Genomic DNA, 114334 nt, shown 5'->3' with positions numbered 1-114334 from the left:
GGTGTGGTGCATCGGCCGGTTCGGGACACCGGGCGTCGAGCGGGAGCTGGCCGCCCGGGGCATCACCACGTGGCACTGGGACATGGCCGACGGCTCCGAGCAGGCGCTGGCCGGCCTCCCGCAGGACTTCACCCACGTCCTGCACTCCGCCGTCCACCGCGGCGAGGACGGCGACTTCAACGCCACCGCCGAGATCAACGCCGTCGCCACCGGCCGCCTGATGAGCCACTGCCGCACCGCCGAGGCGTTCCTCTTCGTCTCCACCGGCGCCCTCTACAAGCGGCAGACCCTCGACCACGCCTACACCGAGGACGACCCGGTGGACGGCTCCGCCGACTGGCTGCCCGCCTATCCGATGGGCAAGCTCGCCACCGAGGGCGCGGTGCGCGCCTTCGCCCGGGTGCTGGACCTGCCCACCACCATCGCCCGGCTGAACATCGCCTACGGCCCCGGCAGCTACGGGGGCGTGCCGATGCTGTACTTCAGGGCCATGCTCGCCGGGCAGCCGATCCAGGTGCCGCTGGAGGGCCAGAACTGGTGCTCCCTGTTGCACACCGACGACCTGGTGGCGCAGGTTCCCCGGCTCTGGGAGGCGGCCGCCGCGCCGGCCACCGTGGTCAACTGGGGCGGCGACCAGTCGGTCGGCATCACCGACTGCATCCGCCACATCGAGGCGCTGACCGGCGTCACCGCCGCCCTCGTCCCCAGCGAGGTGACGCGGGAGACGTACCGGTTCGACCCCGCGCTGCGACAGAAGCTGACCGGCCCGTGCACCGTCGACTGGCGCGACGGCATCGAGCGGACCCTGCGCGTGATGTACCCGCAGTACCTGGACGGCCGCCGCGTGGCGGTCAAGCGATGAGGAACGACATGACCGACGTTGCCGAACCCACGGGTATGACGAACGCCACGCCGACCGGCACCAACCGGGACCTCATCGAGCGCGCCTACCGGGCCTTCCACGACCGCGATGTGGCCGCGCTGCTGGACACCCTCGACCCGCAGGTCGAGTGGGTGCACCCGGACGGCATGGCCGAGTACGGCCTCGGCGGCACCAAGCACGGCCACGCCGGCGTCCGCCAGTTCCTGGCCACGGTGCCCACCGTGCTGGGCGGAATGCGGCTGCAGCCCCAGGAGTTCGTGGTCGCCGGGGACCGCGTCGTGGTGTTCGGTGTGCGCCAGGTCACGTCGGTGCGCGGCACCACCGAGACCCTGCCGTTCATCCACTCCTGGACCCTGCGCGACGGCCGCGCGGTGCGCATGGAGGACATCTTCGACACGGTGATGTTCCGCCGTGTGATCGAGAGTTGAACGGCCTCTGACCTCCGCCGATCCCGGTCCGCCCGCGGTGGGCCGGGATCACGCCGTGCCGTGCCCGGATCGTCGAGGAGACCCCGGTCACACGGTTCACGATCGACCGGCTTGTATTCTCCGATGATGTTCGGTGGTCATGACGACCTTCGTAATGTGCAACCTGGGCGCGGTCCCGACCGTCTCCCAAAGTACGGTGTGCCCGATCATCACGGGCGTCGGTTCCGTCGGTGAAAGGTACGCGGATGTCAGCTCAACGGGGCGAGAGCCCGGCTCGTGGCACGGATGCGTCCGATGCGCTCACCCCGGACGACGACGGCGCCGTGCCGCAGCCGCGGGGTGGTGGCCGCGCCGAGGCCCGGCGCGCGGCCCAGGGCAAGGGCGGCGGCAAGGGCGGCCCGCCCGCGGGCGGCGGCCGGGCGGCGGCGCGCGGCAGCCGCAAGCCGAAGAAGAACGTGAAGAAGATCGTCGCCTGGTCGGCGGCCGGCGTGCTGGTGCTGCTCGCCGGCACTGGCGGCGCGATCTACTTCAAGTTGAACGCCAACATCAAGTCCTTCGACGCGGACGCGATAGCCACCGACCGCCCGCCGGAGGCGCAGGCCGACGCGGACGGCAACAAGCCGGTGAACGTGCTGCTGATCGGCTCGGACAGCCGCGGGAAGAACAACGCGGACCTGGGCGGCGGCGAGGACGGCGGTGCGCGTTCGGACACCACGATCCTGTTGCACGTCTACGCCGACCACAAGCACGCGGTGGGCATCTCGATCCCGCGCAACACCATCGTCCAGATCCCGTCCTGCAAGCTGCCGAACGGCAAGTGGACCAAGGGCGGCTCCGACCTGTTCAACGCGGCCTTCTCGGTCGGCGGCAGCGACGACGGCAACCCGGCCTGCACCCAGAACACGGTGGAGAAGGTCACCGGGATCCGGGTCGACCACACCATGGTGGTCGACTTCAACGGCTTCGCCGCGATGACCAAGGCCGTGGGCGGCGTCGACGTCTGCCTGCCGAAGCCGATCTACGAGGGCGACATCAACCCCAACCTGAAGAAGAAGGGGGAGCTGGTCCTCCCGCAGGGCAAGCAGACGGTCGACGGCCAGAAGGCGCTCGACTACGTCCGGCTGCGGCACGGCATCGGCGACGGCTCCGACATCGGCCGGATGAAGCGCCAGCAGGCGTTCATGAGCTCGCTCGCCACCAAGATCAAGAAGGAGGGGCTGAGCCCCACCAACCTGCTGCCGCTCGCCGACGCCGCCACCAAGTCGCTGACCGTCGACCCCGGGCTGAACTCCGCCGACAAGCTGCTCTCCTTCGGCCTGTCGCTGAAGAACATCGACATGCACGACCTCAAGTTCGTGACGGCGCCCTGGCGTTACCGCACCCAGGACGCCAACATCGACCTGGTCCAGCCGGACGCCGGCAAGCTCTGGGACACCCTCAAGGCCGACCGCACGATCGACGGCCAGAACGCCACCGGCCAGCAGGGCGATGCCTCGGCGAGCCCCGCCGCGGCGAACCCGTCCCAGCCGGCCGCCCCGAGCGCGCCCGCCGCGCCGGCCGGCGACACCGCCAACGAGTCGATCAAGGTGGCCGTCTACAACGGGACGACCGTCAACGGCCTGGCCGGCAAGGGGAGCGACCTGCTCAAGGGCGCCAAGTTCAACGCCACCCTGGCGGGCCAGGCAGCGAGCACCAAGTACAAGACCACCATGATCGAGTACGGCTCCGGGCAGAAGGCCAACGCCGAGAAGGTCGCCGCGCTGTTCCCCGGCGCCACCGTCGAGGCCGGCAGCTCGTCGGGTGTCACCGTGATCGTCGGCAAGGACTTCGCGGCGGCCAACGGCGCCGGCGCGGCCACCGGCGCCTCCGCCGCCCCGGGTGCCACCACCCCGGGCACCCCGGCCCCGCTGCCCACCACCGTCACCAACGACGCCCGGTCGGCGGACGACGACATCTGCGCGAACACCACCTACGGCAGCGGCGGCTGACCGAAGCCGCCGAGCAGGGGCACGACCCCCGGGCCGACGCCCCTCCGAGGGCGTCGGCCCGGGGGTCGTGCCATGGTGGCCGGAGAGGGGGGCCGCAGGCCACGGAAAGGCGGACCCCATGCCCGAGATCGCCATGCAGATCGACATCGCCGCACCGCGGGACGTCGTCCTCGCGGCGCTCAACACCCACGACGGCCTGACCTCCTGGTGGACCACCGGCGTCGACCGGGACGGCGACACCCTGCTCTTCGACTTCCCCGACGTCCCCGAACCGTTCCGGCTGCGCCGCGAGCGCGCCGACCTCGACCGGGTGGTGTGGACGAACGCCGGCGCCTTCCCGCCGCACTGGGCCGGCACCTGGATCAGCTGGGACCTCGCCGAGCAGCCCGACGCCCCCGACCGCACCCGGCTGCTGTTCCGCCACGGCGGCTGGCAGCCCGGCAGCGAGGAGGGCGTCCCGATGGTGGCCGGCACCTGGGCCGAACTGCTGGTCCGGCTCAAGGACTACGCCCAGAGCGGCAAGGTGCAGCCCTACTTCGTCACGACCAAGCGCCACGACCCCGTGTGACCGGCTCCGCCGCGCCCGGTGGCCGTCGCCCGCCAGGGCGCCGTCCGGTGGCGGGATCGCGGCGACGGGCCGATGGTGGGCGGTGTACCGCCGTGCACGGCGACGGCCGGCAGCGGACGGCCGGGACCCGCGCCCCGGCGACGACCACACCGGCGACCACTGCCCTCGGGAGGCCCAGCAATGCCCGTAGTCACCGCTCCGTACAAGCCCGGCACCCCGTGCTGGATCGACCTGATGGCGAGCGACCAGCAGGCCGCGCTCGACTTCTACCGCGACCTGCTCGGCTGGCAGGGCGAGGTCGGCCCGGCCGAGTTCGGCGGCTACTCCGTGTGCACGCTCAACGGCAGGCCGGTCGCCGGGATCATGGCGCAGTCCGCGCCCGAGGGCCAGCCGCTGCCGCCCGTCGGCTGGACCACCTACCTCGCCTCGGACGACGTGGACGCGAGCAGCCGGGCCATCTCCGAGGCCGGCGGCACGATCCTCTACCCGGTCACGGACATCGGCACGGTCGGCCGGATGCTGGTCGCCACCGACCCGACCGGCGCGGTCTTCGGCGTCTGGCAGAAACTGGACTTCATCGGCGCGGGCGTGGTCAACGAGCCCGGAGCGCTGGTCTGGAACGAGCTCAACACCAGCAGCACCGACGCCGCCGGCGGCTTCTACCACCAGGCGCTCGGGCTGCGCCCGGCCACCATCCAGGGCATGGACGGCTACTACTCGCTCAACGTCGGCGACCGCACGGTCGGCGGCATGCAGGCCGTCCCCGAGTACCTGGCGGAGGGCACGCCCCCGCACTGGATGGTGTACTTCTCGGTGGACGACGCCGACTCCACGGTGGACGCCCTGGTCAAGGCGGGCGGCTCGGTGATCCAGCCGCCGTTCGACATGCAGTCCGGCCGGATGGCCGTCGTCCAGGACCCGCAGGGTGCGGTCTTCGCGATCATCGAGTCGCCCCAGGCGCAGATGCCCGACTCGCCGTGACGGCCGAAGGACCGGCCGGAAGCCGCCATTCCCGGCGACGCGCCGCCGGGAATGGGCGGCTTCCCCGCGTTCCCGGGTAAGACTGCACCCATGCTGGGCCTACCGGACGACATCCGCGCCTTCCTCTTCGACCTCGACGGGGTGCTCACCCAGACCGCCAAGGTGCACGCCGCGGCCTGGAAGGACACCTTCGACGCCTTCCTGCGCTCCGAAGCCGACCGCACCGGCGGGCAGTTCGTCCCCTTCGACGCCGTCACCGACTACGACGCCTACGTCGACGGCCGCCCGCGCCTCGACGGCACCCGGGAGTTCCTGCACAGCCGGGGCATCGACCTGCCCGAGGGCACCGACGCCGACCCGCCGAACGCCCGTACCGTGCACGGGATCAGCCTCGCCAAGAACGACACCGTGCTGCGGATGATCCGCGAACAGGGCGTCGAGCCCTACGACGGCTCGGTCGCCTACGTGCGCCGCCTGCGCGCCCTCGGACTGCCCCGCGCGGTGGTATCCTCCAGCGCCAACTGCCGGGACGTGCTGCGGGCGGCGGGCATCGACGACCTGTTCGACGTGATCGTGGACGGCATCGTCGCCCGGCGCGAGGGACTGCCGGGCAAACCCGCCCCCGACACCTACCTGCACGCCGCCCGCACCCTCGGCGTCGAACCCGCGCACGCCGCCGTCTTCGAGGACGCGCTCGCCGGCGTCGCCTCCGGCCGGGCCGGCGGCTTCGGCGCGGTGGTCGGCGTGGACCGCACCGGCCAGGCCGCCGAACTGCGCCACCACGGTGCCACCGTGGTCGTCGAGGACCTGTCCGAACTGCTGGGGGAGCAGCCATGACCGCACCCGACACCTTCGCCGTCGACCCGTGGCAGATCGCCGAACACGGCCTCGACCCGGCCGCGATGGCCCGCGCCGAATCCGTCTTCGCGCTCTCCAACGGCCACATCGGCCTGCGCGCCAACCTCGACGAGGGCGAGCCGCACGGCCTGCCCGGCACCTACCTCAACGGCGTCTTCGAACTGCGCCCGCTGCCCTACGGCGAGGGCGGCTACGGCTACCCGGAGTCCAGCCAGAGCGTCATCAACGTGACCAACGGCAAGATCATCCGGCTGTTGGTCGACGACGAGCCCTTCGACCTGCGCTACGGCGAACTCGTCGGCCACAGGCGGTGGCTGGACTTCCGCGAGGGCCTGCTGCACCGCGAGGCCGTGTGGACCTCGCCCGCCGGCCGGACCATCAGGGTCCGCTCCACCCGGCTCGTCTCGCTCACCCAGCGCGCCATCGCCGCCGTCGAGTACAGCGTCGAGGCGGTCGACAACCCGGTGCGGATCGTGCTCCAGTCCGAACTCGTCGCCAACGAGCAGCTCCCCGGCGGCCCCGAGGGCGACCCGCGCGCCGCCGCCGTCCTGGAGGCCCCGCTCCAGCCCGAGGCGCACCACGCCGGCGGCACCAAGGCCGTCCTGGTGCACCGCACCCGCTACAGCGGCATCCGGGTCGCGGCCGGCATGGACCACGTCATCGAGGGCCCGGAGAAGCTCGACACCGTCGCCGAGGCCGAGGCCGACCACTGCCGGATCAGCGTCACCACCGTGCTCGAACCCGGACAGCGGCTGCGGCTGGTCAAGTTCATGTCCTACGGCTGGTCGGCGACCCGCTCGCTGCCCGCCGTCCGGGACCAGGTCGAGGCCGCGCTCACCGCCGCCCGGTACACCGGCTGGGACGGCCTCGTCGCCGAACAGGTCGGCTACCTCAAGGAGTTCTGGGAGACCAGCGACCTCGAGATCGAGGGCGACGTCGAACTCCAGCAGGCCGTCCGGTTCGCGATCTTCCACGTCCTCCAGGCCGGCGCCCGCAGCGAGGAACGCGCCATCCCCGCCAAGGGGTTGACCGGCCCCGGCTACGACGGCCACAGCTTCTGGGACACCGAGACCTTCGTCCTGCCGGTCCTCACCTACTGCCTGCCCGGCGCCGTCAACCAGGCCCTGCGCTGGCGCCACGCCACGCTGCCGCTGGCCCGCGAACGAGCCGCCCAACTCGGCCTGGACGGCGCCGTGTTCCCCTGGCGGACGATCCGCGGCGAGGAGTGCTCCGGCTACTGGCCGGCCGGCACCGCAGCCTTCCACATCGGCGCCGACATCGCCGCCGCCGTCGCCCGCTACGTCCGCGCCACCGCCGACGTCGAGTTCGAGCGCGAGTACGGCCTCGAACTCCTCGTCGAGACCGCCCGGATGTGGCGCTCGCTCGGCCACCACGACGCCGCCGGAAAGTTCCGCATCGAGGGCGTCACCGGGCCCGACGAGTACAGCGCCGTCGCCGACAACAACGTGTTCACCAACCTGATGGCGCAGACGAACCTGCGCGCCGCCGCCGAGGCCGCCGGCCGCCACCCCCGCGAGGCCGACGACCTCGGCGTCGACACCGAGGAGACCGCCGCCTGGCGGGACGCCGCCGCCGCGATGTACATCCCGTACGACGAGAACCTCGGCGTCCACCCGCAGGCCGACGGCTTCACCCACCACCAGCTCTGGGACTTCGACCGCACCCCGCCCGACAAGTACCCGCTGCTGCTGCACTACCCGTACTTCGACCTGTACCGGAAGCAGGTCGTCAAACAGGCCGACCTGGTGCTCGCGATGCAGGTCCGCGGCGACGCCTTCACCGACGAGCAGAAGGCCCGCAACTTCGCCTACTACGAGCGCCTCACCGTCCGCGACTCCTCCCTCTCCGCCTGCACCCAGGCGGTCATCGCCGCCGAGGTCGGCCAGCTCGACCTCGCCTACGACTACACCGCCGAAGCCGCCCTGATGGACCTGCACGACCTCGGCGGCAACACCGGCGACGGCCTGCACATGGCCTCCCTCGCCGGGGCCTGCATCGCCCTGGTGGCCGGCCTCGGCGGGCTGCGCGACCACAGCGAGACCCTGTCCTTCCGGCCCCGGCTGCCCGCCGGGCTGACGAAGCTCGGCTTCTCGCTGCTGGTCCGCGGCATGCTGCTCGGCGTCGAGATCACCCACGACGGCACGACGTACACGCTGCGTCGCGGCGAGGTGATCCACGTGCGGCACGACGGCGAGACGGTGCAGGTGAAGGCCGGCGCGCCGGTCACCGTGCCGACGACCGCACCGCCCGCGCAGGAACGCTGCGGCCAGCCCCCCGGCCGCGAGCCCGCCCGCCGCCAGCCCCAGGTCGGCCTGGCCACCGGCAAGGTCGGCCAGTCCCCGGACCACCTCGCCGCCGAATAGCCGCCGCCCGGGGCCCTGGGCCCGCTTCCGTCCCTTCACCCGTTCGGCTCACCCCGTATGCGGTCGCTCCTCACTGCCGCGAGGGTGCAGGTGTCCTGTGGCAGTTGGCGGCCGGTGAAGGAGTGCACCCGTGGCGAGCGTGGCCGAACAGATGGTGGAGGTGCTCCGGCAGGCCGGGGTGGAGCGGGTCTACGGCGTCGTCGGCGACAGCCTCAACCCGGTCGTGGACGCCATCCGCCGGGCGGACGGGATCAGCTGGGTGCACGTCCGCAACGAGGAGGCCGGCGCCTTCGCCGCCGCCGCCGAGGCCGAGCTCAGCGGCCGGCTCGCGGTCTGCGCCGGCTCCTGCGGCCCCGGCAACACCCACCTGATCCAGGGCCTCTACGACGCCCAGCGCAGCGGCCTGCCGGTCCTGGCTCTCGCCTCGCACATCCCGTCCGGGCAGATCGGCTCCGGCTTCTTCCAGGAGACCCACCCCGAGCGGGTGTTCACCGACTGCAGCAGCTGGTGCGAGATGCTCTCCGCCCCGGCCCAGCTGCCCCGGCTGCTGCGGATCGCCGTCCAGCACGCGCTCGGCGCCCGCGGCGTCTCGGTGCTCGCCTTCCCCGGTGACGTCGCCGCGCTGCCCGCCGCCCGGCCGACCGGCGCCGGCCACTTCCTCACCGAGCAGGCCGTCGCCGCGCCGCCGTGGTCCCAGGTGCAGGCGCTCGCCGAGGCGCTCAACGGGGCTCGCCGGGTCACCCTGTTCTGCGGCGCGGGCGTCCGCGAGGCGCACGCCGAGGTGATGGCCGTCGCGGAGACGCTGAACGCGCCGGTCGGGCACTCGCTGCGCGGCAAGGAGTGGATCCAGCACGACAACCCGTTCGACGTCGGCATGAGCGGCCTCCTCGGCTACGGGGCCTGCCACGAGGCCCTGCACGGCGCCGACCTGGTGCTCCTGCTCGGCACCGACTTCCCGTACGACTCGTTCCTCCCGCAGGCGCACACCGTCCAGGTCGACCACGACGCGACCCGGCTCGGCCGCCGGACCGTCCTCGACCTCGCCGTCCACGGCGACGTCGCCGCCACCCTGCGGGCCGTCCTCCCGCTGCTGGCGCGCCGGACCGACCGGGCGTTCCTCGACGAGATGCTGCGCAAGCACTGCAAGGCCCTGGAGGACGTCGTCGGCGCCTACACCCGGGACATCGAGAAGCACCTGCCGATCCACCCCGAGTACGTCGCCTCGGTGCTCGACGAGGTCGCCGCGGACGACGCCGTGTTCACCGTGGACACCGGCATGAACAACGTCTGGGCGGCCCGCTACCTCCAGCCGAACGGCCGCCGCCGGGTCATCGGCTCGTTCCTGCACGGCTCGATGGCCAACGCCCTTCCGCACGCCATCGGCGCCCAACTCGCCTGCCCCGGGCGGCAGGTGATCGCCATGGCCGGCGACGGCGGGATCGGCATGCTGCTCGGCGAACTGCTCACCGTGGTCAAGCACCGGCTGCCGGTCAAGACCGTCGTGTTCAACAACGGCGCGCTCGGCATGATCAAGCTGGAGATGCTGGTCTCCGGCTACCCCGAGTCGGAGATCGACAACGGCGACGTGGACTACGCCGGGATCGCGCGGGCCATGGGCGTCCCGGCGAAGCGGGTCACCGAGCCGGGGCGGGTGCGGGAGGTGCTGGCGGAGGCGCTGGAGCGGCCCGGGCCGGCGCTGGTGGACGTCGTCACCGACCCGAACGCGCTGTCCATCCCGCCGCACATCACCGCGGCGCAGGTGAAGGGCTTCGCCCTCGCCGCAGGGCGGACCGTCCTCTCGGGCGGGGTCGGTCGCATGATCGACCTGGCCCGGAGCAACCTGCGCAACATCCCGCGGCCGTAAGTCGCCGGTAGGGGCGGCCGGTTGAGCGGTTTGCCTATGAGGCAAATTTCTTGCCCACTCGGCACGTGAGGTGTCCACTGGTCACATGACCACCAGCCCGACCGGCGGCCCCGCCGCAGGCGACCAGCTCGACGACCAGGAGGTGGCCGGCCTCGCCGCCCGCCTCCGGGAGCACCGGCTCAGCAGCCGCCTCACCCTGGAGGTGGCGGCGGCCCGGGTCGGGCTGTCCCCAGCCTATCTGTCCCGGCTGGAGACCGGCCGCCGCCAGCCCTCCCTGCCCGTCCTGCTCGGCCTCGCCCGCGCCTACGGCACCTCCGTGTCCGGCCTGCTCGGCGAGACCATGGCCGAACCGGACCCGGTGGTCCGTGGCGGTGCCATCGAACCGGGACGGGCCGGCGGCTGGGGCTACCGCCGCGCCGGCGCCCCCGGCCGGGCCATGCAGGCCCTGCGCGTCCACGTCCCCCCGGGCGTCCAGGACGCGGTCGTCCGGGTGCACCCCGGCGAGGAGTGGCTGTACGTCCTCCAGGGCCGGCTCCGGCTGAGCCTCGGCGACCGCGTCCACCACCTCGACGTCGGCGACTCCGCCCACTTCGACTCGCTCACCCCGCACTGCATCGCCGCCGACTCGGCCGGCGGTGTCGAACTGCTCTTCGTCCACACCCTGTTGCAGAGCCCCGGCGGCGAACTCTGCCTCGGCGGCGGCCCTGCCGCACCGCACTGACCCGGACCGGAGGAGACTCCCATGGCTGAACACACCACCCCCGCTCCCGCCCCCAAGACCGTCGACGCCGGAAAGTGGGCCAACCGCCGCGTCGGCATCCGTCTGGTGATCTACACCGCAGGCATCCACGCCTTCGCCGGCTTCATCATGCTCCTCTTCGAACTCGGCGGCCGTAACCGGTAGTTCGGCCCGAGCGGGGCCCCTCACGCCTCGTGCAGCAGCTCGCAGAGCGCTTCCAGCGCCGCCGGGAAGGCGTGCTCCGGCGGCGTGCCGTAGCCGATGACCAGCGCCGGTGGCGCGTCGGGTGCCGGGCCTGCCGGCTCGGCGCGATGCCAGGCGAGGCCGTCGAGGGCGAGGCCGGCGGCTGCGGCGCGGGCGAGGAGGTCGGCTTCGGACGTGGAGCCGGGCGGCAGTTGGAGCACGGCGTGGAGGCCGGCCGCGATGCCGGTGACCCGGACGTGCGGGGCGTGTTCGGCGAGGGCGGCGACCAGCCGGTCCCGGCGGCGCCGGTAGTGCAGGCGGCAGCGGCGGACGTGCCGGTCGTACGTGCCGGAGGTGATCAGTTCGGCGAGGGTGAGCTGGTCGAGCACCGGCGACATGCTGTCGGCGAGCTGCTTCAGCCGGGCCACCGGCTCCACCAGCGCGTCGGGCAGAGCGAGCCAGGCCAGCCGCAGGCCGGGCGCGAGGCTCTTGGCGGCCGTCCCGGCGTACACCACGCGTTCCGGGTCGAGCGCCTGCATCGCGCCGAGCGGCTGCCGGTCGTAGCGGAACTCGCCGTCGTAGTCGTCCTCGATGACGTACCCGTCGTGCTCGCGCGCCCACCGCACCGCCGCCGCCCGCCGTTCGGCGGCGAGCGGTACGCCGGTGGGGAACTGGTGGGCGGGGGTGAGCAGGACGGCGCCGGGGCGGGCGTCGAGCCGGTCGACCCGGGCCCCGGCCTCGTCGAGCGGGAGCGGCACGGTGGTGAGCCCCGCGGTGCGGGCGACGGCCAGTTGCGGCGGCAGCCCGTACGCCTCGACGGCGAGGGCGCGGGCGCCGCGCTCCCGGAGGGCGGCGCAGAGCAGGCCGAGCCCCTGGGTGACGCCGCTGCAGATGAGCAGGTGGTCGGGGTCGGTGCGGACGCCACGGGCGCGCGCCAGGTAGTGGGTGAGCGCCTGCCGCAGTTCGATCCGTCCGAGCGGGGTGCCGTAGCCGAGGGCGTCGTGCGGCGCGGCGGCGAGGGCCCGGCGGGCTGCGGCGAGCCAGGCGGAGCGGGGGAAGAGCGAGACGTCGGGCCGTCCGGGCGTCAGGTCGTGCCGGACGGCCCGCTGCTCCGCCGCCGGCCGGGCCTCCTGCCGTCCGGCCGACGGTGCGGCCCTCTCGGCGACGGTGGTGCCGGAGCCCTGGCGGGAGGTGAGCCAGCCTTCGGCGGTGAGCTGCCCGTACGCCTCGACGACGGTGTTCCGGGCGATCCCGAGGTCCTCGCCGAGGACGCGGGAGGACGGCAGCCGGGTGCCGGGCCCGAGCCGTCCGTCCTGGACGGCCTCGCGCAGCGCGTCCTCCAGGGCCGCGCGCAGCCCGGCTCCGGCGGCGCGCCGTTCGGTGAGGTCGAGGTGCAGGTCGCCGCCGAAGGTGGTCCAGGAGGTGCTCATGGAGGCCGTTCTGTGGGCGGGGGCAGCTGTCGCGGGGTCCGCATCGGGATTATCCCGCGGGCCCCGCGAGGGGTCAGCCGTGCTCGCCCAGCCGGGGGTGGTAGCGGTGCATCGCGGCGACGACGTCCTCCAGACGCGCGGTGACGGTCGTGGCGGGGATGCTCGCCGGGCCGAAGCCGAGGCTGCGGTTGGCGGCGGCGGTGGCCCGGACGACACGGGGTGCGCGGACCAGGTAGGCGGCGGGGTCGTGCAGGACGACTTCGATGAACCGCTGGACGCCGGACTTGATGCGCATCTCGCGGATCCGGACGGCGGCGATCTCGGTCCAGGCGATGCGGCCGAGTTGGACGTGTTCCAGACCGTGTGCGTCGAGGATCAGATCGGGCCGGTTGCGGATCAGGCGGCGGACGAGCAGGACGGCGCAGGCACCGAAGAACGGCGCCGCCAGCGCACCGCCGATCGTCCCCTTGACGGTGGCGTGTTGCATGAGCAGGACGACGCCGCCGACCGTGAAGGCGGTCGAGGCGAGCAGCATCAGCAGGGTGGTGCGTCTCGTCATCGCGTACACGGTCGGCGGCAGGGGCTGTGGTTCGTTGGTCACGGCCGGTCAGAGTAGGGCCCGGAGGCGGGTCGGCGCATCTCATATGTCGGGTGCGCCGCCCCGCCGACGGGGGATCAGTTCCAGGTGGCGCCGGCGGGCTCCTCGATCGTGGTGTTGATGCGGTTGAAGAAGTTGGTGAGGCTGATCATCAGGATGATCGCGGAGAGCTGCTCCTGGTTGAAGTGGTCGGCGGCCTCGTCCCAGACGTCGTCCGGGACGGCCTTGCCGCTGCGGTCGGCGATGCGGGTGGCGGCCTCGGTGAGGGCGAGGGCGGCGCGCTCCTCGTCGGTGAAGAACGGGGCCTCGCGCCAGGCGGCGACGGCGTGCAGGCGCTCGTCGGTCTCGCCGTGCTTGCGGGCGCCCTCGACGCCGGCGAAGACGCAGGCGCTGCACCCGTTGATCTGGCTGGCCCGCAGGTGGACGAGCTCCAGGATCTGCGGGGACACGCCGCCCTGGTACATGGCCTTGTAGATGGCCTGGATGCCCTTCATGGCGTCCGGCAGGACCAGGGCGGGGTTCTTCATGCGAGCGGTGGTCATCTCGTGCTCCTCGTGGTCTTCGTCGGTTAGCGTCCGTCACTGGACCGACGGATCCCGACACGAGGATGTGACAGATGGGCGGGGAATTTCTTCTGGCGGAGCGCTTCGAGGCGGAGCGGCCCCAACTGCGCTCGGTGGCCTACCGGATGCTCGGCTCGCTCGCCGAGGCCGAGGACGCCGTCCAGGAGGCGTGGCTGAGGCTGAGCCGCAGCGACGTGAGCGACGTGAGGAACCTCGGGGCGTGGCTGACCACCGTGGTCGGCCGGGTCTGCCTGGACCAGCTGCGCTCGCGCACCTCGCGCCGCGAGGAGCCGCTGCCCGAGCAGGACGGGTCGGTCCGGCTGCCGGACCCGGTCGTCAGCGGGCTGGCCGCGCTCGATCCGGCGCAGGAGATCCTGGTCGCGGACTCGGTCGGGATCGCGCTCATGGTCGTCCTGGAGACGCTCTCACCGGCCGAACGGCTGGCCTTCGTCCTGCACGACCTGTTCGACGTGCCCTTCGACGAGATCGCGCCCGTCCTCGGCCGCACCTCGGCCTCCACCCGGCAGCTGGCCAGCCGCGCCCGGCGCCGCGTCCAGGGCGTCACCCCGGCCGCGGACACCGACCTGGCCCGCAAGCGCGAGGTGGTGGAGGCCTTCCTGACCGCCTCACGCGGCGGCGACTTCGACGCGCTGCTCACCGTCCTCGACCCCGGGGTGGTGGCCCGTTCGGACGGCGGCGCGCTGGTGCCGAGCATCCTGCGGCGCGGCGCGGCCGACGTCGCGTCCCAGGCGATCACGTTCGCCCGCTTCGCGGCCGACGCCCGCCCGGTGCTGGTCAACGGCTCGCCCGGGGTGGTGTCCTTCGCGGAGGGGCGCCCGCTGTCGGTCATGTCCTTCACGATCCGCGACGGCCGCATCACCGGCCTGGACATCCTCACCGACCCGGAGCGGCTGGCGACGCTCGGCCTCACCGTCTGATCGCCTGAGACACCGGGTGGCGGGCCGATCGCCCGACCCGCCTCCCGGTGTCAAATCCGACGCCGCACCCGGGCGCCTCGCTGACCGAACCGGCCGTCCTGGCCGGCTCGATGGCCGACCTGCCGGCGACGTACGTCAAGTGCCTGCTGGACTGGCCGGAGCCGTACGGCAACGTCGTCGAGCTGCTGGAGAGCGAGCACCGGCGGCTGGTCGAACTGGACGCCGGGCACTGGCCGATGTTCTCCACGCCCGGCGAACTCGCCAGTCTCCTGCTGGAGTTGTGAGCCTCAGACCGACAGGTAGACCGCGCTGCCGACGCCGGCGACGAAGCAGTAGATCGCGAACGGCGTCAGGCTGCGGGTCTCGAAGTACTTGGTGAGGAAGCGCACCGAGACGTATCCGGCGACGAAGGCCGCGATGCTGCCCGCCACGACCGGGCCGAGGACGGCGGAGTTCTCCGGCTTGAACAGCTCGGGCACCTTCAGCGCCGAGGCGGCGATGATCACCGGGGTGGCGAGCAGGAAGGAGAACCGGGCGGCGTCCTCGTGGTGCAGGCCGCGCAGGATGCCGGCGCTCATCGTGACGCCGGAGCGGCTGATGCCGGGGAACAGGGCGAGGATCTGGGCCGCGCCGATCCACGCGCCCTGGCGGTAGGTCAGCCGGGCGAGCCGGTGGTCGGAGGCGACCGCCGGGTCCATGCCCGGCACCTCGGGCAGCGGCGCGGCGTGGCCGGCCCGGCGGCGCCCGGAGCCGCCGCGCTTGAGCCGCTCGGCGCCGAGCAGCACCAGCCCGTTGAGCGCGAGGAAGACCGCGGCGGGGACGGGCTTGCCGAGCGCGTGCCGCAGGGCCTTCTCCAACGCGAGGCCCGCGACGCCGACCGGGATGGTGGAGATGATGAGCAGCCAGGCGAGCTTCTCGTCCCGCGTCCGGACCCGGCGGTGGCGGATCGAGGTGAACAGGCCGCTGATGACCCGGATCCAGTCCCGGTAGAAGAAGACCACCAGCGCGAGCGCGGTGGCCAGGTGCAGGCCGACGAGGACGGCGAGGTAGGACGAGCCCTCAGCGGTCATGTCGAGGTCCTGCTGGATCCTGCCGCCGATGATCGCCGGCAGCAGGATGCTGTGGCCGAGGCTGGAGACCGGGAAGAGTTCCGTCACACCCTGCAAGAGGCCGACGCCTATCGCTTCGGGGTAGGTCAGGGTGGACATCGCGCACCTTCGCTCGGGGACCTGATCAGGGGATGTCCCAGCGAAGCTACTACCGCCGTGTAGACGCCCGGCAGGCCTGCCGCCGGAAGTTCACCGAGTGGACGCCTGTGCGACATCCCGGCCACCCGCCGCTCAGATCGGGGCCGCGTGGACGGCCCGGGCGTACGAGATCAGCAGGTGCACCCCGGCGGCGATCAGCGCGGTGGACGGCACCGCCCAGTCGGTCGCGCCGCTGAGCACCAGGACACCGGTGACGGCCAGCGCGGTGCCGGTCACCAGAAGTGCGGCGGGCAGCGCACCGGCGAGGCGGCGGTGGTTCATCGGGATCTCCTTCGTGGTCGACGGACATCACGATGCAACCTCCCGCTGGGTCAGGTTCAAGTGCTTTTGCCGGCAGGTCGTTTCCTGGCAGCTTGTTGCCTTGTTTCCCGCCTCCGGTGTTTCCCGGCCCGGGGTCCCCGGTTCGCCCGCCCCCGGACCTCAGCCGAGCGGCACCCGCCGCCACGCGTCGCCCCCGGCCGGCACCGGGGCCGGCCCGAAGTCGTAGCGCAGCCGGTCCGGCCCGACGGCGAGCAGCGAGATCGAGGACGAGCCCCAGAACCGCCCGTCGCCGAAGTCGCGCCGCTGGATGAGCGCCGCGTCGTCGTCCAGCGCCAGCCCGTCCCCGGAGACGATCGGCAGCCAGGCGCCCCAGGCTGCCTCGGTGGGCCCGTCGCCGGCCGGTTCGGGGCGGGGTGCGGCCGCGAAGCGGGCCCGGAAGCGGTCGGCGCGGGCGGCCATCAGGGCGTGGATCCGCTCGGAGGTGGTCCGGCTCCCGGCGAGGCCCTCCAGCCCGTCGTTGAGGACCACGCTCAGGCCCGTCGGCAGGTCGCTCTCGGTCAGCCGCCCGTGGCCCCAGCTGGCGACGCGGGCGCCGTGCGGCCCGACCAGGACGAGGTGGAAGGGGTCGTACGGGGTGAGGTCGAGGTGGCCGATGCCGCCTTCCCGGACGGCGACGAGCGGCAGTTCGCCGCGGGAGAGCCGGGTCTCGGCGGGGGCGGGCGGGCCGAAGCCGTTGAGCAGGCAGGCGGCGACCCGCCGCTCGGGGTCGACGGCGAGCCAGGTGCCGCCCGCGGCGAGGTCCAGTCCGCCGATCAGGGACGGCCGGTCCGGCCAGTGGTGGTCCGGCGGCAGCCAGCGGCGTCCGAGGTACTCGTCCCGGACGGAGAGCAGCAGGACGGGTACCGTCGCCTCCGGCTTGATGCTCACGAACGCCGTACACACGATCCTGGCCCCTGACCTCGTCCTGCCAGCGATCCTCGCACGTCCGTTCGCCCACCGGAACGGCCGGGCCGTCGCCGGAATTGGCCCACATATCCTGGCGCCGAATGCACCAGGCCGGCGGGCCACTCCCCGCCTAGGCTGGCGCTCATGACGACGACGAACGACACCGTGGCCGCGGCCGGGACCGCGGACGCCCCCGTGCCCGCCCCCGCGAGGCGGCTTTCCGTCCCGGAGCTCGCCTCCGACTACTACCAGGCCATGGTCGCCGTGGATCGCGCCTCACGGACCGGCCTCGACCCGAAGCTCGCCGAGCTGGTCAAGGTCCACGCCTCGATGATCAACGGCTGCGCCTTCTGCATCGACATGCACGCCACCGACGCCGCGAAGAACGGCGAGCAGGACCACCGCCTGCTCTCCCTCCCGGCCTGGCGCGAGACCCCGTGGTTCACCGCGAAGGAGCGGGCCGCGCTCGCGCTCACCGAGTCCGTCACCCTGCTGACCCAGGGCCACGTGCCGGACGCCGTGTACGACGAGGCCGCCGCCCACTTCGAGGAGGCGGAGCTGGCCCAGCTGATCGCGCTCATCGCCACCATCAACGCCTGGAACCGCATCGGCGTCACCTCCCGGCTCAGCCCGGCCGCCAGGTAGGGGGAGCGGCAGATGACGGGCATCCAGCAGGAGAAGGCGCGGCTCCTCCGAGAGCTGCACCGCCCCGGCGAGCCGCTGGTGCTCGCCAACGCGTGGGACGCGGTGAGCGCCCGCCTGGTCGCCGCCGCGGGCGCCCGGGCCGTCGCGACCGCCAGCGCGAGCGTCGCGTGGACGCTCGGCAGCCCGGACGGCGGCGGAGCCGACCGCGAGCAGGTGCTGGCGCAGACCGCGCTGGTGGTCCGCGCGGTGGAGCTGCCGGTCACGGCGGACCTGGAGAGCGGCTACGCGCCGACGGCCGCCGGCGTCGGCGAGACGGTGGCCGCGCTGCTGGCCACCGGCGCGGTCGGCGTCAACCTGGAGGACGAGGGCCGCCCGCTCGCCGAGGCGGCCGAGCGGATCGCCGCGGCCCGGGCGGCGGCGGACGCGGCGGGCGTCCCGGCGTTCGTCAACGGGCGCACCGACGTGTTCCTGCACCAACTCGGCGAGCCGGAGGGCCGGCTGGACGAGGCGGTGCGCCGCCTGCGGGCCTACGTCGAGGCGGGCGCGGACGGCGTGTTCGTCCCCGGCGTGGCCGACCCGGCGACGATCGCCGCGCTGGTCGAGGCGGTGCCCGCACCGCTCAACGTGCTGGCCGGGCCCGGCTCCCCGTCCGTCCCGGAGCTGGCGAAGCTCGGCGTCGCCCGGGTCAGCCTCGGCCCGGGCCTCGCGAAGGCGGCGTTCGCCGCGGTGCGCCGGGCCGCCGAGGAGGTGTACGCGAGCGGCACGTACACCGCCCTCGACGGCGGGCTGACCTACCAGGAGCTCAACGGGCTCTTCCGGGACTGACCGTACGGGGGTCGGTCAGTACGGGCCGCGGCCCTGCCGAGGCCGGGGTGGCTCAGACCGTCACCCGCAGGCTCCGCACGCTGTTGCTGACGAACGAGGCGATCGGCTCCGGCTCCTCGCCCTCCGCGAGGGCGAGGCCCGGGAACCGCTCGAACAGGTGCCGCAGCGCGGTCTCCGCCTCCAGCCGGGCCAGCCCGGAGCCGAGGCAGAAGTGCGGGCCGTGGCCGAGCGACAGGTGCCGGTTCGGCCGGCGGGTGATGTCGAAGCGGTCGGCGTCCGGGTGGTGGCCGCCGTCGCGCCCGGCCGCCGCGTACGAGGCGAGCAGCGCCTCGCCGCGCCGGATCACCACGTCCCCGACCGCGATGTCCTCGGTCGCGTACCGCAGCGGGAACTGCCCGACCGGGGAGTCGTGGCGCAGGGTCTCCTCGACCACCGCCGACCACGGCTGCCCGCCGGCCAGCACCAGCCGCAGCTGGTCGGGGTGGGCGAGCAGGGCCCGGACGGCGTTGGTGATCAGGTTGAGCGTGGTCTCGTGCCCGGCGACCAGCATCAGCAGCAGGGTGCCGACCAGTTCGGCCTCGCTGAGCCGCTGCTGGTCGAGGCGGTGGCCGGCCTCGCGGGCGGCGATCAGGTCGGTGGTCAGGTCGTCGCCGGGCTCGGCCCGCTTGGCCTCGACGACGGACGCCAGCAGCGCGTTCAGCGACTGCCGCGCGGCGACGGCGGCCGCCGGGCTGGCCGCGCTGGAGACCAGGGTGTCGGACAGCTCGTGCAGTTCGTCCAGCTGCTCCCGCGCGAGGCCGAGCAGGTCGCCGATGACCTGCATCGGCAGCGGGTAGGCGAAGTGCGCGCGCAGGTCGAACGGGCCGTCCAGCTTGGCGACTTCGTCGAGCAGCGCGACCGTCCTGGCCTCGATCGCGGGCGCCAGGGCGGCGATCCGGCGCGGTGTGAAGGCCTGGCTGACCAGCCCGCGCAGCCGCCGGTGGTCCTCGCCGTCCGCGGTGATCATGCCGGGCACGGTCACGAAGCCGAGCAGCGGCCAGCCCTCCGGCAGCCGGCCCTCCCGGAACTCCGTCCACAGCTGCGGGTTCTTGCCGACCCGCGGGTCGGCGAGCAGCGTCTGCAGGGCGTCGTGGTGGGTTATCGCCCAGACCACCACCCCGCCAGGGAGCTCCACCGGGACCGTCGGGCCGGCGTCCCGGAGCCGGGCGTTCTCTCTGTGCTGGTCGCGTCCGAAGGGGTCGAGCCGGACGGGCTGAGGGCGAAGTCCACGGGGAGCGGCGGCGGTGTCCATGCGGTCCTCTCGGGGGCTGGCGGACGGGGCGGGGTGAAGGCGCTGTAGAGCACCGGCAGGCCGAGCAGCGCACGAGACCAGGGCGACGGACGCCAGGCCAGCTCGCCCGGCGGGACGGCCAGTTGGAGGTCCGGCAGCCGGTGCAGCAGGGTCTCGACGGCGGTCTCGACGATGATCCGGGCCGGGTGCTGGGCCGGGCAGACGTGCCGGCCGGCGCCCCAGGCGAGGTGGGCGCGGTTGCCGCCGAGCGAGCCCTGCGCGGCGGAGGCGGCGCCCTGGACGGCCGGGTCGGCGTTGGCGGCGGCCAGGCCGAGCACCAGCATGTCCCCGGCGCTGATGTACTGGCCGCCGAGCACGGTGTCGGTGGTGGCCCAGCGGCCGGGGAAGTTCTGCGTCGGTGGGTCGCGCCAGAGCACCTCCTCCAGCGCGTCGGAGACGGTGAGCCGGCCGCCGGTGAGGGTGGCCCGGAACCGGCGGTCGGTGAGCAGCAGCCGCAGCGTGTTGCCGGTCCAGTTGATGCTGGTCTCGTTGCCCGCGACCATCAGCACGACCAGGTGGTGCACCGCCTCCTCGTCGGTCAGCGCGGCCGGGTGGGCGAGCAGCCAGGAGGTGAGGTCGGCGCTGGGGACGGCCCGGCGGCGGCGGACGAGGTCGACCAGGATGGCCTGGAACTCGGCGCTGGCGCGCACCGATTCGGCGCCGCTGTCCACGAAGTGGCTGATCAGCTCGACGAGGTGCGGACCGGCCTCGGCGGGCAGGCCGACCAGCTGGGTGAAGACCAGCAGCGGCAGCGCGCGGGCGTACTGGGCGATCAGGTCGGCGGTGCCGTCCGGGCCCCAGCTGTCGATGAGATCGTTGGCCGCGGCCTCGGTGGTCTCGCGCAGCTGGCGGTGGTCGATTTGGGCGAGCGTGTCGGCGACGGCGGCGCGCAGCCGCTGGTGCTCGGCGCCGTCCAGGTTGAGCAGGGTGGGGCGCCAGGAGGTCATCGGCAGCAGCCGGGAGTCGGCGGCCAGCCGGCCCTCGGCGGGGACCCGCCAGCGGCGCGAGTCCTTGGAGAACAGCGCCTCGTTGCGGGTGAGTTCGAGCAGTTCGGCGTAGCCGAGGACGAGCCAGGCCTCGACCCCGGGCTCCAGCTCGATCGGCGCGACCGGGCCGTGGCGGGCGCGCAGCCGGGCGTACAGGCCGTGCGGGTCGTCGGCGACGGCGGCGCCGTGCAGCGGGGTCAGCGGAACCCCCGTGGGCAGGCCGCCGTGCGCGACGGGGCACCCCGGGGCCGTCCCCGGCTCGGGGGCGGTCATCCCTGCAGCTCCAGGACGGACATCCGGTGCAGGTGGTCGACGAAGTCGATCAGCAGGTCGTACGACTGGCGGCGGTCGCGCGCGTCGCAGTAGAGGATCGGCACCTCGGGCAGCACGTCGAGCGCCGAGCGCAGCTCCTCCTCCGGGTAACCCGGCGTGTCCGGGAAGGTGTTGACGGCCACCGCGAACGGGATCCGCTGCTCCTCCAGCCGGCCGAGCACCTCGAAGCTCTCGTCCGGTCGGCGCAGGTCGACCATGGCGATGGCGCCGAGCGCGCCGCGCGAGAGGTCCTCCCACAGCGGCCAGAACCGCTGCTGCCCGGGAGTGCCGAACAGGTACAGCGCGAGCCGCGGGTTGAGCGTGATCCGGCCGAAGTCCAGCGCGACCGTGGTGGTGGTCTTGTCCCCGCGCCCGGTGAGGTCGTCGACGCCGCTGCTGGCGGCCGTCATGGTCTCCTCGGTGCGCAGCGGGGCGATCTCGCTGAGCGAGCCGACCAGCGTGGTCTTGCCCACCCCGAACGGGCCGGTGACCAGGATCTTCACCGCGCCCTGGACGGAGGACGGCAGGTACTGCGGTTCGGACGGCCCCCCGGCGGGGGCTTCGGCGGAGCGGGCTTCAGCGGAGTTGGCGGAGGCCAACGAGCACCTCTTCCAGGAGGGTTGTGGGCAGGCGTTCGGCCTGCGGGACGGGCGGGAGCACCTGGACGGCGCCGAGGTCCCAGAGGTCGCCGACCAGCACCTTGACGACGCCGAGCGGCAGCCCCAGATGGGCCGCCACCTCGGCGATGGACAGCAGACTCCGGCAAAGGCCGAGGATCCGCCGGTGCTCCCGGTTGAGCAGCGCGTGCTCCGGGAGCTCGGACAGCTCCGGTAACGCGCTGACCAGGCTCTCGACGGCCAGCTCGGCCCGGGTGGACCGGCTGCGGCCCCCGGTGATGACGTACGGGCGGACCGGCCCGTTCACCGCGTGCCCCCCGCCGCGTGATCGACCCGCGGCGGGCTGGTGAGGTGGGTGCCGATCCGCTCGACCAGGACCTGCATCTGGTAGGCGACCAGGCCGGCGTCGACCGCCTCGCCGGCCACCACGGCCAGGTGCGCGCCGGCTCCGGCGGCGACGATGAACAGGTAGCCGCCGCCGTACTCGACGATGATCTGCCGGGTGGCGCTGCCCGGGCCGCCGAAGCCCGCCGCGACCCCGCGGGCCAGCGACTGCAGGCCCGAGCAGGCGGCGGCGAGCCGCTCGGCGTCCTCGCGCACGATGCCCGCGCTGCGGCCGATCTCCAGGCCGTCGTTGGAGACGACGACGGCGTGCTGGACCTCGGGGACGGAGACGATGTCGGCGAGCAGCCAGCCGAGATCAGGGGTGGTGGTCATGGAACTCTCCGAAGCGCTGGGGGTGTTGGGGGAAATCGGGGTGGGAGCGGTCGGTCTGGGCCTGCGCCCGGGCGGCCGAGCGGCCGTTGGCGGTGCCGGCCTGGAACATCGCCATGAACGCCTGCGCCTCCCGGGCCGAGCGGTACGGCGGGGCGGGCGGGGGAGCGGCGTGCTGCGCGGGGCGGTCGGCGCCGCGCCGGTGGCTCCGGCGGGGCAGCGGCGGCGGGGTGGTCCCGCCGGCTGCCGGGGGAGGCCCTGCGGGCGGTGGAGTCTCCACCAGGGGGTGGCCGCCCGCCGCGGGAGACTGGCGGGGGCCGGCGTGGAACGCCCGGTCGTCCGGCCCGAGACCGGGGACGGTGGGCGGCAGCGGTTCGGTGAGCAGGGCGTTCGGCAGCAGCACGACGACCCGCACGCCGCCGTACGGTGACGGCGCCGAGCTGAGGGTGACGCGGAAGCCGTACTGCTCGGCGAGCCGGCCGACGGCGGCCAGACCCAGCTGCGGGACCTCGCCCAGCCGGGACACCTCCAGCGTGCTGCCGCCGGCGAGTGCGGCGGCGGCCTTGGCGACGGCCTGTTCCGGCATGCCGACACCGCCGTCGTCGATCTCGATGACGGCGCCGTTGTGCACCGGCATGAGCGTGACGAAGACCTGGGTGCTGGGCGGGGAGTAGCGGGTGGCGTTGTCCAGCAGTTCGGCGACCGCGTGGATCAGCGCCTCGGCGGCGGCGCCGACCACCGCGGTTTCGATCCGGCTGCGCACCATGACGCGCTGGAACGGCAGGATGCGCGACTGGGCACCGCGGACGACGTCCTCCAGCGAGACCGGTTCGGGCCAGTGCCGGCCGGCCCGCGCACCGCACAGGACGGCCAGGGTCTGTGCCAGCCTGGCCTGTTGGGCGGCGGCGTGGTCGGCCTTGAGCAGGCCCTCCAGGAGCGACGGGTCGTCGTGGGTGCGCTCCATCTCGTCGAGCAGGGCCTGCTGGTCGTGGGCCATGACGAGGATCCGGCGGGCGACGCTGAGGAAGGCTCGCTGGGTGGAGGCGGTGAGCTCCTGCTCCTGCTGAACGGCGGCTAGTTCGGCGCCGCGGCGGGAGAGTTCGACGGTCAGCTGCTCCTGGAGCCGCGCGACGTCGCGACGCAGCCGGTCGGCCCGGCGGCGGTGGGTGACGGAGACGGCGTGGTAGCGGGCGGCGGCCACGAGGGCGAGAACGGCGAGCGCGCCGGTTGCCGTTACGCACCACTGAGTCATCGTCACGCCGCGCATTCTAGGGTGATGATCCTACGAAGGGGTGACGGGATCGCGCCATGTTGACCGGATCTCGTCAATATCTGGTCAATACGGCGTCATTCCAACCTCGTTCGCCCCCGATCCGGAGTGTCCGGCGGGCCGGCTCCCTCCTTGCTTCGGTCGGTGGTCAGCCGGCCAGTGGCGCCCCAGCCGTCCCAACGCGCCGCACCAGCACCAGTGTTCGGTCGTCCTCGACGTCCCGCGCCACCGTCCGGACCAGCCGCTCGGCCGCGCCCCGGGACAGCTGCTGCTGCGCGCGGTGGGTCCGCACCACCGGCTCCGCGGCAGCCAGCAGCCGGCCCACCCCCTCGTCCAGATCCCGGCCCGGCACCTCCACCAGACCGTCGCTGAACAGCACCAGCGAATCCCCGTGCGCCAGACGGCCGGTCGTCGCCGGATACGGCGCACCCGGGAGCAGGCCCAGCGCCGGGCCACCGGGCGCGGACAGCTCCCAGCCGCCGCCGTCCGCCCGGCAGTAGCGCGCGGGCGGCGGATGGCCGGCGTTGAACAGGCGGTAGTCGCCGGTCGCCGGGCGCAGCGCGAGATGGACGGCCGTCGCGAAGTGGTCGTCCCAGCCCATCCGGACCAGGTGATCGTTGGCCGCCGGCAGGAACGCCTCAGGCGGCACCCGGCCCAGCAGCATCCCGAACGCGCCCGACAGATGCGTCGAACGGGCGGCGGCCCGGCTGCCCTTGCCCGACACGTCCACCAGCAGCAGCTCCAGCAGGTCGTCCTCGGGGCGGTGGGCGCAGAGCAGGAAGTCCCCGGAGAACGAGGTGCCGCCGGCCGGAGCGACCGCGCTGTCGAAGTGCCAGTCCAGCAGGCGGTCCGGCAACCGGGCGAGGGTCCGGTTGTGCTCTGCCAGCTCCAGCAGCATCGAATCCCCCTGGGTGCCGCGCAGGCCCAGCCGGTGCCGGAACCGGTTGGCCACCAGCACCGTCGCCCCCGTCGCGATCAGCACCACCGTCACCCCGACCCGCACCGCGTGCGGATCCTGCACCACGGCCCCCAGCAGGCTGCCCGCCAGCGCCGCACACACCAGCACCAGCAGCCGCCCGCGCGGCAGCACCATCCCGCCGACCACCAGCGGCAGCACCAGCGCCGACGGCGGCCAGCTGTAGGGGAGCGCTATCGGCAGCACGCTGAGCACCACCGTCAGCGCCAGCATCACCACCAGCGCGCCCCGCCCGGCCCGCGCATCCCCGTCCAGCACCCGCCGATACCAGCGCCGCACCCTCGCTATCAGTGCGGGCACCTGGACCTCCGCGAAACGGTGGGCGGTCCCCGGTCATGACCACCAGCCAGCGCGGCCACACTAACCCCTCCACTCCCACCCTCCTCCTCCACACCCCCTCCCCCAGCCCCAGAAGCCGACATCTCCGACTCCCCGAACGCCCGTGGCCCTCGTGGCACCCGCAGAAACGTTTCCTCACTTCCACGCCCGAGGCATGCCGCCCGCCCCCGCACGAGAAGTCGACAGCTCCGACTTCCTGCGTCTGGCTCGCCCTCTTCTCCCCACGCCCATTGGCCCCAGTGGCGCCTCCCGCCCGCGCTTTCTCAGGAGCCAGCAGAAACGATTCCCCGGCCCTGGCATCTCCGGCCTGTCGCACCAGAAGTCGGCGGGGCCGACTTCTCGCGCTGGGCCGTGGCCCGGTCGACGATGCAGCCAGGCCCCGGGGCCGTTCGCCCCGAGCGACTTCGCCGGCGAGTCGCCCGTCCGACTTTCGTGCCGGCCGTTGGGCGGCGCTGGCACCCACTGTTCGAGGTGGCCTTCGGCGCAGGAAGTCGGCGGGGTCGACTTCCTGCGCGCCTCAGTTGGGTTTGGGCCAGGTGTGGAGGCCGCTGGTGAGGGTGGTGATGAGGCGGTCCTGGGTGGTGGTCAGGTCTTCGGCGAGTCGGAAGGCGCCGGCGATGGAGAGGGAGGCGAAGCCGTGGGCGAGGGAGCGGACGGTCCGCGCGGCGTGGATGGCCTCGGAGCCTTCGAGGCCGTACTCCCGCAGGACCGCGACGATCACCCCGACCAGCCGGGCCGCGGCCTGGCTGAGGTCGTCGTCGGGCTGCGGCGCCTGCGGGAGGGCGTTGTAGCGGTGCGGGTACTCGGTGGCGTACGCGTGGTAGGCGCGGAGGAGGGCGGTGACGGCGTCGTCCCCGCTGCGGCCGACGGCGGCGTCGGCGAGGCGGGCGCCCAGTTCCTCGGTGACCCGGACCGCTATGAGCCGTCGCAGTTCGGCGAGGCCGCCGCTGACGTGCTTGTACAGCGAGGGGGTGGCGACGCCCGCCCGGGCGGCGACGGCGGCGAGGGTGAGTCCGTCGGGGCCCTGCTCGTCGATGAGGGCGAGGGCGTGGTCGACGACCTGCTCGGGCGTCAGTCCGACTCGGGGCATGGTTCGGTCTCTCCGTGAGGTGTGGCGGCGGCCGGCGATCAGGCGGTTTCGGCGAGGAAGGCCAGCAGGGCGTCGGCGGTGGCCCGCGGGTTGTCGGCCATCGGGTAGTGCCCCGATCCCTCGATCATCACCTTCCGGGCGTTGAGCGCCGCGGCCTGCCGGTCGGCGACGGCCTCCGGCTTCGGGAAGTCGGGGTCCTTGCTCCCCATGACGACCAGCGCCGGGCACCGCACGGCGGCCGTCCAGCCGACCGGCGCGGCGTCGCCGCTGACGTGGCCGCGGGTGGCGGTCTTCCTGCCCGGGGTGCGCATCGCGGCGACCAGCCCGTTCACGTATGCGTCGAAGTCGGCGGGCCTGGCGCCCGGGTAGGCGAGCTTGCGCTGGTAGAAGCCCCAGAAGGCGGGCCAGTGGACGAGCATGGTGCCCATGACGCGGACGACGCCGCGCATGAGGGCGTTCTGCGGGGGGTTCTCGACGAAGGAGTCGAGCAGGACGATCCCGGCGACCCGCTCGGGGGCGTCTCCCGCGACCTTGACGACGGTCGCGCCGGTGTACGAGCTGCCGACCAGAACGGCGCGCTCGATGCCGAGGTGGTCGAGCAGTGCGAGGACGTCGGTGGCGATGGCGGCCGGGGTGTAGTCGTCCCAGACGATCGAGGACTCGCCGAAGCCGCGCAGGTCCATGGTGATGACGCGACGGCCGGCGGCGGTGAGCAGGGGGCGGAGGTGCCGGTACGCGGCCCGGGTGTCGAGCATCCCCGGGAGCAGGACGACGGGGGCGCCGTCGCCCTGCCGGGTGTCGTCGAAGGCCAGTCGGCCGCCGGGGACGTCGAGGAACTGGGTGCTCGGGGCGGGGGTGCCGTTCATGGTGGGCCTCCTCGGTCCGCTGCTGCGGGGCATCGGCGTTGCTGCCGATAGCCATAAAGCTAAGGCTAATAGCCTTAGCCGTCAAGGCCTCTCCTCGAGCGCCCTCAGGCCCCCGACCGCCCTCAGGCCCCCTCGACCTTGAACGGGTCGTGCTCGCTGAGCAGCTTCTCCAGCCGGGCCTGGTCCACCCGGGTGACGATCTCGTTGGACTCCTGCCGGTCGCGGATCACCTTGGCGAGCGTGAACGAGGAGGTGACGGTGTAGAGCAGGCCGAGCGCGAGGAATGCCCGGGTCCAGGCCCCGACCGGCAGGTAGGCGATTCCGACGGCGAGGGCGGTGCCGGACAGGGCGAAGGAGAGCACGGCCTGGACGTAGTACGCGGCCGTGGTGTGTGACTGCATCGGTGCGTTCATGGCGTCAGGATGGTGGCGGTCCGGCCGGCCGCACATGAGTAGAAGTACTCAGATGGCGGTTCGTTCGTTGACGTCCGATCACACTAGTGGTGTCAGGGGTGGTCAAGGGCGGCAAATCGGCCATAGAGTGCAAGCCGCCCGAGCTGTCACCGGCCGTCCCTGGCGGATGGCTTGGAATCAGGGGCTCCTAGGATTAACGTTTGATAACGCAGCGCGGTCGTCAACGCCGTATCCAGACGGCACCGTGCGCCGTCGCCTAATCCCGCCGGCCGGCCTCCGGGCAGGCCAGGGAGCCGGGGAACCACCTTCCCTGGGGTGAATCGGCAGGGCTCCGGCCCGGCCGTAGGAGACCTTCCTGCTCCGAACCCGTCAGCTAACCCGGTAGGCGCGAAGGAAGGAAAGGAGCGCGCCTCCGTGGCGTCGACGCACACCCCGGCACACCCCGCCGGCCCCGCAGCCGGTACCCAGCTCCTGGATCAACCCCGCCCGGCCGAAAGCGAGTTCGCCGGCCCGGAGGCCGAGGTCAACCGGCACCGGATGCCGCGTCAGACCCGCGGCACCGCCCCGCTGCTCGGCGTCACCGCCGTCGCCGCCACCCTGGGCGCCACCGGCTTCACCTCCGCCACCCCGGCCGCCGCGCCCGCCATCGAGGCCCCGGACGAGACCCCGGTCGGCCTCTCCGCCGACCCCGGCCTCGCGCTCGCCGCCCGCATCCAGCAGCAGGCCGACAGCCAGCGCACCGCCGCCGAGGAGAGCGCCCGCGTGCAGGCCGCGCAGGAGGCGGAGGCCAAGGCCGCCGCCAAGGGGGCCGAGGCCAGGAAGGCCGCCGCCGAGGAGGCCGACAAGGCCGAGAAGGCCAAGGCCGCCGCCCTCACCCTGCCGGTGCGCGACTACAACCTCTCCGCCCATTACGGCCAGAGCGCCCGCTACTGGGCCCACCTGCACACCGGCCTGGACTTCGCCGCCGACACCGGCACCGCGGTCCTCGCGGTCGGCCAGGGCACCATCACCTCGGCCGGCTGGGCCGGTTCGTACGGCTACCGGATCGTCGAGACGCTGCCCGACGGCACCGAGATCTGGTACTGCCACCTCTCCTCGATCATCAAGGGCACCGGCCAGGTCGCCTCCGGCCAGCAGATCGGCAAGGTCGGCGCCACCGGCAACGTCACCGGCCCGCACCTGCACCTGGAGGTCCGCCCGGGCGGCGGCGCCCCGGTCGACCCGGAGACCTGGCTCCAGCAGCACGGCCTCAACCCCTGACGCACCCCCTGACACACCGCAAGAGGCCCTGACGCATCCCGAGAGGCCCCGGCCACCAGGCCGGGGCCTGCTCGCGTCACTCCTCCGCGGGCCCCTCCGGGAGCTGCGCCAGGTACGCGTCGATCTCCGCCTGCCCCGGCTCGGGCGCGAGCTCCGGGAACTCCGCCACCAGCAACCGCGGCAGCCCGGGCACCGTCCACTCGCCGTACAGCGCGAGCGCCTCCTCCGCCGCCGCCTCCTCGAACTCCCCAAAGTCACCGGCCAGTTCGTCCGGCATCGGCCGACCCAGCGCGGTCAGCTCGGCCAGGTTGCGGTAGCTGCGCCGCATCAGGCCCTGCTCCAGCAGCAGCCGCGCGCCGTCCGTGGCCATGCCGACCGAGAGCACCCGGGCCGGGCCCCAGCCCTGCTCGTCCGGGTCGTCCAGCCACCCGGCCGGCACCAGCGCGGCGAACGCGGCCAGCCGTTCCTCCTCCGCCAGCTCCCGGAAACCGGCCAGCCAGTCCCGCACCGCCGCCTCGTCCGCGACGTCCACCCCGTGCGCGTGCAGCAGCAGCGCGTACAGCCGGGGCCAGGTCACCAGGTCGGCCCGGCGCAGCAGCCCCGCCGCGACCTCGCCCTGCCACTCGGCCTCGGCGTGCAGCCGCTGCTGGCGCTTGGCGTTGAGCCGCTTGGCCGCGCGCTGGTGGTCGATCAGCAGGCGCACGGCCGCGCCGTACGCCAGCGGGTCCTCGTCCGGGGCGGGCTGGACGTACAGGTAGAGCCGCTCGTACAGGAGGTGCTCCACCGCGTCGGAGGTCAGCTCGGGCCAGCCGTCGTGCATCCTGCCCTCGCCCAGCTCCAGCAGCGCCAGCACCGCGCGCAGCGGCGCCTCGGCCACCGGGGTGCGGCCCTCCGCCGCCGCCCAGGCGAGCAGGTCGGCGGCCTTGGTGCGCGGGGCGAGCCGCAGGTCGTCGTCGTTCATAGCCCGAACGGTAACCGCTGGCCGGGGGTAGGGTCGGCAACCATGGTCCCCGTACGACTCGTCGGCCCCAGGCTGGCCATCCGCGAGTACCACCACACCCCGGGCGACGTGGACGCGCTGCACGCGCTGTTCGGCGACCCGGAGGTCACCCGGTACCTCCCCTTCGGACCGCGCGACCGCGAGACCTGCGCGGACCAGATCGCCCTCTACCTGGAGGAGGCCATGGCGGAGGAGCGGGACACCTACCGGCTCGCCGTCATCCGGCGCGCCGACGCCGACGATCCGGCGGACGCCGCCCCGGTCGCCCACGCCTCCCTCACCCTCGGCGCGTACCGGTCCGCCACCCTCGGGTACGTGCTGTGCCGCGACGTCTGGGGTCTCGGCTACGCGGGCGAGATCGTCGCGCTGCTGTGCGACCTCGCCTTCGGCTCCCTCGGCGTGCACCGGCTGGCCGCCCGGGTGGACGTCGACAACGCGGCCTCCGCCAGGGTGCTCACCAAGCGGGGATTCCGGCTGGAGGGGCGGATCCGGCACGACCTCCTCAAGGACGGCGTCTGGTCCGACTCGTACCTGTACTCGCTGCTCGCCGACGAGTGGCCGCAGACGGGTCGTTGAGCCCGGGAGGTAGTCGACCCCGGTTGGGCCGTCGATCCCGGGAGGGGGTTAACCCCACCCCCGATCCGCCAGGCCTCCGGATACTGCCCGACCCGCTGCCCGACGAGACTGAAGAAGTCAGCAACTGGGAACGGACACCAGACAGGGGCCGGGTACATGAGCAGCAGCCGAACCATGCAGGACCTCGCGCAGGACGTCCTCGGCGGCCACGGCGACGGCCTCAGCACCGCCCGGGTCCGCCGGTCGGAGGAGCCGCCGCCGTTCTGGCGGGCGCCGTTCTCCGCGCACCACTACCGCGAGGTCGGCTATGTGCTCACGGGCCTGCCGGTGGCGGTCGTCGGCTTCTCCGTCGCGATCACGCTCTTCTCGCTGGGCCTCGGCACCTTCGTCACCGTGCTCGGCCTGCCCGTGCTGGCCGGGCTGACGGCCGCCGCCCGCGGCTTCGGCCGGCTGGAGCGGGCCCGTGTCCGGAGCATGCTGGCCCTGGACGTGCCCGGCCCCGCGCCGGTGCGGCAGGTCCGGCCGGGCACCTGGGGTGCGATCACCGCGCGGATGGCGGACGCGGCCGGGTGGAAGGCCGTGCTGTACCAGGTGCTGATGTTCCCGTGGGCGGTGCTCGGCTTCGTGCTGACCGTCGTGTTCCAGCTGCTCGGTTGGGCGATGCTGCTCTACCCGCTGTACCACTGGGTCTTCCCGACGTACGTCTCCTGGCCCGGCTACCGCGTGTTCGACTACTGGGACAGCGGGAACGTGGAGCACGTCTACTACATCCAGGGCACCGGGCAGATCGCCGCGTTGTCGGTGGCCGGCCTGCTGATCGTCCTGCTCGGTGCGCAGCTGGTCCGCGGCCTGACCAACGTCAACCGGGCGGCCGCCCAGGGCCTGCTCGGCCGCTGAACCCGGCGTACGGCGACGGCCCCGCCCCTGCTCCGGACCCGGTCCGGATGCGGGCGGGGCCGGCCCGTGTTCGGATGGCCAGGTGGCCGACGACACCCTCGCCGTGGAACCGGGCCTCCTGGTCACCTCCCGCCCGCTGGACGAGTACTGCGGGCTCTTCGGCCTCACCCGCGCCGCGCTCGCCGCCCTGCCCGGCCCGGTGCTCGACTGCCCGGGCGGCGCGGCCGGGCTGCCCGCCGAGGCCCGCACGCTCGGCTGCCACGTGATCGCCGCCGACCCGGCCTACGCCCTGCCTCCGTCCGAGGTCGCCGCCCAAGCACGGGCCGCCCGGGCGGTGATGGCCTCCGCGATGGCCGCCCGCCCCGAGTTGTACCCGCCCGCCCGGCGCCGCCCGTACGACCGCTACCTGCGCAGCTGGGACCGCGCCCGTCGGCTGTACACCGCCGACTCGGCCGCCCACCCCGAGCAGTACGTGGCCGCCGCGTTGCCCCGGCTGCCGTTCGCGGACGGGGCGTTCGCCCTCACCCTGAGCGGCTACCTGCTCTTCGCCTATCCCGAACGCTTCGGCCCGCGGCGGCAGTTGGAGGCCCTGGTGGAGCTGGTCCGGGTGACCGCCGCGGACGGCGAGGTGCGCGTCCACCCGCTGCACGACGGCCACGGCCGCGGCTGCGGCCACCTCGACTCCCTGCGGTATGCGCTCGGGGAGCACCGCATCGCCAGCGAGATCCGCCGGTTCCCCCGGGCCGAGGACGGCCGCACCCGTCGCGTCCTGCTACTGCGGGCCGCGGACCGCCGCCGTCGGGCCGCGTGCCCCGACACCATCCCCGTGCGGGCCAAGACCCGCTGGGATCAGCCCGAACTGCGCTTCACGGTCTAGGATTTCTGACCCGGAGCCGGAACGGCGGGTTCTTGTTGCTGCTGCGGAAGGAACGGCGTCGCCTCCAGCCGGGAGAGGATCTTCTCCGCCAGCCAACTCCGGTCCGAGCCGTACGGAATCCCGTCCGGCAGCACCAACTGCCCCGCCACCGCGTCCCGCAGTCGCTGCGCCTGGGCGGCGGGCAGCCGGGAGAGCAGCCCGCGGGCGGCCAGCAGCGCGTGGTACTGCTCGAAGCCCGAACGCGGATGCTCGATCGCGTCCAGCACGCTCGGCAGGTCCGCCAGTGCCGGATCGCCCTGCATCAGCGCGAGCGCCTGGATCCGCCGGCCCTGCGACCCGTCCGCGTACAGGTCCCGCACCTGCTCGGCGGTGAGTGCCGAGCGGCGCGCGGTCGACCGCACCTCGGCCACCACGCTCTCCGGTCCCGACGGCGCGGACGACGACGAGGGCGGCAGCTGCCCGGCCAGCATGGCCGGGTGGTCGGCGCTGCCGCCCAGCAGCCCGAGCTGTTGCATCGCGCGCACCCGTAGGTCGTCCGCGCCGACCTTGTCGCCGCGCCGGTCGCGGTCCTGCCCGGCCAGGAAGAGGTCCAGCGCGTGGTCCGCGTCGGTCAGCGCCTGCGGCAACGCGAGCCTCGTCACCAGCCAGCCCGCCAGGAAGCCGAGGACCAGGAAGTACAGCACCAGTGCCGCCGAGAACGGCACCGCCGCGTCCTCCCCGCCCAGCACGGGCGCCAGCGCCGTCCCGAGCTCGTGCAGCCGCTCGCCGAGCGAGCCGAGCTGGGTCAGCCCGACCCCGAGCAGCACCTTGGTCAGCCAGTCCGACACCTGCTCCAGGTTGGTGTTCGGCGCGTACGAGCCCTGCGGCTCGCCGGAGCCGCCGCGCACCCGCGGCACTCCGAACAGGAAGCCGAGCGCACCGCCCAGCACCGTCGAAGCCCCGGCGACCACCAGCCCGCCGCCCAGCGCCTGCCAGGCCTGGGCCCGGCCGAGCGCGAACAGCACCAGGCCGAGCAGCCCTGTCCCGAGCAGGATCCCGGCCGCGATCCGCTGCGCCGTCCGCAGGGCCGCCGTGCCGACCTGCCGCCGCGCCTTCACCATCGCCTGACCCCCTGTGTCCGTGCCGTTCCGCTCCGGAACCCCGGCCGACTCTAGCGCTGCGGCCCCACCACGTGAACGCCCCGGGCACGCCCTGGCCACGTCGAAGGCGCCGCGAGGAAGGCACTGCGAGAAAGAAGGCACTGCGGATAAGACGCCATGGAAAGGTGCCATGGAAAGGCGTCGTGGAAAGGCATCGCGGAAAGGCGATGGAAAAGCAGACAGCCCGCGGGCTGCTCCTCCGCGCCGGCCCGTGCACTGGCCTGGCGCCGAGGCACCGGGGATGTACCGGTGAGCCCGCGGGCTGGGTGACTGCTGTGGATTTCGCCTGCCGGAGGCCTCAGGGCCCCACCCTGCGCAGGCAGGGGCGGCTCTAGCGAGCAGCCACCTCACGCATCCTGATGGTACTCAACTCAGGATCACCTCCTTTCAGTGTGCGGCCACCTTAGGCAGCCCATCCGAAGAAGGGCAACGTGTTTTTCGGGGCGAGTGCTCAGGCGGTCTTGATCTGGTCCTTGAACTTGGCGAAGTCGATCGTGTTGTCGGCCGGCGGTGCCTGCACGGTGATCGGCTTGTCGTAGTCCGTGAGGTCCACCTTGCCGGTGCCGGACTTGGCCGAGGTCTTCTCGATCCGCATCGGGTAGGGCTTGCCCTCGGTCGCGACGTGGATCACGGACTGCCCGCCCTTGTCGTTGGTCGCCTTGATGCCGAAGGTCTTCACTCCGTTGACGTCGCCGGCCGAGCCCTTCTCCAGCTTGCTGTTGGCCCCGCCCTCGACGAAGTTCTTGGTGAGCGCGGCGAGGTCGCAGGCGGAGGCGAGCGACTGCATCTTCGGGTCGCTGTCGAAGCCGGTCAGGTAGCGGCCCTTGAAGAGCTCGGTGGCCTTGGCGCCCGCCTCCGGGCCGAAGATGGCGGTCCAGAACTTGGCCTCGGGCTTCAGGTAGGAGGTCTTGCCGTCGCTGATGATCTCGACCTTGCCCACCGCCGGGTTGGTCACGGTGCCGGTGCACTGCTTCTTGGTGTCCATCGCCAGGTCGAACTCCATCGCGCCGTCGTCGGCGGCGACGGTGCCCTTCAGCTTGACGGAGGTCGCGGAGGCCAGCGCGTCCTTGGTCTGTTTCTGGATGTCCTGCGCGCTCAGTTTGTCGGTGTCCAGCTTCGTCGCCGCAGCCGAGGAGGCCGCGGCCGTGTCATTGCCCGTGTCCTTGTTGTCGCCGCATGCGGTGGCGCCCCCTGCGAGGAGCAGGCAGATCGCAGCGGAGCCGGCAAGGCGCTTGGAGAGCATGAGGGTTCCTATCCCGGGCCCGATGTTCCGAGCCCGAACGGGTGACTTTCCCTCAGTATCGGTTCGGCCGCGGACCCCGGATCTTGGAATCCGGTCCTGTTACACGCCTGTTTCACGGCCGAGCACTACTCAGCCGCCCACCGCGCCCGCGCCGCGTCCGGCAAACGCGTAAGGCCCGGAGGACGGATCCTCCGGGCCTTACGGCTACTGAGTAGCGGGGACAGGATTTGAACCTGCGACCTCTGGGTTATGAGCCCAGCGAGCTACCGAGCTGCTCCACCCCGCGTCGGTGAACACAACAATACGTGGAAGTCGCCCGGATGGGAAATCCGTTCTTCACCGGGCCTCGGGCGAGCGACCTCCGCGCCGGGCGGCATGCCGAGTGGTCCGGGATCTGGCCCAGGCGGCGAAGCCGACCAGCGCGCCGAAGCAGGGCACCATCAGCACCGCGTACACCAGCAGGAAACCGTGGGTGCCGAGATCTGCGGCGGCGTTCCAGGTGCCGTGCAGGGTCATAGCCAGCAGCAGCCCGACCGGGGCGGCGAGGCGGGCCAGCCAGCGGCGGCCGGTGGTGAGGGCGACGGCCAGGCCCAGGCCCGTCAGGGCGGTGAAGAGCGGGTGGGCGAAGGGGGAGAGCAGACCGCGCAGGACGAAGGTCTGGACGGTGCTGTCGAAGTCGCGCAGGCTGGGCGGCTCGCCGAGGCCGATGCTGTCCAGCCGCTGCTGCTGGTCGTTGGTGAAGGCCCGGCCCAGGTAGAGGGCGTTCTCGGTGAAGGCGAAGCCGCAGGCGGCCATCCCACCGAGCACCACCCCGGCGGCCAGGGTGCGCGGCCGGGAGCGGGGGTGCGGGCGGTCGCCGGACGGCGGAGCGGGGCTCAGGTACGGCAGCGGGCGCAGGTAGGGGCGCAGCCGCAGCCGTCCCCGGGCGTGCGGACCGGCGGGCCGGCGCGCGTACGGCCGGGGGCGCCGGGGGCTCGGCAGGCGGCGCAGGACCGGCGCGCAGGGGCGCCCGTCCCGGAGACCGCGACATCGGAGCCGCTGCCCGAGTGGTAGCAGGAGGACGAGCAGGGCGGTGCCCTTGGCGGTCTCCTCGATGATCGGGGTGATGATGCCGGCGCCCAGCAGTTCGCTGAGCGGGCCCCGGTGGGCGGTGAGGTGGCTGCTGGTCCAGTTGTTGGCGAGGATCGCCACGGTGGTCGCCGCGAAGGCGCCCCAGCCGAGACAGAACACGGTGTGCCGCAGCGGCACCCGGGCGGTCAGGTTGAGCCAGGCGAGGCCGCCGAGCACGAACGGCAGCGGCACCATGGCCAGGCCGAGGCCGACCAGCAGCCCGGTGGTGCCGGTCTGCCGCCGGACCAGGTGCAGGATCAGGACCCCGCAGCCGGCCAGGGTCAGGACGGCGGTCGCGGTGACGGAGGAGATCGCCAGCGAGCGGATGCGCCGGGGGAGGGCGGCGGATGGAGCGGCCGGGGTGGATCCGCGCGGCCAGGGCAGGAGCCGGTGGGCCCGGCGCCTCCGTGGCCCCGGGATGGTCCGGGTGCCTCCGGTGCGCAGGGCCGCCTCCGGTGCGTCAGCGGCGGCCTGGACGGTGGCCTGGAACCCGCCGGACGGGCTGCTCACCCGGCACAGGGTAGGCCACCGCACGGGCCCGTCGGGAGGACTCGGGACGTATCGTCCACGCCGCGTCGGGCCCGTCGATCACCTGGAAATGGGCCGTTCGAATGGCCTTCGAGAGCTCAGCGGCGACGGAACAGCAGGTCGTGGACGACGTGGCCCTTGGCGATCCCGGCCCGTTCGAACTTGGTGACGGGCCGCCACTCGGGCCGCGGCGCGTACCCGGGGATGCTGCCGTCCGGGTGGTCCGCGGGCTCCAGCCAGCCGCTCCCGTCACCCTCGGGGTGCAGGTTCTCCAGCTCCGGCGAGGCGGAGAGCACGGCCAGCATCTGCTCGGCGTACGGCTCCCAGTCGGTGGCGCAGTGCACCAGGGCGCCGGGGGCGAGGCGCGGCAGGACGAGGTCGAGGAAGGACGGCTGGACCAGCCGGCGCTTGTGGTGCTTGGGCTTGGGCCACGGGTCGGCGAAGTAGACCCGCAGTCCGGCCAGCGAGGCGTCCGGCAGCATGTCGCGCAGCAGGATGACGGCGTCGCCGGCGGCCAGCCGAACGTTCTCGGAGCCGTCGCGCTCCAGCAGGCCGAGCAGGTTGCCGTGGCCGGGGGTGTGGACGTCGGCGGCGAGGATGCCCGTCGCCGGGTCGGCGGCGGCCATCGCGGCGGTGGTCTCGCCCATGCCGAAGCCGATCTCCAGCGTGACCGGCAGTTCACCGAACAGCTCGCGCAGGTCGAGCGGGCTGCCGTCGATCGGTATGCCGTAGGTCTCCCAGCTCCGGTCCAGGGCGCCCGCCTGGGCGTTGGTCATCCGGCCCCGGCGCGGCTGGAAGCTGCGGATGCGCCGCTCGCGGTGCTGGGCCTCGGTCGCCTTGTGCGGGTACATCGGCGCGGGGTAGCCGGCCGGCGCGGCGGACAGGCGGGCGGACGGCGATTGCTGAGGAATGGGGGCGGTGGCAGTCACAATCCCCCGAGTCTACGGCGCCGGGTACCCCCACCCGGCCGAGCGCCGGGGGAGCGCCGTGACCGGGCCCATCACGGGGCTCGTTCGGGACTCATCCGCCGGCCTCCAGCGCGGCCAGCGCCCGGCGGGCCACCTCCCGGCCGATCGGCAGCGAGGCCGTCGCGGCGGGGGAGGGGGCGTTCAGGACGTGCACCAGGCGGCGGGGGGAGCGCGGGTCGTCCGGGTCGAAGCCGGCGAAGGCGAAGTCGTCCAGGAGCGAGCCGTCCCGGGCGACGGCCTGCGCCCGCACCCCGGCGGCGGCCGGCACCAGGTCGTCGGCGGTCACGGCGGGCAGCAGCCGCCGGACGGCCGTGGTGAAGGCCCGCTTGGACAGTGAGCGGTGCAGCTCGCCGACCTCCTGGCGCCAGTGCCGCCGGGCGATCCGCCAGGTGCCCGGGAAGGCGAGCGTTCCGGCCAGGTCGCGCGGGTCGACGGTCCGCCAGCCGTACCCCTCGCGGGCCAGCGCGGGCACCGCGTTCGGGCCGACGTGCACGTCCCCGTGGATGCCCCGGGTGAGGTGCACGCCGAGGAAGGGGAACGCCGGGTCGGGCACCGGGTAGACCAGGCCGCGCACCAACTCCCGGCGTTCCTTGGCAAGTTCGTAGTACTCGCCGCGGAACGGCACGATCCGCACCCCCGGGTCGTCCCCGGCCAGCCGGGCGATCCGGTCGCTGTGCAGCCCGGCGCAGTTCACCAGCACCCGGCAGCGCAGCTCTCCGGTGGAGGTCCGCACCGTCACCCCGTCCGCCCGCCGGGCCACCGCCCGGAGCTCGCAGCCCGTCCGCAGCTCCGCGCCGGCCTCCCGGGCCAGCCGGGCGTACGTGGTCGCGACGGCCGGGAAGTCGCAGATGCCGGTGGTGCCGACGTGCAGCCCGGCGAGACCGCGGACCTCCGGCTCGTGGCACGCGATCCCGGCCCGGTCCAGCTCGGCGACCGGGATGCCGTTCGCCCGGCCGCGCTCGGCCAGCGCCGCCAGCCGGGGCAGCTCGGCGTCGTCGGTGGCCACGATCAGCTTGCCGGTCACCTCGTACGGGATGCCGTGCTCGCGGCAGAACGCCACCAGCTCGGCGGCGCCCGCCACGGCGAAACGGGCCTTGTACGAGCCGGGCCGGTAGTAGACGCCGCTGTGGATCACCCCGCTGTTGCGTCCGGTCTGGTGGGCGGCGAAGCCGGGCTCCTTCTCCAGCACCGCGAGCCGCAGCCCGGGCCTGGCCCTGGTCAGCGCGTACGCCGTGGCCAGCCCGACGATCCCGCCGCCCACCACCAGCACGTCGAAGTCGTACGCCACCGCCCACTCCTCGCAGTCCGCCCCGCCCCCGCCTGCCGCCGATGCTGCCACGGCACGCACCGGGGGTCGAGGCCGCGCAGAGCGGTTGTCGCGCCTCGCGCGTCGGTCGGCCCGTCAAGGCTCCACCGCGCGAGCGCTGCTCGCCTCTCTCCGGTCGGCCGCGGCGGTACGCGGGCCGGGCACGCCGAAGTGGGCGGCAGTGTGTGCCGCCCACCTCGTACGACGGCATGGTGGCGCGCCGGGCCCCCGACCCTGCGCGCCACCGCCGTCCCCCCGCCTGGCAGCGGCGGTGACACGTTGGCCCCCCGCCCGCGCGCCACCGCCGGCCCCCCGCCAGGCCGTGTCCTGGTGCGCAGGGCCTCCGACCCCACGCACCGTCGACTGCTACACCTCCCAGGGCCAGTCGGCGCTGGTCCCGGCCTCCAGGAGCGGGATCAGGCGGAAGGCGGCGTCGCTGAGGCCGCCGAAGCTGTGCCGGTGGGCGCCGCCGCTGGGGCCGTGGCCGGTGGCGTAGCCGGCCAGGTTCCAGGTGTAGACGGGCACGTGCGCCGGGACGGCGGCCAGTGGGTCGCCGCCCCAGCGCCCGGGGCCGGTCTGCTCGTCGGTGACGATGACCACCCGGTCGTGGCCGCGGTAGTGCGCCCGGACGGCGTCGGCGGTGTTGGTGCCGCCAAGGCTGGTGAAGCGCTCCAGCACCCGCAGCACCGCCTCGCCGCGGCCGACCTCGACCACCCGGCTCGTGGTGCCGAACTCGACCAGGTCCGCCTCGGCCGCCCGGATCTTCAGCGCGGTGCCGAAGATCGCCGCCGAGTCGGCCCGGTTGAGCTGGGTCGGGCCGCCTGAGCGGTCGAACATCGAGCCGGAGCGGTCCACCAGGATCAGCGTCCGGCCGGGCAGCTCGGGCACGTTGGCGAGCGAGTGGCCGAGCGCGGTCTCCAGGGCATGCCCCCAGCGCAGCGAGGGCGCGTGCCGGTGCGCGGCCAGGTAGCGGAACGGGAACTGGCGTGAGCGCCGCACCTCGTCCGGGTCGGCGATCCGCCGGGCCACCTCGGCCGCGACGACGTCCGACACCCCGGCCTGGTCGAAGTTGCGCAGGTTCCGCACCAGCGCCATCGGGCCCATCGACGGGATGACGGCCTCCCAGACCGGCGCGTCCAGCGGACCCTGCAGCCAGCCGGCCAGCGCCTCCCAGGTCAGCCCGGCGGCGGCCAGCCGCTCGGTGCCGTCCTTTGCGGTGACGGCCGCCCGGCGCTCGCCGACCGGCAGCGCGAGCAGCTCGCGGTTGGCGGTCAGCAGCCGGTCGGTCGCCGGCGGGACGGCCTCCTCCGGCCGGTGCCGGCGGTCCAGCGCGTACGCGAACAGTGCGCCCTGCCACGGCTTCTCCGGGTCCGGCGAGGGGTGCGTCAGCTCCAGGACGTCGCCGAAGCGGTAGCCCTTTCCGGCGGTGTCGTACTTGAGCAGCGAGCGGGCGTTGTAGAGGCGGCGGGCGGCGTCCGCGACGCCGCGCTTGAGCGGCTTGGGCAGGGCCCGGCCGTAGCGCGAGGTCCAGTACGCGAGCAGCTCGCCGGGCTCGTCGGCCCGCTGCAGCACCGCGTCGACGGCTTGCCGGGAGAAGCCGTGGGCGCCCGCGTCCAGCCGGGCGCGGGTGAACTCGGCGGCGCCGACCAGCGCGGCGGTGCGCATGTGCGCGCCGTGGCGCAGCCAGCGCAGCAGCCCGAGGGTCCACTCCGGATCGGCGACTGCGAGTTCGCGCACCAGCGCGGTGTAGCGGTCGTCGCGGTCGCCGCCGCGCTCGTAGAAGGTGTCCTGGCCGACCATGTTGGCGATCGCGAGGAGGAAGAGCTCGGACTTGCGGTCCCGGACGAAGCCGGGGCCGCCGTTGTGGTTGGTGGTCCGCCGGCCGGTGGTGGACACGGGCGAGGCCGGTGCGGCCTTGGCCTTGCGGACGTTGAATCGAGACATGGCGAAGCCCCCCTGGCCTGCTGGTGGAACATGAAGCGGGAGGGAGGCACGTCGGAGGAAGGGGTGCCCGAGATCATGCCGGCCTGACGGCCGACGTCGGCGGAGGTTTGTATGCCTTGTGCTCTTCCGAATTGAGCTACCGGCCGCACTCACGTACGGCCGCCCGGGACTTGAACCCGGAACCGCAAGATCCGAAGTAACCCCCGCCTGCGCACCGGGCACTCCGAAGCGCTCTGCCTCCCGAGATCAAAGTCGGCCGCGGTCGATGGAAACTCAGCTTCACCGCGCCTCGCTGGAGGCACTCCACAGAAGTAACCGCTGCCGTCGCACCGGGAGGTGCGGAATTCTATTCACGTGTAGGTGTCCAGAGGTCGAAGGCGGCTGAGGTGACATAGCTGCTCTACCGACTGAGCTACACCGGCACGGAGTACCGGCGGCGGGACTCGAACCCGCGACACGCCCATTAAGAGTGGAAGTAACCTCTGCCTGCGCACCTGGACGAGAGAGACCTTAGCCAGGCCCCTCTCGCAGGTGCATCCCATTTATCGTCGGGTCCCGCGCCGTCACGCCGGCGCGACGATCACCGCACGCGCCCTTTCCGTCAACTCCCGTACCCGGCGCTCGCTCTGGTACGGCTCCAGGCGGCGCAGCATCTCGACCACGTACTCGCGGCTGCGCTGGGAGGAGATCCGGCCGGCCACCTCGACGGCGCGTTCGCCGGCGGCGACCGCGGCGTCCAGGTTGCCCGCCTCGGCCTCGGCCATCGCCGAGACCACCAGCCGCAGGCCGTGCGAGCGGACGAAGCCCTCGGTGGGCTTGGCCAGCGCCTCGCGGGTGAACTGCCGGACCTTGGAGGGCACTCCGAGGTCGCGGAAGCACTCGGCGGCGTCGGCGGCGAGCCGGTCGTAGGCGTAGAAGTCGATCCACGCCGGATCGGGATCCCCGGCGCGCGATCGTTCGAGTGCGCTCTCCGCCGCGCCGAGCGCCGTCGCGGACGCCGCGGCGTTGCGGGCCTTGGCCTGGGCCCGTGCCTCCACCAGGTGGAAGAAGCTCATCGTCCGCGCGGTGGCGAGGCCCCGGTTGCGCTCCAGGGCGGCCTGGGCGAGGTCGACCGCCTCCTCCGCGAAGCCCCGGTAGCCGGCCTGCAGGCTCATCGAGGCGAGCACGTAGCCCCCGAGCGGCACGTCGGCGGCGGCCCGGGCAAGCCGCAGGGCCTGGATGTAGTAGCGCTGGGCGGCCTCGTGCTGCCCGGTGTCGAAGGCCATCCACCCGGCCAGCCTGGTGAGTTCGGCGGTCGCGCCGAACAGCGCCCGGCCGACGGCGTCACTGTACGAGGCGAGCAGCAGCGGTGCGGCCTCCACCCGCAGGCACTCCGGCACCATGGACGAACGCCAGTCCCCGCCGCCGTACTTGGAGTCCCAGCGGCGCGCCTCCTGGGCCGCCTCGCGGAGTTTGGCGGCGTCCGAGTGGCCGACCCGGTAGGAGGTCGTCTCGCTGGCGGCGCGCGATGCCTCGCGGGCCACCGAGCCGTCCGCCGGCGTGATCAGCCAGCGGGAGACGGGCGTCGCGTAGGCGGCGACCGAGAAGGTGCCGGCCAGACTGTCGCTCCAGCGCCCGCCGCCCTGGCCGCGGCGCAGGTCGAGGTCGACCCGCCAGAGGTCGGTGGCCGAGCGGACCGCCTCGGCGACGTCGCGCGGGAAGGCCAGACCGAGTTCGGGCGCCGGGTCGGTGTCGCCGAGGCCGATCTCCTCCAGCGGGACGGGCCGGCCGAGCTTGCCGCCGATGGCGGTGGCGATCAGGTGCGGGACCGGCCCCTGCGGGACCATGCCCTTGCCGACCCAGCGCGCCACCGAGGTCTTGTCGTAGCGCAGCGTCAGCCCGCGCTGGGCGCCGAGGTCGTTGACCCGGCGGGCCAGCCCCGCGTTGCTGATCTGGGCGAGATTCAGGAGCGTGCCGAGCCGTTCGTTCGGTCCACGTGGGCTGACGGTCATGGTGGCGGCGGCACCTCCTGCGGCCTTGTGCGCGGGGCCCGGGCGGCACCGGGCCGTAGCTGCTGTACCTAGAGTAGTCGGACGCGTTCCGACGGTTAAGAGGCCCCATTCCGGATGGCGGGATCGCGCGCCCGGCGGCCCGGCCCGGGGTGGTTCGCGGGGCTTGGTCCGGACCGCCCGGAACGCGTCGGGGATGCCGCGCGCCGGAGCGTCGTGCTCCGGTCCCGTGTCCATGTGCGCCCGGCCGTGCCCCCTGGCCCGACCGGCTGCTCGGCGATTCGCTGGTGGTCGTGGGTCGGCCCGCCGTCGAGGACCCGGCGGGCCGGGGGATGCCGCCGCCTCAATCCCCGCGGGCGGCGGCGACGTCCGGGAGGGCATGCGGATGCCCTCCCGGGCCGAGCGACGCCTTTCGGCCATCTCGCGATGCCCATGCCAAAGGCGTCCTCGCGGGCGGTCCGGGCCGAGGAGGGGGAGGCCCGGCCCGCCGGCGGCAGACCGCACGCGACGGGCCCACCGAACGGATCCGGCCGTGCCCCGGAGGCGGGCGCGCGGCGGCCCGCAACGGCGGGGCACGGAACCGGAACCGACAACACCGGTCTCCATGGCGCCAACCGGTGGCACGATGTCTCCTGACGGCGCGCCGGAACGGACCGGACAGCCGCCACGGCACGCCACGGGCTGACACGGGCCGCCCGGCGGCGGACGCGCCGAACGGCGGCAGGTCCTCGTCCGGTGGAGGCGCGATGCGGTGGTTGACGGGCTGGAGCACGGGCCCGCTCCGGGCGGGCGAACCGGCGCACGAGGCGATCGGCACGGTCGCGCCGATCGCCGCGCGCCCCCTGTGGACCGGCCCCAACCCGCTCTGGGCCGTCGGCGACTGGCGGCCCGAGGAGATCCGCCTGGCCACCCTCCGCCCCGGCGCCCCGGCCGCCGTGACCACCGGCTTCACCGCGCCCGACCCGGTCGAGGACACCCCCGCCACCACCCGGCTCGCCGTCCTCGGCCACTGCGGAGCCACCGACGCCGAACTCGCCGCCGGCCTCGCCGCCGCCCGCGGCGGCGCCGTCCGCCATCTCACCGCCTGGCCCGGCAGCTACACCGTCGTGCTGCGCACCGGCACCCGCTCCACCCTGCTGCTCACCGACCTGGCCGGCGCCCAGCCGGCCTTCCACACGCCCTGGTGCGGCGGCACCGCGTACGCCACCGCCGCCCTCCCGCTCGCCGACCTGGTCGGCGCGTCCCTGGACACCGGCCACCTCGCCGCCCGGCTGGCCTGCCCGGAGTCGCCCGAAGCGCTCGGCACCGGCACCCCGTACTCGGGCGTCCAGCGGGTGCCGCCCGGCCACGTGCTCGCCGTCCGCGACGGCAGGCCCTACGTCGACGCCTACGACGAGCCCGGCGGCAGCGGCGAGCAGTTGCGCGGCGAGGCGCCCGCCGTCCGCGAACTCACCCGCGCCCTCCTGGAATCCGTCCGCTCCCGGGTCCGCACCACCGTGCCCGCGCCACGGGGCAGCGCACGCGCCCGGCTGGGCGTCGACCTGTCGTACGGCACCGCGTCCGCGACGGTCGCCCTGCTCGCCGCCGCGGTGCCGCTTCCGGCCCCGGCCGCCGCTCCGGACGGGCTGCCCGCCCTCAGGACCGGCGGACGAAACAGCGCGCGGACCGGCGCGGTGAAGGGTTCCTGGGCGCGCGCTGCCGTCCACGAGCCCCCTGCGCCCGAGCAGTTGGCCGCCGTCACCCTCGACGAGACCGAATCCCCGGCCACCCTCGCCCTCGCCCCCGACACCCCCCGGCTGCGGCACACCGTGCTCGACCCCGGCCCGGACACCCTGCCCTACGCCGGCCTGGGCACCGACCCGCACGGGCCGCTCACCGACGAACCCGGCCCCGAGCTCGTCGTCGCCGCCCGCGCCCGGGCCCGCTTCGACGCCGGCGGCACCGACCACCTCACCGGCTACGGCGCCCGGCAGGTCCTGGACGGCCACCCGGCCCGGCTCGCCGACCTCCTCCGGGCCGGCCGGCCGCGCGAACTCCTGCCCCCGGTCGCCGCACTGGCCGGCGCCGACCGGGCCGCCGCCGGGGTCCTCACCGGCGCGCTGCGCACCCCGCTCACCGTGGTCCGGGCCGCCCACCGGCTCTCCCGGATCCGGTACGCGGAGGCGCTCGACGACGCCGCCGCCAAGCTGACCGCTCGCCACATCTCCGGCGGTGCCGGTACGGCCGGCCACCGCTCGGCCGGCGACCTCGCCTGGTGCGTCCCCGGGCCCGCCGCCCGCTGGCTCTCCGACGACGCGCTCTCCGCGGTCGCGCTCCGGTTGCGACTGGCGGCGCGCAGACCGGCGCCCGAGGAACACCCCGGCGCGCGACGGGCCCGGCACGCCCTCTATCGGCACGCGCGCTCCTTCCGCACCCTCGTCCACGCCGCCGAACAGCCCGGCCAGCGGCTCCACGCCCCCTTCCTGGACAACCAGGTGGTCCGCGCCGCCCGGCTGCTGCCCGACGACATCCGCCTCCAACCGGGCGCCCGGCACGCCCTCCTGCGCGCCGTCCTCACCGGCGCCGGCCGCACCGACCTCCCACCCGACTGGGGCCGCGGCCCCCGCCCCGACCGCACCGCCCCCGCCCGCGCCGGTCTGCGCCTCGCCGCCGACGGCCTGGCCGAGCTCTTCGACGCCCCTCTCCTCGCCGAAGCCGGCCTCATCGACCTTTCCGCTGTCCGCGCCGGCCTCACCGACCCCGCCGGCCTCTCCCCGACCGCTCTCGCCGGCCTCGCCGACCTGGTCTCCACCGAACTCTGGCTCCGCCGCGTCCGCGCCCGCCGCCACGGCGCCTGCTGGACCGGCCTCCCCCACCCCGTCCGTCCCGCCCTGGCCCCGAGCCCCCTCATCTGACCGCCGCCTGCTGACCTGCCACCGGCGCGTATCGCGAAGCCCTCATCCGCCGCGCCCCATGGACACGGTGTCGCTCGGGGGCGGGGGTGGCGGGGCGGGCGATGATGGCCGCGTTCGGTTCGGTCCGTTCGTGAGGAGGCCGGGTGGTCGGCGTCAGTCTGGGGGAGCCGGTTCCGGTGGTGCTGTCGGTGCTCGGGCGCCCCCCGACGGGCCGTCCGCCGGGGGTGCTGGCGGCGTGCGACGGGTCGGACGGGTCGCTCTGGGCGCTGGACCGCGCGATGACGGAGGCGGAGCTGTTCGGCCTGCCGCTGTACGTGCTGGCCGTGGTCAACCCGGCGCCGGGCGGCTATCCGCCGGGGATGGCGGAGCTGGTGCAGGAGAGCGTGGAGACGCTGGTGGAGAGCATGGCGGACGGGCTGCGCCGCTCGGTCGCCGCCGTACAGGAGCAGCGGGCGCGCCCGTACACGGGGAAGCTGTCACTGCACGTGGTGCTCGGCAACGTGGTCGAGGTGCTGCTGGAGGCGTCGACGCGCCAGCACACCCTGGTGGTCGGCACCCGCGGCAACGGCGGTTTCAGCCGGCTGCTGCTGGGTTCGGTGAGCACGGCCGCGGTCCACCACGCGGCCTGCCCGGTCCTGGTGGTCCCGGCACCTCCACAGGGCTGAGGTCCTCCACGGGTACAGGGCTGAGGCCCACGGGAGGCCCGGAGTGCCGGGAATGTGCTGAGATGGTTCATCGTTCACCTATCTCGGTCCATCCGTCCCCACCCCTGGAGCCCCCGTCATGAAGGTCGAGATCTACTCCGACATCGCCTGCCCCTGGTGCTACATCGGCAAGCGCCGCTTCGAGCAGGCGCTGGACGGCTTCGCGGGCAAGGAGGACGTCGAGGTGGTCTACCGGCCGTACCAGCTGGTCCCGGACGCACCGGCGACGGCGAGCCCGCACCGTGCGTGGCTGGCCGAGCGCTACGGCCCGCAGTCCGTGGCGATGGACGCGCGGGTGGCGGAGCTGGGCCTCGCCGAGGGCATCACGTACGACTTCGACGCCGCGCTGCACGCCAACACCTTCCTCGGTCACCGCCTGCTGCACCTCGCGGAGACGGAGTACGGCGCGGCCGTCCAGGGCCGGCTGAAGGAGGCGCTGCTCAAGGCGCACTTCACCGACGGCGTGGACGTCGGCGACCGCGCCGCGCTGACCGACGTCGCGGCGGCCGTCGGCCTGGACCGCGAGCGGGTGGCCGCCTACCTGGCGGGCGACGAGGGGGCCGCCGAGGTGCGCGCGCAACTGGCGCAGGCCCGGGAACTGGGCATCACCGCCGTGCCGACCTTCGTGTTCGAGGGCCGGTGGGCGGTGCAGGGCGGCCAGGAGGCCGAGACCTTCCGCGGGGTGCTGGAGCAGGTCGCCGCCGAGATCGGCGAGCGCCGTCCGGCGCCGGTGCCGGTCGCCCCGGCCGGCGAGACCTGCGCGGACGGATCCTGCGCGATCTGACGCGCCGACGGCGCCGACAACGCCGAGAAGCCCCCACAGCGCCGAGAGCCCCGAGAGCTTCGAAGAGCGCGTTTCAGGAGCACCTGAAGCGGGCCTCGGCCCAGTCGGCGACGTTGAGCACGGACCAGACCCCGTACGCCGGGGTGACGACCAGCCGGATCGACGTCTGCCCGGCGAGGGGCACGTGCACCGGCACCGCCTCGTCGCCCGCGCCGAGCGTGGGGGAGCGCCACAGGGTGCTGCCGTCGCCGCCCTGCACCGAGAAGATCACGCCGCCGGAGGAGATCGTCATGTCGTCGACGCCGACGACGGCGTCGAAGGACGTGCAGGCGCGGTTGAGGTCGATCCGGGTGGTGGCGGGGGCGTGCACGGTGAGGGCGTGCGGGTGGTACTCGCCGCCGATCCAGGCGCCGCTGCGCTGCCAGAACCAGTCGCTGCCCGTCTGCCGGATGCTCGGGCCGCTCGGCGGCACCCGGTTGTGGCCGGGCTTGGTGACGGGCAGCGAGTCGGCCCAGAAGTCGGTGGCGGCGGGCGGGGACGGCGGAGTGACGGTCGAGGTCGGCGCCGGAGTCGGGGTTGGCTTGGGGACGACGGGCACCGCGGGCGTGGGCACCGGCGACACCTCGGACGTCGTCACGGGTGGCACGGTGGGGGCCGGCGGCGCGGGCGCGGGCGTGGCCTTGGGAGCCTGGGCGCCGATGGGTGCGGGGGGCGCGGGGGGGTGCGCGGCCTTGGGTGTCGGGGTCGGCGTCGGTGTCGGCTCGGAAGACGGCTTCGTGGCCGGGCCGGGCGTGGACTCGGATTCCGGCGTGGGGTCGGCGCTACTGGGCGCGGGCGCGGGTACCGGGACGGGCGCCGCGGACGCGGGTGCCTCCGCGGTGGAGGCGACCGGGGCGGTGGTGGTGGCGGGGTTGGAGGCGGGTGGTGCCGCTGTCGGGGGGTTGGCCTCGGACGAGCCGGTGAGCGCGTAGGCCGCGACGGCGGCCGCGGCCACGGCGACGGCGGCCGCGGCGATTCCGGCCTTCGCGGCGGCGCCGAGGCCCTGGCCGACCACGGCACCGGCACCGAACCCGCTCCCGCCACCAGCCGCACCCGCGCCACCAGCACTGCCGGAACTGGCACCCGCCGCCGACCCGGCCGAAGCCGTCGTCCCGGACGAACCCGCCGCCCCGGCCGCCGCACCGCCGACCGCGGCCGCACCGCCGAGCACGGCCGCGGTGGCGCCGAATCCGCCGACCCCGACCCAGACGAGCACACCGCCGGGCAGCAGGGCGCGCAGACCGGTGTTGATCTCGATCAGTTCCAGGCAGGCGGCCGTGCAGCGGTCGCACTCCTTGAGGTGCCGACCGACCTCCGCCGAGGCCCGCTTGCGCAGCGAGCCGCGCGCGTACGCGCCGAGCCGGGCGGCGTACGCCTCGCACGCGCTCTCCTGGCTGCCGGAGACGTGGGCCTGGAGGAACGCGGTGGCGAGCCGGTCGCGGGCCCGGTGGGCCTGGACGGCGGTGGCGTTGGCGGTCTTGCCGAGCATCACCGCGACGGTCCTGGGGGATTCTCGCTCGACCTCGGTGTGCCAGAGCACCACCCGGTCGTCCTCGGGCAGTTCGGCGTACGCCTGCATGACCATGCGCTGGTCGGCCATCGCCATCGCCCAGGCGTCGGCGCCCGGGTCGGCCAGGTCGAGGTCGACGACGGCGGCCGAGGTCTGGGCGAACACGCCGAAGTCGTCGATGAGTTGCTCGCGCCGCTCGCTGCGGGTCCAGGCCGCGGCGACGTTGCGCACGGCGGTCAGCAGGTAGGCGCGGACGGCGAAGTCGGGCCCCTTGCCCGCCTTCAGCGCCTGCAGCGTCCGGGCGAAGACCTCGCCGGCGAGGTCCTCGGCGGTGAAGCTGTCCCGGCAGCAGGTGCGGGCGTAGCGGCGGACGGAGTCGGCGTGCCGGCGGTAGATCTCCTCGTACGCGGTGTCGTCGCCGGCCCGCACCCGCGCGGTCAACTCGGCGTCGGAGGGCGGGCGCTCGCCGTCGACCGGGTCGGCGGGGGCGGGCACGGTGGGCCGGGCGGGGCGGCCGTCGCCGACGAAGGCCTCGGGGGCGACGCGGCCGTGGCCGGCCGGGGCCTGACCGGGCACGCGGCCCGGCGGGAGGCCGGCGGAGGCGGACAGCGACTCGCGGCCGGGCATCCCGGCCTGGTCGGGGACCTGGCCGGCGGACGGGCCCGCGGCCGATCCCGGTACGGCGCCGGGCACTTGGCCGGTCGCGCCGACGGGTCCTTCGGACTGGCCGCCGCAAGAGCCGCCGGGCACGCCGTCGGACCCGCTGTCGGACGCGCCGTCGGACCGGCCCGCGGATCGGCCGTCAGCCCGGCCGAAGCCGAGGCCGTGGCCGTAGTCGTTCTGTTCCTCGGCGCTCACAACGGACCCCAGACTCCACGACGGCCGCCCCCGCAATGTGGCAGGGCACGCGGGAGTGCGGAGGCGCACGGCTCCCCGTCGTACCGCGCCGACGGCGCTCGAAGAGCGCGCATCGGGACATTGGCTCCAACCACGGGCAAAGGATGGCATAGCGCAGAGATGGGGCGGTAGCCGAAGCGGCCGGTACCCACTCTTCCGAGGGCCGTCGCGAATGTGTACGCGCCGCGCGCGACGGCTGGTTGCGCGACGCCCGCACCCGGCGCGCGGACCGTGCCCACGCGCCGGTTCCTCGTCCAGCTTCCAGCCACTCGTCCAACTGCCGTGCCCGCGCGACTCCGAGACGCGACGTCCGGAGAAGCCGACGGGCGTCAGCGCGCCCGCAGACCGTCCAACAGGATCTGCAACAGCCGGTCCGACGGCCCGGACACCGGGTGACCCTCCGACTGAGGCATACCGGGCGTACCAACGGTCATGCCCTGCACCCCGGTCGCCGCCGGCACCATCCGTGCAGCGTGCACCGGCACCGACGCGGTCAGCACCAGCACCACGTCCGCGACCGTGACGCCCGGCCGCAGTTCGCCCGCCGCGCCCGCCCGGGCCACGAGAGCGGCCAGTAACTGGAGCAGCAGCCGCGGATCCGCGTCCGCCGCCGACACGTCACCGGCTGGGCGCGCCTCGTCGCCGCGCAGGTCGTAGCGCGGCGCGACGGCCTGCTCCGGCACCCGCTGCTCGGGCACCCGGCCCAGCTCCTCCGCGTACCGGAACGCCTCCGGCGGCAGCAGCCGCCCGGCACCGGTGCTGACCGCCCGGGCCAGGTACCCGGCCAGCGCCTCCCAGGCACCGCCGCCGCCGTACAGCGACTCGCGCGCCTGCGCCGTCAGCCAGGCCACCTCCTCGGCGGCGATCCGCTGGACCAGCACCTCCTTGCTCGGGAAGCGCCGGTACACCGTGCCGACGCCGACCCCGGCCCGCCGGGCGACCTCCTCCATCGGCGCGCCGTAGCCGAACTCGCCGAACACCTCCCGGGCCGCCCGCAGCACGCTCTCCAGGTTCCGCCGGGCGTCCACCCGCAGCCGGGCTCCCGGCGCGGCGGCCTGCGGCGGCTCCGCCCGGTACGGGACGCCGCCGTACGGCATCCCGGGCGGTGGCAGGTCCACCGGGCTGCGCTGTTCCGGCACCGTGCCCTGGCCGGCGTGTGAGGTACTCGCCCGTCCCAACACCTGTTCCTGCTCCATCATCTCAACTCTCCCCCGCAGGCGTCCGAACCCGGACCCTGTCGTCGCCCGCCCCTGCACCCCCCGGTGCAGCTCAGTCCGTCAGAAATGAACCGATGACCCATCGCTCGTGCCGCCCGTCCCGTTCCGGTGACCACGGTCGTGCCACCGGGCCGGGCCGCGCGTCCGGCTCGGCGCGTCGGCACCGCCCGGGGCCTGTCCGGGAACTACCCTTCCCCGGATGACTGCCCCGCAGTCGGGTTCTCGCGCCAACGCTGGAACTGGCCGTAGTGGCCGCTCCACCGTGCGTCGCCGCCGATTGTCATGGCGGTGGCCGCTCCGGGACACAATCCGACCATAGTTCACGGCTCTCCGAAGCCGAAAGTGCGTCAGAAAGTCACCCGGGCAGCACAACTGGCCACACCGCTCACTCCCGCCCCATCCGACGCCGTACGGACTGTGGACAAGACGGCCCCCGGAGGTCCTTCATAGGGGGGCGTGACGGGGGGAGACCCCCGGGCGGGGGACGCTCCCGGCCCGACGGCCGGGACGAAACGTCACATCGTCAGGAGGTGCACCATCAGGATCCTGATCGCCGGAGGCGGCTGCGCCGGGATGGCCACCGCGCTGCACCTCCAGCGCGGCCTGCGCGAACCGCTGCGCCGCGGCGAGGTGGAGATCACCGTCGTCGAACCCCAGGCCTACCTCACCTACCACCCGCTGCTCGGCGAGGTCGCGGCCGGCTCGATCGACCCCCGCCACGTGGTCGTGCCGCTCCGCCGCGCCCTGCCGGGCTGCCGGGTGCTCACCGCCCGGATCACCCGGATCGAACACGCCTGCCGTCGGGCCTGGGCCGACGCCGCGGCTCCCGGCGAACCCTCCACCCCTATGGAACTCCCGTACGACGTCCTGGTGGTGGCGCCCGGCTCGGTCTCCCGGACGGCCCCCGTCCCCGGCCTCGCCGAGTACGGCCTCGGCTTCTCGACGGTCGGCGAGGCGGTGGGCCTGCGCAACCACGTCCTCGAACAGCTCGACCTCGCCTCCGCGACCCGCGACCCGGCCCTGCGCCAGTCCGCGCTCACCTTCGTCTTCGTCGGCGCCGGTTTCGCGGGCGTGGGCGCACTCGCCGAGCTGGAGGACATGGCCCGGTGCGCGGTGCGCGACCACCACAACGTCGGGCCGGAGGACCTGCGCTGGGTGTTGGTCGAGGCCACCGACCGGATCCTCGCCGAGGAGTCACCCGAACTCGCCGCGCACGCCTTAGGACAGCTGCGTGAACGCGGCGTCGACATCCGGCTGCGTACCACCCTGGAGTCGGCGGCCGGCCAGCTCGTCGCACTGTCCGACGGCAGCCGTTTCGCCGCCCGCACCCTGGTCTGGACGGCCGGGGTGCGCCCGTCCCCACTGCTGCGCGCCACCGACCTGCCGCTGGACGCCCTCGGCCGGGTCCGCTGCCTGCCCACCCTGCAGGCCGTCGGCCCGGACGGACGCGCGCTGCCCGGCGCCTGGGCGGCCGGCGACTGTGCGGCCGTGCCCGATCCGGGCGCGAGCGGCGAGTCCTGCGCGCCCAATGCCCAGCACGCGTTCGCCCAGGCCGAGCTGCTCGCCCGGAACATCACGGTCGCGCTGGACGGCGGACCGCACGCGGCCGGCCTCGCCGAGTACCGGCCTGGTCCGGCCGCCTGTTCGACCTCGCTCGGCCTGCACCGCGCCGTCGCCCACACCCGGCGGGGCGGGCGGCTCACCGGGCGGCGGGCCTGGTGGCTGCACCGCGCCCGGCACCTGCGCCGCCTGCCGAGCACGGACCGGCGGGTGCGGGTGCTGATGGACTGGGCGCTGGGCGGGCTGTTCTCCCGCGAGGTGGTCTCGTTGGGGACGCTGGAGCACCCGCGTTCGGAGTTCGAGGCGGGGTTCGGACGGCGGCCGGACCGTGGGCAGGGCGGCGGCCCGGACACTCCGGCGTGACCGGCCGGACGACCACGCCGGGCGCGCGCGACTTCCGGAATCGGGCCTCCGCCTGACAGGATCAGCTCCAACCGAGTCATTACCCCGTGTGTTGAGATGCACACCAAAAGTGATGATATGACTGGAAAACGAGGAAGCGGCCGTCGTTTGAACCTCATGCGCTGGAGCGCCCGGCTCACCGGAGTCCCCTGGCGTGCCGCCCCGCAGACCGCGGCCGGCACGGAGGAAGGCGCGCCCTCCGGCGACGTCGTGGTCCCCGGCCCGCGCGACCCGACCAACCTGGCCACCGCCGCCGAACTCCTCGACCCGCACAAACCCCAGCACCTGCGCGAGGTCCTCAACCGCATCCCCGCCCCCGTCGCCGTCACCTACGGCCCCCTGCACCAGCTCGCTCACGCCAACCGCGCCTACCGCGAACTCTTCGGTGACCGCCCGACCGGCCTGCCCGCCTGCGAGGCCCTGCCCGAACTCGGCACCCTCGGCGTCCTGCCGCTGATGGACCAGGTCATCCGCGGCGGCCGGCCGCGCAGCGTCAAGGCCCGCTGCATCCTCGGCCTCACCGGCAACCGCTACTACAACGTCTCCTGCGTCCCCCTCGGCACCGGAGACACCGGCGACACCCCCGTCGACGGCCCACCCGCCGGCGTCCTCATCTTCGCCGCAGAGGTCACCGACCAGGTGCTCGCCGCCGCCCGGCTCCGCGAAGCCGAACGCCGCCAGCGCGAAGCGGCCGTCACCCTCCAGCGCAGCCTGCTCCCGCAGAAGCTCGACCAGCCCGCCGACCTGCGGGTCGCCGCCACGTACCAGCCCGGCGGAGCCGAGGCGGCGGTGGGCGGCGACTGGTACGACGTCATCGCCATCGACGGAGGACGCACCGCCCTCGTCATCGGCGACGTGATGGGCCGCGGCCTGCGCGCCGCCGCCGTCATGGGCCAGCTGCGCACCGCCGTCCGCGCCTACGCCCGCCTCGACCTGCCCCCGCACGAGGTGATGCGCCTGCTCGACGGCCTCGCCATGGAGATCGACGCCAACCAGATCGCCACCTGCACCTACGCCGTCTGGGACCCGCAGCGCCGCACCCTCTCCTACGCCTCCGCCGGCCACCTCCCCATGCTCCTGCGCTGCCCCGACGGCACCATCCTTCGCAGCGAGGAACAGAACGGCCCGCCCCTCGGCACCGGCGGCGGCCTGCACGTCTCGCACACCCTGCGCCTGCTGCCCGGGACGACCGGCGTCCTCTATACGGACGGCCTGGTCGAGCGCCGCGACGAGGACATCGACCAGGGCCTCGATCTCCTCGCCCGCACCCTGACCGGCGCGATCGGGGCACCGGAGGTCATCTGCGCCCGTCTGCTCAGGGCGATGGGCGTCACGTCCGAGCACGACGACGACGTAGCCGTCCTCGCCTTCCAGCTGCCGGCCGAGGAACCCGTCGAGGAGACCGCCGAGCGCCCGGAGCCCGCGCTTGACTCGGCCTCCCGCGAGGTCTAGTGTTCTTCGAGCTGCCTGGCAGGGAGCACCGGACACGCGTCTGCGCGGACGGTCCCGAGGTAGCCAATCCTTCGAAACACCACTTCCCAGTTCGGGCTGGGTCGCGTCTTGTTGCGGCTCGGTGCGTATTCGGCGTGCGTATTTATGGGGATTGTGGCTGGATTCGCTTTTCGGAGCGGGGATCGGCTAGAGTTTGAAACGTCGGACGGGGCGTCAAGTCCTGGAAGGCACCGGCGAGTTGGATGACGAAGCCCCGGAAAAACGGAGCGGAAAACATCTGATAAGCTGGAAACACGAAAGAACGAAGCGCCCGGAGGGCCCGCTGGAAGGCGGCCTGAAGGAAGTGTCCGTTCCTTGAGAACTCAACAGCGTGCCAAAAGTCAACGCCAGATATGTTGACATCCCCGGCCTCGGTCGTTTGATCGGGGTTGGAGATTCCTTTTGAAATAAACACTAGCGAGGACGCAGTGCGCGGGGCCGCCCTATTCCGGTGGTTGCCGTGCCGCTCAACGCGGGTGTCGACCCGGCGCTTTTAATTGAGCGCTGTGGGTAAACATTCACGGAGAGTTTGATCCTGGCTCAGGACGAACGCTGGCGGCGTGCTTAACACATGCAAGTCGAACGGTGAAGCCCTTCGGGGTGGATCAGTGGCGAACGGGTGAGTAACACGTGGGCAATCTGCCCTGCACTCTGGGACAAGCCCTGGAAACGGGGTCTAATACCGGATATGACCTTCCTCCGCATGGGGGTTGGTGGAAAGCTCCGGCGGTGCAGGATGAGCCCGCGGCCTATCAGCTTGTTGGTGGGGTAATGGCCTACCAAGGCGACGACGGGTAGCCGGCCTGAGAGGGCGACCGGCCACACTGGGACTGAGACACGGCCCAGACTCCTACGGGAGGCAGCAGTGGGGAATATTGCACAATGGGCGAAAGCCTGATGCAGCGACGCCGCGTGAGGGATGACGGCCTTCGGGTTGTAAACCTCTTTCAGCAGGGAAGAAGCGCAAGTGACGGTACCTGCAGAAGAAGCACCGGCTAACTACGTGCCAGCAGCCGCGGTAATACGTAGGGTGCGAGCGTTGTCCGGAATTATTGGGCGTAAAGAGCTCGTAGGCGGCCTGTCGCGTCGGATGTGAAAGCCCGGGGCTTAACCCCGGGTCTGCATTCGATACGGGCAGGCTAGAGTGTGGTAGGGGAGATCGGAATTCCTGGTGTAGCGGTGAAATGCGCAGATATCAGGAGGAACACCGGTGGCGAAGGCGGATCTCTGGGCCATTACTGACGCTGAGGAGCGAAAGCGTGGGGAGCGAACAGGATTAGATACCCTGGTAGTCCACGCCGTAAACGTTGGGAACTAGGTGTTGGCGACATTCCACGTCGTCGGTGCCGCAGCTAACGCATTAAGTTCCCCGCCTGGGGAGTACGGCCGCAAGGCTAAAACTCAAAGGAATTGACGGGGGCCCGCACAAGCAGCGGAGCATGTGGCTTAATTCGACGCAACGCGAAGAACCTTACCAAGGCTTGACATATGCCGGAAAACCGTGGAGACACGGTCCCCCTTGTGGTCGGTATACAGGTGGTGCATGGTTGTCGTCAGCTCGTGTCGTGAGATGTTGGGTTAAGTCCCGCAACGAGCGCAACCCTTGTTCTGTGTTGCCAGCATGCCTTTCGGGGTGATGGGGACTCACAGGAGACTGCCGGGGTCAACTCGGAGGAAGGTGGGGACGACGTCAAATCATCATGCCCCTTATGTCTTGGGCTGCACACGTGCTACAATGGTCGGTACAAAGGGCTGCGATGCCGTGAGGCGGAGCGAATCCCAAAAAGCCGGCCTCAGTTCGGATTGGGGTCTGCAACTCGACCCCATGAAGTTGGAGTTGCTAGTAATCGCAGATCAGCATGCTGCGGTGAATACGTTCCCGGGCCTTGTACACACCGCCCGTCACGTCACGAAAGTCGGTAACACCCGAAGCCGGTGGCCTAACCCGTAAGGGGAGGAGCCGTCGAAGGTGGGACCAGCGATTGGGACGAAGTCGTAACAAGGTAGCCGTACCGGAAGGTGCGGCTGGATCACCTCCTTTCTAAGGAGCATTTATGCCGGTTGCAGGCGAGTGTCCTGCACGGTTGCTCATGGGTGGAACGTTGACTATTCGGCACAGTGAGAGATTGGACGTTAGTACTGCCTTCGGGCGTGGAACGCGGTCCGGGATCGGCTGTGTCGGGCACGTTGTTGGGTCCTGAGGGAACGGCCGTAAGGTTGTTTCTTCATGGTTGCCGGCCTCACTTGAGGCAGCCCGGTTGGGTTGTTGAGGGTGGGTGACTGGTCGTTGTTTGAGAACTGCACAGTGGACGCGAGCATCTGTGGCCAAGTTTTTAAGGGCGCACGGTGGATGCCTTGGCACTAGGAACCGATGAAGGACGTGGGAGGCCGCGATAGGCCCCGGGGAGCTGTCAACCGAGCTTTGATCCGGGGGTGTCCGAATGGGGAAACCCGGCAGTCGTCATGGGCTGTCACCCGCTGCTGAACACATAGGCAGTGTGGAGGGAACGCGGGGAAGTGAAACATCTCAGTACCCGCAGGAAGAGAAAACAACCGTGATTCCGGGAGTAGTGGCGAGCGAAACTGGATGAGGCTAAACCGTTTTGGTGTGAGACCCGGCAGGGGTTGCCAATGCGGGGTTGTGGGAATGAGCTTCAGTCGTCTGCCGGCGGCTGGGCGAGTCAGAAACCGTATGGGTAGTCGAAGGACATGCGAAAGGTCCGGCGTAGAGGGTAAGACCCCCGTAGACGAAATCTGTACGGCTTGCTTGCTCATCTCCCAAGTAGCACGGGGCCCGAGAAATCCCGTGTGAATCTGGCGGGACCACCCGCTAAGCCTAAATATTCCCTAGTGACCGATAGCGGATAGTACCGTGAGGGAATGGTGAAAAGTACCGCGGGAGCGGAGTGAAATAGTACCTGAAACCGTGTGCCTACAAGCCGTGGGAGCGTCGTCGTGGTCTTCGGATCATGGCCGTGACTGCGTGCCTTTTGAAGAATGAGCCTGCGAGTTTGCGGTGTGTAGCGAGGTTAACCCGTGTGGGGTAGCCGTAGCGAAAGCGAGTCCGAATAGGGCGTTTGAGTTGCATGCCCAAGACCCGAAGCGGAGTGATCTAGCCATGGGCAGGTTGAAGCGCGGGTAAGACCGTGTGGAGGACCGAACCCACCAGGGTTGAAAACCTGGGGGATGACCTGTGGTTAGGGGTGAAAGGCCAATCAAACTCCGTGATAGCTGGTTCTCCCCGAAATGCATTTAGGTGCAGCGTCACGTGTTTCTTGCCGGAGGTAGAGCACTGGATAGGCGATGGGCCTTACCGGGTTACTGACCTTAGCCAAACTCCGAATGCCGGTAAGTGAGAGCGTGGCAGTGAGACTGTGGGGGATAAGCTCCATGGTCGAGAGGGAAACAGCCCAGAACACCGACTAAGGTCCCTAAGCGTGTGCTAAGTGGGAAAGGATGTGGAGTCGCAGAGACAACCAGGAGGTTGGCTTAGAAGCAGCCACCCTTGAAAGAGTGCGTAATAGCTCACTGGTCAAGTGATTCCGCGCCGACAATGTAGCGGGGCTCAAGCACATCACCGAAGTCGTGTCATTGCAGCATGAGGGCCAACGCCTGCTGTGATGGGTAGGGGAGCGTCGTGTGCCGGGTGAAGCGGCGGTGGAAACCAGTCGTGGACGGTATACGAGTGAGAATGCAGGCATGAGTAGCGATACAAGAGTGGGAAACTCTTGCGCCGATTGACCAAGGGTTCCTGGGTCAAGCTGATCTGCCCAGGGTAAGTCGGGACCTAAGGCGAGGCCGACAGGCGTAGTCGATGGACAACGGGTTGATATTCCCGTACCCGCTTTGAAGCGCCAACGCTGAACCAGGTGATGCTAAGGCCGTGAAGCCGTCCTGGATCCTTCGGGTGAAGGGGAGTGGTGGAGCCGCTGATCCAAGTCTGTAGTAGGTGAGCGATGGGGTGACGCAGGAAGGTAGTCCAGCCCGGGCGGTGGTTGTCCCGGGGTAAGGGTGTAGGGCGTTGCGTAGGCAAATCCGCGCAACACGTAGTCTGAGACCTGATGCCGAGCCGATTGTGGTGAAGTGGATGATCCTATGCTGTCGAGAAAAGCCTCTAGCGAGTTTCATGGCGGCCCGTACCCCAAACCGACTCAGGTGGTCAGGTAGAGAATACCGAGGCGTTCGGGTGAACTATGGTTAAGGAACTCGGCAAAATGCCCCCGTAACTTCGGGAGAAGGGGGGCCATTCCTGGTGATAGCACTTGCTGCTTGAGCTGGGGGTGGCCGCAGAGACCAGCGAGAAGCGACTGTTTACTAAAAACACAGGTCCGTGCGAAGCCGTAAGGCGATGTATACGGACTGACGCCTGCCCGGTGCTGGAACGTTAAGGGGACCGGTTAGCTCCATTTCGGTGGGGCGAAGCTGAGAACTTAAGCGCCAGTAAACGGCGGTGGTAACTATAACCATCCTAAGGTAGCGAAATTCCTTGTCGGGTAAGTTCCGACCTGCACGAATGGCGTAACGACTTCTCGACTGTCTCAACCATAGGCCCGGTGAAATTGCATTACGAGTAAAGATGCTCGTTTCGCGCAGCAGGACGGAAAGACCCCGGGACCTTTACTATAGCTTGATATTGGTGTTCGGTTCGGCTTGTGTAGGATAGGTGGGAGACTGTGAAGCGGCAACGCCAGTTGTTGTGGAGTCGTCGTTGAAATACCACTCTGGTCGTGCTGGATGTCTAACCTGGGTCCGTGATCCGGATCAGGGACAGTGTCTGGTGGGTAGTTTAACTGGGGCGGTTGCCTCCTAAAGGGTAACGGAGGCGCCCAAAGGTTCCCTCAGCCTGGTTGGCAATCAGGTGTTGAGTGTAAGTGCACAAGGGAGCTTGACTGTGAGACTGACGGGTCGAGCAGGTACGAAAGTAGGGACTAGTGATCCGGCGGTGGCTTGTGGAAGCGCCGTCGCTCAACGGATAAAAGGTACCCCGGGGATAACAGGCTGATCTTCCCCAAGAGTCCATATCGACGGGATGGTTTGGCACCTCGATGTCGGCTCGTCGCATCCTGGGGCTGGAGTAGGTCCCAAGGGTTGGGCTGTTCGCCCATTAAAGCGGTACGCGAGCTGGGTTTAGAACGTCGTGAGACAGTTCGGTCCCTATCCGCTGTGCGCGTAGGAGTGTTGAGAAGGGCTGTCCCTAGTACGAGAGGACCGGGACGGACGAACCTCTGGTGTGCCAGTTGTTCTGCCAAGGGCATGGCTGGTTGGCTACGTTCGGGAGGGATAACCGCTGAAAGCATCTAAGCGGGAAGCCTGCTTCGAGATGAGCACTCCCACCTCCTTGAGAGGGTAAGGCTCCCAGTAGACGACTGGGTTGATAGGGCCGGATATGGAAGCCCTGTGAGGGGTGGAGTTGACCGGTACTAATAGGCCGAGGGCTTGTCCTCAGTTGCTCGCGTCCACTGTGTTGTTCTGAAACAACGACTGCCCTGTCGGCGGGTCGAATAGTTTCATAGTGTTTCGGTGGTCATAGCGTGAGGGAAACGCCCGGTTACATTCCGAACCCGGAAGCTAAGCCTTACAGCGCCGATGGTACTGCAGGGGGGACCCTGTGGGAGAGTAGGACGCCGCCGAACAATCATTCCAAAGAACCCCTGATCCACTGGATCGGGGGTTCTTTGCATTTCCGGTGACGTATCGTCAGTGCATGGACGATACGTCAGCGGTCATTGCGAACAGCGTGCTCCGGCCCGAGCAGCGCGACGGCGCCCTGCGCGTTCTGGCGGACGCCCAGGCGGTGGACGGCCGGGCTGCCGTGTCCGAGCAGGGGCGGCTCCGGCTGCGGTCCTCGGATGCGCCCCGCCCGGGTGTCAGCCACTTCATCGAGCAGGACGGCACCGCCGTCGTCGGCTACGGCCAGCTCGAGGTCCCACAGAACGTCCCGCAGAACGCAGGCCCGGAGCCCGCCGCAAACCCCGCCGCCGAGCTCGTCGTCGACCCAGCCGCCCGCGGCCGCGGCCTGGCCCGTCCCCTGGTGGACGCGGTGCTCGCGGAGGCGCATCGGGCCGGCCGCGACGCCGTCGACTTCTGGGTGCACGGGGGGCACCCGGCCGCGCGGCACCTGGCCGAGCGGTACGGGGCCGAGCTGGTCCGCGAGCTCCGGCAGATGCGCCGCACCGGGCAGCAGACCGAGCCCGTCCCCCTCCCCGAGGGCGTCGAGCTGCGGACCTTCCGTCCGGGCGAGGACGACGCCGAGTGGCTGCGGCTGAACGCCCTCGCCTTCGCCCACCACCCCGAGCAGGGCGCCTGGACCGAGCAGGACCTGGCCGACCGGCTGGCCGAGCCCTGGTTCGACCCGGCCGGCTTCTTCCTGGCCACGCGCGGCGGCAAGGTGGTCGGCTTCCACTGGACCAAGGTGCACCCGGCCACCGTCACCGAGCCGGCGCTCGGCGAGGTGTACGTCGTCGGAGTGGACCCGGCCGAGCAGGGGAGCGGCCTCGGCCGGGCGCTGACCGCGGCCGGCCTGCGTCACCTGACCGGCTCAGGCGCGGGCGAGCGCGGGCTGGAGACCGTACTTCTCTATGTCGACGCCGACAATCCGGCCGCTGTACGGGTATATGAACGACTGGGATTCACCGTTCACGAGGTGGACCTCATGTACCGCGTCCGATACCGGGCGGACTAGTAACCGGGCGGACCAGGCGGCCCAGCCGCAGCGATCAGTCGGGGCAAGGGCGGAACGGCACCGCTCCGGCCCCGACCGACTCAGCTTTCCTCCTGGCCATGCGGTGTTTACCGTGGATTCAATTGCTGCCGCGAAGATCACAGGATGAAGTCCGTAGTGTCTCGCTCGTGCAGCGTCGGCCGATACGCACCGGCCGGTCCTGTACGGACCGCGCCGGGTGGGTGGGCGCTGGCGTTGGGTGAGGACGACGGCCCGCAGAGCCATTCGCGTTCGGACGCCGTCCTGCTGCTGGAGGAGCTGGAGCCCATGAGCATCCCTCGCCCCGTCTCTGCCCCGCTGTCCCCGCCGGCGCGGATGTCGAGTGCGCTCGGCATACCACCCGAGCCCCCGGCGGTGGACGGTCAGGACTTCGAGGAGCTTCCGCAGGGCCGGTTCCTGGACCGCGAGCGCAGCTGGCTCGCCTTCAACGAGCGCGTTCTCGAGCTGTCCGAGGACCCGGGGATCCCGCTGCTGGAGCGGGCCAAGTTCCTCGCCATCTTCGCGAGCAACCTGGACGAGTTCTTCATGGTCCGGGTCGCCGGCCTCAAGCGCCGGATCGCGACCGGCGTCGCCCAGCGCAGCGCGTCCGGTCTCCAGCCGCGCGAGGTGCTGGACCTGATCTGGACCCGTTCGCGCGAGCTGATGGCCCGGCACGCCGCAGCCTTCCAACAGGAGGTGCTGCCGGACCTCGCCGCCGACGGCATCGAGGTGGTCCGCTGGCCGGAGCTGGCGGAGAAGGAGCAGGCCCGGCTGCACACCCTGTTCCGGCAGAAGATCTTCCCCGTCCTGACCCCGCTGGCGGTCGACCCGGCGCACCCCTTCCCGTACATATCGGGGCTCTCGCTCAACCTGGCCGTGGTGGTGCGCAACCCGGTGTCCGGGCACAAGCACTTCGCCCGCGTGAAGGTGCCGCAGTCGCTCGCCCGCTTCCTGGAGGCGTCGCCGCAGCGCTACGTCCCCCTGGAGGACGTGATGGGCGCGCACCTGGAGGAGCTCTTCCCCGGGATGGAGGTGCTGGCGCACCACGCCTTCCGGGTCACCCGCAACGAGGACCTCGAGGTCGAGGAGGACGACACCGAGAACATCCTCAAGGCCCTGGAGAAGGAGCTGATGCGGCGGCGCTTCGGCCCGCCGGTCCGGCTGGAGGTCGAGGAGTCGATCGACCCCTACATCCTGGACCTGCTGGTGCGGGAGCTGAACATCACCGAGGCCGAGGTCTTTCCGCTGCCCGGGCCGCTCGACCTGACCGGCCTGTTCGGGATCGCGGAACTGGACCGCCCGGAGCTCAAGTACCCGAAGTTCGTGGCCGGTACGGCCCGCGGGCTGACCGACGTCGAGTCGGCCTCCCAGCCGGACATCTTCGCCGCGATGCGCGAGCGGGACGTCCTGCTGCACCACCCGTACGACAGCTTCTCCACCTCCGTGCAGGCCTTCCTGGAGCAGGCCGCGGCCGACCCGGACGTGCTGGCGATCAAGCAGACGCTGTACCGCACCTCGGGTGACTCGCCGATCGTGGACGCGCTGATCGACGCGGCGGAGTCGGGCAAGCAGGTGCTCGTCCTGGTCGAGATCAAGGCGCGCTTCGACGAGCAGGCCAACATCAAGTGGGCCCGCAAGCTGGAGGAGGCCGGCTGCCACGTGGTCTACGGCCTGGTCGGGCTGAAGACGCACTGCAAGCTGTCGCTGGTGGTCCGCCAGGAGGGCGACACCCTGCGGCGGTACTCGCACGTCGGCACCGGCAACTACCACCCGAAGACCGCCCGGCTCTACGAGGACCTGGGGCTGCTGACCTCGGACCCGCAGGTCGGCGCCGACCTGTCGGACCTGTTCAACCGGCTGTCCGGCTACTCGCGCCGCGAGTCCTACCGCCGCCTGCTGACCGCCCCGCGCGGCCTGCGCGACGGCCTGATCTCGCGGATCCACAACGAGATCGCCAACCACCGGGCGGGCCGCCCGGCGTACGTGAAGCTCAAGGTCAACTCGATCGTCGACGAGGCCGTGATCGACGCGCTCTACCGCGCCTCGCAGGCCGGCGTGCCGGTCGACGTGTGGGTCCGCGGGATCTGCGCGATCCGCCCGGGCGTGCCGGGGCTGAGCGAGAACATCAGGGTGCGCAGCATCCTGGGCCGCTTCCTGGAGCACTCCCGGATCTTCGTGTTCGGCAACAGCGGCGACCCGGAGGTCTGGATCGGCAGCGCCGACATGATGCACCGGAACCTGGACCGCCGGATCGAGGCGCTGATGCGGATCACCGATCCGGCACACCGCGCCGAGCTGTCCGGTCTGATCGACCTCGGGGTGTCGGACGAGAGCGAGTCCTGGCACCTGGAGCAGGACGGCGCGTGGACCCGCCACTCGCAGGACGCCGAGGGCCGCTCGCTGCGGCACGTCCAGGACCTGCTCATCGACTCGCGCCAGCGACGCCGGGCCGCCACCTCGCGCTGACGTGACCACTGATGCGAGCCGCCGGAGCGGTCGGCCCCCGAGGCTGGGTGGGCGGACGCTCCTGCGGTCGGCCACCAGCCCCGGGGGACGGCCCGGGGGAACGGGGATCTACCACGCCATGACCGATGCGCCGATGACGGCCCAGGCGGCCTCCACCATGACCGCCGGGGAAATCCTCTCCAGCCATCTCACCGCCCAGGCCGGCGCGTTCCTGCGCGCCCTGCCGCTGGCGGTGGGCGAGGTCGGCGCAAGACCGGGGACGGCCGTCGTCCCGGCCGCCGGCACCGCCGACCTGCTGCGGGCGGTCCGGCGGATCGGCGGGCTGCTGCACACCTTCGGCACCGTCTTCGACCAGGCCTGGGCGCAGGAGTCGCGCACCGAACTGCGCTGGCTGCTCAACCTGCTGGCGCTGGAGCCCGGGTACGTCCGCCGCTCGGCGCGGCTGCTGGGCGCGCTGGACTCGCTGAGCGGCACCGACCCGGACGGGACGGGCATGCTGGCCGGGCACGCCGGGGCACCGAAGGCGCGGGCGCTGCTGGACCGGCAGCTGACCCTGGCTCGGACCAGGGCACACTCGACCGTGCTCCAGGAGCTGCGGTCGGCCCGGCTGCACGCGCTGGCGGACCGGATGACACTGCTGGTCGGCGAGGCCCCGCTGCTGGAGTCGGCGGGCGGCCGGGCCGGGGCGGTGCTGCTGCCACAGGCGTCCGCCGCGTTCACCGCTCTTTCCGCGAGCGCCGCCAAGCTGCCGCTCCAGCGCGCCGCAAAGCCGTACGGCGGGGACGGCCTGCGCCGCCTGGGCGCCGCCCCTTCCTCCTTGCCCGCACGCGGGCTGGGTGCACCTCCTGCCCGTCAGGCCGGGGGAGAGGGGGCCGGCGCGCCCGGCGCGGTGGATGCCGACGCGGCGCTGGCCGCCGACGACGCTCCGTGGGCGCGGTTGCGGATCCTGGTGAAGCGCGCCCGCTACGCGCTGGAGGTGTGTGGCCGCCCCGCCGGTGAGCTGGACGAGCTGGACGCGGTGCTGGGCTGGCACCAGGAGGCGGCGGACGCGGCGGTCACTGCGGCCACTGCGGCGCGCACGCCGCGGATCACCCCCGCCACGGCCTACGTGCTGGGCGTGGTGCATGCTGATCAGCGACTGGAGGTGGAGGCGGCACGGTACGCCTTCGGCCGCCGGTGGCCCGAACTCCCGCCAGGCCCGGACGGTTGGCTGGAGATCCCCCCTGCCGAGGGCTGGGGGCAAACCCCCGCACCACGGACGGCATGAATTGCGCGAGCGCCTGAGTACCGGGCAGGCAGAGAATCGGACCACGCGCGGGGCGGCGCACGCCCCGGTGATCCTCGCCGCGGGAGCGGTGCTGTGGCTGCCCGGCCGGCCCAAGAAGACCGGACGGCTGGGGCGGCCCCGGATCGCGCTGATCCACCGGCCCAAGTACGACGACTGGAGCCTGCCGAAGGGCAAGCTCGACCCGGGCGAGGGCATGGCCCAGGCGGCGCTGCGCGAGGTGCGCGAGGAGACCGGCTTCTTCTGCGTGCTCGGTCCGGAGCTGCCGGCGCAGCACTACGCGGTGCAGGGCCGGCCGAAGGAGGTCCGGTACTGGGCGGCGGTGCCGACCGCGGGGGCGTTCCGGCCGAACCGGGAGGTGGACCGGCTGGAGTGGCTGCCGGCCGGAAAGGCACGCGTCCGGCTGACCCACGAGCGTGACCGGTTGCTGGTCGACGCCCTGCTGGTGATCCTGGGAGCGAAGCCGGTGCGGACGAATGGCCCGGTGGCGGCGGAGGAACGGTGGAAGTGATCTCGCCGAGCCCTCGCCGTGACGCAACTGTGACTACCTGACGTAGTTTCCTGCCATCCGTTCGAGGTTCACTCCCCGTTCACTTCCGACCGGCTGTCGTGTCACCTACCCGACCTAACTTCGGGACTACCGGAGGGCCGATCGGGCCCCGGACCACAGCAGAACCCGCGCTCAGCCGTGTCGGCACGGCTCGCGCCGGGCAATGCCACAGAAAGGGACACCCAGTGAAGCTCCAGCGGAACGGCCGCTCCAAGGCCCTCGCCATCGGTGCCATGGCGCTCGTCAGCTCGCTGTCGCTCGCCGCCTGCGGCTCGGACAACAACACCACCAGCGCCTCCGGTGGCTCCAGCGGTTCCGCCGCCGCGCCCTCGATCAACTGTGGCAGCAAGCCCGCCCCGCTGATCGCCGCGGGCTCCACCGCACAGGGCAACGCCATCGACGTCTGGAAGACCGCCTTCGGCGCGGCCTGCTCCGGCGCCACCGTCAACTACGGCGGTGTCGGCTCCGGCGCCGGTATCCAGCAGTTCACCCAGGGCAAGGTCCAGTTCGCCGGCTCCGACTCGGCCCTGAAGCCGGCCGAGGTCGAGGCCACCAAGGCGGTCTGCACCGGCGGGCAGGGCATCGACCTGCCGATGGTCGGCGGCCTGATCTCGCTCGTCTACAACGTCGACGGTGTCGACAACCTGGTCCTGGACGGCCCGACCGCCGCCAAGATCTTCGACTCCCAGATCACCAAGTGGAACGACCCGGCGATCGCCGCCCTGAACCCGGGCGCCAAGCTGCCGGACGCCGACATCCAGTCGTTCCACCGCTCGGACGACTCCGGTACCACCGACAACCTGACCAAGTACTTCTCCAAGGCCTCCGGTGGCGCCTGGTCCTACCCGGCCAGCAAGACCTGGGCCGGCAAGGGCGGCCAGTCGGCCAACGGCAGCGCCGGTGTCGCGGCCCAGGTGAAGCAGGTCAAGAACTCGATCAGCTACGTCGAGCTGTCCTTCGCCCAGACCAACAACCTGAAGAGCGCCGCGATCAACACCGGCGCCTCCAAGCCGGTCGCCGCCACCGCCGAGAACGCCGCCAACACCTTCGCCAAGGCGAAGATCGCCGGCACCGGCAGCGACCTGGCGCTGTCGCTCGACTACGCGACCAAGGACGAGGGCGCCTACCCGCTGGTCCTGGTCACCTACGAGATCGTCTGCGACAAGGGCAACAAGGCCGACACCCTCGACACCCTGAAGGCATTCCTGACCTACACCGCCAGCGACGGCGGCCAGAAGGCGATCGGCGAGAAGGGCTACGTCCCGCTCCCCAAGGAGCTGACCGACAAGGTCAACACCGTCATCCCGACCCTGGCCTGACCCAGCACGACCTCCGGTGGGACGGCCCCGTGAGCGAGGGGGGCCGGGGCCGTCCCACCGGAAAGCACTGACCCAGCAACACGTCCGGGGCACCGCCGCCATGGTGCCGCCCCCTCCGGGGCAGGCGCCACCAGACCGGAGTACACCAATGACCTCATCTCCCCCTGCCGCCCCGCGGGGCAGGGTAAGCCGAGAGCGCGACAGCCGGTTCGGCGACGCGATATTCATGAACCTCGCCCGGGGTTCGGGCATCCTGCTGCTGGTCGTGATGGCCGCCATCGCAGGCTTCCTGGCCTGGCGCTCGGGCCTCGCGCTCACCAACAACAACGGCAACTTCCTCACCACCTTCGAGTGGGCGCCGGACGCCCCGAAGCCGGTCTTCGGCATCGCCGTCCTCGCCTTCGGCACCATCGTCAGCGCGATCATCGCGATGGCGATCGCCGTCCCGGTGGCCATCGGGATCGCCCTGTTCATCTCGCACTACGCACCCCGGAAGATCGCCCAGCCGTTCGCCTACCTGGTGGACCTGCTCGCGGCCGTCCCCAGCATCGTCTACGGCCTCTGGGGCGCGCTGTTCCTGGTGCCGCACATGAACGGGCTGACCAGCTGGCTCAACGAGTACCTGGGCTGGACGTACATCTTCGACCAGACCAAGACCGGCACCACCCCGCGCAACCTGTTCACCGTCGGCATCCTGCTGGCGATCATGATCCTGCCGATCATCACCGCGGTCTCCCGCGAGGTGTTCCGCCAGGTGCCGCGGATGCACGAGGAGGCGGCGCTCGCGCTCGGCGCGACCCGCTGGGAGATGATCCGCACCGCGGTGCTGCCGTTCGGCCGCCCCGGCATCATCTCGGCCTCGATGCTCGGCCTCGGCCGCGCGCTCGGCGAGACGATCGCCGTCGCGGTCGTGCTGTCCTCGAACAGCGTCCTCTCGCTGCACATCCTCGACCCGGGCGGTGGCACCTTCGCGCAGAACATCGCGCTGAAGTTCGCCGAGGCCGGGGACAACGGCCGCAACGCCCTGATGGCCTCCGGCCTCGTCCTGTTCGTGATCACCCTGCTGGTGAACGGTGCCGCGCGGCTGATCGTCGCCCGCCGCAAGGAGTACTCGGGGGCCGGCGCATGAGCACGACCACTACCGTTCCGGCGCAGGCGCGCCCGCAGGGCCGCCCGCTGACCGCGAACCGGCTGCCCAAGTGGGCCCCGGCGGCCGTCGCCGCCGGCTCGATCGCCCTCGGCTGTGGCATCGGCGCCGTCGGCGGCCTCGACAGCCGTCTGCAGTGGGGCCTGATCTCGGTCGTCCTGTTCGTGGCGATCGGCTACGGACTCTCGGCCAAGGTCGAGGGCCGCCGCCAGGCCAAGGACCGGCTCGCCACCTCGGTGGTCTGGGTCGCCTTCATCCTCGCCGTCGTGCCGCTGGTCGCGCTGACCGTCTACACGATCCAGCAGGGCATCGGCGTGGTGGACGGGTACTTCCTGAGCCACTCGATGAAGGGCGTGCTCGCCTCCGGCCCCGGCGGCGGCATCTACCACGCGCTGATCGGCACCCTGCAGCAGGTCGCCCTGGCCACCCTGATGGCCGCCCCGGTGGGTCTGCTGACCGCCGTCTACCTGGTCGAGTACGGCCGCGGCCGGCTCGCCAAGGTCGTCACCTTCTTCGTCGACGTCATGACGGGTGTACCGTCGATCGTCGCCGGTCTGTTCATCCTCTCGCTCTGGAACCTCGCGCTCGGCTTCAACTACTCCGGCTTCTCCGGCAGCCTCGCGCTGGCGATCCTGATGATGCCGGTCGTCGTCCGCTCCACCGAGGAGATGCTCAAGCTCGTCCCGAACGAGCTGCGCGAGGCCTCGTACGCGCTCGGCGTGCCGAAGTGGAAGACCATCCTGCGGATCGTCCTCCCCACCGCGATGGGCGGCATCACCACCGGCGTGATGCTCGCGGTCGCCCGCATCACGGGCGAGACCGCCCCGGTGATGATGCTGGTGTTCGGCGCCGACTACATCAACGGCAACCCGTTCGACGGACCGCAGCAGTCCCTGCCGATGTACATCTGGCAGCAGTACTCGGTGGTCAACAACGACTTCGGCTACGCCCGCGCCTGGGGCGCCGCGCTGGTGCTGATCGCCTTCGTGATGGGGCTCAACCTCATCGCCCGGGGCATCGCACGCTGGCGCTCGCCCAAGGCCGGACACTGAGCGACCGACTGACGTACGAGACAGACGAGAGAAGCAACGATCATGGCCAAGCGCATCGACGTCAGCGGACTGTCGGCCTACTACGGCTCCACCAAGGCTATCGAGGACATCTCGATGAGCATCGAACCCCGCTCGGTGACCGCCTTCATCGGCCCCTCCGGCTGCGGCAAGTCCACCTTCCTGCGCACCCTCAACCGGATGCACGAGGTGATCCCCGGCGCCCGCGTCGAGGGCAAGGTGCTCCTGGACGACGAGAACCTGTACGCCTCCAACGTCGACCCGGTCGCCGTACGCCGCTCGGTCGGCATGGTCTTCCAGCGCCCGAACCCGTTCCCGACCATGTCGATCTACGACAACGTGGTCGCCGGCCTCAAGCTCGCGGGCGTGCGCAAGAAGGCCGTCCTGGACGAGGTCGTGGAGCGCTCGCTCAAGGGCGCCAACCTCTGGAAGGAGGTCCACAACCGGCTGAACAAGCCGGGGGCCGGCCTCTCCGGCGGTCAGCAGCAACGCCTGTGCATCGCCCGCGCCATCGCGGTCGAGCCGCAGGTCCTGCTGATGGACGAGCCCTGCTCGGCGCTCGACCCGATCTCCACCCTCGCCATCGAGGACCTGATCGGCGAGCTGAAGTCCCAGTTCACCATCGTCATCGTCACCCACAACATGCAGCAGGCGGCCCGCGTCAGCGACCGCACCGCCTTCTTCAACCTGGCCGGTGTCGGCCAGCCGGGCAAGCTGATCGAGCTGGACGACACCCAGCGGATCTTCTCCAACCCGTCGGTGCAGGCGACCGAGGACTACATCTCCGGCCGCTTCGGCTAGGCCGGCGCGGTCACCAGCCGCGAGGCGGGTGACGGGATCACAGGCTGCTCCACGGTGCTGCATGGCGGTGCCGCCGTGGAGCACGAAAGGGCCCGCCCCCGAGATGTGGGGGCGGGCCCTGCTGCGCTGTTCGCCCGCTCGCCTGCGGCTCAAGGCGGCGTACCGGGAGCCTCAGCCCCAGAACAGGTGGACAAACCAGTACATCAGCGCTGCGACGATGGCGGCCGCCGGCATCGTGATGAACCAGCCGAGCACGATGTTCTTCGCGACGCCCCAGCGCACCGCGCGGATCCGCTTGGTGGCCCCCACACCCATGATCGCCGAGGTGATCACGTGCGTGGTGGAGATGGGCGCCTTGTAGACGAACGAGGTGATGTACATGACCGTCGAGGCGGTGGCCTCGGCCGCGAAGCCCTGCGGCGGGTCCAGCTCGATGATCTTGCGGCCGAGCGTCCGCATGATCCGCCAGCCGCCCGCGTAGGTGCCCAGCGAGAGCATCGTCGCGCAGGAGATCTTCACCCAGACGGGGATGTCGTAGGTGGCCTGCTGGCCGGAGATGACCAGGGCCATCACCACGATGCCCATGGTCTTCTGGGCGTCCTGCAGACCGTGCGCGAGGGCCATGGCGGCGGCCGAGGCGGTCTGGGCGACCCGGAAGTTGCGCTTGGCGCGGTGCGGGTTGGTCCGGCGGAAGATCCACAGGATCGCGAGCATCACCAGGTAGCCGCCGATCAGGCCGACCACCGGAGAGAGGATCATCGGGATGATGATCTTGTCGATGACGCCGTCCCAGAGCACCTCGGTGCCGCCGGCCAGCGCCGCGCCCACCAGGCCGCCGAACAGGGCGTGCGAGGAGGAGGACGGCAGACCGAAGTACCAGGTGATCAGGTTCCAGGCGATCGCACCGACCAGAGCGGCGAACAGGATCGCCATCCCCTGGTTGCCCTTGGGGGTCTCGATGATGCCCTTGGAGACGGTGTGCGCCACGCCGCTGCCGAGGAAGGCGCCGGCCAGGTTCATCACCGCGGCCATCGCCAGCGCGGCCCTGGGCGTCAGCGCCCGGGTGGAGACCGACGTGGCGATCGCGTTCGCCGAGTCATGGAAGCCGTTGGTGTAGGTGAAGAAGAACGCAACGCCGATGACGGCGATGAGTGCTGCCATGTCCACGAGGGTCAGGACTCCTTGACGGCGATGGTCTCCACCGTGTTGGCGACGTGCTCGAACGCGTCCGCCGCCTCCTCAAGGACGTCCACGATCTGCTTGAGCTTGAGCACCTCGATGGCGTCGTACTGGCCGGAGAAGAGGTGGGCGAGCAGCTTGCGGTGGATCTGGTCGGCCTGGTTCTCCAGCCGGTTGACCTCGATCCAGTACTCGGTCAGGTTCGACATGCTGCGCAGGTTCGGCATCGCCTCGGCGGTGAGCTCCGCGGCGCGCGCCAGCACCTCGATCTGCTGCTCGATGCCCTTCGGCAGGGTCTGGATGTCATAGAGGACGACCAGGTCGACGGCCTCCTCCATGAAGTCCATGATGTCGTCCAGCGACGAGGCGAGGCTGTAGATGTCCTCGCGGTCGAAGGGCGTGATGAAGGACGAGTTCAGCTGGTGGAAGACGGCATGGGTGGTGTCGTCCCCGGCGTGCTCGGCGGCGCGCATGCGCTCGACGATCTCCGCGCGGGCCGACACGTCTGATCCCAGCAGTTCCAGCAGGAGCTTCGAACCGACGACGAGGTTCTCCGCGGCCGCGGCGAACATGTCGTAGAAGCTCGTCTCCTTCGGGGTCAGGCTAAAACGCACGGAAATCTCCGATGTGCGGGGTAGGGACTGAACGATGCTAGGTGCAACCAAGCGCAATCGCGCAAACGGGTGGTGAAAGTGGAGGTCAATCCTCCTCTTCTGTTCGGCTGCCGCACCAGCGAACCCGGACCGCACTCACAGGCGCGGACGCGAGCCATCAGTCTGACGGAACCTCGCCCGGATTGTCCCCGTCGTGCGCACGGAAGACCGGGGCGCCCGCTCAGACGGGTGAACCGCCCGGCAGGCCGCCTGGGGCCGCGCGGTGCCCGCCGGTCCGGCCGTCGGAACACCACGGACGGCCCCGGTGTTGGACACTGGTGGCCGACGCAGCCACCAGGCACTCAGACGAAGGCGGGCCGATGACCACGACGCAACCGCGCACCGAGCCGGACGACGCGCACGGCACCGAGCCGCACGCCGACGACACCGCCGCGGCCGACGGGCACCACGGTCCGCACGGGTACAGCGCGCAGAAGGACGCCCACCTCAAGCGGCTGCGCCGGATCGAGGGGCAGATCCGCGGCCTCCAGCGGATGGTCGACGAGGACGTCTACTGCATCGACGTGCTGACCCAGGTGTCGGCCAGCACCAAGGCCCTGCAGTCCTTCGCGCTCTCCCTGCTGGAGGAGCACCTGCGGCACTGCGTCGCGGCGGCGGCCGAGGAGGGCGGCGCCGAGCTCGACGCCAAGGTGGCGGAGGCCACGGCCGCGATCGGCCGGCTGCTGCGCAGCTGAGACCGCCTCCCCGGCTCCCGGTCGCGTCCTAGGAGTCCCACGCGGCCGACCGGCTCGCGTCCGTCCTCCCGGGTTCGGGCCGGTCGAGCAGCACCTCGTCGATCCGCTCGGTCGGCAGCCGGTCGCCGGTGCTGGACGTCGCGGCGATCATCAGTTCGCCGGCCAGCTCGATCTCGTCGAGGGCCGCGTCGTCGTGGCCGCCGCTGCGACCGCCCGTGGACGACACCACCTGCACCACCCCTTCAGTGCCTCGCCAGCCCGGGCGGCAGCCACCCGACGTCCAGCCTAGGCACTTCGGAGCCCGTCCACATGGCACGGACGGGCCATCTCGGCGCCGCCGAAACGGGTGGCCGCCGCTCCCCGATCGGCCACCCGCTCCGGCGGCACCCCGACTCGCCCCGGCGCCGGAGCGCTGCCCCCGGTCGCCCTACTTCGGGCTCTCCGTGGGCTTCAACGCGAAGATGTCCGAGGCCGGTGGCTCGGCCGTCTCCACCGGCTTGCCGAAGTCCGCCAGCGCGGTGGTCGAGGTCACCTTCACCTGGTCCTTGGCCTCCTTCGAGCCGGCCACCCCGGCGAAGGTGAAGACCTCGACCACCTTGTGCAGCCGGCCCTGGTCGTCCAGCCAGGCGTCGTACGGGACTTCCTTGACGGTGAAGGTCTGGGACCCCATCCGCAGGCCGTCGCCGCCCCGCCCGCCGGTCGCGTCGGCCGCCTTGGCCAGGTCGAGGGTGCCGCGGTAGTGGTGCAGCGAGACCCCGTCGACCGTCTCGTTGCCGACCGCGTCCGCCTTCTGCACCCCGCGCAGCGCGCCCGCGGCGGTGGCCGGATCGGTGGCGCCGCTGCTGACCAGGTTGCCGTCCGGCAGTTGGCGCACGTCCAGCTTGACCCACTTGCCCTCGGGCACCTTGGCACCGCTGTTCTGCAGGTAGACCGTGCCCGGCAGGACCACTTCGACGATCTTCCCGGTGGTCGCCGCGCCCGGCGGCACGGCGATCTCCAGCCGGCCGATCCGCTTCACGTAGTCGTAGCCACCGGTGCCGGCGAACACGGCCTTCTTTTCGGACGACTCGGTGACCAGCTCGGTGGTGGTGTGCGCGGATCCGGTCCGGCCCGTGATGTCGGCGGCGTTGCGCACCGCCGTGAGCGCGTCCGGGGAGAGCTGGTCGGGGACGCTCTGGTCCGACGAGCCGCCGGACCCTCCCGAGCAGCCGACGAGCCCGGCCAGGGCTGCGGCGAGCAGGGCGGCCCCGGCCGCCGAGCGCAGGTGCGACACCGGCCGGCGCCGTGGCCGGCCGGTGCGCTGCTGGTCGGTCATCTTCATCCTCGCGACAACCCCCTCGGGCCCGACTGCCCCACCGGACACCACCGGGTGGGCAGAGCTCTTGCCGGGCAAACGAGTTGAGGCGCGAAGGGTTACGGGGAGCAGGGCGCGGGAAGGGCGTCGCGCGTCGGGTGCCCGGCGCGTTACGGTGGTTCACGTGCACAGTGAGCTGCCGGCTTCGCCCGGCACCCGGATGCCCGAGCACCGCATCGCGATCAGCGAGCGGGGTTCCTTCGCCCACGCGACCTGCAGCTGCGGCTGGTACTCGCCGGCCCGCCGCTCGCGCGACCTGGCCCGCCGTGAGGGGGCCGACCACCTCGCCGACAACGGCGGGGAAGCGGGGTAGCGGTTCGGGCGCTTTCCGCGGGTCCTTTCCTCGGGCCCGGGCCTTGGGCCTAGGCCGCCAGATCGGACTCCGGCGGCTGCTCGTCCGCCCGCACGGCCCCGCGCTCCCGGCCGCGCCGCCGGCCTCGCGCCGGGCCCGGGCCGCCGCGCTCCGGCGCCCGGATCAGCGGGGCGACGGCGGTGCGGCTCAGCGCATGGCAGAACGGGACCAGGACGGCCATCGCGATCGGCGCCAGCAGTAGCACCACCGCGGTGGCGAGCGCGAACCCGCCGATCACGTCGGTCGGGTAGTGGACGCCCATGAACATCCGGCAGAAACCCTGCAGCAGGGCCAGGCCCCCGGCGATCCAGCCCAGCCGCCGGTTCACCAGGAACAGCGCCACCGCGACGCCCATCGTCATGGTCGAGTGGTCGCTGACGAAGGAGTGCGTGCCGGCCTTGCCGTCCACCAGCACCAGCAGTCCGCCGTGGTCCACGAAAGGGCGCGGGCGGTCCACGATCGCGGCGATCGGCAGGTTGGCCAGCTCGGCGATGGCGACCGAGAGCGGCACCCAGAGCAGCCCGGCGATCGCCACGGGCGCGTCCGGGCGGCGTCTGGCCTGGAGCCAGGCGACCAGGCCGAGCATCGCCAGGCCGATCAGGATGCCGTACTCGCCGATCCAGGAGACCAGGTGGTCCAGCCACTGCGGGGAGCGCTTGGCCAGGCCGTTGACGGCGTAGAGCAGGCCGAGGTCGGGGTTGGTCGTGTCGGCAAGCGGCGTCGACACGCCGCACCTCCTTCTGGTCTGCTGCACCTGTGCGTTCCGGTCGGGCACCCCGCCCGGCGCAAAGAGCTGACGGGGGGCCATCAAACCCAACGTCATCGCCTAGGCACAGCGTTCCACGGAAACGCGCGGTTATGGAAACTTGACTCAGTGTCCACAGCGCACTCACACGCCACGGCAATTGACGGCTCAGGGCTTTGCGGTCGGTTGACCCGCGGCCGACGGGCCCTGGTCCGCCGGGAGGGGCGGAGCGCCGGCCGTCGGGCGGGAGGCCGCGGGCGGGACTGCCGGCGGGGTCGCCGGAGCGGCCGCCGCCGGTGCCGCGGTGGGCGACGCGGGCGCGTCCGGGGTGGCCCCGCCGCCGACCCCGCCCTTGCCCGTGATGCTGCCGTCCGCGTTGCGCACCGGCAGTGCCTCCGCGCCGTCCGAGGTGACCCGGGTGGCGCCGATGTACTCCCTGGTGTCGATCTTGTCGTAGCGGATCACCGCACCGGTGTGCGGCGCGTTGATCATGTAGCCGCCGCCGACGTAGATCCCGACGTGGTGGATGCTGCGCGGATCGTTCAGGTCCGTCGCCCAGAACACCAGGTCGCCCGGCCGCAGCTGGTCCCGCGACGGGTGCGGCCCCGCGTACCACTGGTCGTCGGCCACCCGGGGCAGCGTGATCCCCACACTCGCGTACGCGGCCTGGGTGAGGCCCGAACAGTCGAACCGCCCGTCCTGCGACGGCAGCCCCTCACCGCCCCACAGGTACGGCGTGCCCAGCTTCGTCTGCGCGAAGTAGATCGCCGCGGCCGACTGCTGGGACACCTCCACCGGCGCCGTCGGCGCCGTGAAACTGCGCGCCAGCGCCTTGATGTTCTTCACGTACCCCTGCGTCTCCTTGTACGGGGGCACGCCGTTGTACTTCTCCACCGCGTACGGACCGGCGTTGTACGCCGCCAGCAGGTTGTCCTGACGGTCCCCCGGCACCTTGGCCACGTCCTTGGCCAGCGAGCAGTCGTACGTCGCCGCCGAGGCGATGGCGTCCGCCGCGTTCCAGATGTCCTTCTTGCCGTCACCATCCGCGTCGACGCCGTAGATCGCCCAGGTGCCCGGCAGGAACTGGGCCATTCCCAAAGCCCCGACGGAGGAACGGGCCGACGGGTCGAAACCGCTTTCCTGGTAGAGCTGTGCCGCGAGCATCGGCGGGGAGATCTCCGGGCAGAGCGCTCCCCACTTCTGGATCAGGCCCTGGTACGCGGCCGGCACCGAACCGGCCGACAACGCGGCGCGATTGGCCGACGCCTGAGGTGTCCCACTCGCCGCATACGTCCCGATCGTCACCAGTGCGATGAACCCGATCGCGGCAACTCCCGTCGCAGCGGCGGCCGGACCGGCCTTCCGGAGTACCATCAGCACCATCCCGACGAATCGTCAGTCGAAGTGTCCCGGAAGGCGTTGCTCACCGCAATCATCAGAGATACAAAGAGTGAGCGCTATCCTTCGTACGGTGGACATCCTCGCGTACGTGTCCGATGCCTCACGACCAATATGCGAGAAGTAGCCAAGTCGACATCAGATCTGGCCAAGAATAGGCACCGACCCTTCGCGCGGGCGGGGTCCGGGGCCTTGAATTTGCCTGATCGGGCGGTGAGATGGAAATGAACCTGAGCAGCGGCGTGCAGCGCATCGCGATCGGCCACCTGGCCGAGGACCCTCCAAAGAAGCCGAATATCGACACCATCATCGGCGGGATCGCCCCGGACTGGGGCCCGTTCGCGAGTCTCGGCTCGGAGGCCCGGGTGATGGTCGAGGTCATCATGGCCGTCGCCATCCTCGTCTGCCTCGGCATCGCCGTCTGGGGTGCGGCCAAGCAGCGGATCGGTGCGACCGCCATGCGGGACAGCTTCGGTGCCGAACAGGGCAAGGGGCTGATCATCGCGGGGCTGACCGGCGTGTTCATCATCGGATCACTCGGCACTCTGTTCACCATTGTCTACGGTATGGCGATCTGACGATCGGGCAGCAGTAGTCCTGCCCACCTGAGGTCAGGTCCCCGTCCCGACCATCGGAGTCTCCGCCCGCCAGGAGTCCACCACCGTTCCCACCCTCCGTCCGATCCCGCCCACGGCCGGAGGGCCCCCGGAGCCGCCCGGCTCCCCGCACCAGGAGGGCCGCCGTGCCGTTGTCCGACGACCAGCCGCACACCCGTACGCGGCTACCGGTCGGCGAACAGCCCTCCTCGCAGTCGAACGGACGTCAGGCCAGACCGCTCCGCACCCTCCTGACCGTCCTCGTCGTCGTCACCCTGCTCGTCGTCGCGATCTCCATCGCCAACCACGGCAAACCCGACCCCGGGAACTCCGCCCGCTCCGCCGACAAGGCCCCCACCGCCCCCTCCGGCGCCGGCCCCGCCCCAAGCGGCGACCAGCCGGTCAGCACCACCACCAACGGCATCGCCGGCGGCTTCCCGCACACCGACCAGGGCGCCCAGTCCGCCGCCGCCAACTACGCGGTGGCCATCGGCTCCGCGGACATGTTCCGCACCGACACCCGCCACACCATCGTCGCCACCATCGCCGACCCGAACGCCGTCGCCACCCTCCAATCCCGCCTGGACCAGGGCTTTTCGCCCGAGACGGCCGCGAAGTTCGGGGTGGATGCGCAGGGGCGGCCTCCCAAGGGCCTGACGTTCGTCAGCCGGACTATTCCGGTCGGCACCAAGAGCAGTGGATACACCGCCGACACTGTCAAGATCGACGTCTGGTGTACCGGGCTATTCGGATTGGCGGGCGAGCACTCGATCAGGCCGGTTGCCGAGGAGTGGTTCACACTCAGCCTCAGCCTGCGGTGGACCGGAACAGACTGGAAGCTCACCGATTTCAGCCGGGCGTCCGGTCCGGCGCCCGTCCCGCCGGATCAGCAGGCTGCGACCGCGGAGGAGATCACTGGTGCCGTCGAGCAGTTCGGAGGCTTCCGTTATGCGCGCTGACGGTAGGTCTGGTCTTTTGTGGCAGAACCTGAGCCGCCTCGCTGGAGGGGCTTTGGTCGGCATCGCCTCGGTCATGCTGACGGCACACCGCGCTCTTGCGGAGCCGTCGCCCACTCCGAATCCAGCGGTTACCAACACGAGTTGTCCGGGCGTGCCGCTGCCCGGTAACGATGTCTACTGCGCTCCGGGCGGTACCGGCTCCGTGCCAGGCAGTGGAACCGTCGGCACCGTCACCGATCCGCTCGGTTCGTTGGCCAAGGGGTGCGCGCAGGCGGCGGCTTGGGTGGTGCGGAAGCTGTCGGGGGCGATCGACGGGACGACGCAGGTGGACTTCACCAATGCGTCGTTCCTCCAGCAGTACGCGGTGGTGTTCGCGGCGTCGACGATCATCACCTTGGTGTTGTGGCTCCTGGCGGTGACGAAGCGGGCGGTGCGGGGGGCGCCGTTGACGACGGCGATCTCGGAGGCGATCGGCTTTCTGTGGCTGACGGTGGTGGCGTCCGCGTTCACGCCGTTGATCCTCTACACCGTGGTGAGCGCGACGGACGGGGTGACCAAGGCGATCGCGGTGGGGACAAAGTCGGACACCGGAACGTACCTGGGCGGGTTCGCGGAGACCTTGGAGAAGGGTGACCTGGGGGGCGGGCCGCTGATTCTGATCATCGTGTCGCTGGTGGCGGTGCTGGCGGCGGCGGTGCTCTGGATCGAGCTGCTGATCCGGGCGGCGATGCTGTACGTGGGTGCGCTGCTGGGTACGGCGGTGTACGCGGGGCTGGTGGACAAGCAGTTGTGGAAGCACGTGCGCCGGTGGGCGGGGGTGATGGTGGCGGTGGACCTGGCGAAGCCGATCATCGTGATCATCCTGGGCCTGGCGGGTGCGGTGGCGACCGGGGCGGGGGCCGGCGACGACTTCGCCCGGGTGCTGTCGGGGCTGGCCATCCTGTTCCTGTCGATCTTCGCGAGTGCCACCGTGTACCGCTTCGTGCCGGGCTTCGGCGACGAGATGCTGAACATGCGCCGGGCCCGGGCCAGCGCGGTGTCGGCGGGGTCGGCGATGATCAACGGCACCGCGAACCTGATGAAGCAGGGCATCACCACCCACGGCGACCGCGGCCCGCAGGCGGCCGGTACCGGTGGTGGGGGTGCGGGCGGCGGTTCGGTGGCCCCGGGCATCGCCGCGCACGCGGGCCGTACGCCGGCTCCGCCGCCGCAGGCCGGGCCGCCGCAGGCTCCGGTTCCGATCCGCGACAGCAATCCAGCGAAGGGAGGGTGACGGGTAAGTGAGCAGCGAACCGCTCGGCCAGTACGGTGCCCAGTACGCCCAGCCGTATGTGCACCAGCGCCGCACCTACCTGATCGGCAAGGCCCGCCCGAACGCGCCGATCGGCCGGAACCGGGAGTCCGGCGAGATCGTTCTGATCATCTTCGGGGCGTTCCTCGGGATGCTCTGGGGCCTGCTGATGCCGGTCCTGCCGCTGCGCATCGGGGGCCTGGTCGGCCTGCCCGCGCTGGCCATCGCGGCGGTCTACGTGCCGTACCGCAAGCGGACGTTCTACAAGTGGGTGGAGATCAACCGCACCTACCGGCGGACGGTCCGCAGCGGACGGGGGGTGTGGCGGTCGGACGTGATGGACGCCGGTACCCGGATGGACGGCCGGGAGGTGGAGGTCGGCCCGCCGCCGGGGGTGGGGCGGCTGCGCTGGCTGGCGGCGCCGTTCGGGCCGGACGAGGTCGGGGTGCTGATGCACCTGGAGCGGCGGACGGTGACGGCCGCGATCGAGATCGAGGGCCCGGGTGTGGGCCTGCGCGACTCGGAGGACCAGGAGGCGCTGGTCGACCGGTTCGGCACGCTGCTGAAGCACGTCGCCAACGGGGACGGTTTCGTGACCCGGCTGCAGATCCTGGCCCGGACGCTGCCGGCCGACCCGGACGCGCACGCCAAGGACGTCGAGCGGCGCGGTGACCACGACGCGCCGCGCTGGCTGATGGAGTCGTACGACCAGCTGCAGTCGATGGTGTCGACCTCGTCGGAGCAGCACCGGGCGTACCTGGTGGCCTGCATGCACTACACCCGGGACCTGGCCGCCGAGGCGCACGCGATGGGCCGCACCTCGACCGGCGGGCGGGCCCGGGACGACGAGGGGCTGGCGGCCGTGATGGCCCGCGAGCTGACCGACATCTGCGCCCGGCTGGCGGAGGCGGACATCCGGGTGCGCCAGCCGCTCGGCCAGGCCCGGCTGTCGTCGCTGCTGCACTCGATGTACGACCCGGACCACCCGATCGACCACATCCAGGCGATGTCCCGGCGCAACGCCTGGCCGGCCGAGCTGGACGCGACCCACCCGCAGTACCTGACGGCGAAGACCCGCGAGTCGACGACCCGGGAGCCGTGGTGCCACGCCACCGCCTGGGTCAAGGAGTGGCCGCTGACCCCGGTGGGCGTCAACTTCCTGGCGCCGCTGCTGGTGCACACCCCGGACGTGATCCGGACGGTCGCGGTGACGATGGACCTGGAGCCCACCGACGTCGCGATCGAGCGGATGCTGACCGAGAAGACCAACGACGAGGCGGAGGCCAGCCGCGCGGCGAAGATGAACCGCACGGTCGACCCGCGCGACCTGGCGCACACCGGCCGGGTGGACCAGCGCGGTGACGACCTGGCGTCCGGCGCGGCCGGGGTCAACCTGGTCGGCTACATCACGGTCTCCTCGCGCAGCCCGGAGGCGCTGGCCCGCGACAAGCGGACGATCCGGGCCTCGGCGGGCAAGAGCTACCTCAAGCTGGAGTGGTGCGACCGCGAGCACCACCGGGCGTTCGTCAACACCCTGCCGTTCGCCACCGGCATCCGCCGCTGAGCGCGGCCCTATCCGTCCACCCGTCCCGCTGACATACCAGGAGGCCGCTCATGGGGCTGGGCAACCTCACCGACGCGTTCACCAGCCTGATGTTCGGCAAGGTGGAGACCACCCGGCTGCCGGTGCGCACCTCGACCGGCCAGGCTCAGGCGGTCTACCTGCCCACGGCCGCCCCGGGGCTGGGCGACTCGGGGGTGATCATCGGTCGTGAGGTGTACAGCGGCAAGGGGTACGTGTACGACCCCTTCCAGCTGTACGGGCAGCAGTTGCCGGCCCCGCACTGGCTGGTGCTGGGCGAGTCGGGCAACGGCAAGTCGGCACTGGAGAAGACGTACGTCCTGCGGCAGTTGAGGTTCCGCGACCGGCAGGTCGTGGTGCTCGACGCGCAGGGCGAGGACGGCGTCGGCGAGTGGAACCTGATCGCCGACGCACTGGGCATAAAGTCGATCCGCCTGGACCCGATGGCGGCCCGGGACGGCGGGGTGAAGCTCAACCCGCTGGACCCGGCGATCACCCAGACCGGCCAGCTGTCCCTGCTGCGCACCATCATCGAGGTGGCGATGGGGCGCGGCCTGGAGGAGCGGGCCGGCTTCGCGCTGAAGGCCGCGCACGCCCACGTGGTGGCCTCGGTGAAGGACCGCCAGCCGGTGCTGGACGACATCATCGACACTCTGCGCAACCCCGACCTGTCCTCGGTGGAGTCGCTGGGCGTGGCGGTGGACGAGGTGCAGTCCTGGGGCCTGGACGTGGCGCTGGTGCTGGACCGGCTGGTCGACGGCGACCTGCGCGGCATGTTCGACGGGCCGACCACCGACGGCATCGACCTGGACGCACCGCTGATCGTCTTCGACCTCTCGCACATCGACCGCAACTCGATCGCGATGCCGATCCTGATGGCGATCGTCGGCGTGTGGCTGGAGCACACCTGGATCCGGCCGGACCGGAAGAAGCGCATCTTCCTGGTCGAGGAGGCCTGGCACATCATCAACAGCCCGTTCGTGGCACAGCTGTTCCAGCGTCTGCTGAAGTTCGGCCGCCGGCTCGGGCTGTCGTTCGTCGCGGTGGTGCACCACCTGTCGGACGTGGTGGACGGCGCGGCGGCCAGGGAGGCCTCGGCGATCCTGAAGATGGCCTCCACCCGGACGATCTACATGCAGAAGGCCGAGGAGGCGCGGGCCACCGGCCGGGTCCTGGGCCTGCCGAGGTGGGCGGTGGAGATCATCCCCACGCTTTCGCCGGGCATCGCGGTCTGGGACGTCAACGGGAACGTCCAGGTGGTCAAGCACATCATCACCGAGACGGAACGGCCGCTGGTCTACACGGACCGCGCGATGACGGAGGACGCCGTCGCCGAACGGTCGCGTGCCGAACGGCAGTTGGCGGCGGAACCTGGCGTGTGAGGGCGGTCGGCGGGCGGAAGACCCCGGCGATCTGGCGATGACTCGTCAGTAGGTAATCTTCTCGTTACGTTTGACGTCCTGACAGCTACGCGCGTTGACTCTAGGCTGCACAGGCGCAACACATTGCCGGACGCCCGGTCCTGTCCACGGCCGGGCGCTCTTCCAAGGTGCAGGGGACCTTCATGCTCACCGCCAGATCCCGACGCACGGCCCTGGCCGTGGTCGCCGCCGCCGGACTGTTCGGCACGGTGGCCGTGCCGACGGCCGCGCAGGCCGCCGACGCCAACGCCCGTCATCACAAGACCGTCAACCTCCAGCTGCTGGCGATCAACGACTTCCACGGCAACCTGGAGCCTCCGGCCGGCTCGGCCGGCACCATCAAGGAGATCGACCCGGCCACCGGCAAGGAGGTCAGCACCCCGGCCGGCGGCATCGAGTACCTGGCCACCGCGCTGCGCCAGGCGCGCGAGGCGGCCGACGACTCGATCACCGTCGCGGCCGGCGACATCGTCGGCGCGAGCCCGCTCACCTCGGCGCTGTTCCACGACGAGCCGACCATCGAGGCGATGGACAAGCTCGGCCTGGACGTCACGTCGGTCGGCAACCACGAGTTCGACCACGGCTCGCAGGAGCTGCTGCGGCTGCAGAACGGCGGCTGCCACCCGGTCGACGGCTGCTACGAGAAGGGCCGCAAGTTCCGCGGCGCCAACTTCAACTACCTCTCCGCCAACGTCACCGACGAGAACACCGGCGAGCCGCTGCTGGCCCCGTACTGGGTGACCAAGTCGCAGGGCGTGAAGATCGGCTTCATCGGCGTCACCCTGGAGGGCACGCCGAACGTCGTGACCGCCGCGGGCGTCAAGGGCCTGAAGTTCGCCAACGAGGTCACCACGATCAACAAGTACGCCGCCGAGCTCAAGGCGCAGGGCGTCAACTCGATCGTCGCGCTGATCCACGAGGGCGGCTACCCGGCCAGCAGCGTCTACAACTACGACTGCGGCCCGGCCGGCCAGGGCGTCTCCGGCCCGATCGTCGACATATCCCGGAAGCTGGACCCGTCGATCGGCGCCATCGTCACCGGCCACACCCACAACTCGTACGCCTGCACCATCCCGGACCCCAACGGCGTGCCGCGCTCGGTGACCAGCGCCGCCTCCTTCGGCCGGCTCTTCACCCAGATCGACCTGAAGCTGGACAAGAGCAACGGCACCATCGTGCGCCCCTCGGTCAAGGCCGAGAACCACGTCGTGCGCCGCACGCTGCCGAAGGCCGAGGACATGAGCGAGCTGATCGCCCGCTACTCCAAGCTGGCCGCCCCGATCGCCAACCGTCCGGTCGGCTACATCGCCTCGGACATCAACGGCCGCGGCAGCAGCGACCTGGAGAAGCCGCTCGGCGACCTGATCGCCGACGCCCAGCTGGAGGGGCTGTCCCCGGCCGACAAGGGCGGGGCGCAGGTCGCCTTCATGAACCCCGGCGGCATCCGGTCCGACCTGGTCTACAAGGCCGTCGGCAGTGAGGGCGACGGCGTGGTGACCTACAGCAAGGCGTTCACCGTCCAGCCGTTCACCAACATGATGCAGGTCAAGACGCTGACCGGGGCCCAGCTGATCCAGCTGCTCCAGCAGCAGGTCAGCGGCGGCAACACCGCCGCGCCGAAGATCCTGCAGGTGTCCAAGAGCCTCAGCTACACCCTGGACATGCGCAAGACCGGTGCCGACCGGGTCCTGGTCGACTCGATCCGCCTCAACGGTGCGCCGATCGACCCGGCCGCCAAGTACCGCGTCGCGGCGAATGAGTTCCTGGCCGCCGGCGGCGACGGCTTCCCGGCCTTCGCGGCCGGCACCGACAAGCTCGTCGGCGCCTCCGACCTGGAGGTCTTCGTGGCCTACCTGGGTGCCCACAGCTCGGCGTCCGCGCCGCTGAAGGCCCCGGCGAAGGACCGGATCAAGGTCATCGGCCCGGGCATCGACATCGACTGACCGTGAGCCGGCACAGGACGGGCGGGGCGCTGTCGGGGCGCCCCGCCCGTTCGTTCATTCCGGGGCCGGGCCGCCGGGCAGCCGGACGGTGGCGAGGGCACCCGGACCGCCGTCCCCGGCCGGGCCCAGCGACACCTCGCCGCCGGCCTCCCGCACGCTCTGTGCGACGATCGACAACCCGAGGCCGGAGCCCGGCAGTTGGCGCGAGGACGGGGAGCGCCAGAACCGGTCGAACACGTACTGCAGCTCGTCCGGCGGGATGCCGGGGCCGTGGTCGCGGACGGTCAGCACGCCCTGCTGGAGGCGGACGTAGATGGTGCCGCCGGGCGGGCTGTACTTGACCGCGTTGTCCAGCAGGTTGATCACCGCGCGTTCGAGCGCGGCGGCGTCGCCGTGGACGAACCAGGGCTCGGTCACGGTCTCGAAGACCAGCCCAGGGCCGCGCAACTTGGCGCGCTCGACCGCACGTTGGGCGATCTCGTGCAGGGCGACGACGGTGAGGCCGGGCCCAGTCTTCGGGGAGTCGGGGCGGGAGAGCTGGAGGAGGTCGCCGATCAGGACGGTGAGTTCCTGCATCTGGGCCTTCATGTTGCCCAGCAGCTTCGTCTTGGTGGCGGGCGGGAGCGGGCGCCCGGTCTCGTCGCTGCGGATGAGCAGGTCGACGTTGGTGCGCAGGGACGTCAGGGGCGTACGGAGCTCGTGCCCGGCGTCGGCGATCAGGCGGGTCTGCCGTTCCCGGGCGTTCGCGAGGGCGGTGCTCATGGAGTTGAAGGAGGTGGAGAGGCGGGCGATCTCGTCGTCGCCGTGGACGGGGATCGTCGTGCCGACCTCCTCGGTGCGGGCGATGTGCTCGACGGCGTCGGTGAGTTGGTCGACGGGCTTGAGGGAGGAGTGGGCCACGAGGCGGCCGGCGACGGCGGCGAGGAGGATGCCGCCGAGGGAGACGGCTCCGAGGAGGATGGCAAGGCCCTGGAGGGAGTCCTCGACGGGCTGGGTGGGGGTGGCCACCATCACGAGGCCGGGGACGGGTGGGTATCCGGGCGCCTTCAGGACAGCCGGCGCCACCCGGACCAGGGCAGGGTCGCCATTCGTGTACTTCCCGCTGCGGATGGTGGACTGGCCGGCCTTGAGGTGGATCGCGGCGGCGTCGGTCGGCGAGATCACGATCGCCCTGGTCGCTTCCCTCGGGAGACAGACCGCTACGGGGTTGACCGCCACGAACTGAGTGTCCCTCGGAGCAGATCCGCCCGGCTCCGGAAAAAGCCCCTGACGCTGGAGGGTCTGGGCCTGCTCCAGAGCGGCTTCCGGGGTGGCGGGACAGTTGACACCGAAGCTCGGCCGAGGAAGTGGCACGCCCGCCAGGTCCGCCCGCACCTGGTTGTAGAGCTGCTTCTCCACGATGAACCAGCACGCCAGCGCCGACAGCGCGATCGCCACCGCCACCGCAGCCGCGCTCAGGAAGATGAGGCGGCTGCGCAGCGAACGGGAGCGGAACCAGTGGACGAGGCGCCAGAGCCCGGAGGGGTGTGGCGGAGCCAGCGGTGGGGGCGGGATGTTGCTCACGCGCTGGTGCCGGGGGCCGGGCGCAGGGCGTAGCCGACACCGCGTACGGTCTGGATGATCCGGGGCATGCCGCCCTGCTCGGTCTTGCGGCGCAGGTACATCACGTAGACGTCCAGGGAGTTGGAGGAGGGCTCGAAGTCGAAGCCCCAGACCGCCTTGAGGATCTGTTCGCGGGTGAGGACCTGGCGGGGGTGGGAGAGGAACATCTCCAGCAGCATGAACTCGGTGCGGGTCAGTTCGACCGGCTTGCCGGCGCGGGTGACCTCGCGGGTGGCCGTGTTCATCCGCAGGTCGCCGAAGGCGAGCACCTCGCTCTCGTCCTCGGCGGCGGCGCGGGCGGCGGCCTCGGTGGCGAGGGCGTTGCGGCGGAGCAGGGCGCGGACCCGGGCGAGGAGTTCGTCGAGTTCGAAGGGCTTGGCGAGGTAGTCGTCGGCGCCGACGTCGAGGCCGGTGACGCGGTCGCCGACGGCGTCCCGGGCGGTGAGCATGAGCACCGGGACGGTGTCGCCGCGGGAGCGCATCCGGCGCACGGCGGTGAGGCCGTCCATCCGGGGCATCATGATGTCCAGCAGGACGAGGTCGGGATTGTCGCGTTCGACGGACTCGAGGGCCTCGTAGCCGTCGGTGGCGGTGGCGACCTCGTACCCCTCGAAGGCGAGGCTGCTCTCCAGGGCGTCCCGGAGGGCGGGTTCGTCGTCGACCACGAGGAGCCGGGCCGAGATGTGGCCGGACTCGGCGGGGCTGCGGTCGTCGGCGGACGGGGTCATGGGCGGTTGCCCTTTCTCGTCGTGTGGGGGGCCTGCTCGGGGACCTGCTCGGAGTAATTGTCCGTCTTACGCGTTCTGGCCGGCCTGCAGTTTCGGCAGGACGTGCTTGATGTCGTTGATCGGGATGGCGAAGCCGAGGCCGACGCTGCCGGCGCTGCTGTTGCCGCCGCCCGCGGTGGAACTGGAGCCGTTGGGCGAGTACATGGCCGAGTTGATGCCGATGACCTGGCCGTTGGCGTTGATCAGCGGGCCGCCGGAGTTGCCCGGGTTGAGGGCGGCGTCGGTCTGGAAGGCCTTGTAGGTGGTGGTACTGCCGTTGTTCTGCTGCGGGAGGGTGCCGCGCATCCCGGGCAGGTTGGGGAAGCCGAAGCCGCCGTTCCCGCCGGTGGCGCCCTCGTCGACCTGGACGGTGACCTCGCGGTTCTCGGCGCTGATGATGCCGGAGGTGACGGTGTCGGTGAGGCCGTCGGGGTTGCCGATGGCGACGACGGGCTCGCCGACCACGACGGTGGAGGAGTCGCCGAGGGTGGCCGGGGTGAGGTTCTTCACGCCGTCCGCAGTGATCACCGCGACGTCCAGGGACTTGTCGGTGCCGGTGACGGTGGCCTGGGCGGTGGAGCCGTCCTTGAAGGTGACGGTCGTCCGGCCGCCGTTCATCGCGCCGGAGATCACGTGGTAGTTGGTGAGGATCTGGCCGCTCGTGTTCAGTACGACGCCGGTGCCGGTGGCGGTGCCGCTGCCGTTCTTGACGGTGATCTGGACGACGCTGGGCGAGACGGCGGCGGCGATGGCGGCCACGTCGGCGCTGCCGTCGGAGCGGGCGGAGACCGGGCTGGCGATGGTCGCGGTGCGGGTGCCGGGGCCGTTCTGCTGGGCGGCGACGACCCCGCCGGTCACCCCGCCGAGGACGGCGGCGACCGCGCCGACGGCGGTGACCAGGACGAGCCGCCCGCGCAGCAGGCCGCGCCGTGCCCGGTCGCCGTGCCCGCCGTGTCCTCCGGCGGTGGGCGGCTCGGGTGGCATGGGCGGGGGAGGGGGCGGGCCGTCGAAACCGCCGCCGGAGTGGTCCTCCTGGTAGCCGTACGGGGTCGCGCCGGTACCGGCGCCCGTGTTCGTGCTGCTGCCGAGGACGGTGCCCTCGATGACGCGGTGCTCGTAGGGCCCGGACGGCTGTGCGCCGTGCTGCTCGCCGTACTGACCGGTCCACCCGTACTGCTCGCCACCGTGCTGCTGCTGTTCGTTCATGCCGACCAACGTCCGCCCGGCGGATGAGGATCGGATGAGAACCGGCTCAGAAGGGTCCGAGAAGCCCGTTCGGTTCTCATAAAGCCAGGTCAGAAGGCATGTGACCGGAGCAGGTCACTCCGTTTCGGCGGACGGTCAGGGCCTGCCGGGGGCCTCCCCGTCGCAGCCGCAGGAGCGGCGGATCACCAGGCGGGAGGGGAACTTCCGGACCCGCTCGGTGTCCGAGCCGGGCACCATCAGCGAGTCGTCGAGGACCAGGTCCACGGCGGCCCGGGCCATCGCGTCCCGGTCGGAGGCGACGGTGGTCAGCGGCGGGTCGGCGAGGGCGGCCTCGGGCACGTCGTCGAAGCCGGCCACCGCGAGGTCCTCCGGGACCTTCAGCCCGACCTCGCGGGCGGCCCGGAGCACGCCGATCGCCTGGTCGTCGGTGGAGCAGAAGATCGCCGACGGCCGGTCCGGCGAGCGCAGCACGCCGAGCGCGACCTGGTAGGCGCCGTAGCGGTGGAAGGGCGCGTCGATCAGGTGCGGCTCGGCGGGCAGGCCGTGCGCGTCCATGGCCCGCTGCCAGCCCTCGACGTGGTCGATGACCGGGTCGCCGGGGGCCGGGGAGTCGACCGGGCCGCCGAAGCAGGCCACGTACGGGTGCCCGTGCACCTCCAGCAGGTGGCGGACGACGGCCTCGGCACCGCCCACGTCGTCGGTGACCACCGCGACGTCGTCGATCGCCTCGGGACGGCGGTGCAGCAGGACCACCTTGGCCCCCTCCATCGCCGCGAACTCCTCGGCGGCGCGCTGCGAGGGGCCCTGGCTGACCAGGATCAGGCCGGAGACGCGCATGCCGAGGAAGGCGCGGACGTAGTGCACCTCACGGTCGTCCACATAGTCGGAGTTGCCGATCAGCACGAGCTTGCCGCGCTCGGAGGCGGCTCGTTCGACGGCGTGCGCCATCTCCGCGAAGAACGGCTGGCGGGCGTCCGGGACGACCATGCCGATCAGGTTGGTGCGGCGGGAGGCCATCGCCTGGGCGACGCTGTTCGGCCGGTAGCCGAGCTGCTCGATCGCCGCGAGGACCTTCTCCTTGGTGGCGGGCGCGACCGGGCGCGGCCCATTGTTGATCACGTAGCTGACGACCGCGGTCGAGGTCCCAGCCAGTCGGGCAACATCGTCGCGCGTCACTTTGGCCACGGGGGGAGTCTACGCGTGTGGCGTCCGCGTCGGCAGGGGGACCTGGAGCGGCCGGAGGGCGGGCGACGGGCGACCAGGGGGGCGAACTGGACAAGCCGGGCGGGACCGGCCCGCCCGGCGCGCCGGTCAGGCCTCCAGCGGCGCCGAGGGGCGCTGGGCGAGCTCCGGGCGCTCGCCCTTCTCCGGCTTCTCCGGGACGACGAAGCGGTAGCCGACGTTGCGCACGGTGCCGATCAGCTGCTCGTGCTCGACGCCGAGCTTGGCGCGCAGCCGTCGGACGTGCACGTCCACCGTCCGGGTGCCGCCGAAGTAGTCGTAGCCCCAGACCTCCTGCAGCAGCTGCGCCCGGGTGAAGACCCGGCCGGGGTGCTGGGCGAGGTACTTGAGCAGCTCGAACTCCTTGAAGGTGAGGTCGAGCGCCCGGCCCTTGAGCTTGGCGGAGTAGGTGGCCTCGTCGACCGAGAGGTCGCCGTTGCGGATCTCCATCGGGCTGTCGTCGGTGACGACCTGGAGCCGGCCGAGCGCGAGCCGCAGCCGGGCCTCGACCTCGGCGGGGCCCGCGGTGTCCAGTAGGACGTCGTCGATGCCCCACTCGGCGGTGACGGCGGCCAGGCCGCCCTCGGTGACCACCAGGATCAGCGGGCAGCCGATGCCGGTGGAGCGCAGCAGCTGGCAGAGGCTGCGGATCTGCGGCAGGTCGCGCCGGCCGTCGACCAGGATGACGTCGGCGCTCGGGGTGTCCACCAGGGCGGATCCCTCGGCGGGGGCCACCCGGACGTTGTGCAGCAGCAGGCCGAGGGCCGGCAGCACCTCCGCGGAGGGCTGCAGAGCGTTGGTGAGGAGGAGGAGAGAACTCATACCCGGTGGTCCCCTTTCCGGGTCGTCGCGGTCGCGGTACGGCTGCCGCCACAGCCGGATGGCGCACATTCAGGGAGGTGCCGCGCGCAGCGCGCCCCGGGAGCGGTGGCGTTGGGCGACGGGAGGGCGGACGCGGGGAGCGCACCGGAGGATTGGCCGGCGCGCACGGCGCGACGGCGCACGGGCCGGGGGTCCCGCAACCCCTGGCGCGCCGTTCCTGCCCTGCTCATCCCGCGAACCCTCCGGTCCTGTCCCGCACCGGGCGGCGGCCCGGCGCCGGGGTGACGACGCCCGGCCGGCCGGGGCACGTCGTTGTGCCGCGAGAGGCGGGGCGGTTCCTGCTCCGCGCCGGGGGTGGGCCGGCGATTCGCAAGAACGTCCGTACTGGCGTCCTGAAAGCACAAAAGGACCCGGGGGCGACTCTGCCCGGATCCCTCATGAATCATGAGGATAGCCGACCTCCTCCCGCATTGGCAGGGCTCACAGCGGCCGTTCGTCTTACTCCCGGCCGCAGACGGCCGAAAGGCGCGCCCCCGGGCGCACGCCGGGTGAGCCCGGACACAGTTTCGAGCGGCCCTCCATACCCGCTCGTCCGGGGCGATTGCCGGTCGCGGCGACGGACACGCCATCATGGGACGCACATCGGCGGCACCGTGCGACTCCATCCTCCGGATGGCCGGACGCCCGCCCCGGTGGCGACCCGGACCGGGGCACCGGGCCGGGCGAGGACGACGAGAAGGGGTTGCCATGGGTGCGACCACCGAGCCCGCGAGCGGGACCCGCGTGCGCGGGACGATCCGCTACTGGGCCGCGGCGAAGTCCGAGGCCGGACTGGCCGAGGAGCCGTACGAGGCGGCGACCCTGGCCGAGGCGCTGGCGGCGGCCAAGCAGCGGCACGCCGCCCGGCCGAAGCTCGTCCAGCTGCTGGGGCACTGTTCCTACCTGGTCGACGGCTCCCAGGTCGGCGGCCGGGACCACGCGACCGTCGCCCTCACCGAGGGCGGGACGGTCGAGGTACTGCCGCCGTTTGCGGGAGGGTGAGCGACGTGACGGACATGAACGACGCGAACAACGGCGGCTACGGCGGTTGGCAGCAGCCGCAGCAGCCCCAGCACCCGCAGCAGCCCCAGCACCCGCAGGCGCCCCAGCAGGGGTACCAGCCGTACGACTATCCGATGTACGGGCAGGCCCAGCCGCCGATGGACGACGCGGCGGCGACGACGCTGCTGCCGCCCGTCCCGCCGATGGACGACGCCGAGGCGACCACGCTGCTGCCGCCGGTGGTGGACTCCGGGACGATGCCGATCGCTCAGCCGCAGCCGCATCAGCCGCCGCAGCCCCGGCACGCTGCTCCGGCTCAGGCCCCCGTACCCGGCTTCGACCCGCCGACCATGACGCTCAAGCGCCCCGACGCCCCCGCGGCCCCCGCAGCGGCGCCGTACGCGGCCGTCCCGGCGCAGCCCGCGCCGCCGGTCGCCCCGTCGCCCGCGTCCGCCTCCCGTACCGGCTCGCCGATCATCGACCCGGGTCTCCAGCCCGCCCTGATCACCGCGGGCGTCGCCGCCCTCCTGGCCGGCGGTGCCGCGCTGGGCCAGGTGGCGCTGGCCCTGGTGGTCGCGCCGCTCCAGCTGCTGACGGCGGCCGGCTGGTTCCGGCTGAACGGCATGTGGCCGGCTCGCCAGGGCATCGCCCTCGCCGCGCTGGCCGGCTTCACGGCGGACGCGGCGGTGCTGCTGGCCGACTCCGGCAGCGGCATCGCGGCCGTGGTGGGTGCCCTCGGCGGTTTCTTCCTGCTGGTTCTGGTGCTGCAGACGTTCCGCCCGTCGGACCCGAAGGAGCGGTTCTACGCGCTGACCGTGCTCGGCTCGGCCACCGTGGTGACGGCGCTCTGCACGACGCTGCTGCTGGCCGACTGGGTCCCGGCCGGGGTCGGCGCGGTCGCGCTGGCCACCCTGCTGGCTGCGGCGCCGCTGCCGGGTCCGAAGCAGCTGGGCCCGGTGCTGGGCCTGGTGGCGGCGGTGCTGCTGGGCCTGCTGGTGGGTGCGCCGCTCGCACTGGGCGCCCTGGCGGGCGTGGGCGCGCTGGTCGGCCGCCGGGTCGCTGCCTACGACTTCCCGTCCCGGTTCGTGCACATGACGGCGGGTGTGGCGCTGCCGCTGGCGGTGGCCGCGCCACTGATCTGGATGGCCACCGATCTCCTGGCCTGACCCTCGACCGCGCTCCGCGACGTCCCGCCCCGGAACCATGTTCCGGGGCGGGACGTCGTACCGTCGTGCAGCAGCGGCCTCGTTGGGGGCCGCCGCCGCGAGGCGGCGAACGACGGCGACCGGCGACGACGGGGGAGAGCGATGCGCGGATGGCTGAAGGCGACGATCGCCCTGGTGGTGCTCTGCGGGCTGTTGGTGGGTGCCGACCGGATCGCGGTCGGGGTGGCCGAGGACGAGGCCGCCGACCGGATGGTGAGCAGCGGCCGGATGAGCCAGCGCCCGGACGTGTCCATCGGAGGCTTCCCGTTCCTCACCCAGGTGCTGTCGATGAAGCTGGACGACGTCCGGATCTCTGCCGACGGTCTGACCGTCGGGGACGGCAGGAACCAGGTGGCGCTGCACTCGTTCAAGGCCCAGCTGTCCGGCGTCACGGTGAGTGACCGCATGAACAGCGCCACCGTGGACAGCGGCACCGGCAGCGGCCTGATCTCGTACGCGGACCTCGCCCAGCTGCTGCCGCCGGCGGCGCAGCTGATGCCGGGCGCGGGCAAGCTGCCGGTGGGCTCCAACACCCGGCTGAGCCTGTCGTACGGCGGGCCGGGCAGGATCAGGGCCTCGCTGGGGCCGCTGCCGGTCGGTGAGGGTTCGGTGCACAGCACGGGGAACACCGTCACGGCGGACGGCTTCCAACTCAGCGGGCTGGCCGGGATGTTCGCGGGGATCGCCAACCAGAAGGTCGAGCCGGTGAGTTTCACCCTGGACCAGCTGCCGGCCGGGCTGAAGCTGGCCGACAAGGACGGCGTGACGCCGCTGGAGGAGGGCCTCCAGCTGAACTTCGACGGCAAGGGCGTCAAGGTCCTCGGCTGACAGTTCACCCGTTCGGGTTCGTTCCGCTCCGCGAGACGCGCTGTTCCAGCGCGGACCGCGGAGCGGTGTCGTTTCCGCCCCCGGAACGCCTCGTGACGCCCCCGGATCACCCGTTGCCGCGGCCTCGTGGCCATGCAGAGGTCAAATCTCGCCATTCGATCGATCTGGTCTCGCTATTCGATACGCTGATGACAGCGGGCCTTCGGTGTCCCTAGCATCGTCGGCATGAAGCGACAGACGGATCTCACGAAGCGGCGGGCGGTCGACCTGTGCCGCGTGGCCGCCTGTCTGTGTCGAATGCGCTAACTCGGCATCCTGGCAGGGCAGTTGTCGCCCGCCGCCGATTCCCCGGCGACTCCGTCCGGCCGTCACGGCCGACCCTCGCCCCCGCACGCCGCAAGCCATCGCCCGGCCGTCCCGCCCACCCGCCCTCGTCCCACTATTCGGACGAATTTTCGGACCGGCGCCGTCCTGGCCCCCGCAGCACCCCCTGAGCAGCACCTTCCGCCAACCGCCCTCGGATGGAGAACACCACCATGAGCCGCAGCGACGTCCTGGTCGACGCCGACTGGGTCCAGGCCCACCTGGACGACCCGAAGGTCGTCATCGTCGAGGTCGACGAGGACACCTCCGCGTACGACAAGAACCACATCCGCAACGCCGTCCGGATCGACTGGAAGAAGGACCTCCAGGACCCGGTCCGCCGCGACTTCGTCGACCAGGCCGGCTTCGAGGCGCTGCTCAGCGCCAAGGGCATCGCCAACGACGACACCGTCGTCCTGTACGGCGGCAACAACAACTGGTTCGCCTCGTACGCCTACTGGTACTTCAAGCTGTACGGCCACGGCGACGTCCGCCTGCTGGACGGCGGCCGCAAGAAGTGGGAGCTGGACTCCCGTGACCTCGTCGCCGAGGTGCCGGCCCGCGCGGCCACCGAGTACGAGGCGCAGGCCGCCGACTCCTCGATCCGCGCCTTCCGCGACGAGGTCATCGCCGCCATCGGCAACCTCAACCTGGTCGACGTCCGCTCGCCCGACGAGTTCTCCGGCAAGCTGCTCGCCCCGGCCCACCTCCCGCAGGAGCAGTCGCAGCGCCCCGGCCACGTGCCGAGCGCCCGCAACATCCCGTGGGCCAAGAACGCCAACGACGACGGCACCTTCAAGAGCGACGACGAGCTCAAGGCCCTGTACGAGGCCGAGGGCATCGACCTGGCGAAGGACACCATCGCCTACTGCCGCATCGGCGAGCGCTCGGCGCTCACCTGGTTCGTGCTGCACGAGCTGCTCGGCCAGGAGAACGTGAAGAACTACGACGGTTCGTGGACCGAGTACGGCAGCCTCGTCGGCGTGCCGATCGAGCTCGGCAGCAACTGAGCCATCGGCTCGGGCGTTAAGCAGAAGGGAATTCAGGACATGTGCGGTGCGAAGGCCGGCGGGCCGGACCTGGCAGGAGTTGACGTGGCGAACGAGACGATCATCCAGGGTTCGGTGACCCGCGACGGTGAGCCGGTCAACGGCTACGTCCGGCTGCTGGACGAGGGCGGAGAGTTCACGGCCGAGGTGCCCACCTCGGCGACCGGCCAGTTCCGGTTCTTCGCCCGCCCGGGCAAGTGGACGCTGCGCGCGCTGGTGCCGGGGCAGACCGTGGACCGTCAGGTGGTGGCCTCCCAGGGCACCGCCGTCGAGGTCGCGATCGCGGTCTGAGCACGCCACGCGGACGCACCGAGGGCCCTGCCGCGGCAGGGCCCTCGGTCGTACCGTGGAGGCGTGCAGGCAAGGCGGCGACGGCGCTACTACTTCGCCATGATGGGCGTGTGCCTGGGCGTGTTCGTCCTGGCCTGGGGCGTGGTGCGGTTCTTCTCCGTGGGTGCGGCGATCGCCATGTGCCTGGTCGCGATGGTCATCCCCCCGGCCGCGGCGGTGTTCGCCAACAAGCGCGACCCGGACGACGACTGGTGGAACGACCCGCGCTGGGACGACCCGAAGTGGGACGAGCCCGGCCACGACCGGGACCGCCCCGACCACGAGCGGCGGCCCTAGCGGGTCTGGCGTTCCCAGCAGGCCCCGGCGTTCCTGGCAGGCCCTAGTAGACGAGCGCCTGGATGCCGTCGGCCATGATCTCGCTGACGAAGACCTGCGCGCCCGCGATCCGGACCCCGTCGACGGTGTCCTTCTGCTCGATCCCGCGCCGCGCCGCGCACTGGGTGCACAGCGTGACCGTGCCGCCCGCCATGATCGACTCCAGTAGGTCGGGCAGCGGCGCCGCGTGCGGCAGCTCGAACTCCGCCGCCCGCCCCGGCAGGGCGAACCAGGAGGACTCCCCGGTCAGCCAGAGCGAGACCTCGATCCCGCTGGCGACGGCCACGGCCGCCACCGTGAACGCCTGCGAGCACCGCTCCGGCGCGTCCGCCCCGGCGGTGACCTTGATGACGAGTTTCTTCGGCATGGCGCCACCTTAGAGTGCCCGGAACGTCCGGTTGTCGGAATCCCCGGATCACGCGCGCAAACCTTGGGCGGCGCGCAGACGTCGGCACGCGGAGATCGACGTGGTGGGGCTCACCACGACCCGTCGGTGCCCGGCGGATAGAGTGAGCGGCAGCAAAATCCACCACACTGTCGCCGCCTGGGAGCCCCCCGTGTCCGGTCTGGAAATGTTCTTCGACGGTCTGCTGGCCCTCATGGCCGTGCTGATCACCTGGTTCGCCATCTTCTCGGTGATGAAGCTGTACCAGGGCCAGCGCTGAGCCTGCCGTACGGTTGAAGCAGTCCCACACCGACGACAGCGACCAGGAACATGATCGAGATCCCCTCTGACCTCCACAAGGACGTCGTCCCGCTCGCCTTCCTCCTCGGCACCTGGGAGGGCGCGGGCGTCTACGCCCCTCTGCCCGGTGAAGGGGGCCCCGGCACGGAGAAGTGCAACTTCGGCCAGGAGATCGTGATCCGCCACGACGGCCGCCCCTTCCTGGAGTTCCGCTCCCGCACCTGGGTGCTGGACAACGAGGGTGAGAAGGTCCGCCCGCTGGAGAACGAGCACTCGTTCTGGCGCATCACCAGCAACCAGCACGGCACCACCGGTGCCCGCGGGATCGAGATCTCCTCCGTCCGCGACGACGGCACCGTCGAGATCTGGTACGGCGAGCTGGCCGACGGCAAGCCGCAGATCGACGTCTCCACCGACGCGGTGGCCCGCATCGAGGGCTCACCGGAGTACTCGGGCGGCAAGCGGCTGTACGGCTTCGTCAACGAGGAGCTGCTCTGGGTCGGCGAGAAGGCCGCCCCGAACGTGCCGCTGCGGCCGTACATGTCCGCGCAGCTGAGGAAGGTGCTCAGCCCGGCGAAGCTGATCCAGGACATCAACGACCTGCCGGACGACGGCATCGCCTTCTTCAAGTAGCCCGGAAGCAGGCCCAGCCTTCGAACGGGCACAGTTGTACGCGAGGTAGGGACCGGCCCGCGGCCGGTCCCTACACTTGCCTCAGGACCCCGACCTTGGCAGGGACAGCACCGTGGCGGACACCGGCACCACCGACTGGCAGCTCTCCGGAGACTGGAAGGCCGACCTGCGCGAACGCGGCTACCGGCTGACGCCCCAGCGGCAGCTCGTGCTGGAGGCCGTCGACGTGCTCGACCACGCCACCCCGGACGACATCCTCGGCCACGTCCGGCAGACCGCCAGCGGCATCAACATCTCCACCGTCTACCGGACCCTGGAGCTGCTGGAGGAGCTCGGCCTGGTCTCCCACGCGCACCTGGGCCATGGCGCCCCGACCTACCACCTGGCCGGCCGCCACCACCACCTGCACCTGGTCTGCCGCGACTGCGACAAGGTCACCGAGACGGACACCGCGATCGCCCAGCCGCTGATCGACAGCCTGCGCGCGCAGCACGGCTTCGACACCGATCTCAAGCACTTCGCCATCTTCGGCCGCTGCGCCGACTGCACCGCCGAGCTCGGGAACGGCCGGTCGTAAGCTGACCGGTATGAAGAGCCCGCTGCTTGCCCTGCCCGGAGCCGTTCCCGCCGAGGGAGCCGACGAGGGGGTCGCCGCCCACTACGGCGACATCTTCCGGGAGCAACGCCACCTCGCACAGGGCACGGGCTTCGTGGACCTCTCGCACCGGGGCGTGGTCACCGTCACCGGCGACGACCGGCTGGCCTGGCTGCACCTGCTGCTCACCCAGCACGTCAGCGCGCTGCCGCCGCAGCAGGCCACCGAGGCGCTGGTGCTCTCCCCGCACGGGCACGTCGAGCACGCGCTCTACCTGGTCGACGACGGCACCACCACGTGGGCGCACGTCGAGCCGGGCACCCAGGGGGCGCTGGTGGCCTACCTGGAGAGCATGAAGTTCTTCTACCGGGTCGAGGTGGCCGACGCGACCGCCGACTATGCCGTGGTGTACCTGCCGGCCGGCTCCACGGGCTCCGTCGAGAGGGTCGCCGCGGTGCGTGAACTCCCGTACGGTCGCGACCTGTTCGTGCCCCGCGCCGACCTGGAGAAGCTCACCGCCGGGTACGGCCCGGCGGCCGGCGTCTGGGCGTACGAGGCGCTGCGGATCGAGGGGCACCGGCCGCGGCTCGGCTTCGAGACCGACCACCGGACCATCCCGCACGAGGTGGACTGGCTGCGCACCGCCGTCCACCTGCAGAAGGGCTGCTACCGCGGGCAGGAGACCGTCGCCCGGGTGCACAACCTGGGCCGCCCGCCGCGCCGGCTGGTCTTCCTGCACCTGGACGGTACCGAGGAGACGCTGCCCCCGCACGGCACGGAGGTGCGGCTCGCCGCGGACCCGGACGGGCGGGCGCTCGGCTTCGTCACGTCCTCGGCGCGCCACCACGAGCTGGGGCCGATCGCGCTGGCGATCGTCAAGCGGAACGTGCCGGTCGACGCGGTGCTGCTGGCCGGGACGGTGCTCGGCAGCCAGGACGTGATCGTCCCGCAGTGATCCCGCGGGTCAGACCTCGACGAGGACGGTGAACGGGCCGTCGTTCACCAGCGCCACCTGCATGTCGGCGCCGAACCGGCCCGTCTCCACCTTGGCGCCGAGCGCGCGCAGTTGGGCGACCACCTCGTCCACCAGAGGCTCGGCGACCGGGCCGGGGGCGGCGGCGTTCCAGGTGGGGCGGCGGCCCTTGCGGGCGTCACCGTAGAGGGTGAACTGGCTGATCACCAGCAGCGGGGCGGCGAGGTCGGAGCAGGACTGCTCGACGCCGTTCTCGTCGGCCGGCAGCAGCCGCAGCGTCCATAGCTTGCGGGCCAGCTGGGCGGCCTTGGCGGGGTTGTCGTCGTGGGTGACGCCTACCAGGACGCAGAGCCCGGGCCCCTCGATCGCGCCGACGGTCTCTCCGGCCACCGTCACCCTGGCCTCGGTCACTCGCTGCACCACTGCTCGCATGCGGCCATTGTGCCGGAGCCGCCCGGGCCGTCCGGCGGGGGCCGGTGCGCGCTCGCGGCACGGCGCATGCCGTCGTGGCGCACGCCGGGTAGTGCGCGCCTGCGCGGGGTCGGGCGCCGTACTTTCGGCGGAAAGGCCCGGTCATATCAGCCACCCCGGTTCGCCAGGGGGCCGTTCGGGTGCACGGGCGGTGCGTCCGCGCCGGGCGGGGTGGCACGCTGGGGGACCGTACGCATGGCCCGGGGTGCCAGGAGGTCCGCCGCACCGGGTCCGGGTTCGACCGGGCGGTCGAGCCGGTAGGTCAGGCGTTCCGGCGGTTTCGCCCCGGTGGGTGGTATCCGGCGGGAACCGGAACTCCCGGGGGAGCCCGAGCGTGCCATCGGACGGGACGGACCTGCGGCAGGGACGGGGTGCCGCGAGCGGGCGGGATCGGACGACGGCAGGTGGGTTGGTTGATGAACGCGAGCAGCGCGGCGCGGGACCGGTCCGGGCGGGTGGCCGACCAGGAGGAGCCCGATCTGGAGCGGCTGGGCCTGGACCAGCTGCGGATCCTGCGCCGGGAGACCCTGGAGCAGGAGGCCGACCTCTCCTACCTGCGGCGGTTGCTGCACGGGCGGATGGACATCCTGCGCGCCGAGCTCGACCGCCGTCCGGGCGGCCCGGCCCGGCCCGCCGGGACGGCCGATGGGACGGGCAGCGGGACGGGCGACGGGACGGGCGGCGCCGAGGGGCCGTCCGGAGACCTGCTGGACCGGCTGCCGGCCATCCTCACCGACGCGCCCTCCACCGTGCGGCGCTCGGCCCGGCACGTCACCCTGGGGCCGCCGCGCGGGTACGAGTCGCAGCTGGAGGCGGACGCGCTGATGGGCGACGTCCAGCTCGCCGACCTGGCCGCGCACCCGGCCGAGGAACTGCTGGCCGCTCTGGAGCGGCTGCGGGCGCACGAGCGGGAGGTGTCCGGGCGGCGGCAGCGGCTGCTGCGCACCGCGGACGGTTGCAACGCCGAAATCACCCGCAGGTACCGCGACGGCGAAGCACGGGTCGACGATCTGCTCGCGGGCGGCCCGTTCTGATCATCCGACCAGGTGAGGCACCATAGGCGGGTGGGGCTTGGCTCGCCCCCGGTCCACCCTCGCCCCGGAAGGCTCCGCCATGTCGCAGTCCGTCACCCCGACCGTGCTCGCCGAGGTCATACGTTCGGGCTTCACCGAGGGCCGGCACCACGGCTCCCTGGTGCTCCTCGCCGCCGACGGATCGGTCGAGTTCGCGCTCGGCGCCCCCGACGTGCCGGTCTTCCCCCGGTCCACCGCCAAGCCGTTCCAGGCGATGGCCACACTGCGGGCCGGGCTGGCGCTCGACGGGGAGCTGCTGGCGCTGGCGGCCTCCAGCCACTCTGCCGAATCGTTTCACCGCGACGGCGTGCGGGCGATCCTGGCCTCCGCCGGGCTGGACGAGTCCGCCCTGCGCACCCCGGCCGACCTGCCGCTCGACGAGACCGAGGCCGAGCTGCTGCTCCGCGCCGGCGGCGAGCGCGCCCCGATCATGATGGACTGCTCCGGCAAGCACGCCGGCTGGCTGGCCGCCTGCGTCGCCAACGGCTGGGACACCGAGAGCTACCTCGACCCGGCCCACCCCCTCCAGCTGCTGGCCCGCGAGGCCCTGGAGGAGAGCACCGGCGAGACCGTGCTGCACGCCGGGGTGGACGGCTGCGGCGCGCCGCTGCTGGCGGTCTCCCTGACCGGCCTCGCCCGCGCCTACCGGGGGCTGGTGCTGGCCGCCGAGGGCACCCCGCAGCGCCGGGTGGCCGACGCGATGCGCGCCCACCCCGAGTACGTGGCCGGCACCCGCCGGGCCGACACCTGGCTGATGCGGGCGATCCCGGGCACCCTGTCCAAGATGGGCGCCGAAGGCGTCCAGGTCGTGGCGCTGCCGGACGGGCGGGCGCTCGCCTTCAAGATCGACGACGGCGCGGAGCGGGCCCGCGGCCCGGTCCTGGCGGCCGCGCTGCGCCGGCTGGGAGTGACCGGCGCGGACGACGTCGTCGAGCGGATCGGCGCGTCCCCGCTGCTCGGCGGCGGGGCTCCGGTCGGGCACGTCCGGGCGGCGTTCTAGGGGGCCTCGGGACTCCTGCGGCGGGCGTCGGCGTGCGGGCGGGCCCGGCGCGGTGCACGGTGGACCGGGGGCCGTCGCACAGCTGAGGGAGTCTGCCATGAGCGAGCACGTGTACCGGGTGACCGAGATCGTCGGGTCGTCGACCGAGAGCGTCGACGCCGCCATCCGCAACGGTGTGGAACGGGCCTCCCGGACGCTGCGCAACCTCGACTGGTTCGAGGTCACGCAGGTCCGCGGGCACCTGGAGGACGGCCGGATCGGGCACTACCAGGTCGGGCTGAAGATCGGCTTCCGGCTGGAGGACTGAGCACCTGCCCGCCGGGCCGTCGGCAGACCCACGCGTGCGCAGCAGAGCCGGGTCGAGCCTTGCCGACAGTCCGTCGGCAAGACCAACTGTCCGCCCGAACGCCGGAAACGGGCCCAGGGACCGGACCCCGGGAACGGCGGAGGCCGGGGCCCGCGGACGACTCCGCAACCCCGGCCTCCGACTGCCCCGACCTACCTCGAACTGTCGAACGAGATCGGAACGACGGCTCAGTGGCCGCCCTGCTCCGCCAGGCGCTTGATCGAAGCGGTGACCTCGGCCTCGGCCTCGGCGCGGCCGACCCAGTTGGCGCCCTCGACGGACTTGCCCGGCTCCAGGTCCTTGTAGACCTCGAAGAAGTGCTGGATCTCCAGGCGGTCGAACTCCGACACGTGGTGGATGTCCCGCAGGTGCTCCCAGCGCGGGTCGGTCGCCGGGACGCACAGCAGCTTGTCGTCGCCGCCGGCCTCGTCGGTCATCTGGAACATGCCGATCGCGCGGCACTTGATCAGGCAGCCCGGGAAGGTCGGCTCGTCCAGGATCACCAGGGCGTCCAGCGGGTCGCCGTCCTCGCCGAGCGTGCCCTCGACGTAGCCGTAGTCGGCCGGGTAGCGGGTCGAGGTGAAGAGCATCCGGTCGAGCCGCAGACGGCCGGTCTCGTGGTCGACCTCGTACTTGTTACGAGAGCCCTTCGGGATTTCGATAAGGACGTCGAACTCCAACGGTTCCTCCAAGGTAGGGACTGACAGAATCCAAGTGTCTCCTACGGGAGTGAGTGCTCGGGAAAGGGGCCGGTCGGTGGGTGCTGGGGTTGGGGCGGGGCGCCGCCGCAGGGGCACGGTCGCGGGACTGTTCGGGGCCGCGGTGCTGGTGGCCGGAACGGTGCTGACCTCGGGTGGTGCGTACGCGCAGCCCGCGCCCGGTGACCACAGCGCCGGGCGCGGGGAGGACGACGACCGGGACGGCGGCAAGAGGGACGACCACGGCAAGGGCGACCACGGGAAGGGCAAGCGCCCCGGCGAGAAGGGGACCAAGCGCCCGGCCGAGCCGCCCGCAGGCGGCCCCTCCGGCGCCGCCTCGGCACCGAGTGCCGGCGCCCGGCCGGCTCCCGCCTCCCCCGCCGTCCTCGCCTCCGTCGAGGCCGGTGCGGCCACCGCCCTCCCCACCACCCAGGGCCTCCAGCAGGCGCTCGCCGCCGCGCTCGGCGACCGGACCCTCGGTACGGTCACCTTCGCCGTCGCCGACGCGTCCGCCGGCCAACTCCTGTACGGCTCCGGGGAGAACACCCCGGCCACCCCCGCCTCCACCACCAAGCTGGCCACCTCGATCGCGGCCCTCTCCCTGATCCCTTCGGACACCCGGCTGACCACCCGGGTCGTCAAGGGTGCCAACCCCGGCGAAATCACCCTGGTGGGTGGCGGCGACCCGACGCTCACCGCGCTCCCCGCCGACCAGGTGCAGATCGGCGGCCTCCCCGCCGACGCCGACACCGCCCCCGCCTCGCTCGACGCGCTCGCCCGGCAGACCGCCGCCGCCCTCAGGGCCGCCGGCACCACCGCCGTCACGCTGGACTACGACCTGTCCATGTACGCGGGCAACCCGCAGCACAAGAACCACGACGCGGCGAACATCGCGCTGGTCGTCCCGCTGATGGTCGACGAGGGCAAGGTCGACCCGAAGAGCCGGGAGGAGGCGCCGCCCCGCGTCGCCGACCCGGCCGGTGCGGCCGCCGAGAGCTTCGCCGCCCTGCTCAGGGCCGAGGGCGTCACCGTCGACGGCAAGGCCAGGCCCGCCGCCGCCCCGGCCGCCGCGACCGCCCCCGTCCTCGGCCGGGTCGACTCGCCGACCATCGCGCGGCTGGTCGAACGGCTGCTCACCACCTCCGACAACACCCTTGCCGAGGCGATCGCCCGTCAGGCGGCCGTCGCCGCGCACCAGCCCGCCAGCTTCGAGGGCGCGGCCACCGCCGTGAAGCAGGAGCTCGCCCGGCTCGGCGTGCCGATGACCGGCGTGGTCCTCGACGACGGCAGCGGCCTGCACCCGGACAACGCGATCCCGCCGGCCGTCCTGGTCCAACTCCTGGCCCTGGCCGCCTCCGACCGGCACCCCGCCCTGCGCCCGGTCCTCACCGGCCTCCCGATCGCGGGCTTCACGGGCACCCTCGGCAAGCGCTTCGGTGCCGGGTCGGGCGCCGCCGACGCGGCGGGCCTGGTCCGCGCGAAGACCGGCAGCCTCAGCGGCGTCAACACCCTTGCCGGCACCGTCGTCGACGCCGACGGCCGCCTCCTCGCCTTCGCCGTCATGACCCGCACGCCCGCCCCCGCCGACACCGCCCGCGCCGCGATGGACCGCATCGTCGCCCGCCTGGCCGCCTGCGGCTGTCACTGACCGCCGGGGCAACGAGGCCGACGGGCAGGGGAGTTGGCGCGCTGGCTGGGCAGCTCGTGTTTGCCGGACCGCGCCCGAGTGCGCGCTCGGCGGCCGGCGGATCGGGTTGGCCGTGGGGTTCGGCGGGGGCCCGGCGGGGGTCCGGCGGGGGTCCGGCAAGGAGGGCACGGGCAGCAGGGGGTGCCCGGGTGGTGCCCGCGACGGCGGGCGAGGCCGGGTCGGGCGGGCTGGTCGGGGTGGGTGGCTCCCCCCGATGGGCGGGAACACGTACGGTGAGGGCATGACGAGCGCGAGCGGCGGTGCTGACATGGTCGACTGGAATCTCGCGGTCGCAACCGCGACCAGGCTGATGCGGCCGGGGCCGGAGGTGAGCCGGGCGGAGGCGGCGGCCGTGGTGGCCGAGCTGAGGCGGCACGCCCTGGAGGCGGAGGAGCACGTCCGGGCGTTCACCGGCATGCGGTCCACGAGCCTGGCCGAGGCCGCCGCGACGCCGGTGCTGGTGGTGGACCGCCCCGGGTGGGTGCGGGCCAACGTGGCGGGGTTCCGCACGATCGTCCAGCCGCTGGTGGAGAAGCTCCAGGCGCGCCGGGCGAACGGATCGACGGCGGGCGTGTTCGGCACGGTGGGGGAGAAGGCCACCGGTATCGAGGTGGGCGCGCTGCTGGCCTTCCTGGCGAGCAAGGTGCTCGGCCAGTACGAGACCTTCGCCCCGGCGGAGCCGTCGCTGGAGGCGCCGGACAGCCCGGCGGCCCTGTTCGAGAAGCCGCGCCTCGGTGCGGACGGGCCGGGCCCGGGCCGGCTGCTGCTGGTGGCGCCGAACATCGTGCACGTCGAGCGGGAGCTGGACGTCGACCCGTCCGACTTCCGGCTCTGGGTCTGCCTGCACGAGGAGACCCACCGCACGCAGTTCACCGCGGTGCCGTGGCTGCGCGACCACATCCAGTCCGAGGTGCAGTCCTTCCTGGCCGAGACGGACGTCGACCCGGGCGCCCTGCTGGACCGTCTGCGGGGCGCCGCGGGCGCGCTGGGCGGCGGGCTGCCGGGGGGCGGGGGCCGGGAGCCGGCCACCGCGGCGACCGGGCTGCTGGAGATCGTGCAGACGCCCGCGCAGCGCGAGATCCTGGCCCGGCTGACGGCGGTGATGTCGCTGCTGGAGGGCCACGCGGACGTGGTGATGGACGGGGTCGGCCCGGCGGTGGTGCCGACGGTCGCGGAGATCCGGGAGAAGTTCCAGCAGCGCCGGGACCGCGGCGCGAACCGGCTGGACCTGATGCTGCGCCGGCTGCTGGGGATGGACGCCAAGATCCGCCAGTACCAGGACGGCGCGGTGTTCGTCCGGGGCGTGGTCGAGCGCGTCGGGATGGACGGCTTCAACCGGGTCTGGACGTCCCCGAACACGCTGCCGACCAAGGAGGAGATCCACGACCCGGCTGCCTGGGTCGCCCGCGTCGCCCGCTGAGCCGGAGCCCGACTGCCAGGACCGCGACCGCCGCACGGTGGTCGCGGTCCGTTCGTACGCGTGGTCCAATCGGGCGGGCCGAGCGTGAAGATACGTTTCTCCATTCACCCGAACGTGGGACGGTGGTCGTACCGGTGGCGCGGGTGGCGTAGCGGGTCGCTCCTTTCTGCCACCATCTGTGAGCGCCCGGTAACACGGTGCTCACAGAAATGCGCGGTCCCCGCCGCGCCCACCGCCGTCCCTGTCCCCCTCCGCCGAGGAGTCGTCCGCCGTGGGCCCACACCCCGCCGTCGCCGCGATACGCCTGGCCGTACGCCGCACGCTCACCGACCTCGCCGCCGAGGCCGGTTCCACCTTCACCGCGCCCGCGCGCGAGCCCCGCGAGCGCCCGGCCGGGGCGCCGCTGGTCGGTGCCGCCGTCGGCACCACCCTGATCGGCAACGCCGCGCGCCACCCGTCCGGGCTGCCCCGCACCCCGGCCGCGCCCGGCTCCCCGCTGGTCCTGGTCGCCGTGAGCGGCGGCGCGGACTCCATGGCGCTGGCCATCGCCGCCGCCTTCGAGGCGCCCAAGATCGGCCTGCGGGTCGGCGCCGTCACCGTCGACCACGGCCTCCAGCCCGGCTCCGCCGACCGCGCCGCCCAGGTGGCCGAGCGGCTGCGCTCGCTGGGCCTGGACCCGGTCGAGGCGATCCCGGTCCGGGTCGGCCGGTCCGGTGGTCCGGAGGCCGCCGCCCGGGACGCCCGGTACGCGGCGCTGGACGACGCCGCCGAGCGCCACGGCGCGATCGCGGTGCTGCTCGGCCACACCCGGGACGACCAGGCCGAGACGGTGCTGCTGGGCCTGGCCCGCGGCTCGGGCGCCCGCTCGCTGGCCGGCATGCCCGCGCAGAAGGGCCGCTACCGCCGCCCGCTGCTGGAGCTGGACCGGGCGGCCACCCGGCAGGCCTGCTCCGCCCAGGCGATCCCGGTCTGGGACGACCCGCACAACTGTGACCCCGCCTACACCCGCTCCCGGGTGCGCCACGAGGTGCTGCCCGTGCTGGAGAAGCACCTGGGCGGCGGCGTGGTCGAGGCGCTGGCCCGCACCGCCCGGCTGTTCCGCGACGACGCCGACGCCCTCGACCAGTGGGCCTCCCTGGCCGAGCGCGACCTCCGGACGGGCGAGGACGCCCTGGACGCCGTGAAACTGGCCGAACTGCCGCCCGCGGTCCGCCGCCGGGTGCTGCGCCGGGCCGCGCTGCGGGCGGGCTGTCCGGGCGGGGACCTGTTCGCGCGGCACCTGGAAGCCATCGACCTGCTGGTCACCGGATGGCGTGGCCAGGGGCCGCTGCACCTACCCGGGGGAGTCGAGGCCACCCGCAGGTGTGGCACGCTGGTCTTTCGGCGGCAGGGCGACTGACGGGCAGGCATGTCCCGGGGGAGCCCGGCCTCCGGCCACACAGACCCCGAACGTTTGAGGACGTATCCCCGGTGGACCAGAACGACATGGGCGCTGACCTCGCGAAGGTGCTCATCAGCAAGGACGAGATCGACGCCAAGCTCCTGGAGCTGGCCGAGCGCATCGACCGGGACTACGCAGGCAAGGACCTGCTGATCGTCGGCGTCCTCAAGGGGGCCGTGATGGTCATGGCCGACCTCGCCCGGGCCCTGCACTCGCAGGTCACGATGGACTGGATGGCCGTGTCGTCGTACGGCATGGGCACCAAGTCCTCCGGCGTGGTGCGGATCCTCAAGGACCTCGACACCGACATCGCCGGCCGGGACGTCCTGATCGTCGAGGACATCATCGACTCCGGTCTGACGCTGTCCTGGCTGCTGGGCAACCTGGGCTCGCGCGGCCCGGCCTCGCTGGAGGTCTGCACCCTGCTGCGCAAGCCGGACGCGGCCAAGGTCGAGATCGACGTGAAGTACGTCGGCTTCGACATCCCGAACGAGTTCGTCGTCGGCTACGGCCTCGACTACGCGGAGAAGCTGCGCAACCTGCCGTTCATCGGTACCCTCGCCCCGCACGTCTACGGCGGCTGAGAGCCCCGTTCGGGCGATGGGCGGGAACAGTACGTCGTTCCCGCCCGTTGGATCGGGGGGACAAAGAACCACAACCGTGTCGCCGCGCTCCCGCCATCGGTGGGTCCGACTGCGGTACGGTCCAATAAACCGCTCTTCACATGAGCACAGACCGGATGCGCCGCGGCCCACAGCCCCACGGCGCCGTTGAGTGGCAGGAGGGACGGGGCGGCAACGCCCCGCATGGATGGACGTTAAGCGATACTTCCGTGCGCCGATCATGTGGATCGTGCTGGCCGTCCTCGCCGTCATCGTGCTGATGCAGGTCGTTTCGGACTCGAACGGCTACAAGACGGTGGACACCGGTCAGGTCGTCGCGGCGATCGACGCGAAGCAGGTCAAGTCCGCGCAGATCACCACCGGTGACTCGAACACGATCAAGATCCAGCTCAAGGACGGCACCACGCTGTCCAGCGCCGGCACGGGCAAGGCCCCGTCCGGCAGCAAGTTCCAGGCCTCGTACATCGGCGACCAGGGTGTCGCGATCGCCGACAAGCTGCAGGCCCAGATCAACGACAAGGACCCGAACACCCTCTCCGAGGGCTACACCATCAGCCCGGAGAAGCAGAGCACCTTCGTCAGCCTGCTGCTGTCGATGCTGCCCATCGTGATCATCGTTCTGGTCTTCCTGTTCCTGATGAACCAGATGCAGGGCGGCGGCTCGCGGGTCATGCAGTTCGGCAAGTCCAAGGCCAAGCTGCTCACCAAGGACACCCCCAAGACCACCTTCGCGGACGTCGCGGGTGCGGACGAGGCGGTCGAGGAGCTCCACGAGATCAAGGAGTTCCTGCAGGAGCCGGCCAAGTTCCAGGCCGTCGGCGCGAAGATCCCCAAGGGCGTGCTGCTGTACGGCCCGCCCGGTACCGGCAAGACCCTGCTGGCGCGTGCCGTCGCGGGCGAGGCCGGGGTGCCCTTCTACTCCATCTCCGGTTCGGACTTCGTCGAGATGTTCGTCGGTGTCGGTGCCAGCCGCGTCCGCGACCTGTTCGAGCAGGCCAAGGCGAACGCCCCGGCGATCGTCTTCGTCGACGAGATCGACGCCGTCGGCCGGCACCGCGGTGCGGGTCTGGGCGGCGGCCACGACGAGCGCGAGCAGACCCTCAACCAGCTGCTGGTCGAGATGGACGGCTTCGACGTCAAGGGCGGCGTGATCCTCATCGCCGCGACCAACCGCCCCGACATCCTGGACCCGGCGCTGCTGCGCCCGGGCCGCTTCGACCGCCAGATCGCGGTGGAGCGCCCCGACCTCCAGGGCCGTCTGGACATCCTCAAGGTGCACCAGAAGGGCAAGCCGATCGCGCCCGACGTCGACCTGTCGGCCGTCGCCAAGCGCACGCCCGGCTTCACCGGCGCGGATCTGTCGAACGTCCTCAACGAGGCCGCGCTGCTGACCGCCCGCTCGGACAAGAAGCTGATCGACAACTTCATCCTGGACGAGGCGATCGACCGCGTCGTGGCGGGTCCGCAGAAGCGCACGCGGATCATGTCCGACAAGGAGAAGAAGATCACCGCGTACCACGAGGGCGGCCACGCCCTGGTCGCGGCGGCCTGCCAGTACAGCGACCCGGTGCACAAGATCACCATCCTGTCCCGCGGCCGGGCCCTCGGCTACACCATGGTGCTGCCGGACGAGGACAAGTACTCCACCACCCGCAATGAGATGCTCGACCAGCTGGCCTACATGCTGGGCGGGCGCGCTGCGGAGGAGCTGGTCTTCCACGACCCGACCACCGGTGCCTCGAACGACATCGAGAAGGCCACCGCGACGGCGCGGGCCATGGTCACCCAGTACGGCATGACCGAGCGCCTCGGTGCGATCAAGTTCGGCACCGACAACTCGGAGCCGTTCCTGGGCCGTGAGATGGGTCACCAGCGCGACTACTCGGAAGAGGTCGCCGGGCTGGTCGACGAAGAGGTCAAGAAGCTCATCGAGAACGCGCACAACGAGGCCTGGGAGATCCTGGTCGAGAACCGCGACGTGCTCGACAACCTGGTTCTGGAGCTCCTGGAGAAGGAGACCCTGAACAAGGAGCAGATCGCCGAGATCTTCGCCCCGATCGTCAAGCGCCCGGCCCGGCCGGCCTGGACGGGCTCCGCCCGCCGGACGCCGTCCACCCGCCCGCCGGTGCAGTCGCCCAAGGAGCTGGCGCTCACCAACGGCGCCGTCACCGCCGGCGACACCGCTCCGGTCGACATCGTGAAGCTCCCGCCGATGCCGGCCGCGGAGCCGCCCACGGAGGGCTGATCCCGGCCCCAGGACGGAATGGATGCCGTGTCACCAGGGTTTGTACCCTGGAGGCGCGGCATCCGTGCTGTTCGCAACGTTTTCCCCCTTTAGTAAGCGAGGCCCGCATGATCGACCCGGTGACGCTCGACGGCCCGCCCGCCGTCGGGACCTTCGACCAGAAGCGGGCCGAGAACGCCATCCGCGAGCTGCTGCTCGCCGTCGGGGAGGACCCCGACCGCGAGGGCCTGCTGGAGACCCCGGCCCGGGTCGCGCGTGCGTACAAGGAGATATTCGCGGGCCTCTGGCAGGAGCCGGAGGACGTCCTGACGACCACCTTCGACCTCGGGCACGACGAGATGGTGCTCGTGAAGGACATCGAGCTGACGTCCGTCTGCGAGCACCACCTGGTGCCGTTCCGTGGGGTGGCGCACGTCGGGTACATCCCGTCCACCAGCGGCAAGATCACCGGCCTGTCCAAGCTGGCCCGGCTGGTCGACGTCTACGCCCGCCGCCCGCAGGTGCAGGAGCGGCTGACCAGCCAGGTCGCCGACGCACTGATGCGGATCCTGGAGCCGCGCGGCGCGATCGTCGTGGTCGAGTGCGAGCACATGTGCATGTCGATGCGCGGGATCCGCAAGCCGGGTGCCAAGACCATCACGTCCTGCGTCCGCGGGCAGCTGCGCGACCCGGCCACCCGGGCCGAGGCGATGAGCCTCATCATCGGCCGTTAGGGCCCTGCGGGAGCCGCTCAGAGCCGCTCAGAACACCTCGTGCTCGGCGTGCGACGGGGCCGGGGTGCCCAGCGCGTTGTGGCGCTCGGGCATCCTCAGCGTCACCATCCGCCGCCAGCCGAACGCGCGGTCGTACAGGTAGAGGGCTTGCACCCCGAGGGTGACGACCGCCAGCTGCCAGCGCGGCCAGCGGAGGATCCTCGCCATCCGGGACGTCACCGCGAGGCCGACGTCCCGGTAGGTGCGGATCTCGCCTCGGGCGCTGGTCTCCAGCGTGTGCCGGATGTACGGGCCGTGGCCTTCGGCCTGGAGCCGCAGCAGTTCCTCCTGGCAGTAGGCGAGGTGGTTGTCCTCGTCGGCGGAGATCATCCGCATCGCCCGGCCGAGGTCCGGGTTGTCCCCGTACACCCTGACCAGCTGGCGCATCTGCTCGGCCGCGCGCTGCTCGGTGACCCGGCTGTGCGCGAGGTAGGTGATGATCTCGCGGTCGGTCAGCGGGACGTCGCTCTTCAGCCGCTCGTGGGACAGGCCGACGCCCTTGCGCTCCAGCAGCATGCAGTAGTCGGCGTCGGCCGGGACGTCGACCTTGGGCAGTCCGCGCTTGTTCAGCAGCTGGGTGAAGATCCGGCCGTGCTTGCGCTCGTCGGCGCCGTGCCGGGCCACCTTCGGGGCGAGGACCGGGTCCCGGGTGAGGGCGGTGATCCGCTCGTTCTCCCAGCCGCCCTGGTCCTCGCCGCCGGCCGCGATGCTGCAGAACAGCTGGTAGGCCTGGTCGTTCCGGTAGATCTCGTTGAAGAGCGAGCGGGTGCTCAGCACGGCGCCTCCTGCGCGCATCCGGGGCGGCGCCCGCCGGGGAGCCGGGCGGGTGGCCGCGATACGTTCCCCCGAGCCGCCGGCCGGAGGTGGCCGACCCGCGGGTAATCACCCGCACGCGCTAGCCGAGGTGCGCGCCCAGCCACTCGAGCGAGGCCGGGAGCTCGCGGACCCAGCTGTCGAAGTTGTGACCGCCGTCGTCGAGGTAGAGCGACTCGACCCTGAACTGCGGGTTGGCCGCCGCGACCTGCTGGGCCTGCTCGACGAACTGGACGGTCTGCGGGTAGTCCGCCTCCTTGCGGGTGGAGACCACCAGCATCGACAGGGCCGGCGCGGGGTTGTTCTGCAGCCGCCAGCCGAGGTCGCTCTGCTGCGCCAGCGCCTTGTCGCCGCCGAACAGGCTGCCGCCGGTGAACTGGTCCTCGTGCACGGTGAAGTCGGCGTGCAGGCCCGCCGTGGTGCCGTAGACGTTGGGGTAGCGCATCGCCAGCCGCAGCGCGCAGCTGCCGCCGGTCGAGTAGCCGAAGACGCCCCAGGAGTTGGCCGCGCGGCCGATCCGGTAGGTGCTGCGCAGGGCCTCGGGGATGTCCCTGACGAACCAGGACTCGACGCGCGGCCCGCCGGGGACGTCCACGCACTCGGTGTTGCGCGGCGGGGCGATGGTCGGGCGGGTCAGCACGACGATCGTCGGCGGCATCTTGCCGTTCTTCTGCAGGTCCGCCACGGTCTGGATGACCGGCAGGTCCTTCACCAGGTTGAGCGTCGTGCCGGGGAAGCCGGCGACGGCCACCAGCACGGGGAAGCGGACCAGGGCGAGCTTGGGGTCGAAGTACTCCGGCGGCAGGTAGACGAACATCTGGTCGGACAGGCCGGTCTCCTTGCCGGTGACCTTGACCGACTCGACCTTGCCGACCTCCTCGGGCGGGCCCTTGGGCAGGTCGTGGACGGTCTCCAGGCCGCCCTCGTTGGTGGGCTGGATCAGCGCGTCGGAGGCCGGGGCGCCGCCCTTGTGGTTCTCGTTGCTGGTCAGCGCGAGCTTGGTGCCGCCGGGGTTGAGCAGGTCGTCCCACGAGGTGTAGAACCCGAAGGAGTTGTTGACCGACAGCGCCAGCACGGCCAGGACCGAGGCCTGAGTGACCGTCAGCAGCCCGATCCGGGCCAGCACCGGCAGCGGGCGCTGCCTCGCGAGCCGGGGCCAGATCCAGAGGGTGGTGATGAGAGCCGCAGCGCCGAGTGCGAGCAGCGAGTTCACCAGCGCGTCGCTGGTCAGTTCCATGCTGTCGGCCTTCCGGTGGGACCCTGTCGGTGCACGCTTTCATCGTCTGGTGGTCCGTCAGCCCGGGCCACCGTGGTTAGTCCGTCCGGACGCCGGGGCGGGCCCGGGAGGCCGGGGATGATCACGGGCAACCGGCGCCCTAGAATGCGGCGTCCACCGTACGTAACGCGTCCCGGAGGCCTCCGTCGCGCCACGCTACGGCGGTCCTCGGCTCCCACCCCCGGCTCAACCGCAGCGCACCTTCGGCACCGGTTTACCGACCGTTTCCGGTTCCTTGGTATGCGCATTGCCTGATGAAGGAATAGGCATGAAGGTCCCTCACACGCGCTCCCCCGGAGTGACCGGACAGCGCCCCGCAGCCTCTACGCTGAGCTTCCATGAGCGTTCCCGTGTCCGATGAGCCGAGCCCCGAGCAGCCGCACCGCCGCCGCGGCCTGCAGACGCTTCGTACCCAGGCGGCCGCCGTACCGAGGGCCTGGCTCCCCGGCGTGGTCGGGTACGCCTGCTTCCTGATCGGACTGGTGGACATCGCCAGCGCGGTGTTCCCCAAGCTCCGGCACAGCAGGATGCACACCGTCGCCGGGCAGCTGCCGGGCGGGACCACCACCCTGGCCGCGGTCGGGACGATGATGGTCGGCATCCTGCTGGTGCCGCTCGCGCACGCGCTGCGCCGGCGCAAGCGTCGCGCCTGGCGGGCGGTCTGCGTCCTGCTGCCGGTCGGCGCCGCGCTGCACATCGTGCGCTGGCACCAGGTCGGCCCCGCCGTGGTCTCGCTGGTGGTCCTCGCCGTCATGCTGGTGCACCAGCGCGAGTTCTACGCCAAGGCCGACCCGCGCACCCGCTGGCGCGCCCTGGCCAACCTGGTCGTCATGGGCACCCTCAGCGCGCTGCTCGGCCTGCTGATCGTGAGCACCCGGACCAAGTACGAGATCGGCCACCCCGGCCTGTACGAGCGCGTCCAGCACGTCGCCTACGGGCTGTTCGGCTTCGAAGGGCCGATCCGCTACACCAACATCCGGATGTCCGACCTGGTCGCCTACCTGCTCGGCGGGCTCGGCCTGCTGACCGCCTTCACCACCGCCTACCTGGCGCTGCGCCCGGGCAAGCCGAAGCCCGAGCTCACCCCGGAGGACGAGGAGAAGGTCCGCGCGCTGCTCGACCGGCACGGCGAGCGCGACTCGCTCGGCTACTTCGCGCTGCGCCGCGACAAGAGCGTGCTGTTCTCGCCCACCGGCAAGGCCGCCATCTCCTACCGGGTGGTCTCCGGCGTGATGCTCGCCTCCGGCGACCCGGTCGGCGACGTCGAGGCCTGGCCGGGCGCGATCAAGGTCTTCATGGCCGAGGCCCGCGAGCACGCCTGGGTGCCCGCCGTGATGGGCTGCAGCGAGGTCGGCGGCGAGGTCTGGACCCGCGAGGCGGGCCTGGACGCGCTGGAGCTGGGCGACGAGGCGATCGTCGACACCAGCACGTTCTCGCTCTCCGGCCGGGCCATGCGCAACGTCCGCCAGATGGTCAAGCGGATCGAGCGCAACGGCTACTCCTGCCAGGTGCGCCGGGTCTCCGACCTGACCGTCGACGAGAAGTACCGGATCGCCGACGCCGCCGCCCGCTGGCGCGGCACCGACACCGAGCGCGGCTTCTCGATGGCCCTGGGCCGCTTCGGCGACCCGCTCGACGACGACTGCGTGGTGGTCACCGCCCACAAGGCGCCGGAGGAGGGCGAGAGCGGCGACGACCTGAAGGCCGTGCTGCACTTCGTGCCCTGGGGGCCGGACGGCATCTCGCTGGAGCTGATGCGCCGCGACCGCGCCGCTGACCCGGGTCTGAACGAGCTGCTGATCGTCGCCGCCCTGCAGGCCGTGCCCGCCCTGGGCGTCCGCCGGGTGTCGCTCAACTTCGCGATGTTCCGCTCGGCGCTGGCCCGCGGCGAGCGGATCGGCGCCGGCCCGGTGCTGCGGGCCTGGCGCGGGCTGCTGGTGTTCCTGTCGCGCTGGTTCCAGATCGAGTCGCTGTACAAGTTCAACGCCAAGTTCCAGCCCGAGTGGGAGCCGCGCTTCCTGGTGTTCCCGAACACCCGCGACCTGCCGCGCATCGGATTCGCCGCGATGCAGGCCGAGGCCTTCATCACCCTCGGCATGCCGCGCTTCGGCCGCAAGCGCCAGCGCGAGGGCCTGATGCCGACCCCGGCCGCGAAGGGTGTCACCGAGGCCGCCTGAGCCGCCGCCGCGTAGAACGGGGCCCCCGCCGAGAACCCTCGGCGGGGGCCCCGTCCGATAATGAGGACATGAGCAACTCGCCGTCCTTCAGCCTGCCGGCCGGACTCCCGCGGCTCGACCGCTGCGCCGTGATGGGCGTGGTCAACGTCACGCCCGACTCCTTCTCGGACGGCGGGATGTGGCACGACCCCGCCCGCGCGATCGCGCACGGGCTCGCGCTCCGGGCCCGGGGCGCCGACCTGGTGGACGTCGGTGGCGAGTCCACCCGGCCCGGCGCGCAGCGGGTGCCCGAGGAGGAGGAGCTGGGCCGGGTCCTGCCCGTGGTGCGGGAACTGGCCGCGGCCGGGGTGGCGGTCTCCGTCGACACCATGCGCGCCTCCGTCGCCGAGCAGGCCGTGGCGGCCGGCGCGAAGATCGTCAACGACGTCTCCGGCGGGCTCGCCGACCCGGCGATGGCCCGGGTGGTCGCCGAGACCGGCGTGCCGTTCGTGGTGATGCACTGGCGCGGGCAGTCCGCCGACATGGACGCGCTGGCCGTCTACGACGACGTGGTGCAGGACGTGGTCGCCGAGCTGACCGCCCGCATGGACGCCCTGATGGCGGCCGGCGTCAAGGAGGACCAGCTGATCCTCGACCCGGGGCTGGGCTTCGCCAAGACCGCCGAGCACAACTGGGCGCTGCTCGGCCGGCTGGACGCGCTCACCGCGCTCGGCCGGCCCGTCCTCGTCGCCGCATCGCGCAAGCGGTTCCTGGGTACGCTGCTGGCCGACCCGGAAACCGGGGAGCTGCGCCCGGCCCGGGAGCGCGACGACGCGACCGCCGCGGTCTCGGTGCTGTCGGCCAGGGCGGGGGCCTGGGCGGTGCGGGTGCACGACGTGTCCGGCACGGCGGACGCCGTCCGGGTGGTTGCGGCCTGGCAGCGCGCAGCCCGACAGGGCTAGGACGGGAGGGTCTGTGGCAGGTGACGGCAGGTTGAGCGGAGCAGCGGCGGGACGGGCCCGCGAGGCGGACCTGGAGGCCGTGCTCGCGGCGAACCGGGCGCTCTACGAGGCGCTGGAGCGGGGGGACCTGGAGGCGGTCGAGGACGCCTGGCTGGGAGCCGCGGACGCGGACGACAAGGGCGGCGTGGTGTGTGTGCACCCGGGCTGGCCGGTGCTGCGCGGACGGGCCCAGGTGACCCGGTCGTACATGCTGATCATGATGAACACGGAGTACATCCAGTTCTTCCTGACCGATGTCGAGGCCGAGCTGCACGGAGATGTGGCTCTTGTCACGTGCACCGAGAACATCCTCTCCGGCGGCGAGGCGGAGGAGGAGGGAGAACTCGGTCCGCTGGTCGGCGGAAAGGTCGTCTCGACGAATCTCTTCCGGCGCACCCCGGCCGGGTGGAAGCTCTGGTCGCACCACGGTTCACCCGTGCTGACCAGCGGCGACGAGGACGACGGGGACTGACCGGAGCCTCCGCGTCAATGCGCCTCCGGGGCATCGCCCGGGAATTTCCGAATGGTCACCGAACGTTCACGTCAATCGCCATTTCGGCGTGCGTGGCGACGG

102 protein-coding genes, 2 tRNA genes, 3 rRNA genes, 1 pseudogene and 1 riboswitch (1 of these 109 running past the window's edge) are annotated in these 114334 nt (G+C 72.1%); of the genes and pseudogenes, 64 read left to right on the top strand and 44 right to left on the bottom strand.

Annotated elements, in window-relative coordinates:
* The 10 genes from F7Q99_RS11865 to F7Q99_RS11820 all read left to right on the top strand — a co-directional run.
* On the top strand, positions 1-862 hold the 3' portion of the coding sequence (locus F7Q99_RS11865) for an NAD-dependent epimerase/dehydratase family protein (RefSeq protein WP_153466086.1). It extends 83 nt beyond the left edge of the window; only the last 862 of its 945 coding nucleotides appear in the window; its start codon lies off the left edge, out of view; its stop codon occupies positions 860-862.
* An 8-nt stretch (positions 863-870) separates the two neighbouring features.
* Positions 871-1311 carry a nuclear transport factor 2 family protein gene (locus tag F7Q99_RS11860; RefSeq protein WP_326846563.1) on the top strand — a complete coding sequence of 147 codons (441 nt, stop codon included), beginning with the start codon at positions 871-873 and terminating at the stop codon, positions 1309-1311.
* 245 nt (positions 1312-1556) lie between these two features.
* Positions 1557-3299, top strand: a complete 1743-nt coding sequence (locus tag F7Q99_RS11855) for an LCP family protein (RefSeq protein ID WP_153461200.1) — start codon at positions 1557-1559, stop codon at positions 3297-3299.
* A 118-nt stretch (positions 3300-3417) separates the two neighbouring features.
* Entirely contained in the window at positions 3418-3867 is a 450-nt protein-coding gene (locus F7Q99_RS11850; protein WP_153461199.1) for an SRPBCC family protein, read from the top strand.
* A 180-nt stretch (positions 3868-4047) separates the two neighbouring features.
* Positions 4048-4848 (top strand): VOC family protein, encoded by an 801-nt coding sequence (locus F7Q99_RS11845; protein WP_153461198.1) that lies wholly within the window; start codon positions 4048-4050, stop codon positions 4846-4848.
* A gap of 90 nt (positions 4849-4938) precedes the next feature.
* Entirely contained in the window at positions 4939-5685 is a 747-nt protein-coding gene (locus F7Q99_RS11840; RefSeq protein ID WP_153461197.1) for an HAD family hydrolase, read from the top strand.
* Entirely contained in the window at positions 5682-8090 is a 2409-nt protein-coding gene (locus F7Q99_RS11835) for a glycoside hydrolase family 65 protein (RefSeq protein ID WP_153461196.1), read from the top strand. The genes F7Q99_RS11840 and F7Q99_RS11835 overlap by 4 nt, the downstream gene beginning before the upstream one ends.
* A gap of 151 nt (positions 8091-8241) precedes the next feature.
* On the top strand, positions 8242-9954 hold the full coding sequence (locus tag F7Q99_RS11830; protein WP_153466084.1) for a pyruvate dehydrogenase: 1713 nt from the start codon (positions 8242-8244) through the stop codon (positions 9952-9954).
* A gap of 85 nt (positions 9955-10039) precedes the next feature.
* Entirely contained in the window at positions 10040-10675 is a 636-nt protein-coding gene (locus F7Q99_RS11825; RefSeq protein WP_153461195.1) for a helix-turn-helix domain-containing protein, read from the top strand.
* Positions 10676-10696: 21 nt separating this feature from the next.
* The gene (locus F7Q99_RS11820) at positions 10697-10858 is read left to right on the top strand and encodes a DUF6126 family protein (protein WP_153461194.1); all 162 of its coding nucleotides are present in this window, start codon (positions 10697-10699) and stop codon (positions 10856-10858) included.
* Positions 10859-10878: 20 nt separating this feature from the next.
* Here F7Q99_RS11820 and pdxR read toward each other — a convergent pair whose 3' ends face one another.
* The 3 genes from pdxR to F7Q99_RS11805 all read right to left on the bottom strand — a co-directional run bounded on the left by pdxR (position 10879) and on the right by F7Q99_RS11805 (position 13446).
* A complete protein-coding gene (gene pdxR / locus F7Q99_RS11815) occupies positions 10879-12306 on the bottom strand; it encodes a MocR-like pyridoxine biosynthesis transcription factor PdxR (protein ID WP_153461193.1) in 1428 nt (475 codons plus the stop codon).
* A gap of 73 nt (positions 12307-12379) precedes the next feature.
* Positions 12380-12907, bottom strand: coding sequence for an STM3941 family protein (locus F7Q99_RS11810; protein ID WP_326846561.1), 528 nt, complete (start codon positions 12905-12907; stop codon positions 12380-12382).
* A gap of 74 nt (positions 12908-12981) precedes the next feature.
* Positions 12982-13446, bottom strand: a complete 465-nt coding sequence (locus tag F7Q99_RS11805) for a carboxymuconolactone decarboxylase family protein (protein ID WP_153461192.1) — start codon at positions 13444-13446, stop codon at positions 12982-12984.
* 74 nt (positions 13447-13520) lie between these two features.
* Between F7Q99_RS11805 and sigJ the strand changes: the two genes are divergently transcribed.
* A complete protein-coding gene (sigJ, locus tag F7Q99_RS11800; RefSeq protein ID WP_153461191.1) occupies positions 13521-14405 on the top strand; it encodes an RNA polymerase sigma factor SigJ in 885 nt (294 codons plus the stop codon).
* 47 nt (positions 14406-14452) lie between these two features.
* Positions 14453-14689 carry a hypothetical protein gene (locus tag F7Q99_RS11795; protein WP_407697772.1) on the top strand — a complete coding sequence of 79 codons (237 nt, stop codon included), beginning with the start codon at positions 14453-14455 and terminating at the stop codon, positions 14687-14689.
* Between the two features lie 3 nt (positions 14690-14692).
* Here F7Q99_RS11795 and F7Q99_RS11790 read toward each other — a convergent pair whose 3' ends face one another.
* From F7Q99_RS11790 to F7Q99_RS11780, 3 genes are all read right to left on the bottom strand, one after another.
* Positions 14693-15613 (bottom strand): undecaprenyl-diphosphate phosphatase, encoded by a 921-nt coding sequence (locus tag F7Q99_RS11790; RefSeq protein WP_153461190.1) that lies wholly within the window; start codon positions 15611-15613, stop codon positions 14693-14695.
* Positions 15614-15745: 132 nt separating this feature from the next.
* On the bottom strand, positions 15746-15934 hold the full coding sequence (locus F7Q99_RS11785; protein ID WP_153461189.1) for a hypothetical protein: 189 nt from the start codon (positions 15932-15934) through the stop codon (positions 15746-15748).
* A 159-nt stretch (positions 15935-16093) separates the two neighbouring features.
* Positions 16094-16861, bottom strand: a complete 768-nt coding sequence (locus tag F7Q99_RS11780) for an NRDE family protein (protein ID WP_326846560.1) — start codon at positions 16859-16861, stop codon at positions 16094-16096.
* 162 nt (positions 16862-17023) lie between these two features.
* Here F7Q99_RS11780 and F7Q99_RS11775 point away from each other — a divergent pair, with 162 nt between their 5' ends.
* Together F7Q99_RS11775 and F7Q99_RS11770 are read left to right on the top strand one after the other, a co-directional pair.
* Positions 17024-17524, top strand: a complete 501-nt coding sequence (locus F7Q99_RS11775; RefSeq protein WP_153461187.1) for a carboxymuconolactone decarboxylase family protein — start codon at positions 17024-17026, stop codon at positions 17522-17524.
* 12 nt (positions 17525-17536) lie between these two features.
* Entirely contained in the window at positions 17537-18349 is an 813-nt protein-coding gene (locus F7Q99_RS11770; RefSeq protein ID WP_153461186.1) for an isocitrate lyase/PEP mutase family protein, read from the top strand.
* 52 nt (positions 18350-18401) lie between these two features.
* On the opposite strand, the gene F7Q99_RS11765 is transcribed toward F7Q99_RS11770, so the two are convergent.
* The 10 genes from F7Q99_RS11765 to F7Q99_RS11725 form a co-directional block, all read right to left on the bottom strand.
* Positions 18402-19523, bottom strand: coding sequence for a cytochrome P450 family protein (locus F7Q99_RS11765; protein ID WP_326846559.1), 1122 nt, complete (start codon positions 19521-19523; stop codon positions 18402-18404).
* Positions 19487-20938, bottom strand: a complete 1452-nt coding sequence (locus tag F7Q99_RS41045) for a cytochrome P450 (protein WP_230210192.1) — start codon at positions 20936-20938, stop codon at positions 19487-19489. Before F7Q99_RS41045 ends, F7Q99_RS11765 begins: the two co-directional genes overlap by 37 nt.
* Positions 20935-21576: a GTP-binding protein gene (locus F7Q99_RS11760; RefSeq protein ID WP_153461184.1), complete on the bottom strand. Its 642-nt coding sequence runs from the start codon at positions 21574-21576 to the stop codon at positions 20935-20937. Before F7Q99_RS11760 ends, F7Q99_RS41045 begins: the two co-directional genes overlap by 4 nt.
* The gene (locus tag F7Q99_RS11755) at positions 21554-21901 is read right to left on the bottom strand and encodes a DUF742 domain-containing protein (RefSeq protein WP_326846558.1); all 348 of its coding nucleotides are present in this window, start codon (positions 21899-21901) and stop codon (positions 21554-21556) included. Before F7Q99_RS11755 ends, F7Q99_RS11760 begins: the two co-directional genes overlap by 23 nt.
* Entirely contained in the window at positions 21898-22311 is a 414-nt protein-coding gene (locus tag F7Q99_RS11750; protein ID WP_153461183.1) for a roadblock/LC7 domain-containing protein, read from the bottom strand. Before F7Q99_RS11750 ends, F7Q99_RS11755 begins: the two co-directional genes overlap by 4 nt.
* Complete coding sequence (locus F7Q99_RS11745; RefSeq protein ID WP_230210577.1) at positions 22295-23560, bottom strand: ATP-binding protein; 1266 nt, start codon at positions 23558-23560, stop codon at positions 22295-22297. The genes F7Q99_RS11750 and F7Q99_RS11745 overlap by 17 nt, the downstream gene beginning before the upstream one ends.
* Positions 23561-23726: 166 nt before the next feature.
* The gene (locus tag F7Q99_RS11740; RefSeq protein WP_153461181.1) at positions 23727-24854 is read right to left on the bottom strand and encodes a SpoIIE family protein phosphatase; all 1128 of its coding nucleotides are present in this window, start codon (positions 24852-24854) and stop codon (positions 23727-23729) included.
* Between the two features lie 556 nt (positions 24855-25410).
* Positions 25411-25983: a TetR/AcrR family transcriptional regulator gene (locus F7Q99_RS11735; protein WP_153461180.1), complete on the bottom strand. Its 573-nt coding sequence runs from the start codon at positions 25981-25983 to the stop codon at positions 25411-25413.
* A gap of 38 nt (positions 25984-26021) precedes the next feature.
* Complete coding sequence (locus tag F7Q99_RS11730) at positions 26022-26849, bottom strand: alpha/beta fold hydrolase (protein ID WP_153461179.1); 828 nt, start codon at positions 26847-26849, stop codon at positions 26022-26024.
* A 122-nt stretch (positions 26850-26971) separates the two neighbouring features.
* A complete protein-coding gene (locus tag F7Q99_RS11725; RefSeq protein ID WP_153461178.1) occupies positions 26972-27262 on the bottom strand; it encodes a YiaA/YiaB family inner membrane protein in 291 nt (96 codons plus the stop codon).
* Between the two features lie 243 nt (positions 27263-27505).
* Positions 27506-27664: riboswitch (cyclic di-AMP (ydaO/yuaA leader) on the top strand.
* Between the two features lie 12 nt (positions 27665-27676).
* Between F7Q99_RS11725 and F7Q99_RS11720 the strand changes: the two genes are divergently transcribed.
* On the top strand, positions 27677-28522 hold the full coding sequence (locus tag F7Q99_RS11720) for a M23 family metallopeptidase (protein WP_326846557.1): 846 nt from the start codon (positions 27677-27679) through the stop codon (positions 28520-28522).
* A 76-nt stretch (positions 28523-28598) separates the two neighbouring features.
* Here F7Q99_RS11720 and F7Q99_RS11715 read toward each other — a convergent pair whose 3' ends face one another.
* Entirely contained in the window at positions 28599-29483 is an 885-nt protein-coding gene (locus tag F7Q99_RS11715; RefSeq protein WP_153461177.1) for a hypothetical protein, read from the bottom strand.
* Between the two features lie 42 nt (positions 29484-29525).
* Here F7Q99_RS11715 and F7Q99_RS11710 point away from each other — a divergent pair, with 42 nt between their 5' ends.
* The 3 genes from F7Q99_RS11710 (at position 29526) to F7Q99_RS11700 (ending at position 31872) form a co-directional block, all read left to right on the top strand.
* Positions 29526-30098 carry a GNAT family N-acetyltransferase gene (locus F7Q99_RS11710; protein ID WP_153461176.1) on the top strand — a complete coding sequence of 191 codons (573 nt, stop codon included), beginning with the start codon at positions 29526-29528 and terminating at the stop codon, positions 30096-30098.
* 156 nt (positions 30099-30254) lie between these two features.
* A complete protein-coding gene (locus F7Q99_RS11705) occupies positions 30255-30995 on the top strand; it encodes a sensor domain-containing protein (RefSeq protein WP_153461175.1) in 741 nt (246 codons plus the stop codon).
* 82 nt (positions 30996-31077) lie between these two features.
* On the top strand, positions 31078-31872 hold the full coding sequence (locus F7Q99_RS11700; protein WP_153461174.1) for a hypothetical protein: 795 nt from the start codon (positions 31078-31080) through the stop codon (positions 31870-31872).
* On the opposite strand, the gene F7Q99_RS11695 is transcribed toward F7Q99_RS11700, so the two are convergent.
* The 9 genes from F7Q99_RS11695 to F7Q99_RS11655 all read right to left on the bottom strand — a co-directional run bounded on the left by F7Q99_RS11695 (position 31869) and on the right by F7Q99_RS11655 (position 42101).
* A complete protein-coding gene (locus F7Q99_RS11695; RefSeq protein ID WP_153461173.1) occupies positions 31869-32972 on the bottom strand; it encodes a hypothetical protein in 1104 nt (367 codons plus the stop codon). The two genes, F7Q99_RS11700 and F7Q99_RS11695, sit on opposite strands and share 4 nt — an antisense overlap.
* A 490-nt stretch (positions 32973-33462) precedes the next feature.
* Positions 33463-34254 carry a hypothetical protein gene (locus tag F7Q99_RS11690; protein WP_153461172.1) on the bottom strand — a complete coding sequence of 264 codons (792 nt, stop codon included), beginning with the start codon at positions 34252-34254 and terminating at the stop codon, positions 33463-33465.
* Positions 34255-34466: 212 nt separating this feature from the next.
* Positions 34467-34540 (bottom strand) — tRNA-Met (locus F7Q99_RS11685).
* A 50-nt stretch (positions 34541-34590) separates the two neighbouring features.
* Positions 34591-35874 carry a PrsW family intramembrane metalloprotease gene (locus F7Q99_RS11680; protein WP_153461171.1) on the bottom strand — a complete coding sequence of 428 codons (1284 nt, stop codon included), beginning with the start codon at positions 35872-35874 and terminating at the stop codon, positions 34591-34593.
* A gap of 116 nt (positions 35875-35990) precedes the next feature.
* A complete protein-coding gene (gene trmB, locus F7Q99_RS11675; protein WP_326846556.1) occupies positions 35991-36821 on the bottom strand; it encodes a tRNA (guanosine(46)-N7)-methyltransferase TrmB in 831 nt (276 codons plus the stop codon).
* Between the two features lie 91 nt (positions 36822-36912).
* Positions 36913-38148, bottom strand: coding sequence for an L-2-hydroxyglutarate oxidase (gene lhgO, locus F7Q99_RS11670; protein WP_326846555.1), 1236 nt, complete (start codon positions 38146-38148; stop codon positions 36913-36915).
* 384 nt (positions 38149-38532) lie between these two features.
* Positions 38533-40110, bottom strand: coding sequence for a TROVE domain-containing protein (locus tag F7Q99_RS11665; protein WP_153461170.1), 1578 nt, complete (start codon positions 40108-40110; stop codon positions 38533-38535).
* 428 nt (positions 40111-40538) lie between these two features.
* Positions 40539-40600 (bottom strand) — tRNA-Ser (locus F7Q99_RS11660).
* Positions 40601-40673: 73 nt separating this feature from the next.
* The gene (locus F7Q99_RS11655) at positions 40674-42101 is read right to left on the bottom strand and encodes an MFS transporter (protein WP_153461169.1); all 1428 of its coding nucleotides are present in this window, start codon (positions 42099-42101) and stop codon (positions 40674-40676) included.
* Between the two features lie 743 nt (positions 42102-42844).
* Here F7Q99_RS11655 and F7Q99_RS11650 point away from each other — a divergent pair.
* From F7Q99_RS11650 to F7Q99_RS11640, 3 genes are all read left to right on the top strand, one after another.
* The gene (locus F7Q99_RS11650; RefSeq protein WP_153461168.1) at positions 42845-44992 is read left to right on the top strand and encodes an asparagine synthase-related protein; all 2148 of its coding nucleotides are present in this window, start codon (positions 42845-42847) and stop codon (positions 44990-44992) included.
* 143 nt (positions 44993-45135) lie between these two features.
* Positions 45136-45657, top strand: a complete 522-nt coding sequence (locus tag F7Q99_RS11645; protein ID WP_153461167.1) for a universal stress protein — start codon at positions 45136-45138, stop codon at positions 45655-45657.
* Between the two features lie 118 nt (positions 45658-45775).
* On the top strand, positions 45776-46480 hold the full coding sequence (locus tag F7Q99_RS11640) for a DsbA family oxidoreductase (RefSeq protein WP_153461166.1): 705 nt from the start codon (positions 45776-45778) through the stop codon (positions 46478-46480).
* Positions 46481-46553: 73 nt separating this feature from the next.
* Here the strand turns inward: F7Q99_RS11640 and F7Q99_RS42515 are convergent, their stop codons facing one another.
* The gene (locus tag F7Q99_RS42515; RefSeq protein ID WP_326846554.1) at positions 46554-48887 is read right to left on the bottom strand and encodes a sigma-70 family RNA polymerase sigma factor; all 2334 of its coding nucleotides are present in this window, start codon (positions 48885-48887) and stop codon (positions 46554-46556) included.
* Positions 48888-49255: 368 nt separating this feature from the next.
* Entirely contained in the window at positions 49256-50125 is an 870-nt protein-coding gene (locus F7Q99_RS11630; RefSeq protein WP_230210191.1) for a TetR/AcrR family transcriptional regulator, read from the bottom strand.
* Positions 50126-50599: 474 nt separating this feature from the next.
* On the opposite strand from F7Q99_RS11630, the gene F7Q99_RS11625 reads away from it, so the two are divergent.
* From F7Q99_RS11625 to pstB, 13 genes and pseudogenes are all read left to right on the top strand, one after another.
* Positions 50600-52066, top strand: a complete 1467-nt coding sequence (locus F7Q99_RS11625) for an NAD(P)/FAD-dependent oxidoreductase (protein ID WP_407697771.1) — start codon at positions 50600-50602, stop codon at positions 52064-52066.
* A 147-nt stretch (positions 52067-52213) separates the two neighbouring features.
* Positions 52214-53488, top strand: a pseudogene (locus tag F7Q99_RS11620) (PP2C family protein-serine/threonine phosphatase); the annotation flags it as partial.
* A gap of 625 nt (positions 53489-54113) precedes the next feature.
* Positions 54114-55637: ribosomal RNA gene (locus tag F7Q99_RS11615) — 16S ribosomal RNA — on the top strand.
* Positions 55638-55919: 282 nt separating this feature from the next.
* A 23S ribosomal RNA gene (locus tag F7Q99_RS11610) occupies positions 55920-59040 on the top strand.
* A gap of 72 nt (positions 59041-59112) precedes the next feature.
* Positions 59113-59229: ribosomal RNA gene (rrf, locus tag F7Q99_RS11605) — 5S ribosomal RNA — on the top strand.
* The 16S, 23S and 5S rRNA genes sit together here, the layout of an rRNA operon.
* Positions 59230-59300: 71 nt before the next feature.
* The gene (mshD, locus tag F7Q99_RS11600; RefSeq protein ID WP_153461162.1) at positions 59301-60278 is read left to right on the top strand and encodes a mycothiol synthase; all 978 of its coding nucleotides are present in this window, start codon (positions 59301-59303) and stop codon (positions 60276-60278) included.
* Between the two features lie 306 nt (positions 60279-60584).
* The gene (locus tag F7Q99_RS11595) at positions 60585-62762 is read left to right on the top strand and encodes an RNA degradosome polyphosphate kinase (RefSeq protein WP_153461161.1); all 2178 of its coding nucleotides are present in this window, start codon (positions 60585-60587) and stop codon (positions 62760-62762) included.
* A 118-nt stretch (positions 62763-62880) separates the two neighbouring features.
* Positions 62881-64029, top strand: a complete 1149-nt coding sequence (locus F7Q99_RS11590; protein ID WP_153461160.1) for a CHAD domain-containing protein — start codon at positions 62881-62883, stop codon at positions 64027-64029.
* Between the two features lie 67 nt (positions 64030-64096).
* A complete protein-coding gene (locus F7Q99_RS11585; RefSeq protein WP_326846553.1) occupies positions 64097-64558 on the top strand; it encodes an NUDIX hydrolase in 462 nt (153 codons plus the stop codon).
* 224 nt (positions 64559-64782) lie between these two features.
* Positions 64783-65916 carry a phosphate ABC transporter substrate-binding protein PstS gene (gene pstS, locus F7Q99_RS11580; protein ID WP_326846552.1) on the top strand — a complete coding sequence of 378 codons (1134 nt, stop codon included), beginning with the start codon at positions 64783-64785 and terminating at the stop codon, positions 65914-65916.
* 100 nt (positions 65917-66016) lie between these two features.
* Positions 66017-67045 (top strand): phosphate ABC transporter permease subunit PstC, encoded by a 1029-nt coding sequence (gene pstC, locus F7Q99_RS11575; RefSeq protein WP_407697770.1) that lies wholly within the window; start codon positions 66017-66019, stop codon positions 67043-67045.
* Positions 67042-68115, top strand: a complete 1074-nt coding sequence (pstA, locus tag F7Q99_RS11570) for a phosphate ABC transporter permease PstA (RefSeq protein WP_153461158.1) — start codon at positions 67042-67044, stop codon at positions 68113-68115. Before pstC ends, pstA begins: the two co-directional genes overlap by 4 nt.
* A gap of 42 nt (positions 68116-68157) precedes the next feature.
* The gene (gene pstB, locus F7Q99_RS11565) at positions 68158-68934 is read left to right on the top strand and encodes a phosphate ABC transporter ATP-binding protein PstB (protein WP_153461157.1); all 777 of its coding nucleotides are present in this window, start codon (positions 68158-68160) and stop codon (positions 68932-68934) included.
* 171 nt (positions 68935-69105) lie between these two features.
* On the opposite strand, the gene F7Q99_RS11560 is transcribed toward pstB, so the two are convergent.
* Positions 69106-70101 (bottom strand): inorganic phosphate transporter, encoded by a 996-nt coding sequence (locus F7Q99_RS11560; RefSeq protein WP_326846551.1) that lies wholly within the window; start codon positions 70099-70101, stop codon positions 69106-69108.
* Positions 70102-70106: 5 nt separating this feature from the next.
* Positions 70107-70727, bottom strand: a complete 621-nt coding sequence (locus F7Q99_RS11555; protein WP_031064133.1) for a DUF47 domain-containing protein — start codon at positions 70725-70727, stop codon at positions 70107-70109.
* Between the two features lie 359 nt (positions 70728-71086).
* On the opposite strand from F7Q99_RS11555, the gene F7Q99_RS11550 reads away from it, so the two are divergent.
* Entirely contained in the window at positions 71087-71461 is a 375-nt protein-coding gene (locus F7Q99_RS11550; protein WP_153461155.1) for a metal-sensitive transcriptional regulator, read from the top strand.
* A 28-nt stretch (positions 71462-71489) separates the two neighbouring features.
* Here F7Q99_RS11550 and F7Q99_RS11545 read toward each other — a convergent pair whose 3' ends face one another.
* Positions 71490-71690 carry a hypothetical protein gene (locus F7Q99_RS11545; RefSeq protein ID WP_153461154.1) on the bottom strand — a complete coding sequence of 67 codons (201 nt, stop codon included), beginning with the start codon at positions 71688-71690 and terminating at the stop codon, positions 71490-71492.
* 198 nt (positions 71691-71888) lie between these two features.
* Positions 71889-72776, bottom strand: coding sequence for a hypothetical protein (locus F7Q99_RS11540; RefSeq protein ID WP_153461153.1), 888 nt, complete (start codon positions 72774-72776; stop codon positions 71889-71891).
* Between the two features lie 163 nt (positions 72777-72939).
* Between F7Q99_RS11540 and F7Q99_RS11535 the strand changes: the two genes are divergently transcribed.
* A complete protein-coding gene (locus F7Q99_RS11535; RefSeq protein WP_153461152.1) occupies positions 72940-73128 on the top strand; it encodes a hypothetical protein in 189 nt (62 codons plus the stop codon).
* Between the two features lie 49 nt (positions 73129-73177).
* On the opposite strand, the gene F7Q99_RS11530 is transcribed toward F7Q99_RS11535, so the two are convergent.
* The gene (locus tag F7Q99_RS11530) at positions 73178-73894 is read right to left on the bottom strand and encodes a phosphatase PAP2 family protein (protein ID WP_326846550.1); all 717 of its coding nucleotides are present in this window, start codon (positions 73892-73894) and stop codon (positions 73178-73180) included.
* 186 nt (positions 73895-74080) lie between these two features.
* A complete protein-coding gene (locus tag F7Q99_RS11525; protein WP_153466075.1) occupies positions 74081-75286 on the bottom strand; it encodes a C40 family peptidase in 1206 nt (401 codons plus the stop codon).
* 248 nt (positions 75287-75534) lie between these two features.
* On the opposite strand from F7Q99_RS11525, the gene F7Q99_RS11520 reads away from it, so the two are divergent.
* From F7Q99_RS11520 to F7Q99_RS11495, 6 genes are all read left to right on the top strand, one after another.
* A complete protein-coding gene (locus F7Q99_RS11520) occupies positions 75535-75888 on the top strand; it encodes a hypothetical protein (RefSeq protein WP_230210190.1) in 354 nt (117 codons plus the stop codon).
* Between the two features lie 164 nt (positions 75889-76052).
* Positions 76053-76865: a hypothetical protein gene (locus F7Q99_RS11515; RefSeq protein ID WP_153461150.1), complete on the top strand. Its 813-nt coding sequence runs from the start codon at positions 76053-76055 to the stop codon at positions 76863-76865.
* Between the two features lie 52 nt (positions 76866-76917).
* Complete coding sequence (locus F7Q99_RS11510) at positions 76918-78138, top strand: hypothetical protein (RefSeq protein WP_407697769.1); 1221 nt, start codon at positions 76918-76920, stop codon at positions 78136-78138.
* Positions 78139-78145: 7 nt separating this feature from the next.
* Entirely contained in the window at positions 78146-79720 is a 1575-nt protein-coding gene (locus F7Q99_RS11505; protein WP_326846549.1) for an SCO6880 family protein, read from the top strand.
* 50 nt (positions 79721-79770) lie between these two features.
* Positions 79771-81120, top strand: a complete 1350-nt coding sequence (locus F7Q99_RS11500; RefSeq protein WP_153461149.1) for an ATP-binding protein — start codon at positions 79771-79773, stop codon at positions 81118-81120.
* Positions 81121-81302: 182 nt separating this feature from the next.
* The gene (locus F7Q99_RS11495) at positions 81303-83102 is read left to right on the top strand and encodes a bifunctional metallophosphatase/5'-nucleotidase (protein ID WP_153461148.1); all 1800 of its coding nucleotides are present in this window, start codon (positions 81303-81305) and stop codon (positions 83100-83102) included.
* Positions 83103-83156: 54 nt separating this feature from the next.
* On the opposite strand, the gene F7Q99_RS11490 is transcribed toward F7Q99_RS11495, so the two are convergent.
* From F7Q99_RS11490 to F7Q99_RS11470, 5 genes are all read right to left on the bottom strand, one after another.
* Positions 83157-84665: a sensor histidine kinase gene (locus F7Q99_RS11490; protein WP_326846548.1), complete on the bottom strand. Its 1509-nt coding sequence runs from the start codon at positions 84663-84665 to the stop codon at positions 83157-83159.
* Complete coding sequence (locus tag F7Q99_RS11485) at positions 84662-85432, bottom strand: response regulator transcription factor (protein ID WP_153461147.1); 771 nt, start codon at positions 85430-85432, stop codon at positions 84662-84664. Before F7Q99_RS11485 ends, F7Q99_RS11490 begins: the two co-directional genes overlap by 4 nt.
* Positions 85433-85498: 66 nt before the next feature.
* Positions 85499-86677 carry a S1C family serine protease gene (locus F7Q99_RS11480; RefSeq protein WP_326846547.1) on the bottom strand — a complete coding sequence of 393 codons (1179 nt, stop codon included), beginning with the start codon at positions 86675-86677 and terminating at the stop codon, positions 85499-85501.
* A 135-nt stretch (positions 86678-86812) separates the two neighbouring features.
* Positions 86813-87862, bottom strand: coding sequence for a LacI family DNA-binding transcriptional regulator (locus F7Q99_RS11475; protein WP_326846546.1), 1050 nt, complete (start codon positions 87860-87862; stop codon positions 86813-86815).
* 126 nt (positions 87863-87988) lie between these two features.
* On the bottom strand, positions 87989-88720 hold the full coding sequence (locus F7Q99_RS11470; RefSeq protein ID WP_153461146.1) for a response regulator transcription factor: 732 nt from the start codon (positions 88718-88720) through the stop codon (positions 87989-87991).
* A 747-nt stretch (positions 88721-89467) separates the two neighbouring features.
* On the opposite strand from F7Q99_RS11470, the gene F7Q99_RS11465 reads away from it, so the two are divergent.
* From F7Q99_RS11465 to F7Q99_RS11440, 7 genes are all read left to right on the top strand, one after another.
* On the top strand, positions 89468-89761 hold the full coding sequence (locus F7Q99_RS11465) for a MoaD/ThiS family protein (protein ID WP_153461145.1): 294 nt from the start codon (positions 89468-89470) through the stop codon (positions 89759-89761).
* Between the two features lie 14 nt (positions 89762-89775).
* Complete coding sequence (locus tag F7Q99_RS11460; RefSeq protein WP_407697850.1) at positions 89776-90927, top strand: hypothetical protein; 1152 nt, start codon at positions 89776-89778, stop codon at positions 90925-90927.
* 141 nt (positions 90928-91068) lie between these two features.
* Positions 91069-91794: an LmeA family phospholipid-binding protein gene (locus F7Q99_RS11455; RefSeq protein ID WP_153461143.1), complete on the top strand. Its 726-nt coding sequence runs from the start codon at positions 91069-91071 to the stop codon at positions 91792-91794.
* Between the two features lie 225 nt (positions 91795-92019).
* Positions 92020-92100, top strand: a complete 81-nt coding sequence (locus tag F7Q99_RS43620; protein ID WP_350517234.1) for an Ms5788A family Cys-rich leader peptide — start codon at positions 92020-92022, stop codon at positions 92098-92100.
* A 230-nt stretch (positions 92101-92330) separates the two neighbouring features.
* Positions 92331-93167, top strand: a complete 837-nt coding sequence (locus tag F7Q99_RS11450) for a sulfurtransferase (RefSeq protein WP_153461142.1) — start codon at positions 92331-92333, stop codon at positions 93165-93167.
* A 39-nt stretch (positions 93168-93206) separates the two neighbouring features.
* Positions 93207-93497: a DUF1416 domain-containing protein gene (locus F7Q99_RS11445; protein WP_030059605.1), complete on the top strand. Its 291-nt coding sequence runs from the start codon at positions 93207-93209 to the stop codon at positions 93495-93497.
* Positions 93498-93560: 63 nt separating this feature from the next.
* Entirely contained in the window at positions 93561-93833 is a 273-nt protein-coding gene (locus F7Q99_RS11440) for a DUF3099 domain-containing protein (RefSeq protein ID WP_326846545.1), read from the top strand.
* Between the two features lie 43 nt (positions 93834-93876).
* Here F7Q99_RS11440 and F7Q99_RS11435 read toward each other — a convergent pair whose 3' ends face one another.
* Complete coding sequence (locus F7Q99_RS11435) at positions 93877-94239, bottom strand: DsrE family protein (RefSeq protein WP_153461140.1); 363 nt, start codon at positions 94237-94239, stop codon at positions 93877-93879.
* A gap of 348 nt (positions 94240-94587) precedes the next feature.
* Here F7Q99_RS11435 and F7Q99_RS11430 point away from each other — a divergent pair, with 348 nt between their 5' ends.
* The 3 genes from F7Q99_RS11430 to ygfZ all read left to right on the top strand — a co-directional run bounded on the left by F7Q99_RS11430 (position 94588) and on the right by ygfZ (position 96740).
* Positions 94588-95190 carry an FABP family protein gene (locus F7Q99_RS11430; protein ID WP_153461139.1) on the top strand — a complete coding sequence of 201 codons (603 nt, stop codon included), beginning with the start codon at positions 94588-94590 and terminating at the stop codon, positions 95188-95190.
* Between the two features lie 112 nt (positions 95191-95302).
* Complete coding sequence (locus tag F7Q99_RS11425; RefSeq protein WP_326846544.1) at positions 95303-95767, top strand: Fur family transcriptional regulator; 465 nt, start codon at positions 95303-95305, stop codon at positions 95765-95767.
* A gap of 10 nt (positions 95768-95777) precedes the next feature.
* The gene (gene ygfZ, locus F7Q99_RS11420) at positions 95778-96740 is read left to right on the top strand and encodes a CAF17-like 4Fe-4S cluster assembly/insertion protein YgfZ (protein ID WP_153461138.1); all 963 of its coding nucleotides are present in this window, start codon (positions 95778-95780) and stop codon (positions 96738-96740) included.
* A 9-nt stretch (positions 96741-96749) separates the two neighbouring features.
* Here ygfZ and dtd read toward each other — a convergent pair whose 3' ends face one another.
* Positions 96750-97190: a D-aminoacyl-tRNA deacylase gene (dtd, locus tag F7Q99_RS11415; protein ID WP_153461137.1), complete on the bottom strand. Its 441-nt coding sequence runs from the start codon at positions 97188-97190 to the stop codon at positions 96750-96752.
* A 455-nt stretch (positions 97191-97645) separates the two neighbouring features.
* Here dtd and F7Q99_RS11410 point away from each other — a divergent pair, with 455 nt between their 5' ends.
* The 3 genes from F7Q99_RS11410 (at position 97646) to F7Q99_RS11400 (ending at position 99609) form a co-directional block, all read left to right on the top strand.
* Positions 97646-98263: an RsiG family protein gene (locus F7Q99_RS11410; RefSeq protein WP_230210189.1), complete on the top strand. Its 618-nt coding sequence runs from the start codon at positions 97646-97648 to the stop codon at positions 98261-98263.
* A gap of 79 nt (positions 98264-98342) precedes the next feature.
* On the top strand, positions 98343-99302 hold the full coding sequence (locus F7Q99_RS11405; protein ID WP_153461136.1) for an asparaginase: 960 nt from the start codon (positions 98343-98345) through the stop codon (positions 99300-99302).
* Between the two features lie 97 nt (positions 99303-99399).
* Positions 99400-99609, top strand: a complete 210-nt coding sequence (locus tag F7Q99_RS11400; protein ID WP_153461135.1) for a dodecin — start codon at positions 99400-99402, stop codon at positions 99607-99609.
* A gap of 227 nt (positions 99610-99836) precedes the next feature.
* Here F7Q99_RS11400 and F7Q99_RS11395 read toward each other — a convergent pair whose 3' ends face one another.
* Positions 99837-100328, bottom strand: coding sequence for an inorganic diphosphatase (locus F7Q99_RS11395; RefSeq protein WP_030244505.1), 492 nt, complete (start codon positions 100326-100328; stop codon positions 99837-99839).
* Positions 100329-100404: 76 nt separating this feature from the next.
* Between F7Q99_RS11395 and dacB the strand changes: the two genes are divergently transcribed.
* The 6 genes from dacB to folE all read left to right on the top strand — a co-directional run bounded on the left by dacB (position 100405) and on the right by folE (position 108475).
* The gene (dacB, locus tag F7Q99_RS11390; protein WP_153461134.1) at positions 100405-101994 is read left to right on the top strand and encodes a D-alanyl-D-alanine carboxypeptidase/D-alanyl-D-alanine endopeptidase; all 1590 of its coding nucleotides are present in this window, start codon (positions 100405-100407) and stop codon (positions 101992-101994) included.
* A 280-nt stretch (positions 101995-102274) separates the two neighbouring features.
* The gene (locus F7Q99_RS11385; protein ID WP_153461133.1) at positions 102275-103453 is read left to right on the top strand and encodes a zinc-dependent metalloprotease; all 1179 of its coding nucleotides are present in this window, start codon (positions 102275-102277) and stop codon (positions 103451-103453) included.
* A 271-nt stretch (positions 103454-103724) separates the two neighbouring features.
* The gene (tilS, locus tag F7Q99_RS11380) at positions 103725-104852 is read left to right on the top strand and encodes a tRNA lysidine(34) synthetase TilS (RefSeq protein ID WP_326846543.1); all 1128 of its coding nucleotides are present in this window, start codon (positions 103725-103727) and stop codon (positions 104850-104852) included.
* Between the two features lie 71 nt (positions 104853-104923).
* Positions 104924-105478, top strand: a complete 555-nt coding sequence (gene hpt, locus F7Q99_RS11375) for a hypoxanthine phosphoribosyltransferase (protein WP_030059589.1) — start codon at positions 104924-104926, stop codon at positions 105476-105478.
* A gap of 226 nt (positions 105479-105704) precedes the next feature.
* A complete protein-coding gene (ftsH, locus tag F7Q99_RS11370) occupies positions 105705-107762 on the top strand; it encodes an ATP-dependent zinc metalloprotease FtsH (RefSeq protein ID WP_195911039.1) in 2058 nt (685 codons plus the stop codon).
* Positions 107763-107869: 107 nt separating this feature from the next.
* Positions 107870-108475: a GTP cyclohydrolase I FolE gene (folE, locus tag F7Q99_RS11365; RefSeq protein ID WP_030309924.1), complete on the top strand. Its 606-nt coding sequence runs from the start codon at positions 107870-107872 to the stop codon at positions 108473-108475.
* A gap of 27 nt (positions 108476-108502) precedes the next feature.
* On the opposite strand, the gene F7Q99_RS11360 is transcribed toward folE, so the two are convergent.
* The gene (locus F7Q99_RS11360) at positions 108503-109291 is read right to left on the bottom strand and encodes a ferritin-like domain-containing protein (protein ID WP_326846542.1); all 789 of its coding nucleotides are present in this window, start codon (positions 109289-109291) and stop codon (positions 108503-108505) included.
* 118 nt (positions 109292-109409) lie between these two features.
* On the bottom strand, positions 109410-110564 hold the full coding sequence (locus tag F7Q99_RS11355; protein ID WP_153461130.1) for an alpha/beta hydrolase: 1155 nt from the start codon (positions 110562-110564) through the stop codon (positions 109410-109412).
* A gap of 377 nt (positions 110565-110941) precedes the next feature.
* On the opposite strand from F7Q99_RS11355, the gene F7Q99_RS11350 reads away from it, so the two are divergent.
* From F7Q99_RS11350 to F7Q99_RS11340, 3 genes are all read left to right on the top strand, one after another.
* The gene (locus F7Q99_RS11350; protein ID WP_153461129.1) at positions 110942-112780 is read left to right on the top strand and encodes a phosphatidylglycerol lysyltransferase domain-containing protein; all 1839 of its coding nucleotides are present in this window, start codon (positions 110942-110944) and stop codon (positions 112778-112780) included.
* Between the two features lie 68 nt (positions 112781-112848).
* A complete protein-coding gene (gene folP / locus F7Q99_RS11345; RefSeq protein WP_153461128.1) occupies positions 112849-113721 on the top strand; it encodes a dihydropteroate synthase in 873 nt (290 codons plus the stop codon).
* Positions 113722-113752: 31 nt separating this feature from the next.
* Positions 113753-114232, top strand: a complete 480-nt coding sequence (locus tag F7Q99_RS11340; RefSeq protein WP_153461127.1) for a nuclear transport factor 2 family protein — start codon at positions 113753-113755, stop codon at positions 114230-114232.
* The last annotated feature ends 102 nt before the right edge of the window (positions 114233-114334 follow it).

It is taken from the genome of Streptomyces kaniharaensis, from assembly GCF_009569385.1.
Taxonomy (GTDB): domain Bacteria; phylum Actinomycetota; class Actinomycetes; order Streptomycetales; family Streptomycetaceae; genus Kitasatospora; species Kitasatospora kaniharaensis.
This window is presented reverse-complemented; position numbering and strand designations above follow the sequence as displayed.

Bases quoted from the DNA above. Each gene is read 5' to 3' on its own strand.
- F7Q99_RS11860 (WP_326846563.1), top strand. From the start codon at position 871: ATGACCGACGTTGCCGAACCCACGGGTATGACGAACGCCACGCCGACC.
- F7Q99_RS11855 (WP_153461200.1), top strand. From the start codon at position 1,557: ATGTCAGCTCAACGGGGCGAGAGCCCGGCTCGTGGCACGGATGCGTCC.
- F7Q99_RS11850 (WP_153461199.1), top strand. From the start codon at position 3,418: ATGCCCGAGATCGCCATGCAGATCGACATCGCCGCACCGCGGGACGTC.
- F7Q99_RS11845 (WP_153461198.1), top strand. From the start codon at position 4,048: ATGCCCGTAGTCACCGCTCCGTACAAGCCCGGCACCCCGTGCTGGATC.
- F7Q99_RS11840 (WP_153461197.1), top strand. From the start codon at position 4,939: ATGCTGGGCCTACCGGACGACATCCGCGCCTTCCTCTTCGACCTCGAC.
- F7Q99_RS11835 (WP_153461196.1), top strand. From the start codon at position 5,682: ATGACCGCACCCGACACCTTCGCCGTCGACCCGTGGCAGATCGCCGAA.
- F7Q99_RS11830 (WP_153466084.1), top strand. From the start codon at position 8,242: ATGGTGGAGGTGCTCCGGCAGGCCGGGGTGGAGCGGGTCTACGGCGTC.
- F7Q99_RS11825 (WP_153461195.1), top strand. From the start codon at position 10,040: ATGACCACCAGCCCGACCGGCGGCCCCGCCGCAGGCGACCAGCTCGAC.
- F7Q99_RS11820 (WP_153461194.1), top strand. From the start codon at position 10,697: ATGGCTGAACACACCACCCCCGCTCCCGCCCCCAAGACCGTCGACGCC.
- pdxR (WP_153461193.1), bottom strand. From the start codon at position 12,306: ATGAGCACCTCCTGGACCACCTTCGGCGGCGACCTGCACCTCGACCTC.
- F7Q99_RS11805 (WP_153461192.1), bottom strand. From the start codon at position 13,446: ATGACCACCGCTCGCATGAAGAACCCCGCCCTGGTCCTGCCGGACGCC.
- sigJ (WP_153461191.1), top strand. From the start codon at position 13,521: ATGGGCGGGGAATTTCTTCTGGCGGAGCGCTTCGAGGCGGAGCGGCCC.
- F7Q99_RS11790 (WP_153461190.1), bottom strand. From the start codon at position 15,613: ATGTCCACCCTGACCTACCCCGAAGCGATAGGCGTCGGCCTCTTGCAG.
- F7Q99_RS11785 (WP_153461189.1), bottom strand. From the start codon at position 15,934: ATGAACCACCGCCGCCTCGCCGGTGCGCTGCCCGCCGCACTTCTGGTG.
- F7Q99_RS11775 (WP_153461187.1), top strand. From the start codon at position 17,024: ATGACGACGACGAACGACACCGTGGCCGCGGCCGGGACCGCGGACGCC.
- F7Q99_RS11770 (WP_153461186.1), top strand. From the start codon at position 17,537: ATGACGGGCATCCAGCAGGAGAAGGCGCGGCTCCTCCGAGAGCTGCAC.
- F7Q99_RS41045 (WP_230210192.1), bottom strand. From the start codon at position 20,938: ATGACCGCCCCCGAGCCGGGGACGGCCCCGGGGTGCCCCGTCGCGCAC.
- F7Q99_RS11750 (WP_153461183.1), bottom strand. From the start codon at position 22,311: ATGACCACCACCCCTGATCTCGGCTGGCTGCTCGCCGACATCGTCTCC.
- F7Q99_RS11745 (WP_230210577.1), bottom strand. From the start codon at position 23,560: ATGACTCAGTGGTGCGTAACGGCAACCGGCGCGCTCGCCGTTCTCGCC.
- F7Q99_RS11735 (WP_153461180.1), bottom strand. From the start codon at position 25,983: ATGCCCCGAGTCGGACTGACGCCCGAGCAGGTCGTCGACCACGCCCTC.
- F7Q99_RS11730 (WP_153461179.1), bottom strand. From the start codon at position 26,849: ATGAACGGCACCCCCGCCCCGAGCACCCAGTTCCTCGACGTCCCCGGC.
- F7Q99_RS11725 (WP_153461178.1), bottom strand. From the start codon at position 27,262: ATGAACGCACCGATGCAGTCACACACCACGGCCGCGTACTACGTCCAG.
- F7Q99_RS11715 (WP_153461177.1), bottom strand. From the start codon at position 29,483: ATGAACGACGACGACCTGCGGCTCGCCCCGCGCACCAAGGCCGCCGAC.
- F7Q99_RS11710 (WP_153461176.1), top strand. From the start codon at position 29,526: ATGGTCCCCGTACGACTCGTCGGCCCCAGGCTGGCCATCCGCGAGTAC.
- F7Q99_RS11705 (WP_153461175.1), top strand. From the start codon at position 30,255: ATGAGCAGCAGCCGAACCATGCAGGACCTCGCGCAGGACGTCCTCGGC.
- F7Q99_RS11695 (WP_153461173.1), bottom strand. From the start codon at position 32,972: ATGGTGAAGGCGCGGCGGCAGGTCGGCACGGCGGCCCTGCGGACGGCG.
- F7Q99_RS11690 (WP_153461172.1), bottom strand. From the start codon at position 34,254: ATGCTCTCCAAGCGCCTTGCCGGCTCCGCTGCGATCTGCCTGCTCCTC.
- F7Q99_RS11665 (WP_153461170.1), bottom strand. From the start codon at position 40,110: ATGTCTCGATTCAACGTCCGCAAGGCCAAGGCCGCACCGGCCTCGCCC.
- F7Q99_RS11655 (WP_153461169.1), bottom strand. From the start codon at position 42,101: ATGACCGTCAGCCCACGTGGACCGAACGAACGGCTCGGCACGCTCCTG.
- F7Q99_RS11650 (WP_153461168.1), top strand. From the start codon at position 42,845: ATGCGGTGGTTGACGGGCTGGAGCACGGGCCCGCTCCGGGCGGGCGAA.
- F7Q99_RS11640 (WP_153461166.1), top strand. From the start codon at position 45,776: ATGAAGGTCGAGATCTACTCCGACATCGCCTGCCCCTGGTGCTACATC.
- F7Q99_RS11630 (WP_230210191.1), bottom strand. From the start codon at position 50,125: ATGATGGAGCAGGAACAGGTGTTGGGACGGGCGAGTACCTCACACGCC.
- mshD (WP_153461162.1), top strand. From the start codon at position 59,301: ATGGACGATACGTCAGCGGTCATTGCGAACAGCGTGCTCCGGCCCGAG.
- F7Q99_RS11595 (WP_153461161.1), top strand. From the start codon at position 60,585: ATGAGCATCCCTCGCCCCGTCTCTGCCCCGCTGTCCCCGCCGGCGCGG.
- F7Q99_RS11590 (WP_153461160.1), top strand. From the start codon at position 62,881: ATGACCGATGCGCCGATGACGGCCCAGGCGGCCTCCACCATGACCGCC.
- pstC (WP_407697770.1), top strand. From the start codon at position 66,017: ATGGTGCCGCCCCCTCCGGGGCAGGCGCCACCAGACCGGAGTACACCA.
- pstA (WP_153461158.1), top strand. From the start codon at position 67,042: ATGAGCACGACCACTACCGTTCCGGCGCAGGCGCGCCCGCAGGGCCGC.
- pstB (WP_153461157.1), top strand. From the start codon at position 68,158: ATGGCCAAGCGCATCGACGTCAGCGGACTGTCGGCCTACTACGGCTCC.
- F7Q99_RS11550 (WP_153461155.1), top strand. From the start codon at position 71,087: ATGACCACGACGCAACCGCGCACCGAGCCGGACGACGCGCACGGCACC.
- F7Q99_RS11540 (WP_153461153.1), bottom strand. From the start codon at position 72,776: ATGACCGACCAGCAGCGCACCGGCCGGCCACGGCGCCGGCCGGTGTCG.
- F7Q99_RS11525 (WP_153466075.1), bottom strand. From the start codon at position 75,286: ATGGTACTCCGGAAGGCCGGTCCGGCCGCCGCTGCGACGGGAGTTGCC.
- F7Q99_RS11520 (WP_230210190.1), top strand. From the start codon at position 75,535: ATGAACCTGAGCAGCGGCGTGCAGCGCATCGCGATCGGCCACCTGGCC.
- F7Q99_RS11500 (WP_153461149.1), top strand. From the start codon at position 79,771: ATGGGGCTGGGCAACCTCACCGACGCGTTCACCAGCCTGATGTTCGGC.
- F7Q99_RS11495 (WP_153461148.1), top strand. From the start codon at position 81,303: ATGCTCACCGCCAGATCCCGACGCACGGCCCTGGCCGTGGTCGCCGCC.
- F7Q99_RS11485 (WP_153461147.1), bottom strand. From the start codon at position 85,432: ATGACCCCGTCCGCCGACGACCGCAGCCCCGCCGAGTCCGGCCACATC.
- F7Q99_RS11480 (WP_326846547.1), bottom strand. From the start codon at position 86,677: ATGAACGAACAGCAGCAGCACGGTGGCGAGCAGTACGGGTGGACCGGT.
- F7Q99_RS11470 (WP_153461146.1), bottom strand. From the start codon at position 88,720: ATGAGTTCTCTCCTCCTCCTCACCAACGCTCTGCAGCCCTCCGCGGAG.
- F7Q99_RS11465 (WP_153461145.1), top strand. From the start codon at position 89,468: ATGGGTGCGACCACCGAGCCCGCGAGCGGGACCCGCGTGCGCGGGACG.
- F7Q99_RS11460 (WP_407697850.1), top strand. From the start codon at position 89,776: ATGAACGACGCGAACAACGGCGGCTACGGCGGTTGGCAGCAGCCGCAG.
- F7Q99_RS11455 (WP_153461143.1), top strand. From the start codon at position 91,069: ATGCGCGGATGGCTGAAGGCGACGATCGCCCTGGTGGTGCTCTGCGGG.
- F7Q99_RS43620 (WP_350517234.1), top strand. From the start codon at position 92,020: ATGAAGCGACAGACGGATCTCACGAAGCGGCGGGCGGTCGACCTGTGC.
- F7Q99_RS11450 (WP_153461142.1), top strand. From the start codon at position 92,331: ATGAGCCGCAGCGACGTCCTGGTCGACGCCGACTGGGTCCAGGCCCAC.
- F7Q99_RS11445 (WP_030059605.1), top strand. From the start codon at position 93,207: ATGTGCGGTGCGAAGGCCGGCGGGCCGGACCTGGCAGGAGTTGACGTG.
- F7Q99_RS11435 (WP_153461140.1), bottom strand. From the start codon at position 94,239: ATGCCGAAGAAACTCGTCATCAAGGTCACCGCCGGGGCGGACGCGCCG.
- F7Q99_RS11430 (WP_153461139.1), top strand. From the start codon at position 94,588: ATGATCGAGATCCCCTCTGACCTCCACAAGGACGTCGTCCCGCTCGCC.
- ygfZ (WP_153461138.1), top strand. From the start codon at position 95,778: ATGAAGAGCCCGCTGCTTGCCCTGCCCGGAGCCGTTCCCGCCGAGGGA.
- dtd (WP_153461137.1), bottom strand. From the start codon at position 97,190: ATGCGAGCAGTGGTGCAGCGAGTGACCGAGGCCAGGGTGACGGTGGCC.
- F7Q99_RS11410 (WP_230210189.1), top strand. From the start codon at position 97,646: ATGAACGCGAGCAGCGCGGCGCGGGACCGGTCCGGGCGGGTGGCCGAC.
- F7Q99_RS11405 (WP_153461136.1), top strand. From the start codon at position 98,343: ATGTCGCAGTCCGTCACCCCGACCGTGCTCGCCGAGGTCATACGTTCG.
- F7Q99_RS11400 (WP_153461135.1), top strand. From the start codon at position 99,400: ATGAGCGAGCACGTGTACCGGGTGACCGAGATCGTCGGGTCGTCGACC.
- F7Q99_RS11385 (WP_153461133.1), top strand. From the start codon at position 102,275: ATGACGAGCGCGAGCGGCGGTGCTGACATGGTCGACTGGAATCTCGCG.
- ftsH (WP_195911039.1), top strand. From the start codon at position 105,705: ATGGACGTTAAGCGATACTTCCGTGCGCCGATCATGTGGATCGTGCTG.
- folE (WP_030309924.1), top strand. From the start codon at position 107,870: ATGATCGACCCGGTGACGCTCGACGGCCCGCCCGCCGTCGGGACCTTC.
- F7Q99_RS11355 (WP_153461130.1), bottom strand. From the start codon at position 110,564: ATGGAACTGACCAGCGACGCGCTGGTGAACTCGCTGCTCGCACTCGGC.
- F7Q99_RS11350 (WP_153461129.1), top strand. From the start codon at position 110,942: ATGAGCGTTCCCGTGTCCGATGAGCCGAGCCCCGAGCAGCCGCACCGC.
- folP (WP_153461128.1), top strand. From the start codon at position 112,849: ATGAGCAACTCGCCGTCCTTCAGCCTGCCGGCCGGACTCCCGCGGCTC.